This is a genomic window from Lachnospira sp. CLA-JM-H23 (assembly GCF_040096425.1).
GTDB lineage: Bacteria > Bacillota > Clostridia > Lachnospirales > Lachnospiraceae > Lachnospira > Lachnospira rogosae.
Map to the genome: position 1 here is coordinate 1 of NZ_JBBMET010000009.1, position 115,343 is coordinate 115,343.

The 115,343-nt window shown below is 35.6% G+C and carries 102 protein-coding genes, 1 tRNA gene, 2 other RNA genes and 1 other annotated feature (1 of these 106 running past the window's edge); of the genes, 15 read left to right on the forward strand and 90 right to left on the reverse strand.

Annotation, left to right across the window (positions count from 1 at the left end):
* Window positions 1–462: 462 nt before the first annotated feature.
* The 3 genes from coaBC to mtaB are packed head-to-tail and all read right to left on the reverse strand — an operon-like array spanning window position 463 to window position 3,841.
* Window positions 463–1,656 (reverse strand): bifunctional phosphopantothenoylcysteine decarboxylase/phosphopantothenate--cysteine ligase CoaBC, encoded by a 1,194-nt coding sequence (gene coaBC, locus WMO42_RS11450; protein WP_022502183.1) that lies wholly within the window; start codon window positions 1,654–1,656, stop codon window positions 463–465.
* Window positions 1,657–2,448: a type III pantothenate kinase gene (locus WMO42_RS11455; protein ID WP_055174344.1), complete on the reverse strand. Its 792-nt coding sequence runs from the start codon at window positions 2,446–2,448 to the stop codon at window positions 1,657–1,659.
* Window positions 2,449–2,476: 28 nt separating this feature from the next.
* Entirely contained in the window at window positions 2,477–3,841 is a 1,365-nt protein-coding gene (gene mtaB, locus WMO42_RS11460; RefSeq protein WP_055174343.1) for a tRNA (N(6)-L-threonylcarbamoyladenosine(37)-C(2))-methylthiotransferase MtaB, read from the reverse strand.
* Between the two features lie 86 nt (window positions 3,842–3,927).
* On the opposite strand from mtaB, the gene WMO42_RS11465 reads away from it, so the two are divergent.
* Window positions 3,928–4,158 carry an HPr family phosphocarrier protein gene (locus WMO42_RS11465; RefSeq protein ID WP_022204816.1) on the forward strand — a complete coding sequence of 77 codons (231 nt, stop codon included), beginning with the start codon at window positions 3,928–3,930 and terminating at the stop codon, window positions 4,156–4,158.
* A gap of 84 nt (window positions 4,159–4,242) precedes the next feature.
* Here WMO42_RS11465 and thiI read toward each other — a convergent pair whose 3' ends face one another.
* The 7 genes from thiI to WMO42_RS11500 form a co-directional block, all read right to left on the reverse strand.
* Window positions 4,243–5,421, reverse strand: a complete 1,179-nt coding sequence (gene thiI / locus WMO42_RS11470) for a tRNA uracil 4-sulfurtransferase ThiI (protein WP_022502186.1) — start codon at window positions 5,419–5,421, stop codon at window positions 4,243–4,245.
* Window positions 5,422–5,452: 31 nt separating this feature from the next.
* Window positions 5,453–6,610: a cysteine desulfurase family protein gene (locus WMO42_RS11475; protein ID WP_090139727.1), complete on the reverse strand. Its 1,158-nt coding sequence runs from the start codon at window positions 6,608–6,610 to the stop codon at window positions 5,453–5,455.
* A 2-nt stretch (window positions 6,611–6,612) separates the two neighbouring features.
* Entirely contained in the window at window positions 6,613–7,350 is a 738-nt protein-coding gene (locus WMO42_RS11480; protein ID WP_055307135.1) for a 16S rRNA (uracil(1498)-N(3))-methyltransferase, read from the reverse strand.
* Between the two features lie 27 nt (window positions 7,351–7,377).
* Window positions 7,378–8,334, reverse strand: coding sequence for a 50S ribosomal protein L11 methyltransferase (gene prmA / locus WMO42_RS11485; protein ID WP_116443838.1), 957 nt, complete (start codon window positions 8,332–8,334; stop codon window positions 7,378–7,380).
* Between the two features lie 69 nt (window positions 8,335–8,403).
* Window positions 8,404–9,798, reverse strand: a complete 1,395-nt coding sequence (locus tag WMO42_RS11490) for an aminopeptidase (protein WP_090139808.1) — start codon at window positions 9,796–9,798, stop codon at window positions 8,404–8,406.
* Window positions 9,799–9,891: 93 nt separating this feature from the next.
* Window positions 9,892–10,497: an SMC-Scp complex subunit ScpB gene (gene scpB, locus WMO42_RS11495; protein WP_022502191.1), complete on the reverse strand. Its 606-nt coding sequence runs from the start codon at window positions 10,495–10,497 to the stop codon at window positions 9,892–9,894.
* Window positions 10,498–10,603: 106 nt separating this feature from the next.
* Complete coding sequence (locus WMO42_RS11500; protein ID WP_055174287.1) at window positions 10,604–11,380, reverse strand: segregation/condensation protein A; 777 nt, start codon at window positions 11,378–11,380, stop codon at window positions 10,604–10,606.
* A gap of 474 nt (window positions 11,381–11,854) precedes the next feature.
* Here WMO42_RS11500 and WMO42_RS11505 point away from each other — a divergent pair, with 474 nt between their 5' ends.
* A complete protein-coding gene (locus WMO42_RS11505) occupies window positions 11,855–12,751 on the forward strand; it encodes a YihY/virulence factor BrkB family protein (protein WP_349192322.1) in 897 nt (298 codons plus the stop codon).
* 184 nt (window positions 12,752–12,935) lie between these two features.
* Here the strand turns inward: WMO42_RS11505 and WMO42_RS11510 are convergent, their stop codons facing one another.
* The 3 genes from WMO42_RS11510 to WMO42_RS11520 all read right to left on the reverse strand — a co-directional run bounded on the left by WMO42_RS11510 (window position 12,936) and on the right by WMO42_RS11520 (window position 16,894).
* Window positions 12,936–15,236: a SpoIID/LytB domain-containing protein gene (locus WMO42_RS11510; protein WP_349192323.1), complete on the reverse strand. Its 2,301-nt coding sequence runs from the start codon at window positions 15,234–15,236 to the stop codon at window positions 12,936–12,938.
* A 258-nt stretch (window positions 15,237–15,494) separates the two neighbouring features.
* Window positions 15,495–15,672, reverse strand: a non-coding RNA gene (gene ssrS / locus WMO42_RS11515) — 6S RNA.
* Between the two features lie 196 nt (window positions 15,673–15,868).
* Window positions 15,869–16,894, reverse strand: a complete 1,026-nt coding sequence (locus tag WMO42_RS11520; RefSeq protein WP_349192325.1) for a sigma-70 domain-containing protein — start codon at window positions 16,892–16,894, stop codon at window positions 15,869–15,871.
* A 137-nt stretch (window positions 16,895–17,031) separates the two neighbouring features.
* On the opposite strand from WMO42_RS11520, the gene WMO42_RS11525 reads away from it, so the two are divergent.
* Window positions 17,032–17,673 (forward strand): RpiB/LacA/LacB family sugar-phosphate isomerase, encoded by a 642-nt coding sequence (locus WMO42_RS11525; RefSeq protein ID WP_022502196.1) that lies wholly within the window; start codon window positions 17,032–17,034, stop codon window positions 17,671–17,673.
* A 151-nt stretch (window positions 17,674–17,824) separates the two neighbouring features.
* Here WMO42_RS11525 and WMO42_RS11530 read toward each other — a convergent pair whose 3' ends face one another.
* Together WMO42_RS11530 and WMO42_RS11535 are read right to left on the reverse strand one after the other, a co-directional pair.
* Window positions 17,825–18,364, reverse strand: coding sequence for a biotin transporter BioY (locus tag WMO42_RS11530; RefSeq protein ID WP_055174341.1), 540 nt, complete (start codon window positions 18,362–18,364; stop codon window positions 17,825–17,827).
* A gap of 129 nt (window positions 18,365–18,493) precedes the next feature.
* Window positions 18,494–18,919: a GNAT family N-acetyltransferase gene (locus WMO42_RS11535; RefSeq protein WP_022502198.1), complete on the reverse strand. Its 426-nt coding sequence runs from the start codon at window positions 18,917–18,919 to the stop codon at window positions 18,494–18,496.
* Window positions 18,920–19,092: 173 nt separating this feature from the next.
* Here WMO42_RS11535 and WMO42_RS11540 point away from each other — a divergent pair, with 173 nt between their 5' ends.
* Window positions 19,093–20,046: a pectinesterase family protein gene (locus tag WMO42_RS11540; protein WP_055174283.1), complete on the forward strand. Its 954-nt coding sequence runs from the start codon at window positions 19,093–19,095 to the stop codon at window positions 20,044–20,046.
* Between the two features lie 47 nt (window positions 20,047–20,093).
* Here WMO42_RS11540 and WMO42_RS11545 read toward each other — a convergent pair whose 3' ends face one another.
* From WMO42_RS11545 to WMO42_RS11620, 16 genes are all read right to left on the reverse strand, one after another.
* A complete protein-coding gene (locus WMO42_RS11545) occupies window positions 20,094–20,831 on the reverse strand; it encodes a DUF4352 domain-containing protein (protein WP_022502200.1) in 738 nt (245 codons plus the stop codon).
* Window positions 20,832–20,894: 63 nt separating this feature from the next.
* Window positions 20,895–22,637 carry an ATP-binding protein gene (locus WMO42_RS11550; RefSeq protein ID WP_055174282.1) on the reverse strand — a complete coding sequence of 581 codons (1,743 nt, stop codon included), beginning with the start codon at window positions 22,635–22,637 and terminating at the stop codon, window positions 20,895–20,897.
* Between the two features lie 26 nt (window positions 22,638–22,663).
* Window positions 22,664–23,338 carry a response regulator transcription factor gene (locus WMO42_RS11555; RefSeq protein WP_022502202.1) on the reverse strand — a complete coding sequence of 225 codons (675 nt, stop codon included), beginning with the start codon at window positions 23,336–23,338 and terminating at the stop codon, window positions 22,664–22,666.
* Window positions 23,339–23,509: 171 nt separating this feature from the next.
* Window positions 23,510–24,088, reverse strand: a complete 579-nt coding sequence (locus WMO42_RS11560; RefSeq protein WP_022502203.1) for a hypothetical protein — start codon at window positions 24,086–24,088, stop codon at window positions 23,510–23,512.
* 11 nt (window positions 24,089–24,099) lie between these two features.
* Window positions 24,100–24,579: a Cys-tRNA(Pro) deacylase gene (gene ybaK, locus WMO42_RS11565; RefSeq protein WP_055174280.1), complete on the reverse strand. Its 480-nt coding sequence runs from the start codon at window positions 24,577–24,579 to the stop codon at window positions 24,100–24,102.
* Between the two features lie 151 nt (window positions 24,580–24,730).
* Complete coding sequence (locus WMO42_RS11570; RefSeq protein WP_022502205.1) at window positions 24,731–25,321, reverse strand: cytidylate kinase-like family protein; 591 nt, start codon at window positions 25,319–25,321, stop codon at window positions 24,731–24,733.
* Between the two features lie 71 nt (window positions 25,322–25,392).
* Window positions 25,393–26,763: an MATE family efflux transporter gene (locus tag WMO42_RS11575; RefSeq protein ID WP_116443835.1), complete on the reverse strand. Its 1,371-nt coding sequence runs from the start codon at window positions 26,761–26,763 to the stop codon at window positions 25,393–25,395.
* A 284-nt stretch (window positions 26,764–27,047) separates the two neighbouring features.
* Window positions 27,048–27,388, reverse strand: a transfer-messenger RNA (tmRNA) gene (gene ssrA / locus WMO42_RS11580).
* 192 nt (window positions 27,389–27,580) lie between these two features.
* Window positions 27,581–28,057 (reverse strand): SsrA-binding protein SmpB, encoded by a 477-nt coding sequence (smpB, locus tag WMO42_RS11585; RefSeq protein ID WP_022502207.1) that lies wholly within the window; start codon window positions 28,055–28,057, stop codon window positions 27,581–27,583.
* 35 nt (window positions 28,058–28,092) lie between these two features.
* Window positions 28,093–30,228, reverse strand: a complete 2,136-nt coding sequence (rnr, locus tag WMO42_RS11590; RefSeq protein ID WP_349192330.1) for a ribonuclease R — start codon at window positions 30,226–30,228, stop codon at window positions 28,093–28,095.
* A gap of 118 nt (window positions 30,229–30,346) precedes the next feature.
* Window positions 30,347–30,604 carry a preprotein translocase subunit SecG gene (gene secG / locus WMO42_RS11595; protein ID WP_022502209.1) on the reverse strand — a complete coding sequence of 86 codons (258 nt, stop codon included), beginning with the start codon at window positions 30,602–30,604 and terminating at the stop codon, window positions 30,347–30,349.
* 119 nt (window positions 30,605–30,723) lie between these two features.
* The gene (gene gpmI, locus WMO42_RS11600; protein WP_022502210.1) at window positions 30,724–32,265 is read right to left on the reverse strand and encodes a 2,3-bisphosphoglycerate-independent phosphoglycerate mutase; all 1,542 of its coding nucleotides are present in this window, start codon (window positions 32,263–32,265) and stop codon (window positions 30,724–30,726) included.
* Between the two features lie 171 nt (window positions 32,266–32,436).
* On the reverse strand, window positions 32,437–33,186 hold the full coding sequence (tpiA, locus tag WMO42_RS11605; RefSeq protein WP_022502211.1) for a triose-phosphate isomerase: 750 nt from the start codon (window positions 33,184–33,186) through the stop codon (window positions 32,437–32,439).
* A gap of 316 nt (window positions 33,187–33,502) precedes the next feature.
* Window positions 33,503–34,696: a phosphoglycerate kinase gene (locus WMO42_RS11610; RefSeq protein ID WP_055307142.1), complete on the reverse strand. Its 1,194-nt coding sequence runs from the start codon at window positions 34,694–34,696 to the stop codon at window positions 33,503–33,505.
* Window positions 34,697–34,888: 192 nt separating this feature from the next.
* The gene (gene gap / locus WMO42_RS11615) at window positions 34,889–35,920 is read right to left on the reverse strand and encodes a type I glyceraldehyde-3-phosphate dehydrogenase (protein ID WP_055174276.1); all 1,032 of its coding nucleotides are present in this window, start codon (window positions 35,918–35,920) and stop codon (window positions 34,889–34,891) included.
* Window positions 35,921–36,116: 196 nt separating this feature from the next.
* Window positions 36,117–37,814 carry a Na/Pi cotransporter family protein gene (locus WMO42_RS11620; protein ID WP_055174275.1) on the reverse strand — a complete coding sequence of 566 codons (1,698 nt, stop codon included), beginning with the start codon at window positions 37,812–37,814 and terminating at the stop codon, window positions 36,117–36,119.
* Window positions 37,815–38,121: 307 nt separating this feature from the next.
* On the opposite strand from WMO42_RS11620, the gene WMO42_RS11625 reads away from it, so the two are divergent.
* Window positions 38,122–38,943: a histidinol-phosphatase HisJ family protein gene (locus WMO42_RS11625; RefSeq protein ID WP_022502217.1), complete on the forward strand. Its 822-nt coding sequence runs from the start codon at window positions 38,122–38,124 to the stop codon at window positions 38,941–38,943.
* 236 nt (window positions 38,944–39,179) lie between these two features.
* Here WMO42_RS11625 and WMO42_RS11630 read toward each other — a convergent pair whose 3' ends face one another.
* From WMO42_RS11630 to WMO42_RS11675, 10 genes are all read right to left on the reverse strand, one after another.
* Window positions 39,180–40,313, reverse strand: a complete 1,134-nt coding sequence (locus WMO42_RS11630; protein ID WP_022502218.1) for a cysteine desulfurase family protein — start codon at window positions 40,311–40,313, stop codon at window positions 39,180–39,182.
* A gap of 983 nt (window positions 40,314–41,296) precedes the next feature.
* A complete protein-coding gene (locus WMO42_RS11635; protein ID WP_349192334.1) occupies window positions 41,297–41,428 on the reverse strand; it encodes a hypothetical protein in 132 nt (43 codons plus the stop codon).
* Between the two features lie 117 nt (window positions 41,429–41,545).
* The gene (locus WMO42_RS11640; RefSeq protein WP_242854097.1) at window positions 41,546–41,710 is read right to left on the reverse strand and encodes a hypothetical protein; all 165 of its coding nucleotides are present in this window, start codon (window positions 41,708–41,710) and stop codon (window positions 41,546–41,548) included.
* A gap of 267 nt (window positions 41,711–41,977) precedes the next feature.
* Complete coding sequence (locus WMO42_RS11645; protein ID WP_242858672.1) at window positions 41,978–42,217, reverse strand: hypothetical protein; 240 nt, start codon at window positions 42,215–42,217, stop codon at window positions 41,978–41,980.
* A 105-nt stretch (window positions 42,218–42,322) separates the two neighbouring features.
* Complete coding sequence (locus WMO42_RS11650; RefSeq protein WP_022502221.1) at window positions 42,323–42,619, reverse strand: Txe/YoeB family addiction module toxin; 297 nt, start codon at window positions 42,617–42,619, stop codon at window positions 42,323–42,325.
* Between the two features lie 4 nt (window positions 42,620–42,623).
* Window positions 42,624–42,872, reverse strand: a complete 249-nt coding sequence (locus WMO42_RS11655) for a type II toxin-antitoxin system Phd/YefM family antitoxin (protein WP_055174270.1) — start codon at window positions 42,870–42,872, stop codon at window positions 42,624–42,626.
* A gap of 400 nt (window positions 42,873–43,272) precedes the next feature.
* Window positions 43,273–43,455: a hypothetical protein gene (locus WMO42_RS11660; RefSeq protein ID WP_022502070.1), complete on the reverse strand. Its 183-nt coding sequence runs from the start codon at window positions 43,453–43,455 to the stop codon at window positions 43,273–43,275.
* Between the two features lie 38 nt (window positions 43,456–43,493).
* On the reverse strand, window positions 43,494–44,426 hold the full coding sequence (metA, locus tag WMO42_RS11665; RefSeq protein ID WP_090139748.1) for a homoserine O-succinyltransferase: 933 nt from the start codon (window positions 44,424–44,426) through the stop codon (window positions 43,494–43,496).
* 64 nt (window positions 44,427–44,490) lie between these two features.
* Entirely contained in the window at window positions 44,491–46,458 is a 1,968-nt protein-coding gene (gene ligA / locus WMO42_RS11670; protein ID WP_349192338.1) for an NAD-dependent DNA ligase LigA, read from the reverse strand.
* 100 nt (window positions 46,459–46,558) lie between these two features.
* The gene (locus tag WMO42_RS11675; protein WP_022502073.1) at window positions 46,559–47,257 is read right to left on the reverse strand and encodes a pseudouridine synthase; all 699 of its coding nucleotides are present in this window, start codon (window positions 47,255–47,257) and stop codon (window positions 46,559–46,561) included.
* A 287-nt stretch (window positions 47,258–47,544) separates the two neighbouring features.
* Between WMO42_RS11675 and WMO42_RS11680 the strand changes: the two genes are divergently transcribed.
* A tRNA-Arg gene (locus WMO42_RS11680) sits at window positions 47,545–47,618 on the forward strand.
* 1 nt (window position 47,619) lies between these two features.
* Here the strand turns inward: WMO42_RS11680 and WMO42_RS11685 are convergent.
* The 4 genes from WMO42_RS11685 to gpr form a co-directional block, all read right to left on the reverse strand.
* Window positions 47,620–48,537, reverse strand: a complete 918-nt coding sequence (locus WMO42_RS11685; RefSeq protein ID WP_022502074.1) for a DUF5688 family protein — start codon at window positions 48,535–48,537, stop codon at window positions 47,620–47,622.
* Between the two features lie 377 nt (window positions 48,538–48,914).
* On the reverse strand, window positions 48,915–50,360 hold the full coding sequence (locus WMO42_RS11690; protein WP_349192341.1) for an aminoacyl-histidine dipeptidase: 1,446 nt from the start codon (window positions 50,358–50,360) through the stop codon (window positions 48,915–48,917).
* A gap of 95 nt (window positions 50,361–50,455) precedes the next feature.
* Window positions 50,456–51,754 (reverse strand): stage II sporulation protein P, encoded by a 1,299-nt coding sequence (locus WMO42_RS11695; protein WP_318255744.1) that lies wholly within the window; start codon window positions 51,752–51,754, stop codon window positions 50,456–50,458.
* A gap of 173 nt (window positions 51,755–51,927) precedes the next feature.
* Entirely contained in the window at window positions 51,928–52,902 is a 975-nt protein-coding gene (gene gpr, locus WMO42_RS11700; RefSeq protein WP_349192343.1) for a GPR endopeptidase, read from the reverse strand.
* A 325-nt stretch (window positions 52,903–53,227) separates the two neighbouring features.
* Here gpr and rpsT point away from each other — a divergent pair, with 325 nt between their 5' ends.
* Window positions 53,228–53,491 carry a 30S ribosomal protein S20 gene (gene rpsT / locus WMO42_RS11705; protein WP_022502078.1) on the forward strand — a complete coding sequence of 88 codons (264 nt, stop codon included), beginning with the start codon at window positions 53,228–53,230 and terminating at the stop codon, window positions 53,489–53,491.
* A 79-nt stretch (window positions 53,492–53,570) separates the two neighbouring features.
* Here the strand turns inward: rpsT and holA are convergent, their stop codons facing one another.
* From holA to WMO42_RS11735, 6 genes are read right to left on the reverse strand one after another with little or no spacing between them, the layout of a single operon-like run.
* On the reverse strand, window positions 53,571–54,545 hold the full coding sequence (gene holA / locus WMO42_RS11710; RefSeq protein WP_022502079.1) for a DNA polymerase III subunit delta: 975 nt from the start codon (window positions 54,543–54,545) through the stop codon (window positions 53,571–53,573).
* 27 nt (window positions 54,546–54,572) lie between these two features.
* Window positions 54,573–56,978 carry a DNA internalization-related competence protein ComEC/Rec2 gene (locus tag WMO42_RS11715; protein ID WP_055174263.1) on the reverse strand — a complete coding sequence of 802 codons (2,406 nt, stop codon included), beginning with the start codon at window positions 56,976–56,978 and terminating at the stop codon, window positions 54,573–54,575.
* A gap of 31 nt (window positions 56,979–57,009) precedes the next feature.
* The gene (locus WMO42_RS11720) at window positions 57,010–57,933 is read right to left on the reverse strand and encodes a GerMN domain-containing protein (protein WP_349172677.1); all 924 of its coding nucleotides are present in this window, start codon (window positions 57,931–57,933) and stop codon (window positions 57,010–57,012) included.
* The gene (locus WMO42_RS11725; protein ID WP_349192345.1) at window positions 57,923–59,389 is read right to left on the reverse strand and encodes a HAMP domain-containing sensor histidine kinase; all 1,467 of its coding nucleotides are present in this window, start codon (window positions 59,387–59,389) and stop codon (window positions 57,923–57,925) included. The genes WMO42_RS11720 and WMO42_RS11725 overlap by 11 nt, the downstream gene beginning before the upstream one ends.
* A 40-nt stretch (window positions 59,390–59,429) precedes the next feature.
* Window positions 59,430–60,119, reverse strand: a complete 690-nt coding sequence (locus WMO42_RS11730) for a response regulator transcription factor (RefSeq protein ID WP_055307154.1) — start codon at window positions 60,117–60,119, stop codon at window positions 59,430–59,432.
* Between the two features lie 20 nt (window positions 60,120–60,139).
* Window positions 60,140–60,919 carry a helix-hairpin-helix domain-containing protein gene (locus WMO42_RS11735; RefSeq protein ID WP_349172678.1) on the reverse strand — a complete coding sequence of 260 codons (780 nt, stop codon included), beginning with the start codon at window positions 60,917–60,919 and terminating at the stop codon, window positions 60,140–60,142.
* 217 nt (window positions 60,920–61,136) lie between these two features.
* Here WMO42_RS11735 and WMO42_RS11740 point away from each other — a divergent pair, with 217 nt between their 5' ends.
* Window positions 61,137–63,875 carry a YfhO family protein gene (locus WMO42_RS11740; RefSeq protein ID WP_349192346.1) on the forward strand — a complete coding sequence of 913 codons (2,739 nt, stop codon included), beginning with the start codon at window positions 61,137–61,139 and terminating at the stop codon, window positions 63,873–63,875.
* A 60-nt stretch (window positions 63,876–63,935) separates the two neighbouring features.
* Window positions 63,936–65,321, forward strand: coding sequence for an argininosuccinate lyase (gene argH, locus WMO42_RS11745; protein ID WP_055174258.1), 1,386 nt, complete (start codon window positions 63,936–63,938; stop codon window positions 65,319–65,321).
* A 170-nt stretch (window positions 65,322–65,491) separates the two neighbouring features.
* On the opposite strand, the gene WMO42_RS11750 is transcribed toward argH, so the two are convergent.
* Window positions 65,492–66,244, reverse strand: a complete 753-nt coding sequence (locus tag WMO42_RS11750; protein ID WP_349192347.1) for a DUF4177 domain-containing protein — start codon at window positions 66,242–66,244, stop codon at window positions 65,492–65,494.
* Window positions 66,245–66,756: 512 nt separating this feature from the next.
* Between WMO42_RS11750 and pdxS the strand changes: the two genes are divergently transcribed.
* Window positions 66,757–67,635 carry a pyridoxal 5'-phosphate synthase lyase subunit PdxS gene (gene pdxS, locus WMO42_RS11755; RefSeq protein WP_022502089.1) on the forward strand — a complete coding sequence of 293 codons (879 nt, stop codon included), beginning with the start codon at window positions 66,757–66,759 and terminating at the stop codon, window positions 67,633–67,635.
* 32 nt (window positions 67,636–67,667) lie between these two features.
* Window positions 67,668–68,228 carry a pyridoxal 5'-phosphate synthase glutaminase subunit PdxT gene (pdxT, locus tag WMO42_RS11760; protein ID WP_022502090.1) on the forward strand — a complete coding sequence of 187 codons (561 nt, stop codon included), beginning with the start codon at window positions 67,668–67,670 and terminating at the stop codon, window positions 68,226–68,228.
* Between the two features lie 123 nt (window positions 68,229–68,351).
* On the opposite strand, the gene WMO42_RS11765 is transcribed toward pdxT, so the two are convergent.
* The 12 genes from WMO42_RS11765 to WMO42_RS11820 form a co-directional block, all read right to left on the reverse strand.
* Window positions 68,352–70,664: a DNA topoisomerase (ATP-hydrolyzing) gene (locus tag WMO42_RS11765; RefSeq protein WP_022502091.1), complete on the reverse strand. Its 2,313-nt coding sequence runs from the start codon at window positions 70,662–70,664 to the stop codon at window positions 68,352–68,354.
* 241 nt (window positions 70,665–70,905) lie between these two features.
* Entirely contained in the window at window positions 70,906–72,882 is a 1,977-nt protein-coding gene (locus WMO42_RS11770) for a DNA gyrase subunit B (RefSeq protein WP_022502092.1), read from the reverse strand.
* A gap of 24 nt (window positions 72,883–72,906) precedes the next feature.
* Window positions 72,907–73,902 carry a peptidylprolyl isomerase gene (locus WMO42_RS11775; RefSeq protein ID WP_172677769.1) on the reverse strand — a complete coding sequence of 332 codons (996 nt, stop codon included), beginning with the start codon at window positions 73,900–73,902 and terminating at the stop codon, window positions 72,907–72,909.
* Window positions 73,903–73,918: 16 nt separating this feature from the next.
* On the reverse strand, window positions 73,919–74,398 hold the full coding sequence (gene rlmH / locus WMO42_RS11780; protein WP_055174252.1) for a 23S rRNA (pseudouridine(1915)-N(3))-methyltransferase RlmH: 480 nt from the start codon (window positions 74,396–74,398) through the stop codon (window positions 73,919–73,921).
* 10 nt (window positions 74,399–74,408) lie between these two features.
* Complete coding sequence (locus WMO42_RS11785) at window positions 74,409–74,675, reverse strand: hypothetical protein (RefSeq protein ID WP_022502094.1); 267 nt, start codon at window positions 74,673–74,675, stop codon at window positions 74,409–74,411.
* 31 nt (window positions 74,676–74,706) lie between these two features.
* A complete protein-coding gene (locus tag WMO42_RS11790; RefSeq protein WP_055174251.1) occupies window positions 74,707–75,483 on the reverse strand; it encodes a Cof-type HAD-IIB family hydrolase in 777 nt (258 codons plus the stop codon).
* Entirely contained in the window at window positions 75,471–76,055 is a 585-nt protein-coding gene (locus tag WMO42_RS11795) for a Maf family protein (RefSeq protein ID WP_055174250.1), read from the reverse strand. Before WMO42_RS11795 ends, WMO42_RS11790 begins: the two co-directional genes overlap by 13 nt.
* 357 nt (window positions 76,056–76,412) lie before the next feature.
* Complete coding sequence (locus WMO42_RS11800; RefSeq protein ID WP_349192349.1) at window positions 76,413–78,074, reverse strand: 2-isopropylmalate synthase; 1,662 nt, start codon at window positions 78,072–78,074, stop codon at window positions 76,413–76,415.
* 86 nt (window positions 78,075–78,160) lie between these two features.
* Window positions 78,161–78,422: a binding site (T-box leader), on the reverse strand.
* Window positions 78,423–78,569: 147 nt separating this feature from the next.
* Window positions 78,570–79,892 (reverse strand): hypothetical protein, encoded by a 1,323-nt coding sequence (locus WMO42_RS11805; RefSeq protein WP_055174248.1) that lies wholly within the window; start codon window positions 79,890–79,892, stop codon window positions 78,570–78,572.
* A 32-nt stretch (window positions 79,893–79,924) separates the two neighbouring features.
* Window positions 79,925–81,034 carry a DUF58 domain-containing protein gene (locus tag WMO42_RS11810; RefSeq protein WP_090139765.1) on the reverse strand — a complete coding sequence of 370 codons (1,110 nt, stop codon included), beginning with the start codon at window positions 81,032–81,034 and terminating at the stop codon, window positions 79,925–79,927.
* Entirely contained in the window at window positions 81,031–81,966 is a 936-nt protein-coding gene (locus tag WMO42_RS11815) for a MoxR family ATPase (protein ID WP_022502100.1), read from the reverse strand. The genes WMO42_RS11810 and WMO42_RS11815 overlap by 4 nt, the downstream gene beginning before the upstream one ends.
* A 139-nt stretch (window positions 81,967–82,105) precedes the next feature.
* Complete coding sequence (locus WMO42_RS11820; protein WP_055174245.1) at window positions 82,106–82,570, reverse strand: Lrp/AsnC family transcriptional regulator; 465 nt, start codon at window positions 82,568–82,570, stop codon at window positions 82,106–82,108.
* 294 nt (window positions 82,571–82,864) lie between these two features.
* Here WMO42_RS11820 and WMO42_RS11825 point away from each other — a divergent pair, with 294 nt between their 5' ends.
* Window positions 82,865–83,194: a DUF1292 domain-containing protein gene (locus tag WMO42_RS11825; RefSeq protein ID WP_055174244.1), complete on the forward strand. Its 330-nt coding sequence runs from the start codon at window positions 82,865–82,867 to the stop codon at window positions 83,192–83,194.
* Here WMO42_RS11825 and WMO42_RS11830 read toward each other — a convergent pair.
* The 11 genes from WMO42_RS11830 to WMO42_RS11880 all read right to left on the reverse strand — a co-directional run bounded on the left by WMO42_RS11830 (window position 83,164) and on the right by WMO42_RS11880 (window position 93,473).
* On the reverse strand, window positions 83,164–85,086 hold the full coding sequence (locus WMO42_RS11830; protein WP_349192392.1) for an ATP-dependent helicase: 1,923 nt from the start codon (window positions 85,084–85,086) through the stop codon (window positions 83,164–83,166). The two genes, WMO42_RS11825 and WMO42_RS11830, sit on opposite strands and share 31 nt — an antisense overlap.
* Window positions 85,087–85,095: 9 nt before the next feature.
* The gene (gene greA, locus WMO42_RS11835; protein WP_055174242.1) at window positions 85,096–85,596 is read right to left on the reverse strand and encodes a transcription elongation factor GreA; all 501 of its coding nucleotides are present in this window, start codon (window positions 85,594–85,596) and stop codon (window positions 85,096–85,098) included.
* Between the two features lie 46 nt (window positions 85,597–85,642).
* Entirely contained in the window at window positions 85,643–86,302 is a 660-nt protein-coding gene (locus WMO42_RS11840; protein ID WP_055174241.1) for an energy-coupled thiamine transporter ThiT, read from the reverse strand.
* 264 nt (window positions 86,303–86,566) lie between these two features.
* On the reverse strand, window positions 86,567–88,585 hold the full coding sequence (locus WMO42_RS11845; RefSeq protein WP_349192350.1) for a hypothetical protein: 2,019 nt from the start codon (window positions 88,583–88,585) through the stop codon (window positions 86,567–86,569).
* A 393-nt stretch (window positions 88,586–88,978) separates the two neighbouring features.
* Complete coding sequence (locus tag WMO42_RS11850) at window positions 88,979–89,380, reverse strand: type II toxin-antitoxin system HicB family antitoxin (protein WP_349153230.1); 402 nt, start codon at window positions 89,378–89,380, stop codon at window positions 88,979–88,981.
* Window positions 89,381–89,440: 60 nt separating this feature from the next.
* Window positions 89,441–89,623 carry a type II toxin-antitoxin system HicA family toxin gene (locus WMO42_RS11855; RefSeq protein ID WP_349153231.1) on the reverse strand — a complete coding sequence of 61 codons (183 nt, stop codon included), beginning with the start codon at window positions 89,621–89,623 and terminating at the stop codon, window positions 89,441–89,443.
* Window positions 89,624–89,804: 181 nt separating this feature from the next.
* Complete coding sequence (locus tag WMO42_RS11860) at window positions 89,805–90,482, reverse strand: hypothetical protein (protein WP_349153232.1); 678 nt, start codon at window positions 90,480–90,482, stop codon at window positions 89,805–89,807.
* A 199-nt stretch (window positions 90,483–90,681) separates the two neighbouring features.
* Window positions 90,682–90,990, reverse strand: a complete 309-nt coding sequence (locus WMO42_RS11865; RefSeq protein WP_055307171.1) for a hypothetical protein — start codon at window positions 90,988–90,990, stop codon at window positions 90,682–90,684.
* Window positions 90,991–91,623: an ADP-ribosyltransferase gene (locus tag WMO42_RS11870; RefSeq protein ID WP_349192351.1), complete on the reverse strand. Its 633-nt coding sequence runs from the start codon at window positions 91,621–91,623 to the stop codon at window positions 90,991–90,993.
* Between the two features lie 138 nt (window positions 91,624–91,761).
* On the reverse strand, window positions 91,762–92,595 hold the full coding sequence (locus WMO42_RS11875) for a phage minor capsid protein (protein ID WP_349192353.1): 834 nt from the start codon (window positions 92,593–92,595) through the stop codon (window positions 91,762–91,764).
* Window positions 92,596–92,603: 8 nt separating this feature from the next.
* The gene (locus tag WMO42_RS11880; protein ID WP_349192354.1) at window positions 92,604–93,473 is read right to left on the reverse strand and encodes a hypothetical protein; all 870 of its coding nucleotides are present in this window, start codon (window positions 93,471–93,473) and stop codon (window positions 92,604–92,606) included.
* Window positions 93,474–93,624: 151 nt separating this feature from the next.
* Here WMO42_RS11880 and WMO42_RS11885 point away from each other — a divergent pair, with 151 nt between their 5' ends.
* Both WMO42_RS11885 and WMO42_RS11890 read left to right on the forward strand, forming a co-directional pair.
* Window positions 93,625–94,578 carry an SIR2 family protein gene (locus WMO42_RS11885; RefSeq protein WP_349192393.1) on the forward strand — a complete coding sequence of 318 codons (954 nt, stop codon included), beginning with the start codon at window positions 93,625–93,627 and terminating at the stop codon, window positions 94,576–94,578.
* A 688-nt stretch (window positions 94,579–95,266) separates the two neighbouring features.
* Window positions 95,267–96,337 carry a tyrosine-type recombinase/integrase gene (locus tag WMO42_RS11890; RefSeq protein WP_349153236.1) on the forward strand — a complete coding sequence of 357 codons (1,071 nt, stop codon included), beginning with the start codon at window positions 95,267–95,269 and terminating at the stop codon, window positions 96,335–96,337.
* Between the two features lie 227 nt (window positions 96,338–96,564).
* On the opposite strand, the gene WMO42_RS11895 is transcribed toward WMO42_RS11890, so the two are convergent.
* The 10 genes from WMO42_RS11895 to WMO42_RS11940 all read right to left on the reverse strand — a co-directional run bounded on the left by WMO42_RS11895 (window position 96,565) and on the right by WMO42_RS11940 (window position 109,733).
* Window positions 96,565–97,575 (reverse strand): GGGtGRT protein, encoded by a 1,011-nt coding sequence (locus tag WMO42_RS11895; protein ID WP_349192356.1) that lies wholly within the window; start codon window positions 97,573–97,575, stop codon window positions 96,565–96,567.
* Between the two features lie 14 nt (window positions 97,576–97,589).
* Complete coding sequence (locus WMO42_RS11900; protein ID WP_022203704.1) at window positions 97,590–98,294, reverse strand: hypothetical protein; 705 nt, start codon at window positions 98,292–98,294, stop codon at window positions 97,590–97,592.
* A gap of 134 nt (window positions 98,295–98,428) precedes the next feature.
* A complete protein-coding gene (locus WMO42_RS11905; RefSeq protein ID WP_055307182.1) occupies window positions 98,429–100,495 on the reverse strand; it encodes a methyl-accepting chemotaxis protein in 2,067 nt (688 codons plus the stop codon).
* An 86-nt stretch (window positions 100,496–100,581) separates the two neighbouring features.
* Window positions 100,582–101,250: a UDP-N-acetylglucosamine pyrophosphorylase gene (locus WMO42_RS11910; protein ID WP_055174211.1), complete on the reverse strand. Its 669-nt coding sequence runs from the start codon at window positions 101,248–101,250 to the stop codon at window positions 100,582–100,584.
* An 11-nt stretch (window positions 101,251–101,261) separates the two neighbouring features.
* Entirely contained in the window at window positions 101,262–103,262 is a 2,001-nt protein-coding gene (locus WMO42_RS11915) for a DNA topoisomerase (protein WP_349192358.1), read from the reverse strand.
* An 82-nt stretch (window positions 103,263–103,344) separates the two neighbouring features.
* Window positions 103,345–103,929, reverse strand: coding sequence for a 5'-deoxynucleotidase (gene yfbR, locus WMO42_RS11920; RefSeq protein ID WP_055306078.1), 585 nt, complete (start codon window positions 103,927–103,929; stop codon window positions 103,345–103,347).
* 222 nt (window positions 103,930–104,151) lie between these two features.
* A complete protein-coding gene (gene asd / locus WMO42_RS11925; protein WP_055174209.1) occupies window positions 104,152–105,240 on the reverse strand; it encodes an aspartate-semialdehyde dehydrogenase in 1,089 nt (362 codons plus the stop codon).
* A gap of 152 nt (window positions 105,241–105,392) precedes the next feature.
* Window positions 105,393–105,983 (reverse strand): metallophosphoesterase, encoded by a 591-nt coding sequence (locus WMO42_RS11930; RefSeq protein WP_022502112.1) that lies wholly within the window; start codon window positions 105,981–105,983, stop codon window positions 105,393–105,395.
* Window positions 105,984–106,002: 19 nt separating this feature from the next.
* Window positions 106,003–107,937, reverse strand: a complete 1,935-nt coding sequence (locus WMO42_RS11935) for a BMP family ABC transporter substrate-binding protein (RefSeq protein ID WP_055174208.1) — start codon at window positions 107,935–107,937, stop codon at window positions 106,003–106,005.
* A gap of 20 nt (window positions 107,938–107,957) precedes the next feature.
* Window positions 107,958–109,733: a GGDEF domain-containing protein gene (locus WMO42_RS11940; protein WP_055306079.1), complete on the reverse strand. Its 1,776-nt coding sequence runs from the start codon at window positions 109,731–109,733 to the stop codon at window positions 107,958–107,960.
* 309 nt (window positions 109,734–110,042) lie between these two features.
* On the opposite strand from WMO42_RS11940, the gene WMO42_RS11945 reads away from it, so the two are divergent.
* Window positions 110,043–110,222 carry a DUF4250 domain-containing protein gene (locus tag WMO42_RS11945; protein ID WP_022502115.1) on the forward strand — a complete coding sequence of 60 codons (180 nt, stop codon included), beginning with the start codon at window positions 110,043–110,045 and terminating at the stop codon, window positions 110,220–110,222.
* A 130-nt stretch (window positions 110,223–110,352) separates the two neighbouring features.
* Here WMO42_RS11945 and clpB read toward each other — a convergent pair whose 3' ends face one another.
* The 5 genes from clpB to queD form a co-directional block, all read right to left on the reverse strand.
* Window positions 110,353–112,950, reverse strand: a complete 2,598-nt coding sequence (clpB, locus tag WMO42_RS11950) for an ATP-dependent chaperone ClpB (protein ID WP_022502116.1) — start codon at window positions 112,948–112,950, stop codon at window positions 110,353–110,355.
* Between the two features lie 221 nt (window positions 112,951–113,171).
* A complete protein-coding gene (gene queC / locus WMO42_RS11955; protein WP_349192362.1) occupies window positions 113,172–113,849 on the reverse strand; it encodes a 7-cyano-7-deazaguanine synthase QueC in 678 nt (225 codons plus the stop codon).
* On the reverse strand, window positions 113,815–114,402 hold the full coding sequence (gene folE / locus WMO42_RS11960; protein ID WP_318255749.1) for a GTP cyclohydrolase I FolE: 588 nt from the start codon (window positions 114,400–114,402) through the stop codon (window positions 113,815–113,817). The genes queC and folE overlap by 35 nt, the downstream gene beginning before the upstream one ends.
* A gap of 1 nt (window position 114,403) precedes the next feature.
* Window positions 114,404–115,147 carry a radical SAM protein gene (locus WMO42_RS11965; protein WP_090139815.1) on the reverse strand — a complete coding sequence of 248 codons (744 nt, stop codon included), beginning with the start codon at window positions 115,145–115,147 and terminating at the stop codon, window positions 114,404–114,406.
* Between the two features lie 83 nt (window positions 115,148–115,230).
* A protein-coding gene (gene queD / locus WMO42_RS11970) for a 6-carboxytetrahydropterin synthase QueD (RefSeq protein ID WP_090139777.1) crosses the window boundary here: on the reverse strand, window positions 115,231–115,343 show its 3' end. It continues 310 nt past the right edge of the window; only the last 113 of its 423 coding nucleotides appear in the window; its start codon lies beyond the right edge, outside the window — the gene reads right to left on this strand; the stop codon is at window positions 115,231–115,233.

A 115,343-nucleotide genomic window follows, 5' to 3' on the forward strand; every position in this document is an offset into this window, starting at 1 on the left:
TATTGAATTCTGTACTCATCTCGAAATTCTAAAAAGAATTTTCAAGGTTGTCTTTCTGTTCAGTTATCAAAGTTCATCGCTCTCAAATCCAGTATTCATCTGTGCTTGAGAAGCTTTTGTGTCGCTCATCTCTCGCGGCGACTTGATTATAATATCACCACCTCTCACATATGTCAACATCTTTTTTCAACTTTTTTTGATTTTTTTCGCCAAATCTATTATAAACATTCGTAAAGTCTTATATTTACTGGATTTGTACCACCAAACTTTTTTATAAATTTGGGGCATATATCTGTATACAAACATAAATCCACACTATTTCCGCTATAAAATTCAGTGACTTCAAATTAACAAATTGCAATTTTAAGTCACTGAATTTCTGTCTTAAACTAAACCTTATATAAATCAATTATTATAATATGTACTTTTATTACATACATTATATATTAACGTGCCAATATCTTACCTACGCTTTGCCATTATAAAGTCAAGTATCTTTGAAGCAACATCTTCTTTAGACATCATAGGCAGTTCAATATTATCTTCCCCGGTAATTATAGTTACAACATTAGTGTCTGTTCCGAAGCCTGCCCCGGCTACCTTTACATTATTAGCAACTATCATATCCATATTCTTCTTAATAAGCTTATCCTTGGAATTGGCAATTACATTTTCTGTTTCCATAGAAAATCCACATATGAACTGTCCCTCTTTTTTATGTTCTCCAAGCGTTCCTATTATATCCTTTGTGCGTTTAAGGGCAATTGACATATCGCCGTCTTTTTTCTTTATCTTATTATCGCTTACATTTAAAGGTGTATAGTCCGCTACTGCGGCGGCTTTAATTATAATATCTGAATTCTTTGCTTCTTCGGTGACAGCATCATACATATCCTGTGCTGATATAACATTTATAATATTAACAAATGGAACTGGTGGAACATCAACCTTTCCTGATACAAGTGTAACATCTGCTCCACGAAGCATTGCCATTCTGGCTATTGCATAGCCCATTTTCCCTGTAGAATTATTAGAGATAAATCTTACAGGGTCTATTGCTTCTCTTGTAGGACCTGCTGTTACACAAAGCTTAATGCCCTTCATATCCTTTTCATATGCTGTTTCCTTTAAAATGTACCATAAAAGACTTTCTGGCGATGGCATTTTGCCCCTTCCAGTGTCACCACACGCAAGATAACCGCTATCTGGCTCAATAACTTCATATCCAAATCTTCTTAACCTGGCGATATTATCCTGCACAATAGGATTATCATACATATTAGTATTCATAGCAGGCGATATCATAACTTTGCATTTGCAAGCCATTACAGTTGTTGTAAGCATATCATCTGCTATCCCATTAGCTATCTTGCCTATTATATTAGCTGAGGCTGGTGCTATCATAACGCAGTCTGCTTTCTTAGCCAGCGAAACGTGTTCAACATTAAATTGAAAATTCCTGTCAAATGTATCTACTATGCACTTATTGCCTGTAAGTGTTTCAAATGTTATAGGATTGATAAAATTCGTAGCATTTTTAGTCATTATAACATCAACATTACAATGAAGCTTAACAAGTCTGCTTGCAAGCTCTGCAATTTTATAAGCCGCTATGCTTCCTGTAACACAAAGCAGTACATTTTTACCTTTAAGCATTTAATTACCCTCCACATTCTTATCATATATAATTCTAAGACCCTTAAGCAATAATTCCGCATCTATGTGTATATTATGCTTACAGTGAGGAACTATAACCTTTGCAAGTCCACCTGTAGCTATAACTTTCGCTTCTGGCTTTCCATTAACCCCAAAACCATTAGCTTCTATAATTCTGTCAAGCATACCATCTATGCACGAAGCATTGCCATATATAACTCCACTCTTCATACAATCAATAGTATTCTTACCCATAACACTCTTTGGTGTATCAAGGCTTATTCTTGGAAGCTGTGCTGTTCTTGATACTAACGAATCAACTGACACACGTATTCCCGGAAGTATAACTCCACCTATATAATTCTCTTTCTCATCTACAACACTTATAGTTGTCGCTGTTCCCATATCTATAATTATGGCTGGTGCACCGTAGCCATTAAGTGTAGCAACTGCATCAACTATCATATCTGTTCCAACCTGTCTTGGCTGATCCATAAGAATGTTAAGACCTGTCTTTATTCCAGGTCCGACCATAAGCGGTGTAATTCCAACTGTCTTTTCTACTGCCGCTTTTATTATATTAACAAGCTGCGGGACAACTGATGATATAATTGCTCCTTTTATGTCATCTGAGTTAATATTATATATTTCAAGCACCGTCTTAAAACCTATGGCGTATTCCAATTCTGTCTTTGAATAATCTGTTGATAATCTTTCCTCAAATAATACTTTCTTGTCATCAACACAGCCAATAACGATATTGGTATTTCCCATATCAATTGCAAGTATCATTCCTTTTTCATTCTTTCTTAACTTTAATTCAGCCATTATAATTCTCCATTCCGATTATATGCAGCTTTTCTTTATCAAGACCGCAGCCCTTCACTGTATATATATTATTAATTATATTACCATTGCCTGAATTACTGCAAACATTTTCTTTATCAAATTCTTCTGCCGAAATCATAACTCTTATATAATTAGGTGTATAGCCTGTATAATACTCTTTTCCAGCTATATTCTGCTTTTCTTCAATAAGCACGCTCAAATCACTATCTGCATATGTACTTCTGTACTGTGCTGACATTTCATTAGCAAGTTCAATAAGTTCATTACTTCTTGCTGTCTTAATCTTATCATCTACCTGATCAGGCATAGTATCTGCAACTGTGCCTTTTCTTCTTGAATACTTAAATATGTGCATTTCATAAAAATGCACCTTCTCAACAAATGCTTTCGTAATCTTGAAGTCTTCTTCTGTCTCACCAGGAAAGCCCACAATAACATCTGTCGTAATCGCTGGGTTATCATAATATTTTCTAAGAATTTCACAGCCCTTTAAGTATTCAGCAGTATCATACTTTCTGTTCATAGCCTTAAGTGTCTTATCACAGCCGCTCTGTAATGATAAGTGAAAATGTGGACAAAGCTTTTTCATACTGCTTATACGGCTGACAAATTCATCTGTCACAATTCTTGGTTCTAATGAACCAAGTCTGATTCTTTCAATTCCGTCAATTGAATTAACCGCCTCTATAACATCTAACAATGTCTCTTTACCTGTATCCCTGCCATAAGAAGAAAGATGTATTCCGGTAAGAACAACTTCCTTATAGCCATTGTCAGCTAATCTTCTAACTTCGTCTACAACATCTTCAATCGCCCTGCTTCTTATTCTTCCTCTTGTATAAGGAATAATGCAGTATGAACAGAACTGGTTACATCCGTCCTGTATTTTAATGTATGCCCTTGTATGCTCACTTACTTTATCTATCTTTAATTCTTCATATTCTGTATCGTGGCTTATATCAACCACATATTCGTCTGCTGTATTATCCTTAAAATACTGCTCAAGCACATCAACAATATTAATCTTCATATTGTTGCCAAGCACGATATCTACAGCTTCATCTTTCTTAACTCCTGCTTCATCTGCCTGTACATAACAGCCGGCAGCTATTACAACTGCTGATGGATTCATCTTTTTAGCCTTGTGTAACATCTGGCGGGACTTTCTGTCTGCTATATTAGTAACCGAACAGGTATTTATTATATATACATCTGCAATTATCGCTTCATCAAATGGAACTATTTCATAGCCTGCATTTTTAAGCATAAGCTCCATTGACTCTGCTTCGTATGAATTAACCTTGCAACCAAGGTTGTGTATCGCAACTTTTTTCAAATCGGCCTCCTTTGTTCTTGACATAAATCCCATAAATATTATAATTAACTCAGTAAGCAAATTATTATATTATGGGAGGTATTCCAATGAAAACTGTACAGATTTCATTAAACTCAATCGATAAAGTTAAATCCTTTGTAAATGATATTACAAAGTTTGATGTTGACTTTGACCTTGTATCTGGAAGATATGTAATTGATGCAAAGTCTATTATGGGTATTTTCAGCCTTGATTTATCAAAGCCTATCGACTTAAATATTCACGCTGAGAATGATATTGATACAATTCTTGCTGTATTAAAGCCATATATTGTATAATCAGCCAGATAATTTAATATGATTATTCTATAACAGGATGTCACACGTTAATTCGTATGGCACCCTGTTATTATTTACATCATTTTATTTAACAACTATCTTTTCTGTAGTTTCTATGGCTGTCTTCATAAGCTCATCAATAACATCATCAAGGTTATGCTCGTGCTGTTTGATTATATTAAGATTAGGCTTTGTAACTGGATGTTTAGCTACAAATATTGTACAGCAGTCCTCAAATGGCTGGATTGATGTCTCATATGTTCCTATCTTTTCTGATATATCAATAATCTCCTGCTTATCAAAACCAATAACCGGTCTGTATACTGGCATTGTACATACTTCATTAGTACAGTAAAGGCTCTGCATAGTCTGGCTTGCGACCTGTCCGATACTCTCACCTGTAACAAGTCCCATACATTTGCTTTCCTTGCCAAGTTCTTCTGCAATCTTCATCATATATCTTCTCATAATGATTGTAAGCTCATCGTGAGGACACTTCTCATATATAGCAAGCTGTATATCTGTAAAATTAACTACATTAAGAGTTATTGGACCTGCATATTTAGACACAAGTCTTGCAAGGTCTACTACCTTCTGCTTAGCTCTCTCACTTGTATATGGTGGTGCATGGAAATATGTAGCTTCTATCTGCACACCTCTCTTGGCAACCATATACCCAGCTACAGGGCTGTCAATTCCTCCTGATAATAAAAGCATTGCCTTACCAGCAGTTCCTATTGGCATTCCTCCTGGTCCAGGAATTTCTATTGAATATATATTAATATGCTTTCTAATCTCAATCTGTAAAAGCACCTGTGGCTTATGAACATCTACCTTCATCTCAGGGAATGCGTCTAATATTCTTCCACCCATCTCCATATTAATCTCCATAGAATTCATAGGGTAGTTCTTTCTTGCTCTTCTTGCATCTACCTTAAATGTAATATTCTTATCAGGATATGCCTCATCAATATACTTAATAACGTGTTCAGCAAGGTCATCAAATCCATTATCTTCTATCTGCACAACTGGACATATTCCAATTATTCCAAATACAGTCTTTAATGCTTCTACAGCCTCATCATAGTCAAATTCTGTCTGTGCTGTAGCATATATTCTTCCATTTTCCTTTGATACTACGAATTCCCCCTCAACCTTTTCAAGGGCAAATCTTATCTGTCTTACAAGTGCATCTTCAAAAAGGTATCTGTTCTTACCCTTTACACCTATCTCTCCATATTTAATCAAAAATGCTTTATACATCTTTTATCTCCATTCAATTTTAATTATATTATTAATGTCTTGTATACTTTCTTAACACAGGAAGAAGTTCTTTTAATGCACTGACTGCATAGTCAAGTTCTTCCTTAGTTGTATTATAACAGAAGCTGAATCTTAATGTGCTGTCAAGCAGGTCATTATCAAGACCTATCGCAACAAGCGTATTGCTTAAGCCCGGCTTGTTAGAAGAACAGGCTGAACCTGAGGATACATATATATTCTTATCCTCAAGTGCGTGAAGCAGCACCTCTGCCCTTACACCCCTGAAGCTTACGCTTACAATCTGTGGTGCTGACTTTGTGCCTTTATATGAATTAATAACAACATCAGCAAGCTTTTCAAGTTCATCTATAAAATAGTCTTTAAGCTCGTACAGATTATTAATCTTATCCTCAAACTGGTCATTATATATAAGCTTGACTGCTGCCGAAAGTCCTGCGATTGCTGGTACATTTTCTGTTCCAGAACGCATACCCTTCTGCTGTCCACCGCCATATATTATAGGTTTAATTCTTGTCTTATCCTTAATATATAAAAATCCGCTTCCCTTTGGACCGTGTATCTTATGTCCACTTACAGATAATAAATCTATGTTATACTTCTTAGGTACTATTTTGTATTTGCCATATGCCTGAATTGCATCTACATGAAACACTATATCAGGATTGTAGCTTTTTACAATATGTCCGATTTCTTCAATAGGTTCAACTGCACCAATCTCATTATTGACATACATTACTGATACAAGAATTGTTTCATCATCTAACGCTTCCTTAAGGTCATTAAGGTCCACAATTCCATTTCTGTCAACTTTAAGATATGTTACCCTGAAACCATTCTCACTAAGAAAGTTAAAAGGCTCTTTTACAGATGAATGTTCTACCGATGACACAATAACGTGATTGCCTTTTCTCTTATTAGCCATAGCAGTTCCTATTATTGCCATATTGTTAGACTCTGTTCCGCCTGATGTGAAAAGTATTTCCTTTTCCTGGCACTTTAAAGTCTTAGCTATTGTTTCTTTTGCTTCTTTTATATAATTTTCAGCTTCAACGCCCTTCATATGCTTTGATGATGGATTGCCATAATCTTCACTCATAACTTTTACGCACACATCTACAACCTCAGGTGCACACTTTGTCGTTGCTGAATTATCAAGATATGCCTGCATTATTATTCCTCCATATTGTACATAAGCACCGACATCAGCATAAGACCTGCTGTCTCGGTTCTTAATATACGTCTGCCAAGTGTTATTATATCAGCTCCTGCATTAGTTGCAAGCTCAAGTTCATCTTTATCAAAGCCACCCTCTGGTCCAATAAAGATACCTATGCTCTTTCCTTTCCCGATAGAAGCAATAACCTGTCTTGTATGTTCAATTCCTTCTGCACACTCATAAGGAAGTAATAATACATCTAATTCCGAAGCCATAGCAACTGCCTGCTTAAAACTTACAACATCACTAACCTTTGGCATAATACTTCTTTTACTCTGTTTGGCAGCACTTTCAGCTATTGTATTCCATCTTGCAACCTTGCTCTTTGCTTTCTTATCATCAAGCTTTACAACACTTCTTTTCATTGCTACAGGAACAATCTCATACACGCCAAGCTCAATCATCTTCTGTATAATAAGTTCCATTTTATCAGCTTTAGGAAGTCCCTGAAATAAATATACCTTTGATGAAAGTTCATTGCCTTTCTCATTAACTGATGTTATAAGGCTTCGTACATAATCATCGGTTATTGTATCAATAATACAATTATAATCATAATTATCACCACTGCTTATAAGTATCTCATCACCCTTTTTTAAACGCAGTACATTCTTAATATGATTAACGTCCCCGCCTTTAATATCAATGTAATCGTCAAATATATTCTCGTGCTCTGCAAAAAAATGATACATATGTAATCCTTTCGCGTTATCTATTTATTACTTTCTTCTGGCTGTTACATTAACCCATTCGCCATCGTGGTTAATCTCAACTATCTCAAGCTCTGAATTCTTCTTGAAAGCATTAACAACTTCATCTTCTTTAGTATTAATAATTCCAGAAGTTATAAAATATGCTCCATGCTTCATATGCTCGTGGATATTAACTGATAATGGCTCTAATACATCAGCAAGAATATTAGCACACACTATATCATAACATTCATATCCACATCTATCCTTAATATTCTTATCATCAATTATATTACCCTCAATAACCTCAAACTGCTCCTTAGTTATATTATTCTGAACTGAATTCTCTTCTGAGGCAATAATTGCATTAGGGTCAAGATCTGTACCAAGTGCATATTCCGCGCCATATTTAATGGCAACTACTGAAAGTATTCCGCTTCCACAGCCTACATCAAGTATTCTGTCACCTTTTTTAACATACTTTTCAAGCTGCTTAATAACCATTCTTGTTGTTTCGTGTGAACCTGTTCCAAATGCAGTTCCCGGATCAATGCTAAGGACAGGATGTCCTTTCATCTCCTCTGTAATCTCTTCCCAGGTTGGCTTAATATAAAGATTACCGATTGTAAATGTATGCCAGTACTGCTTCCAGTTATTAATCCAGTCTTTATCTTCTGTCTCAGACCTTGTTATTGTTCCTTCACCGATATCAACAAACATTCTTAAATCTTTAATTTCCTGCTCAGCCTTTTTAACTAATGTTCCATCGTCCTCATCTGAATCAATATAAAAATTAACAACTGCTGTTCCATCATCTGGTGGCAGCTCAGGAATAAAATCAACAAACATTGTCTTAGCTTCTTCTTGTGTAAGCTGTACATTGTCCTGTATCTCTATCCCCTCAATTCCTATATCATCAAGAGCACTGCTTATTAAATCAACAGCCTGTGTTGTTGTCTTAATTGAATATCTATTCCATTTCATATATATGTCATCCTTCCAAATATTAATATTTTGCAAATATTATATAATCACTTTTGCATTATTGTATTATTAAGCATTTTTTAAAAATGCCTCATAACCCTTTAATGTTTCATACAAATCTGCTTTGCTTATAACTTCATATGGCGCGTGCATATTCTGTACAGCAATGCCACTGTCAATTACATTCATATCAAGATTAGCTAATATATAAGCTATTGTTCCACCACCGCCGATGTCTACCTTGCCAAGTTCAGCTGTCTGGAATGATACATCTGCATCATCCATAACCTTTCTTAACTTTCCTACAAATTCTGCTGATGCATCATTAGAGCCGCTCTTGCCTCTTGCACCTGTGTATTTATTAAACACCATGCCTTTGCCAAAATAAGCTGCATTTTTCTTCTCAAATACACTCGCATAGTTAGGGTCATATGCCGCACTTACATCTGATGATAACATATAAGAATTAGCAAGTGCTCTTCTTAATCCAAGCTCAGAATAATTTCCACATCTGTCCATAACTTCTGCAACCATATTTTCAAAAAATCTTGACTGCATTCCTGTAGCACCAACGCTTCCAATTTCCTCTTTATCAACAAGAATACATACACCTGTTCTCTTAACTTCACTTGAATTAATAAGTGCTATAAGTGATGGATATGCACACACTCTGTCATCGTGTCCATAGCCCATTATCATACTTCTGTCTATTCCATAATCTCTTGCAGGACCTGCTGGAACAGCTTCTAATTCTGCTGATAAGAAATCTTCTTCCTCTATTCCATACTTATCCTTTAATATTGCAAGTATATTCTTCTTAACAGCATCTTTAGCTTCCTTATCGCATTCTTCCTTCTCCTGTGGCATACTTCCAACAAGAATATCAAGTGCTTCACCCTCAACAACCTTTGTGCCTTTCTTTTCCATCTGCTCCGAAGCAAGATGTATAAGAAGGTCAGATACACCAACTACTGTATCAGACATATCCTCACCAATTACAATCTCTACTGTTGTTCCATTCTTTAATGCAACAACTCCGTGAATGGCAAGTGGAATTGCGACCCACTGGTATTTCTTAATACCACCATAATAATGTGTATCAAGAAGAACAAGTCCTGTTTCTTCATAGAGAGGGTTCTGCTTTATATCAAGTCTTGGTGAGTCTATATGTGCTCCGAGTATGTTCATTCCTGCACTTATAGGTTCTTCACCTATATTAAACGCAACAAGTGCCTTATTCATATTGACAGCATACACTTTATCGCCAGCTTTTAATGTCCTGTTATCAGCAATAACGTCTTTTAAGTCCGCATAGCCAGCTTCCTTTAAAAGCCTAACGCCTTCCTTTACACATTCTCTTTCTGTCTTGCATTTTGAGATGAACTGTCTGTACTGTTCCGCAAAATCAAATACTTCTGCTTTCTTTTTAGAATCATACTTATTCCACGCATTTGCTCTTTCCATAATATACCTCATTTCTGCCCACTGTTTCAGATAACTACTTGTATCAGGTGAACTCATTATATTCTAACCATCTATACATAAATGTCCGGCTGATTATATGTCCAGTGTAAGCTGTTCCTCATTCATAGCTTCTTCTTTTAATTCGCTTGCTATTTCATATTCAGCCTCTTCCTTGTACTGTTCAACCATATCCTCGCTTATAACCGGCAGTTCGTCAATAGAACCTACACCAAATGTTCTAAGGAATTCTTCAGTTGTTCCAAAAAGCATCGGTCTTCCCGGTGCATCAAGTCTTCCAACTTCTTTAACAAGTTCTAATTCAACAAGCTTATTAACTGACCTGTCTGAATTAACACCTCTTATCTTTTCTATCTCTATCTTGGTAACCGGCTGCTTGTACGCTATTATTGAGAGCGTTTCAAGTGCTGCATCTGTCAATGTATATCGTCTTGGCTGACTGCATATTCTAATAAGATTGTCGTAATATTCTTCTTTGGTACATAATTGGAAGCTTCCCTCTAATTCAATTATCTTGATACCTCTGTCTTCATTTTCATATTTATCCATCATATTATGGATAATCTTGACTGTTGTATCGACATCGTGTTCTATAGCCACTGCAATCTTTTCTGCTTCTACTGATTCACCCATAGTAAATAGTATAGCTTCTATTGCCGCTTCTGTCTTTTCTATACTCATTCTGCACTCCATTCTTATCCTGCTTTAATTAACAGAATTAATACACACTTACTGTGTCATATACATATATGCTTTTAAAACTTATAAAGCATTGCTGTATTATTAATTATTCTTCGGTAATTCCTTCTATAAGTTCCGGATCCTTCGTCACTGTTATATATATTTCCTCGCAAGTCCCCTCTTGCTCTACAATAACAAATCCTGTCTTAATAAGCTCTAATACAACAAGAAATGTAACAATAACCGCAACCTTTGAAGCCCCCTTCATAAGAAGTTCCCTGAAACTGAATGTCCTATGTTCCATCATAAACGCCTTAATATCAACAAGCTTTTCTGACATAGTAACTTCTTCTTTCTCTATCTTACCGAACTTGCTTCTTATTGGGTCAACCTTTTCATCTTTTCTTCTCATTACGTCTGAAAATATTGCATTAAGCTTTAAAAGATCGGTATCTCCTATGACATCTTTTATATCAACCTCTGGCACATATTCACTGATCTCTTTAGGAATATCAGGCTTTCTATAATAAAGCTTTGTGGCATCCATCTGCTTATCTTTAAGCTCTTCTGCCATTGCCTTATAAAGCTTGTATTCTAACAGCTTTTCGACAAGCTCTGCTCTTGGATCCTGCTCATTACCTTCCTCATCAACTTCCTTTGGAAGAAGCATACGGCATTTTATATCAAGCAGTGTAGCCGCCATAACAAGGAATTCGCTTACTACATTTAAGTCTTCCTCCTGCATTTTATTGACATATTCCATATACTGCTCTGTTATATCAGCTATTGGAATATCATATATATTAACTTTATTCTTATCTATAAGATGCAGTAAAAGATCTAACGGACCTTCAAAAGCCTGAAGCTTTACACTAATCCCCATTATAAGCAAGCCTACCTTTCATTAACAGGTTACACTTAACCTGATTTTATTCATTAACTTATATATTGTACATAAAATATAATAGTAATGCAAGTTATTAACTTATTGATAATTGTGGGAAAATAACATATAATAATTTGAAAAAACCTTACATCTAAGTTTTTTCAAATATCAAGTTTGTGACAAGCACAAACTTGTGACTTTCAAAAGCACTGTGTATACCTAAGTTTTTCAAATATCAAGTTTGTGGCAAGCACAAACTTGTGACTTTCAAAAGCACTGTGTATACCGAGGTTTTTTCAAATATCAAGTTTGTGGCAAGCACAAACTTGTGACTTTCAAAAGCACTGTGTATACCGAGGTTTTTTCAAATATCAAGTTTGTGGCAAGCACAAACTTGTAACTTACAAAAGCACTGTATATACCGAGGTTTTTTCAAATATTTTATTAAAATTTTTAGAGAGGAGAAACAGCATGAAAATTGCCCGTGTGATTTTCACCTGTCAGGAAGCTTACAACAAAATCACCAAAGACCGGCTTACTGAATATGCAGCACAGACCTGCTACTATCTGCTTTTAAGCTTTATGCCATTCGTACTTGCACTAATAAGCATAATACATTATTTCCCAGTAACTTCAACCGACCTTATGAATCTTTTTGAGAATATAATTCCTACAGAATTCCACGGTCTGTTACTAAACATAATAGTTGATATTGAGAATTCTTCATCAATAACAATTCTGTCGGTAACTGCTATCGGCTTAATATGGTCAGCTGGCAAAGGCTTTATGACAATAAAGACCTGCCTTAACCGTATTAACAATTACGAGCTTAAAAGAAGCTGGCTAATACAGAGATTATTTTCAAGCATATATGCTTTAATACTGCTATTATCAATTGCAACAAGCCTTGTCATAATCGTATTTGGCGAACACCTTTCAGCATTTATTGAACGACATCTTAGTGCATTTTCAATTGATATTACAATTATTAACGCAATATTCAGCAACAGGTTATTTCTTGTTCCTACTCTGCTTACAATATTCTTCACTGTAATGTATTCGTTCATACCTACAATTAAAAAACGTCCTTTAGAAGAAATTCCAGGTGCTTTTCTTGCAAGTATTGGATGGTATCTGTTCTCTGAACTTTACTCATTATACATTACATATATGACACACTACTCATATACTTATGGAAGTCTTACAACTTTTATGCTTCTTCTTATATGGATGTATATATGTATTCTTATATTATTTCTCGGTGCTGAGTTCAATTCCCTTATCGAGAAGAATATACTAAGACCTTGGCGTATTTCAAAGCATTCAAAAAAAGCTAAGAAAGCAGTCGTCAATGCTGCTAAACAATAAAGCTATATTTATTATTGAAATAAATGGATATACAGACACCAGCAATATCGACATACTTATAAGTACAAATAGTAAGCAAACGGGACTGTCACATTGAATGCCCTTCCGTTATACAACGGGAGCATCACTGCAACAGTCCTATTTTTATATCTCTATCAGATTATTTTAATCCATTTTACAAGCACTAATCATTTATATTCTTAATCTCTATATTGTTATAGAAGAATTTTAAAATATCTGTATAATCCATAGTTTCTGACATTTTCTTAACCGCATTCTGGCTCATTCCAATTCCGTGTCCGTAGCCGCCGCCTGTTATTTCGTATGATACAAGCGTGCCATTATCATATACTGGTTTGAATATACAGAAAGCACTCGGAAGAATATCATTATATATCTCCCTGCTCTGAGTTATTATTGCACATTTATTATTACCCATAAGGCTTCTTACTGCATTTTCTCCTTTGACAATACAGGTTTCCTTACTGCCTTCTACCATAAGTGCAGCTACAACTCCGCCACAGCCACGTTCTATCACTTTAATGCCTGCAATATTTCCTATATCATTAACCACTTTATCGGACGGCTCTCCATTTTCTAATATATATACCGAGCCGTTCTTTCTTAAATAACTTCCTATAAGTGAATTAAAATGTGCCGTAAGCTCACTTATACCTATGACGGTCTTCCAACGGTACATATCTGCTTCACTGTCATAATCACTGCTATCTTTGGCCGTTATAAACTGCTCAAATGTCTTTTCCGACTTAATATCAGCATTATAATCAGATGTTCCTGCCCTTACAGAAGCATATTGCGGATAATTATCCTCATCACTCCCCCACGCACACACATCAGCTGTATAACCGCAGGAAGTCGAATAATAATAAGTCTTTACAAGTTCACCATTGTATACAGCGACCATTCCAGCCGTAGCAATAACCGCCTCATCAGCCTCTGCACTGTCATATGTATTATTGTATACCTGAAACGACACACTATCATCTATGTGTGCACCATACTCACTGTAATAATTATTCGTAAGCTGTGTATATGCATAGCTTCTTGCACATACAGCCTGACATTTTAAGGCATTAACGCCAAATGACACAGGCATTTCGCTAGGCACAACTTTTTTTAAATAATCTTCGATATCAATTTCATTAATCACCGCAATACCCTCATCATATAAGGCAAGCTCTATATTACCCTTATAGGACGGATTTCCCTGACTTCTCTTAATAGAATTAATCGTTATGCTTCCATCATCAGTACTAAGCACAATACGCCCCGTGGCTAATCTTTCATCATTGCTGTCTATATCAAAGCTTTCACCTGCCGCAATATCCCATTGTACATCTGCACAGGTTATATGTATTATACTATCTGATGACAGCGACACACTGTTATGAAATAAATCCTTGTAACCTGTTGTCTTTAACATAACCCTTATATTATCATGCTTTAATTCTTCCCCAATAATTGCCCCACATACCTTTCCATTAGCAACTATAAAACGCTGGAGTGAATAACCGACTATAATCTCATCATAATTATGCGTTTTCACATCTGATACATTATCATATATTATAAATTGTTCATCTAACGGAACTTTTCCATACCCATCTATCTCTACATATTCATTAGTTACAGAGAGGACTTTTCCTTTGATAATATCCTTTTTGACAGATATATTCTTCACCTTTCCCTTACTCAGATGAATGTCAGCAAGCGTATTATCTATGTCATCATTAACCCTGCCTATCTTAAGCTTTTTCTCAACTCCATAGAAATTCACATATAACATTCCGTTATTGTCATATTTAAGCCACACATTACTGTAATCAACCTCGTCAGATATTTTTCTTTCAATACACAATAAACGGTTATCCCTTACTATTGCCAATACCTGCCTGTCTATATAAGGTGTTGCAATTATTCCGTCAAATATATACTTTCCCTTAGTTGTATACATTTCCCACTCACTAACATTAAGCTCCGCAGGTGTTCCAGCAATTCCAAGTTCAACTCTCTCAACCTCCTGCCCGCTACTGCAATACGGCAGAAGCAATATGTAATAATCTATAAATTCCTGCTTAGTCACAACTCTGTTATTATTGTTTAACTGGCTAAGTGATTGTATTCCAATGCTCTCAAATGTTGTATCACCTGCATTAAGTTTCTTTGAAAGTATGTATACATCTTTCATCATAATATAATCGTCAGCCTCTTCACACTGCATATATCCATTAATATTGACATATTCAATATATGGCTTGTACCACACTTCTCCTGTTTCAAATGCCTGCGTATCATCTACATTGGCATAAGCAATCATCTTTGCCGCCTGTGCATAAGTTATGTATTCGTCATTATTGGATTTATTAATAAATGTTTCCAGCACAACAACACCTATTGCCAGTACCAGCACTAATAATCCATATATAAATATTGTCCGTTTTCTGATTATTACGGTCTTTACCATATCAACCTAACCTCTCAAATATATTATGCCTGTACAGCATCAATTATATATATTCTTGAAAGTCACTGATTATTACTACATAAAGAAGAATGTGCAAAGCACATTCCTGTACTGAATGCGGTCATCTGCGGCAGACTACATCTTCGTGTAAGTGTGAATCTTCGCTAAGGGCTTTTTATTTAACAGGAAATTCTGATGGAATTTCCTGTTAAATAAAAAAACTATGAAAACAAGATTGTCTTCATAGTAACTTAACACAATTATCCCAAAGCGCCGTTCCCCACGTTTTCGACTCCTAGCAATGCTAGGTGGGTTACCGCATCCATACCGCTGCCATCCACTCAGAGGAGGCCCGACATTAGAATGGAGATATAGGAATCCCGTCGATGAAATGTAGGATCAAAATAAGTGAGGTTCTCGCACGCCCCAGGAATTATTAAATTGTTCTTCTTATCAACTATAATTATTCTACTACATAAATCTCTTAGATACAATATAATATATGTAATTTTAATTAAAAAATTCTAATATTTATTACCTATCTTAATTAATTACTTTTATAATATACTGCTTATCATAATTAATTATTTACCATTTTATCATATGTATAATTACATTACTTAATTACCATTTTACTTATCATTATCTTTATTAGTCTTGGCATCGCTTATGTCTTCAATTGCCTCTGCAGATAATGATACAGCTTCCCTTACAATATCCTCAGATACACCCATACGCTCTGCGACTTCCTTAACTGACGGCTTTCTTCCAAGTTCTTCTTTTAATCTTACTGCCCAGTCATTGACATAATTAACTTTATTAAGAACCTTTCCAGATATCTTATTGCTGTCCATTTGTTCATCAATCAGCATACGCATACTTTCTTCTGCCTGATACTTAACTTCATTGTCAATCTCATTAAGCACCTGAATTAAATCTTCTGTAGTTCCCTCTTTTATCTTATCTTTCCATTCGTAATTATTAAGCCACTGCCTCTGTCCTATATAAGCCATCATTGAAAGATTACTCTCCTGAACAAGGTCTGCCGCAAGCACTCCCCTGCACCTGAAAGGTTCAACCCAGCCTACAATTTTTCCAAGATATGACTCAGACAAAAGCTTTAAAGACTCTTTATCATTATCTTCAACGATATTAATTAAAAGGTAAGCTCTTGTAGTATCTGATACTGGCTGTATCTGTTCAAGCTCCTTCTGGTATCTTTCAAGATATATATCATCTTCGGAATAGTCCATATTATCTGCTATCATCTGAGCCGCCATAACAACTTCTTTTTCTGGCAGATTATTAACCTCTTCCTCTGTAACATTTATCTTTTTAATAATTCCGTCGTCTGTTTCAGTATATGAAGTATCTTCCTGTGCTATTCCATTATCATCATTATTTACAGCATCATTTTTAGTACTTTCAAGCATATGTAGGAATTCATTGTCTGCTCCATCTACTCCATTTATTGTAATATTATTAGCCATAAGATAACCCATTATCATTGAGTATCTGTTATCATCTAATTCAAGTCCGTTAAAATAACTCTTAACATCGTCCTTGGTAACTATATTTCCATTAACCTTTGCGTATTCTTTAAGTCCGTCTAAAGCTTCCATAAATGTTGCTTTAGCATCTTTATTATTAACTGCCATAACACATTCTCCTTTTCCACTAAGGGATTTTAACATATATCTGCTATTTTATCAATTTGACAAATATTATATATTTCAGTATATTTAATATATCCGTAATAATCGGAATAATATCAGGAAAGATGAGGTTTTTAATAATGAGAATCGCTTTAATTAACGAAAACAGTCAGGCTGCAAAGAATGATTTAATTTACTCTAATCTTAAGAAAGTAGCTGAAAGCAAGGGACATACAGTAGACAACTATGGTATGTATTCTGCTGATGACAAAGCTCAGCTTACATATGTACAGAATGGTATATTAGCTGCTATCCTTCTTAACTCAGGTGCTTGTGATTTTGTAGTAACAGGCTGTGGTACTGGTGAAGGTGCTATGCTTGCACTTAACTCATTCCCTAATGTTCTTTGTGGACACGTTGTTGACCCTTCAGATGCATATATGTTTATGCAGATTAACGATGGTAATGCAATCGCTCTTCCATTCGCTAAGGGATTTGGCTGGGGTGCTGAATTAAACCTTACATACATTTTTGAAAAGTTATTTGAAGGCGAACCAGGTGGTGGTTATCCTAAGGAAAGAGTTGTTCCAGAACAGAGAAATAAGAAGATTCTTGATGAAGTAAGAAAGGTTACTCTTAATCAGGATTTAATCAGTGTTCTTAAGAACCTTGACCAGGATCTTGTTAAGGGTGCTGTAGCTGGAGAAAAGTTCCAGGAACTCTTCTTTGCTAACTGCAAGGACGAAAAGATTGCTGAATACGTTAAGACTTTACTTGCTTAATTTAATAAGCTCTACAGGATTATTATCAATCAATTTAATTTATTAATACGGATATTGATGTGTACATCAGCACATCTTTATCGCTAATAAAAAGCAGCTTTCCTATCTGTAGAAAAGCTGCTTTTTATTAGTTGTCTGTATATATAACAAATTATGCTGTTACCCCGCTTACTACCTTATCATTAGATAATAACCCTGCTTTAACAAGTGCATATCGCACCGCCTTTCCGAGAAATGTAGCTGCTACTATCTTAATAAGATCAAATACAATAAATGGATACACACATACCTTAAGTGCGTAACCCACTGTACAATGCTGTACATAGGCAAACCATGCTGTTCCTAATGCGTAATCAACCATTGTTCCAACTATCCACGCAATTATAACAAGAACCATATTACGATTAGTCTTCTCAATTACATATCCACCTATAAGTGCCATCAACACAAATCCAACAATATATCCACCTGTTGGTCCTGCAATCTTAGCTGGACCTCCTACATATCCTGAAAATACAGGAAGACCAACAACTCCTAATAACACATATAAACAATAACTGCATGTTCCTGCTTTAAGGCCAATCACATATACTGTAAAATATACCACAAGATTAGTAAGTGATATTGGAATAGGCCCTATAGGTATTGATAATGGTGCTAATATGCATGTAACTGCCGCCATAAGTGCCATAAAACATAACTGATAAACTGTAAACTTCTTCTCTTTCACTTGTCTTTACCTTCCTCATAAAAGATTTAAGGTTGATTGTTAACCTCAATTCCAGTTTAGTTTACAATTGTTTTTATGTATTGTCAAGCTTTATTGTTCTGAATATATATACTGAATCATTCCCGGTCCTAACGCCTCTGTCGGTCTTGCAATAAAATTATGCTTTTCATAGAATATCTCACGTCCCTTGGCACACATAAGACATAACATCATTCTTGAGTCCTCCATTGTTATAGACTTAACATACGCTATAATATGTTCTATAAGTTCACTTCCGATATGCTTCCCCTGATATTCCGGTATCACTATCAAATCCTGAATATAGCTTATAACTGCCTTATCTCCAACAACCCTTCCCATTCCTATAGGCTTGTCATCATCAAATACAGTAAACACTTTCACGCTGTTATTAAGTGCTTCCTGTGCCTGAGCTTTTGTAAGTTTTATCCAGCCCACTTTATCACGCAGTCCCAAATATATATTTACATCTTTTACATCTTCAACTATTCTAATCATTTTACACTTATCCTTTAATACACCTTTTTATTTTATCAATCAGTATACAATTTTTTTATATTTATGTCTATAAAAGCATTTTAACTTAAGAAAAAAATGATATAATAGCACATAGGTTTTGCATTTACTATATTTCATCAGATGTAAACCTAATAAAATTTATGGAGGCTTATATGATTACTGTTTCAAAAGATAATACAGGTGACTATACATCTATTCAGGAAGCTGTTGATGCTATAAGCAGCTCAACAGTATCAGAGACAATTTTTATTAAAAATGGTACTTATAACGAGCGTGTTGAGATTACACACAATAATATAACTCTTATTGGTGAGTCTATGGATAACGTAATTATAACCAAAGACTATTACGCATTAATGACTATGCCTGATAACACCAAACGTGGTACCTTCAGGTCTTATACTTTCTTTGTACACGCCAATAACTTCCACGCCTATAATATTACCTTCGTGAATTCATCAGGCTTTGGTACTGAGGTTGGACAAGCTATCGCTGTATATGCGGAAGGGGATAATATTACTTTCAAAAACTGCAAACTACTTGGTCATCAGGACACTCTCTTTACCGGTCCTCTCCCTCTTAAAGAAAAACAGCCGGGCGGATTTACAGGTCCTACAGAATTCGCACCAAGAATTCTGTCAAGACAATTATATGAAGACTGCTTTATAAGCGGTGAGATTGATTTCATCTTCGGAAGTGCTACTGCATATTTTAAGAATTGTACATTATATGCCTTAAACCGCAATAAGGAAATCAACAGTTATTATACCGCACCTTCTACATATGAAGGCCAGAAATATGGCTATGTATTTGAAAATTGCAATTTCACTGGCAACTGTCCAGATGGAACATGTTATTTAAGCAGACCTTGGAGAATACACGCAAAGACCGTATTAATAAACTGTAAATATTCCTCTCAGATTGCTGGCTCAGGTTTTCATGACTGGAATAAGCCTGAAGCACACGAAACAACATTTTACGCTGAATACAACGGATATGGTGAGGGCTACAAGCCTAATGAAAGAGCTTCATTTGCACATATCCTGACAGCAGATGAAGCTGCTATGTATACTAAAGAAAATGTATTAGGAAAAGATTTCAGATAAAATGAAAAAAGTATCGGACAGGATCTGCCTCTCCGATACTTTTTATATTACTGTAAATTAATTGTTTCTACCTGCTGTGTTCCAGATAACACTTCAAGCTTCATACCAGAAGCTCCGGCATCTGTTGTTGAAACCTGAAATACTGCTGCCGCTGTATATTCCTCTCCTGCATTGATTGTAACCTTATCAAGATTACATATATCATTCTTTAACATTGACTTATACTGTGTGTAAGTGCCACTTCCTGCACTAAGCTTCATTGTGACATTAGCTGACTTAGTTGTTGCATTATATACCGCTGAACCTGTATTCTTAATTGTAAACTCAACTGCTACTACCTTACAGCCGCTATCTGCCGGAACACATACAGCATATGCATCTGTTGGATATCTGTTACCTACCGATACCTTCTTATAGCTAACAGTAACACCACTAAGACCTAAGGCTTCAGTAATGCTTGCCGCCTTAATACCTGCCTGAGTTGTTCCTGTTGTACTTGTCGTACCTGTCTGTCCCACGGCTGTTGTTGTCTGCTTGTTAGCTGCTGTTGTACCAGTAGTATTATTCTTTCCAGTAGTTGTTGTACTCTGTCCTGACTTATTAAATGTTGGATTACTAAGCTTAGAATACTTCCATTCATTAGCATAGGAATGTCTAAGCAGAGTACCTGCTATGTATTCAGCTACAATATCATTCTGTTCATTGTCCATTGTTACATCATCAGCACAACCTGCCAGCGCAAATACACATACTGCTGACAAGACAGCTATAGCTATCTTCTTCATATAATCTCCATTCCTGCGTTCCTCTAATACGCACCACAATTCAATTCAACTATATGAATTCTATCATAATTTGCAATCAAGGTCAAACCAGAACTCAACTCCATCAGAAACATTTCTCACACCGCATTGCTTACCCATAGATTCAACAATCGCCTTAACAATTGAAAGCCCTATTCCGTTACCGCCATACTCTCTTGTTCTGGCTTTATCTACCTTATAGAACTTCTCCCATATATGTTCAATATCCTCCTCGGGTATATTCTTTCCAGAATTGTATACAGTAACCCTTACATTATCTTTATCAATCTGTTCAACATTCACTTTAATGATGTTCTCATTACAGCAGTGATTAATTGCATTAGAGATATAATTAGTTATCACCTCTTCAACCTTATATTCATCTGCCCATACATAAAGAGGTTCTTCACTCATAAATGTCTGTATTGTTAGTTCCTTCTGTGAAGCCCTTAATTCATTAGCGGCGGCTACTGACTTTACAAGCTCATTAATATCGAATCTTTCCATAACAAGCTCATCTTCACCAAATTCAATCTGGTTAAGCGTAAGAAGTCTCTTCACCATATTATTCATCTTGTTGGCTTCATCTATAATAACATCACAGTAGAAATCCATACTCTCCGGATCATCTGTAATGCCTTCCTTAAGCCCCTCTGCATAGCCCTGAATAAGTGCTATAGGTGTTTTTAATTCGTGTGATACATTTGATAAGAAATCTGTTCTCATCTGCTCAAGCTTTTCCTTCTTATCAATATCTCTTTGGAGTTCAAGGTTGGCAGCCTTAAGCTGTGAAATATTCTCCTCAAGCTTATGGGACATATTATTCATACTATCTCCCAAAAGTCCTATCTCACCTTTATCATCGCCCTCATAATGTGCCTCAAAATCAAGGTTAGACATTCTCTCTGCTATATCAGAAAGCTGCTTTATAGGACGTGAGATATATGAGGATAACACAAATGCCGCAACAACACCTATAAGAAGTGTTCCTATACCAACATAAGTTATAAGCGTATTAGAAATGTGCACGTTATCTTTGACACTCTGTATAGGAGTCCTTATAAGAATAAAATCACCATTATCCAATGTTCCCCATAATTCGATATAGTCATCTAACAGACGACTGTCATATACTTCCTGAACTGTATATTTATCATTCTCAAGTATAATCTCCCTGACCTCGTTAGCTCCGTTGCCTGACATATCGATAATCTTTTCCGGAGGTGTCTTCTTATCACCATTGTTATCAGAATTACCACCAAATAATGCTGACTTATCACTATCTGACAAATCACCAAAATCATTTTTCATATTATTATCATCTGTGCCACTTCCGCTGTTCTGGCCATTCCTGCTATCAGAAGAAGTACCATTATTATCAGTGCTTCCGTCTGTGTTAGATGAATCACTATTACTCTTAGATGGTATATTCTGGAAAATATCATTATTAAATATACTCTTTTTCAATCTTTCCAGAAGCATCTCATCTCCGTGAGTGCTTACATAAAAAGTCGTCCAGTCACTATTTACTATAATCATAGATATGCCCTTAGAGGTCGATATCTGTTCAAGATTATTCCGTAAATCTGTTTCTGAAATACTATCATCTGAATATTGTATACACGCATCATTTACTGAACTATATGCGTTCAACATCTCCTGCTGTTTATCTTCCATATAGAACTTTTCTGAAAATATTATATTAAATACAAGAAGAAGAACTATAAGAACACATATCATTCCACCAATCAGCAGCGTTATTTTAAATTTAATCGAATGTTTATTCATCTTGGTATTCCTCAGCTAATACTAAGTTAAATTTCAAACTTGTATCCCATTCCCCATATAGTCTTAATATAATCACCCTTATCTCCTAGCTTCTTTCTAAGCTTCTTAACGTGGGTATCTATTGTTCTAGCATCTCCAAAATAGTCATAATTCCATACGTTATTAAGTATCTTCTCCCTTGATAATGCAAGACCTTTATTATCAACAAAATATGTAAGCAGTTCAAATTCCTTAAAGCTTAAATCAATCTCCTGTCCGTCAATCTTAACAATATGTGCGGCTTTATCAATAATAATTCCACCTACATCTGTCACCTCACTGCTATCAATGCTGTAACTTCTTCTAATAAGCGCATCAACTCTTGCTGTAAGAATCTTAGGACTGAAAGGCTTTGCTATATATTCATCTGCACCACATTCAAATCCATTTAATTCGCTTGATTCATCGCTCTTAGCTGTAAGCATAATAATAGGCACTTTAGAATTCTTTCTAATCTCCCTGCATACATCCCAGCCATTCATCTTAGGCATCATAACGTCAAGAATAACAAGTGATATATCCTTATCCGCATAAAATCTGTCAAGTGCTTCCTCTCCGTCACCAGCTTCAATAACTATATATCCTTTTCTTGTAAGGAAATCACTTACAAGCTTACGCATTCTGCTTTCATCATCAACCATTAATACTTTAATATTATCCATTGTATACTCCAATCCGTGTTAATAATTACTTTAAATATGTCTATATAACTTCTATAATATTATATAAAGCAAAAGCTAAAGCACATTTTGCCACTCTTTATTGTATATTAAATAATAATTATGTTAAAAATGTGTCCTTAATGTTAAGAAAATGTGTTTACTGCTTTTTAATTACCTCTTTTTATTGTTAAGTTCCTGCTCCCTTGCCTTTAAAGACTCCTCTTCCGACTGCAATTCCTGCTGCCACTGGGCATACCTGTTCTGGATAGTGACCTCATAATTTAATATATTAGGGTTAGAACTTGTCTTTAATATTACAAACATCGCAATAATTACTATAACAAGAATAATATTTAATACCATAGCCCTTATGAAATTATTCCTGTATTTTGCTACCTGAATAGACAGATTTCTTAGTTCACTCTTAAATTCTATCTGTTCCTTTCGTTTGTCGAGTGCTTCCTGTGTATCCGCATTTATCGGGATAGGCTGGATTTTGTCATTAGGTATCTCACTGCTCTTGTATAAAAATGTCTGTAACTGCTTAAGGTAATTCATTCCTATCTGTGTCGAGAATAATTTACGTTCTATTATTTTATTATAAAGATTATATACCTGCTTAGGATCTTTCGTATTAGTCTTTGCCGACACATATTTAATAGCATTAAGTTCATCTTTGGCCAACTGGGCATCTTCTTTAGTATTAAACTCATACCCGCCAACCATATGCTTCTTGACTTCCTTGTCCATATGCAGACCTCCTATTCAACAGTAATATCATCTTCTTCTATCTTTATCACTTTCTTTAATTCGCTGTAATCGGTTTCTATCTGAAATCCTATCTTTCCAGCACTGAAAAATATTGTATCTTCAATATCAAGCACACTCTTATCTATAACAGTTCTAAAGAACTTCTTCATACCAACCGGTGAACAGCCACCGTGAATATAACCTGTAAGCAAAAGCAGCTCCTTTGACTTTATCATCTCAATATTCTTCTCACCTACACATTTGGCAGCTTTCTTAAGGTCGAGTTCTTCTGCTACAGGAACCATAAACACGTAATGATTGCCGCTCTTGCCTATTGTAACAAGTGTCTTAAATGCTCTCTTAGGGTCTTGTCCAAGTGCCGCCGCAACTTCCACACCGCTTACTGCACCTGACTCCTTATATTCGTGTACTTTATATTTAATCTTCTTCTGGTCAAGACTTCTCATAACATTAGTCTTATCTGCGGACATAATATATTCCTCCAATTCTATAATAATTGCCTTTAGTCAAAGTATTTAAACTCCTCGCAGGAATTGTAAATTGCTTTGCATTAATAATAAAATAATCAGCACACAAATGCAATCAATTCAACTATTAAATCTTATCACTACATATAAAAATCTACTGCTGTGCACATTCCATTATAATCTTCTCACACATATCATACCCTAGCTGTGAACTATTTAATGTCAATGTGTAATTTCGTGCCATTCCCCACTTCTGGTCTGTATAATAACGATAGTTAGTCATACGTCTTTTATCAATATCTGCTGTCATCGCTACAGCCTCAGTTTCTGTGACATTATATAATCTGCATATTCTCTTTACTTTTTCAGGCATATCTGCGTGTATAAAAATATTAATAACATCCGTCCTGTCTTTTAATATATAATCAGCATTTCTTCCTATAATTACACAGCTATCATTTTCTGCTATTTCAAGAATTACTTTTCTCTGAGCCTCATACACCATATCTTCTACTGATTTTCCTGTTGTATCACGTCCTGTAAGTGCATATGCAAACAACCCTTTTTTAGGTGATAGTTCTGCATTCTGACTGATATACTCTTTTGAAAATCCCAACTTTTCTGCTATCTGGCTGATTATATCTTTATCATAATATTTCATTCCCAGCTTCTTAGCGACTTCTTCTCCGATAAATCGTCCACCGCTTCCAAACTCCCTGCTGATTGTAATAATTTTATTTGCCATATGTAAGCCTCCTCATTCAATTAAAATTTTTCTTATTTCAGATTTGTCACAGACTAATCCATTTTATGAATTTATTCACTTAACTTCTCTACTTTATTTTTTCTGATTTTCTTTAAAAATACATATCCAGCCAGACAAGCGATAATCTCTGTTATTGGAAATGCCCACCAGATAAGCGATACACCAGCCTGTCCATTTCTTACAAAAGCAGAAAATATTCCCGCCAATGGCAATATTATAATAAGCTGTCTAAGAAGCGATATAACCAGTGACTCTATTCCACCATTTAATGCCTGATAAATTCCCTGATACGCAACATTTATTCCTGCAAATATAAAACTTATTGAAATAATTCTCATTGCTCCTATGAAATATTCTCTTGACTGCCCTGCATTAAATAAAGCTGCAAATGCACCTGGAAAAATCTCTGTAATTGCTGCCCCTGCAATCATAAGTACAATTGTATATATAAGACCATATTTTATTCCGTCTTCTATTCTCTTTCTACTTCCCATTCCATAAGCAAATGCTATTATTGGTGTAATTGCATCTCTTAAACCAAAAGCTAAGAACAATACAAACTGCTGAACTTTATAAAATAGTCCATATGCCGTCTGTGCAGAAGGATTGAACTTCAAATTCAAATTCATAACATAAACCATAATAGACATAAGAGCCTGTGCTATAATCGCTGGAAGTCCGATTGCATAAATTTCTTTTATAATTCCGGCATCTGGTTTCATATATTTAACACTATGCTCAAATTCCTTATTTAATTTCATATGGAAAATAAATAATAATCCTGCCGATACAACCTGGCCAATAACTGTTGCATATGCAGCACCTTTTACTCCCATCTGCGGAACAGGTCCTATACCATATATCATAATTGGGTCCAGAACAATATTTACAACTGCCCCAACTACCTGTCCTATTGTGGAATAAAGTGAACGTCCTGTTGCCTGCAATAATTTCTCAAACAACGAAAAGAATATAATTCCAAAGGAAATAACACAACATATTCTAAGATAGCTTACTCCCATCAAAATAACTTCTGTATCAACAGTCTGTGAAGAAATATATGCTTTCACCCCAAAAACACCAAATAATAAACATACCGCATAAATAATTACTCCAAGAAACAGACTGTTTCCTGCAATCTTGGCAGCTTTCTTGTTATTACCTTGTCCAAGCGTTCTTGCAAGAAGTGCATTTGTTCCTACACCTGTTCCAATTCCTATTGCCACCATAAGCATTTGAACAGGAAATACCAATGTCAGTGCATTAAGTGCCGCTTCACTTCCAACTTTCATATTTCCAACGAATGCACTGTCTACAATATTGTAAACCGCCTGTAATGCCATTGATAAAATCATTGGTATACCCATCTGTACCATAAGCCTATTTACTGGCATTTCTCTCATTCTGTTACTTTCTGCCATCAAAATCCTCCTTTTTCTGCATAAAAAAAGTGTGTATTTATACCGTAAGCTGGACTTACGCTGATAAGCTACACACTTTTTAATGACAATTATATAATTATTAAAATGCGTATAATTACGCACAAAAAAAGAGTAGCAAAACTGGATTTACGCTAGTCTGCTACTCGTTTGTTAGATATTATATTTCTTATTTTTTAAAAAGTCAAATAAAAATTGCTCTGATTTTTATAAGAAATTTTTATAATGACATATTCTTTTGTTAATATAAAAATCGAAAAGTTGCTAAGTGGACCTGAGGGGAGTCGAACCCCTGTCCAAAAGCCCATCCGCTGTTCTTCTACTATCATAGTCAGTTATTTGACATTCCCTTATGCATACGGGAACTAACACCCTTATGCACTTAGTAGCTTCATAATACGTCCATAACCGCAAAGCTTAAGCTATGTCGTTTCTCACATATTCGAAGCCTGGATCCTAAAGTGTGAGTGCTCTAGGTCAGACTGCTGCAACTTAGGCAGCGTATGCTAAATTATCTTCAGCGTTTATATTTAAGTTTGCCATTTAACGCATTGCATACGGATAGCTTCACCAGTTTCAAAACCCCTGTCGAAACCTTTACAAGCCCATATATTAAATTATAGTCTTTAACGACCATATAATATATAACATTATATACCACTTAAAGTCAATATATTCTTATAAATAAAAAATTAATTTTTTTATAAATTATGATAAGATGAGCACAAAAGTGCTCACCTTAAAAGTTTTGCCTTTACCAGCCGAACACCCTCATCATTGCAATCTAACCATTCAAAACCTACCCCAGATTTCTAATCTTAAAGTCCTTAGCTGCCTCCCGCTGCTGGTCTTTCTTCGCTATTGAATCTCTCTTATCGTAATTCTTCTTACCTTTTGCAAGACCTATCTGCATTTTAACCTTGCCATATTTCAGATAAACCTGCAATGGCACAAGTGTATAGCCCTTGGTAGAAAGCTGTCCTGCAAGCTTATTAATCTCACTTTTATGAAGAAGCAGCTTCTTAGGTCTTAATGGGTCTTTATTGAAAATATTACCTTTTTCATAAGGTGTGATATTCATATTAATGGCAAATACTTCCCCATTAATTATCTGTATATACGACTCTTTGATAGAACATTTCCCCTGTCTTATTGACTTAACCTCAGTTCCACAAAGTTCAAGCCCTGCTTCAAGCTTATCTTCTATAAAGTAATCAAAATACGCTTTCTTGTTGTTGGCAATTAATCTGTTGCCGCTTGCACTGTCTTTGCCCATACATATCCTCCATTATCTAATTACTTAATTGCTTACTATTCTTCATAATCCTGTGCAAACATAAAATCTATCGTTCTTGATATTGCATTAGTATCAACAACAACAACCCTGACTTTCTGTCCAAGCTTATATGTCTGATGAGTTGTTTCATTAAACATCTCGTAATGATTTTCATCAAATACATAGTAACCACGCATATTATTGACAGAAACCATTCCTTCTATTGTATTAGGAAGTTCAACATATATACCCCAATTCGTTACTCCTGATATTACACCATCAAAATACTCTCCGATATGTGCACTCATATACTGAACCATTTTCAGCTTATCAGTATCTCTTTCTGCCTCATCTGCACGGCGTTCAGTTGCACTCGCCTGTTCTGCAACATCTGGAAGGATTTTATCATAATGAAGCTTTCGCTTCTCACTCATTCCTCCATGAAGACATTCTTTAATTATTCTATGAATTTGCAAATCCGGATATCTTCTTATTGGCGAAGTAAAATGGCAGTAATATTTTGCCGCAAGTCCGAAATGTCCAATACATTCCGCTGTATACTTAGCCTTCTTCATAGACCTTAATGTAAGTCTGCTTATAAGATTTTCCTCGTCACTTCCCGCTATTTTTTCAAGAAGCTTCTGTAATTCTTTAGGATGAATTTCATCAGTTATATGCATTGAATATCCAAAATTATTAATAAATGTAGATAATTTTAATATCTTTTCCGGGTCAGGATTTTCGTGTGTTCTATAAAGAAATGGTACTTCCTGCCAGAAATAATCTTCTGCTACTGTCTCATTAGCAGCAAGCATAAAATCTTCTATAAGCTTAGTTGCTACATTTCTGTCATATGGCTTAATATCTACAGGCCGTCCATCTTTATCAAGAATAATCTTAGATTCAGGAAAGTCAAAATCTATTGAACCTCTCTTAAATCTTTTCTTTCTTAATATATCAGCACATTCCTGCATAAGCTTAAACATATCTACAAGCTCACTGTACTTTGCACATTCTTCTTTATCATTATCTTCAAGTATCTTTTTAACAGATGTATAAGTCATTCTTCTATTTACATTGATAACTGACTCGCATATCTTATGGCCTATTATGTTACCTTTCATATCTATATCCATAAGACAGCTTAATGCCAGTCTGTCACATCCTTCATTCAACGAACATATTCCATTGGAAAGCTGGTGCGGTATCATAGGAATAACCCTGTCAACCAGATACACGCTTGTTCCTCTCTTAAGAGCTTCCTTATCAAGTGGACTGCCCTCTTTAACATAATGACTTACATCAGCAATATGCACGCCAAGATGATATATATCATTTTCTTTAGTTAATGATACTGCATCATCTAAATCCTTAGAATCCTCGCCGTCTATTGTCACCATAACAACATCTCGCAGATCCGTCCTGCCTGCTATATCATTGCCATCAACCTCATCTGGTATGCCCTTTAATTCCTTCTTAACACTATCTGGAAATTCTTCTGGCAGGTCATAGGCTTTTACTATTGATAAAATGTCTGTTCCCGGATCATCCATATGTCCGATTACTTCAATTATCTTACCCTCAGGATTCTTTCTTGCACTGCCGTAGCTGCTTATCTTAACTACTACTTTACTGCCTGTAACCGCTCCTATTTCGTGTTCCTTAGATACGAATATATCACAGCCAATCTTCTGGTTATCAGGCACAACAAATCCAAAATTCTTATTCTTCTGATATGTTCCAACCAAAGTCTTAACTTCGTGGTCTAATATCTCTATTATCTTACCTTCACGTCTTCTATCACCATTCTTCTGTGCTGTAATTACAACTTTAACTTTGTCGTGATAAAAAGCATCCTTAGTATCACTTGCTTTGACAAATATATCATCATCCTGCCCATCTACAACAACAAAACCAAATCCCCTGCTTGTACTCTCAAATGTTCCTACAAGTGCAACATTATCAGGCTTCATATATTTCCCCTTCTTGCTTACACCTATAGTTCCGTCTGCAACTAAAGAATCAAGAACCTCCTGAAGTTCGTGTCTTAATTCTTTAGGAATACCAAGAAGAATTGCTATCTCCTTTGTCTTCATAGGAACATATAATTCATTATTGAGTATCAAATCAGCAAGGTTTTTCCTTCTTTCCTTGAAAACACTACTTTTCATAGTTTCCTCCATTCCATTACTATAATTCAACATCAATCTGCAATATAATATATATTTAATATTTATTACACAAAAACGCCCTTAAGATACTATATCTTAAGAGCGTTAATGTTATCAATTAGAAATTAATATTTAAAATAATAGCTATTACAACGAATAATACAGCAAGAACTTTAGTAATAGTTACAAGCTTACCTTCCATTGAACGACCTTTATTCTTACCCCAGTAAGTATCAGCAGCACCACTAATAGCACCTGATAAACCATTCTGTTTACTTTCCTGCATAAGAACTACTATTGTTAAAAATATACATACTAATATAAATATACCCATTAAGACTATTCTTAATGTATCAGCCCATGACATACCAAACATATATCAAACCTCCTATTGCAATAATCACAATGAATTGATTATAACAAATAAATATTAAATGTGCAACTAATATCTATAACTAATTGTCCATCTGTGCACTATATAATCCTATCTATGAATTATTTCTTAATAAGAAGTGATTCTCCTGTCATCTCTGCCGGCTTCTCCATTCCCATAATCTCAATAAGAGTTGGAGCTATATCACAAAGTCTTCCACCTTCTCTAAGTGTATATGCTTCATCATAATTGACAAGAATAAATGGAACTGGATTAGTTGTATGTGCTGTATGTGGTGCACCTGTTTCATAATCTATCATCTTCTCTGCGTTACCATGGTCAGCACATATGAATAATACTCCGTCAACATCCTTAACAGCCTGTACAGCCTTGCCAACAAGCTCATCTACCTTTTCTACAGCCTTAACTGCTGCCGGAATAACACCTGTGTGACCAACCATATCAGGGTTCGCGAAGTTGATTACGATAACATCATACTTATCTGACTTAATTGCCTCAACTAAATCCATACCAACCTCTGGAGCACTCATCTCTGGCTTAAGGTCATATGTTGGGACATCCTTAGGTGAGTTAACAAGAAGTCTGAACTCATCTACATTAGGATCTTCAACACCACCATTAAAGAAAAATGTTACATGTGCATACTTCTCTGTCTCAGCAAGACGAAGCTGCTTCTTGCCATTATTAGCAAGGAATTCGCCAAATGTATTCTTGATTTCTTCTTTCTTGAATGCAACTAACTTGTTAGGGATTGATTCATCATAATCCTTGAAGCATACAAATGTAGTTGGAATATATTCTCTTTCAAAACCTGTAAACTTATCATCACAGAAAGCTCTTGTCATCTCTCTTGCTCTATCTGGACGGAAGTTAAAGAATATTACTGAATCGTCAGGCTTAACAACTGAAAGTGGCTTGCCATTCTCTGTTATTACTGTAGGAACAACGAATTCATCTGTAACATCTGCCGCATAAGACTCTTCAAGTGCCTTAACTGCATTATCTGCTGACTTTCCTTCACCTGTTGTAAGTGAAAGATATGCTTCCTTTACTCTGTCCCAGTTATTATCTCTATCCATAGCATAGTATCTTCCCGCTAAAGAAGCTACTTTACCAACACCAATCTCTGCCATCTTGTCTTCAAGCCTGGCTACAAAATCTTTAGCTGAAGCTGGAGGTGTATCACGTCCATCAAGGAAAGCGTGTACATATACATTAGAAACTCCATTCTTCTTAGCCATCTCAAGTAAACCATATATATGTGAAATGTGGCTATGAACACCACCATCTGATAAAAGTCCGAAAAGATGTAAATCGGAATTATTCTTCTTGCAATTCTCCATAGCAGCAAGAAGTTCTTCATTCTTATAGAACTCTCCGTCTTCTATAGCCTTTGTTATTCTTGTAAGATCCTGATATATAATCCTGCCAGCACCAATATTCATATGTCCAACTTCTGAATTACCCATCTGACCATCTGGAAGACCTACATAAAGTCCAGATGCGTTACCCTTAACAAATGGATATTCTTTCATTAACTTATCCATAACAGGAGTATTAGCCATAGCTATTGCATTACCCTCTGTTCTATCACTTAAACCATAACCATCAAGTACCATTAATACAACTGGTTTCTTACTCATATTATTTTCCTCTTTTCTAAGATAGCAATATCTTTAATATTCTCTCTAATTATTCCTGTTGTATGATAGCATACTTATTACTAATTTGCAATTTAGAATAATTATAATTATATTAAAAAGCAATAAGCCATACCTAGAATTACTTCCGTATATGGCTTACTATGTATCTTATTATATATTGTAATTAACAATTTCACAAAAATCCGGCTTAAGACTTGCACCGCCTACAAGACCGCCATCTATATCAGGCTGCCTGAATAATTCTGCAGCATTACCAGCATTAACAGAACCTCCATAAAGAATTCTTATTGAAGAAGCTGCTTCTTCTCCATATAACTTCCTTATATCTAATCTTATAGCCTCACATACTTCCTGAGCCTGAGCTGATGTAGCAACCCTGCCTGTTCCAATAGCCCATATAGGTTCATATGCAATAACACACTTCATAGCATCTTTAGCTGACACCTGTAAAAATGCTGCGTCAATCTGCTTATTAATGAAATCCAATGTTATGCCTTCTTCTCTCTGCTGGATAGTCTCACCACAGCATATAATAGGTGTCAATCCATATTCAATTGCTTTTCTTACTTTGCGGTTGATGCACTCATCATCTTCACCAAAATATTGTCTTCTTTCTGAATGTCCAACTATAACATAATCAACACCAGCCTCTTTTAACATTCCTGGTGAAATCTCACCCGTATATGCACCTTTTTCTTCATAGTGCATATTCTCGGCACCAACCTTAATATCTGTTCCTTTGACTGCGTCTACAACTGGTATAATGTCTATTGATGGAACACAAAACACTACATCAACATCACGATTAGAGAACTTATCACGAAGCTCACATACAAGCGATACTGCTTCCTTTGGTGTCATATTCATTTTCCAGTTTCCCGCAACTATCTTCTTCCTCATACTACAATCACGCCTCCATACAATATAACTGATTAGCTTATTCATCATTATTACCAGCTCAGTTATTTTAATAAAAAAATTATATCATACAAATTTATAAAAAGCCACTAATAATGCAAATATTTAAAATAAATACAATGTATGTACCTAAGTATTTTATATATACAACATATTGTATTAAGACAAGCTTAGTTTTATGATTATTTTCAAACAAAAGGAGCCGTATATATCAATATACAGCTCCTTTTGTGTATTGCCCGACTGAATTAACTGTCAATTAACCAATCAAAGCTATATGTTTATGTCAGTAAACACTCTATTTGTCATTAGCTGCTACTACACCTGGGAGTTCCTTACCTTCAAGGAATTCAAGTGAAGCACCGCCACCTGTTGAAATATGTGTCATCTTATCACCGAAACCAAGGTTATTAACTGCGGCTGCTGAATCACCACCACCGATAATTGTAGTAGCATCTGTAAGCTGAGCTAATTCTTCTGCAACAGCAATAGTTCCCTTTGCAAAGTTAGGGAATTCAAATACACCCATAGGTCCATTCCATACTACTGTCTTGGCATCCTTAAGAGCATCCTTGTAAAGCTCACAAGTCTTAGGTCCGATATCCATACCCATATCATCATCTTCCTGGCATCCAGCTTCAACTACATGGAAAGGAGTATCGTTCTTGAATTCCTTTGTTACTACTGTATCAACAGGAATAAGCATCTTAACACCCTTAGCTTCAGCCTTAGCCATCATTTCCTTAGCATAGTCAAGATAATCTTCTTCAACTAATGACTGTCCAACGTGACCACCATGAGCCTTCTGGAATGTGTATGACATACCGCCACCGATAATAAGTGTATCAACCTTATCAAGAAGGTTGTTAATAACAGAAATCTTTGAAGACACCTTTGAACCACCAAGAATAGCTACGAAAGGCCTTACTGGATTATTAACAGCATTTCCAAGGAAATCTATTTCTTTCTGCATAAGGTAACCAACTACTGCTGTATCAACATACTTTGTTACACCTACGTTAGAGCAGTGTGCTCTGTGTGCTGTACCGAAAGCATCATTAACAAATACATCAGCGATTGAAGCTAAATCCTTAGAGAATTCATCACCATTCTTTGTCTCTTCTGCTCTGAAACGTGTATTCTCAAGAAGAATAACATCTCCATTATTCATAGCTTCAACAGCAGCTCTTGCATTGTCACCAACTACTGTATCATCAGCAGCGAACTTAACTTCCTGTCCAAGAAGCTCTGAAAGTCTTTTAGCAACTGGTGCTAATGAAAATGCCTTATCAGCTCCCTTTGGCTTACCAAGATGTGAGCAAAGAATAACCTTTCCTCCATCAGCTATTAACTTCTTTATTGTTGGAAGTGCAGCAACAAGACGTGTTTCATCTGTAATCTTATCACCATCTAATGGTACATTAAAATCACATCTGCATAAAACTCTTTTGCCATTAACGTTGATATCATCAACTGACTTCTTATTAAGCATATCTATATCCTCCAAATTATCATTACTAGCTTATTGACAGTGACCTGTAAACAACCCAGGTATGCCTGTTCTGTCCCGCCATACATCAGGACAGTCTTAACATACTTATCAAAATACCGGAGAATGAATTCTCATCTCCGGTATTATTACAAGTTAAATAAATTAACCCTTAATGGTCAATGTATATTATAATTACTTGCTTAATTCAGCGAAGTACTTAATTGTTCTAACCATCTGGCTTGTGTATGAGTTCTCGTTATCATACCAAGAAACTACCTGAACCTGGCAGCCACCGTTTGGAAGTTCGTTAACCATTGTCTGTGTAGCATCGAATAATGAACCAAATCTCATTCCAACGATATCACTTGATACGATAAGTTCTTCATTGTAACCAAAGCTTTCTGTAGCAGCAGCCTTCATAGCAGCATTAACTTCATCAACAGTAACCTTCTTAGCTACAACAGCGTTAAGGATTGTTGTAGAACCTGTAGGTGTAGGAACTCTCTGAGCAGCTCCAATAAGCTTTCCATTAAGTTCTGGGATAACAAGACCGATAGCCTTAGCAGCACCTGTTGAGTTAGGAACGATGTTGCAAGCACCAGCTCTTGATCTTCTTAAATCACCCTTTCTCTGAGGTCCATCAAGTATCATCTGGTCACCTGTGTAAGCGTGAATTGTGCACATAATACCTGATTCGATTGTTGCACAGTCATTAAGAGCCTTAGCCATAGGAGCTAAGCAGTTAGTTGTACAAGAAGCAGCTGAGATAATCTGATCATCTGCTGTAAGTGTTTCGTGGTTAACATTGTAAACGATTGTCTTTAAATCGTTACCAGCTGGAGCTGAGATAACAACCTTCTTAGCACCTGCATTGATATGAGCCTGAGCCTTAGCCTTTGATGTATAGAAACCTGAGCACTCAAGAACTACGTCAACATCAAGATCTCCCCATGGGCAGTTGTTAGCATCTGGCTCTTTGTAGATCTTAATTGTCTTACCCTTTACTGTAATTGTACCTGCTTCATCATCAGCTGTTACCTGATCTTCCTCACCGAAATCAACATATCTTCCCTGTGATGAATCATACTTTAAAAGATGAGCTAACATCTTAGGGCTTGTTAAATCGTTGATAGCAACTACTTCGTATCCTTCTGCACCGAACATCTGTCTGAATGCAAGTCTACCGATACGTCCAAAACCATTAATCGCAACTTTTACTGACATAAAAATAAATCCTCCTAATATAAAGATTGTTAATAAAAAATCAACTACATTGTATTCTACATAAAACAATTTAAAATATCAAGTGTTAATTCCTATTTTTTACAAATTATTGTATATTTCGCCATTCAAATTAAACTTTTTACCATATTCCATTAATCTTATTATATCTAGTCTGTTCTGAAACTCACTAATCAGCTTATTTTTTCTCTTTTATCTCTGCTAACACACAGTCCGCAAGATTATTAGCGTGATCTGACATTCTCTCAAGATTAGACAAAATATCAAGGAATACAACGCCATTAGATGGCTTACATAATCCAGAAGATAATCTCTCGATATGTTTATTTCTTAATTCTTCTTCTAAATCATCAACCTCGTCTTCTATACGGCATACATTATCTGCTGCAACCCTGCTGAACTTTTCCCTGGCTTTAATTGCCTCTGAGAAACAGACAATAACCTTTTCAGATAACTTCTTGAGTTCTTCCATTCCATGCTGGGAGAATATTATTTCATTATCTATCTTGTATTTGGCAAGATCAGACATATTCTCTGCATGGTCTGACACTCTCTCAATATCAATAATCGCATGGAATAAATCATTAATAAGTAAATGCTGTTCTTCCGTTATGGAAAGATTATTAACTTTTATGAGATATTCTGTAAGATACTTTTCATAGAGGTCAACCTTGTGTTCCGTCTCTATGACTTTATCTATCATATCCTGATCATTGTTCATAACAGCACTTACCGAATATTTTATATTATCCAGTGACAGATTGCCCATTATGATAACTTCGCTGAGTGCCCTGTCAACCGCTACTGATGGCTGTTCTAATATTCTGCTGTCAAAATGTCTTGATAACTCTGCCGCATAACTGTCGCTTGCCTCTAATGAAGCATTTTCTTCATCTTCAGTCTTCTCTCTTATAATTATGCCTGAAAGTTTAACAAGCAGACTTCCAAATGGCATCATTATAGTTGTACATATTATGTTAAAGAACGTATGGAATATAGATATTTCCACACTTGTTATATTATGCACAGCTAACGCAGGTTTAAACATAAATAATATAAAAGCACCTGTTCCAAATATAACTGCTCCCGCAACATTAAATAAAAGATGCATACAAGCTGCTCTCTTTGCATTCCTTGTTGTACCAGCACTTGATATAATTGCAGTTACACACGAACCTATATTCTGCCCCAACGTAATAAATACTGCCGCATTGGTAGTAACCACTCCATTAATTGCGAGTGTCTGTAATATACCTACTGATGCAGAAGAGCTTTGTAGAATTGCTGTTACTACAATACCAATTGCAATGCCCAATAATGGATTACTTCCTACTACTTCAAACGCTTTTGAAAAAATAGGTGCATCTGTATATGGAGATATCGACTCTGACATAAAATCAAGTCCTAAGAATAAAAGTCCGATACCTACAACTATCTCTCCTGCCATTTTCTTTTTAGGCTTCTTACTAAACAATACAAGAATTGCACCGATTCCTACAAGCAGAGGTGCATAAAATGATGGCTTTAACACTTTGACAGCATCTCCGAGCTGTCCTAAAGATACAATCCATGCTGTTATGGTTGTACCAATGTTAGCACCCATTATAACTCCTACAGCCTGTACAAGTGTCATAAGACCAGCATTAACAAATCCAACAACCATAACTGTTGTCGCGCCACTACTCTGAATTATGGCTGTTATAAATGCTCCAACAAGAACAGCTAATAATCTGTTCCTTGTAAGATAGCCTATGAGCTGTTTCATCTTGCTTCCCGCTGACTTTTGCATACCATCTGCCATTATGTTCATTCCATATAAGAACATACCGATGCCGCCTGCAAACATAAACAAATTGCCAACTAACTCAATATTCACTTTTTTCTCCTGTCCTGCACATACTAATTATCTGTTAATAAAGATTTATCTATACTTAATAAAAGTAAAGAAATTGTGCATTTTGTGTAAAGAATGTAAAAATACGTTTACATAATAACAATCAATTCAAATATTTTCAAGGGCTTTAGTACCATTTTCAAACTAATAATGCTATAATCAACAATATAATAATTATAAATATGATGTGAGTATCAGAATAATCTTTACTGCTCACTTATACATCGTGATTGTTTAGCAGCCCACATAATAACAATCTAATTTTACTTATGAAATGGAGAAGACATATATGAGAACTTATCCTGAACTTTCAGACTGGCATCTTCACTCGCATTTTTCGTCTGATTCAACCGAAACTCCTGAGAATATAATCAAAAATGCCATCAATATGCAGTTAAAAAGCATATGTTTTACAGAACACAACGACTACGATTACCCTTTAGAGGACGGAAATGTTGTATTTGCCCTTGATTATGACAAATATACAGACGAACTGCTTGAATTAAAAGAGCGTTATAAAAATGATATTTTTATTGGAATTGGTGTCGAACAGGGACTTCTTTCTTCTGCTAAAGATAAAATCAACAACTACGACCCTACTGGCAGACTTGATTTTATAATTGGTTCATCACATCTTGTATATGGCAACGACCCTTATTATCCTGAATTCTGGGATAATGTGTCCGTAAAAGATGCAATAAGCAGATATTATGAAGCAATAACCGACTGCATTAAAACTTGCGATAACTTTGATGTATACGGACATCTTGATTATATTGTAAGATATGCTCCTGATCAGGATAATGATTATAACTGGAAAGATTATTATGATTATTTCGATACAATCCTAAGACTTCTTATTGACAAGGGCAAAGGCATTGAAATCAATACCGCAGGACTTAAATACGGACTTAAAAATCCTAATCCCTGCCTTGATATAGTAAAAATGTACCGCTCACTTGGCGGCGAGATTATAACAACAGGTTCTGATGCCCATAAAGCCTGCCATATTGCATATTCCTATGAAATAATCACTGATATGCTTAAAAATACAGGATTTAACTATTATACTATATTCAAGGAAAGAAAGCCTGAATTCGTATCTATATAAGCACATAAGGGTTATCATCACCAGCTTTTCTGTAGACTGATTGCTCCATATATGTTTATTAATATCTGAAAAGACCAAGTATCTGCCACTGCATCTGCAGCATTAATTTACAGCATATATCAGCCCCTCAGTATGGATTTTTCTTTCATACCTTATGGGCTGATATTATATTAATCCTTTGATATATTTTTCACTTTTTGTAAAGTGCATTATTTTTTATAGTTCCAAGATTTATTTTAATCATTTTTAATTTCCCGTAATGCTGCAACATTTTTCTTAATACAATCAATGCAGTAATCAGCCTGATTTCGATTTAATGTATGATTAAATGTAAGTCTTATTGAAGCAAGGCTTTCTTCATCAGTCTTTCCTATAGCCTTTAATACGTGCGAAGGTCCGCCGTGATTGCCGTGACACGCTGAACCAGAGGATACGCATATGCCCTGTTTATCCAAAAGAAGCACAAGTTCACCTGCACTTATACCTTTAAAACAGATATTAATATTTCCTGATACCCTGCCTGTCATATTGCCATTAATGCTTGTATACGGGATTTCATTAACTATCCGCTCTGCCATATATCTTTGTATATTCCACTCTTTTTCCATTCTGTAATGCAGTGTATTAACAGCAATATCCGCAGCTGTTGCAAGTCCGATTATTCCAGCAACATTTTCTGTACCGGAACGCATATTTTTCTCCTGTCCGCCTCCATATATTAACGGCTCAAGCTCCCTGTCTGTATACAAAAATCCAACACCTTTAGGTCCGCATATTTTATGTGCACTCACGCTGAGCATAGATACTCCAAGCTTATGAACATCAATATCAATATGTCCAAATGCCGCAACCGCATCTGTATGAACAGGAATACCGTATTCTGATGCCACCGCACTAACCTGCATTAATGGCTGTATTGTTCCTATCTCATTATTAACAAGCATAACCGATATAAGCAAAGTATCATCTTTTATCTTTCTTCTTAAATCCTCAATATCAATTATGCCATCCGATGTGCATCTTAAATATTCTATATTATACCCACGTTTCTCTAAATCTCTGCATTTATTTAATATTGCAGGGTGTTCAATTCCACTTACTATAATAGTTCCACCGTGCTTTCCTGCAACCGCTGCCTCTAATGCCCAGTTATCGCTCTCAGTTCCGCCAGATGTAAAATATATATTATCAGCCTCTGTGCCTATCAGTCCGGCTATATTTGCCCTCGCTTCTTCAACTGCCCTTTTATTATTTCTTCCACATTCATATATTGACGATGGATTTCCATAATCATTTATCATATACTGCCACATAGCCTTACACACCGGCAAACTCATAGGCGTTGTCGCCGCATTATCAAGATATAACATATGCCTCCTCCCAGCTTTTCCCTCTTTCCATACAGTCAATATTTAAGTTCACAATCCACTGTATTACTTATTAATATTATATTCAAAAGCTGCATACTATGTTAATAAAGACAACGGAGCCTTTTCTTAATTATGAGCAGCAAATCAGGCAGACAACTACTATATACTCCTGTAATCAAAGGAACTATCATCCTTACAATCGCTGGACTTCTATGCCGCATCCTTGGATTTTATTACCGCATTTTTCTTAATTCACACATTGGCTCATACGGAATGGGAATGCTGCAATTAGTTCTTCCCTTATGTGGAATTGCATTTTCTGTATGTATGTGTGGCTTTAATTCTGCAATTTCCAAATACACAGCACAGACACACGGAAATATCAATGTACTCCTTGGTGGTCTTTTAATGAGTTTTCCGTTATCCTGTATATTTTCTGCGGTATGTGCCACATTTTCATATGAAATAGCCGATAAACTTATGTTTAACGCCGATTGTGCTCCACTTATCCAAATAATCGCAATTGGTATTCCCTTATCCGCAATACACAGCTGTATATGCGGTTATTATTACGGCTGTAAAAAGACATTTATTCCCGCAATATCACAGATAATCGAGCAATTAATACGAATATTCAGTGTGATAATCTATTATCACCTGATTTCTGAAAATCTGGAAACTTTAACTGTACCTGATGCTTTATATGGTAATATCGCAGGTGAAGTCTGTGCAGATATATTCTGCATTGGATGTGTCTATGTAAACAACAAACAAAATAATAAGAATAATAAGAATAATAAAATTATTAGAAATAACAATAGCTGTTCAGCATGCAAAACCTCTTACATCAGAGTTATTGCACTATATGCTCTCCCGCTCAACTTAAACAGCCTCCTTTTGCACCTGTTTGAAAGTGCTGAGGCAATATTAATCCCAGCCCAGCTTATTATATATGGCCTGTCAAAAGAAAATGCTGTCAGCACTTATGGAATTATATCTGGAATGACACTTCCACTGCTCCTCTTTCCTTCTGCCATAACCAACTCAATGTCTGTTATGCTTCTTCCTAAAGTGTCAGAAGACAACTCTGTACAACGTAGTTCCAGTGTAATCACAACTCTGCACCAGTCCGTGAATATATGTATGCACCTTGGTATAATGAGCTGTGTGCTATTTATATTATACATTGGCAGACTTGGAGCAACACTGTTTCACGAACCCAGTGTATACAATTATACCATTATGCTTGCCTGTATATGTCCATTTCTATATGTCAGAACAAGCCTTGCAAGCATATTAAACGGCCTTAATATGACTGCAAGAACCTGTGCATACAGCATAACTGGTCTCGCTATAAGAATAGCCTCATTAATACTGCTCGTTCCCGGAATTGGCATATCCGGATATATCTACGGACTTATAATCAGCAATATATTAGTGTGTGCCCTGCATTATATCAAGCTTTACAAAATATATCATTTTAAGCCAGATATCATAAATAATATAATTACTCCATTAAGCTTAAGTATTATTGCAGTTACATCATCTAATATAACACTTAGATTAATAACAAGCCTGTTATCTTGTGTAACCGCACTCACCCTTAACAGTACATTTTCTTTGTGTGCAAATATACTATTATCCTGCTTAATCTATATAATAATCTATTCCAAGGTTGACTTTACCTGATTAATTGATGGTGCATTTTCCCAGCGGTCAATATTAGTATCATACATATCTTGTATCCACTGAATTGCACTACTCCTGCCTTCTTCTGAATATTCAAATTCCTTAGCTGTAATATCTTCTTCCTTCATCGCCGTTGAGGCATACGGACCCTGCCAGATTAGTACATTAAGTACATAATCTGGCTTTTCGCCTGTACGCTCAATCTTATATCTCATACCATTATGCCCACCGGTGTATATGCCACCATATTTGAAGAAATTAAAGGGCATTATTTCTTTTTCGTTTATCATATTGGGTCACCTTAATTCTGTTGATTATTTTTATCTTACTTTATCATAATGTGTCCACATTCTGATAATCTTTATCGTTCCATTATACTCAATTTCACCAGCTATAATCGGCTCATTATACACTTGATATACCAATCTATGCTGAATATTTATTCTTCTTGAATATACACCTTGTAAATTACCAAGTAATTCCTCATATGGAGGTGGATTTTGAAATGGATTCTCTTTAATAACTTCTATTAGTTTTTTTGCTTTTTCATCAAGATGTACACTTTTCAAATTCTTAATGTCTTTTACTGCCTGTTTAGTGTAAACTATTCGGTACATATTTTTACCACTCTACATCTTCTTCTGGCACGCAATCCTCTATTGCCGTATCCATTCCTTCTTTTATGGACTCAACCATACCTGGAATGGAATTAAGATAAATCGTCTCCTGAATTGCATTCCAATCACTTTCCGATATCAGAACCGCATTACCTTTCTTACTTACAATTAAAGTTGGTTCACTATAGAGATTAACGTCCTCCACCAAATTATAGAGTTCCTTTCTTGCGTTTGTTATATTAATTGCTGACATAATAAAATCTCCTTACCTTTTTCCTTTAATCAAATATACTGTTCTATTTTATACTAAATGTAATTATTTTTTATTACTATTCTCTCATTAAATCTCTCTTACACTCTATTATGTTTTTCTCTCTTACACTCTATATGTTTCTATCTTATCTCTTATAAATTATATTATATTATATTTTGCATCTGTTCTTCTTTAATTATATGCTAAATATTATCTTGAATGTAGAAATTTTTATGTCAAAATTATTATAACGTACGTTTTTGCGTACGTCAAGTATTTATACCATCAGATATAGACCAGCCATTATAATTGCGTAAAAAATAAGCACCTTAAGATTTTACTCTGTTGGTGCTTATAATAAAAACATAATTATTTTATTTCTCCAAATAACAATATTCAACTACTTAATTCTAAATTTTTTTGTTTCTTCCTCTTTCAATGGTCTTCCTAGTTTTTTAACTTCTTCAATCATTTCACGCCACTCAAAACGCTTTCCATTTGAAGGCTCTGTTAATCTTCCATCTGTTATAAATCTTTCAATATCTGACAACTTATTATATTCATTTTTCATAGTTGCAAGCATAACATCACCTACTTTCCAAACAACAACAAATCCCAGCCCTAATTCCCATACGTCTGAACCTTATCATTAAGGTCATAAGGGGTAGTCTGGTATACGTAATAATTCAGCCAGTTAGTATAAAGATTATTAGCGTGGCTTCTCCAAGATAACACTGGCTTTCTGTTGCAATCATCATCTGGATAATAGTTCACTGGAAGTTGTGGCTCAAGCCCCTTGTCTAAATCTCTCTTATATTCCTGATCAAGTGTCATCCTGTCATATTCAGGGTGACCCATAACAAATATATGCTTGCCGTCCTGTCCTATTGCAATATATATGCCCGCTTCATCTGAATCAGCAAATACCTTGAGCTGTTTGTTGTTTAATATATCTTTCCTGCACGCTTCTGTATATCTTGAATGTGGTGCCATAAAGAAATCATCAAATCCCCTTACAAGAGGCTCTTTTCTGTTAAGAACGTGGTGCTTGTATACACCTGATAATTTCTCATCAAGAAGGACTTTCTTAATTCCATAATGGTAGTAAAGTCCCGCCTGTGCACCCCAGCATATGTGGAGTGTTGATGTAACGTGCTCTTTTGACCACTCCATTATTGTTGTAAGCTCATCCCAGTAGTTCACTTCTTCAAATGCAAGCTTTTCAACTGGTGCTCCTGTTATTATAAGTCCATCGAAATTTCTGTCTTTTACATTAGAAAATGTTTCATAAAATTTCTTTATATGTGATGATGATGTATTCTTTGACACATGTGATTCTGTCTGTATAAATGTCACATCAATCTGTAATGGAGTATTAGATAATGCTCTTAATAACTGCAATTCTGTGTCCTGCTTTATTGGCATAAGATTAAGAATTGCTATCTGCAATTCTCTGAAATCCTGTGAAAGTGCCCTGCTTTCGTCCATCACGAATATATTTTCTTCCTCTAACTCGTGCTTAGCTGGAAGATCATTCTGTATTTTAATTGGCATATTTACCTCGATTCCTGTGTAAATCACATTTTAATATAGTCAAACTTACTGTTAATGATGTATTCTACAACAATTCATCTTTTCCTGCAAGCTTGATGAATTCTTCCTCCGTAATCACTGGAACACCAAGCTGGGCAGCTTTCTTGTTCTTAGTTGACTGCGATGTACTATCATTATTAATAAGATACGATGTGTTACCTGTGACAGAACCTGTCACCTTGCCTCCCATACTCTCTATAAGTGCCTTAAGTTCATTACGGTTAGCAAAATGATTAACATTTCCTGTTATAACAAATGTCTTGCCAGCAAGTTCCTCTGTTGTCTGTGCATTTTCAGCCTCTTTAATATTAACCTCACTTAATATGTCAAGATACTCATCTTTCTTATCTTCATTTTTAAAATATTCAACAAATGCCTCTGCTATAACTTCACCTATTCCATCTATATCAGTAAGTTCATCTGCTGTTGCTTTAAGAACCGCCTCAGGGTCATTATTAAGCTTATTAACTATTAATCTTGCTGTGGAAAGTCCCACATTATCTATTCCAAGGCCATATATAACCCTGACTAAATCTGTATCTTTCGCCTTTTCAAGTGCTTCAATAAGATTATTATAAGACTTCTCGCCAAAGCCCTCCATTGATGTTATCTCATCTTTATATCTTGATATTCTGAAAATGTCCCCTCTCCTCTTAAGAAAACCTTTCTGAATGAACTTTTCTAGAGTTGCCTCTGATAAACCGTCTATATTAAGTGCATCTCTTGATGCCAGAAGTGCAAAGCTTTTTATGTGCTTAGCCTGACACTGTTCATTATCACAATACAATGATTTTACATCATTAACATCGCTTATCCTTGTCTTTCCACCACATACCGGACAGACTTCTGGTATCCTTACTGTTCCGCTCTGTGTAATATTTTCTGCAATCTGCGGAATAATCATATTGGCCTTAAATACTTTAATTGTGTCACCTATTCCAAGCTTAAGGCTTTCCATTATGCTTATATTATGCACGCTTGCCCTTGAAACTTTAGTTCCTTCCAGTTCAACCGGTTCAAATATTGCCACAGGATTGATAAGTCCCGTTCTTGAAGCACTCCATTCTATCTCTTTTAATGTAGTTTCTGCGGTTTCATCTGTCCATTTGAATGCCATAGCATTTCTTGGAAACTTCGCTGTTCTTCCAAGCGATTCACCATAAGCAATATCATCATATATAATAACAAGTCCATCTGACGGAAAATCGTTATTAACAATTGTATGCTCAAACCAGTCAATTGCATCTAGTATATTATCTTTATCAACTTCCTTATATTCAACAACATCAAATCCCTGGCTTTTAAGCCATTCAAACTGGCATTTTCTTGAATTATTAAAATCTACTCCATCTGCTGATACAAGCGTAAATGCAAAGAAATTGACATTACGCTCTTTTGTTATCTTATTATTGAGCTGTCTTACTGAGCCACTGCAAAGATTTCTTGGATTTTTGTACTTGGCATCTGTTTCAGGAATTTCCTCATTAATTCTGTTAAAATCAGAATAAGTTATAATTGCTTCTCCTCTTAACACAAGTCTTCCCTTATAACTTATAGTTACAGGTATATTCTTAAACATTCTTGCATTGTTAGTAATAATTTCACCAATCTGTCCATTGCCTCTTGTTACCGCCTTTACCAGCTCTCCATTCTCATATGTAAGAACTATAGTAAGTCCATCAAGCTTCCACGATAACAATCCTTTCTGGTCTTTTAACCAGCTCCTTAAGCTTTCCCTGTCTTTGGTCTTATCAAGGCTTAACATTGGTGAGTCGTGTCGTTCCTTTGGAAGCTCACTTAATACTTCATATCCAACATTTACTGTAGGACTGTCCGAAAGCACACAGCCAGTTTCCTCTTCAAGCTTTTTAAGTTCATCATATAAAGCATCATATTCATAATTAGACATTATTTCCTGTCCCTCTGAATAATAGCTTTTTCCTGCCTTATTAAGAAGTGCAACAAGCTCCTTAATTCTATCTAACTTCTCCATATCTTAATATTCCTCCAGATTAACAATTAAATATACATACCTATAAACCTATTTCAAAGCTTCTCTTATCCAGCTATAGCAAAAAAGCAGCACTCACACCCTACAGGCTGTTATAAAGCTTTTCTTTCTCTGCACCCTCTACTACTCTGTATTCGCCGCAGGCAAGGTCACCCAGTTCAATATTCATAACCCGTATTCTTGTAAGCTTTTCAACCTTATATCCCAACTCCTGACACATTCTTCTTATCTGCCTGTTAAGCCCCTGTGTCAGTACAATTCTGAATGTATTGCTGTTTACTTTATATATTCTGCACTGTTTAGTCTTGACATTTAATTCTTTTAAATACACGCCAGCAGACATTTTATCAAGAAAATCTTTAGTTATATTCTTGTTAACTTTAACAATGTATTCTTTCTCGTGTCCATTAACTGAGCGTAATATCCTGTCAGTTATTTCACCATTATTTGTAAGAAGAATAAGTCCGTCCGACTCCTTATCAAGCCTTCCTATCGGATATATTCTTTCACTGTAGCCTATATAATCAACAATATTGTTATTTCCCTGCTTGTTAGTTGTTGTACATACAATGCCAACAGGCTTATTAAATGCTATAAGTATATCTTCTGGTTTATCATTAGAAATCTTACTGCCATCTATACATATAATATTATTATCATCAACCTGCTGCCCACATTCAGCAACGGCCCCGTCAACTGTTATCCTGCCTGCCTCTAAAAGCCTGTCAGCCTCACGCCTTGAACATACTCCCTTGGCACTTAAATATTTATTTATCCGCATATATATTGTATATGTGCTCCTTTCAAAATTATCGCCTTCTGATTAAATATCAGAAGCCATAAACTTTATGGTGCCAGAAGGATAATTCCATTCTCTATATATCCACATATCATTATACATTTTTAAATATGCCATACATTGCATATTTTCATATATGTATTTATGTATTTTTCTATAAGAAAATATTATTTTATCCTTCAGGCACTCATATTATAATATCAAAAACATACAACAAAATCAAAACATTTGCTTGTTTATAAAAAATAGTGTATTATTAATTATTATCAGCACATATAGCTCAGTTGGATAGAGCGTTCGCCTCCGGAGCGAAAGGTCGTGGGTTCGACTCCCATTGTGTGCATTTAAGAATATAGTTCTTCTGTATTTCTGTCATATTCATACACTGTATATGACAGAACTTCGTCTTTTGAAACTCCCTCTGTATTAACATCTCTTACCATAGCCATCAGTTCCTCTTTATTAAACATTGTTGACTTTGGAAGAATAATAACTTCATGGATTGATGAAGGCAATATATACATATCACTCTCCAGCTTATCTGCAAGTTTCTTTAATACTCCCTCATACATAATGCCCGCCGCACCATTAATTCGGCTTTTATTAGTAAGTACATAAAGATTACTGCACCAAGGATCATCCAATGAATATCTTCCCTCTGCTGTATCAACATATTTAATAAGTTCTGACATTTCATATATCTTTACAGGAAGAAGCTTAGGTGTATTACTAACCGCTGTCCTGTACAGCTCATCTTCTTTTATGTGCCAGTTCTTTATATTGCTGTTATATATAAGAGCTGTTGCATTGCCATCCTCAATCTCCCCTAATATGCAGTAATATACCATTGCAAGGTCAAGTATTTTCTTGTGTGGCACAAGGCTTAGCAGCTTCCTGTTCGCATTGTAATTAATAAGCTTGTATACAATTTTATCTTTTATCCCCTCAAAACTCATAAGACTCTGCGTATCAACCGATAATCTGTCTTTATTCAGATAATACAACTCCTTAATTCCAGCAAATATACTGTCTATTGATTTACCATTAACATACTGCTCATAATAATCATTCAAATATATCGTTGGCGATATCACACTCCCCTTATTAAGTATAATAAGCCCGTCATATTCACAACCATTATTCTTTATAACGTGTGTTATATCAACAGTCCCACCTTCTCCTGCTACAGGTTCAGCTTTCTTCATAATAACTTTCTTAAAATCCTCAAAATTCATCATAGATATAGTATTAGTTTCTTTCATTTAATATATTCCTTTCGTAAAATAATAGTTATATTCCTGCGCAGTGAATATATACATAATTGGGAATTAACTGGGCAAGACCCACGCCCACGACATACCTTTTCAGGTACAATAACAATAGATTGTATTCTATAAATGTATTACTACGAATTATCTATTGTATCATTAATAGATTATAGCTAAATGCTATGTACTCATATAAGATAACATTATATATAACATCTGTCAATATTTTATTAAAAATGCTGTGATTTTTGTTACATTTGTATAAACAAATTAAAAAACAGCAATCAATATGCCTAAATAATCTAAATATGAACTTTTTGCAAGCCATTTTCTGATTTAACGCATATCAATTACTGCTTTGTATTTATTAATTAGAATGAAGCAAGTACATCTAATATAAGCTCCCATGTACGTTGTACTGATGGTACATTAAGCTTTTCATTAAATGTATGAATATCAATAATATCCGGTCCGAATGATACACAGTCAAGTCCGTCAAGCTTATCTGCAAACATACCACACTCAACACCTGCGTGTATAGCCTGAATAACCGGTTCTTTTCCGTATAATTTTTTGAAAGAATCAGACATAATTTCTCTTAACTTTGACTCTTTCCTGTATTCCCAGGCTGGATACTTTCCTGTGATAACATATTCACCACCAAGAAGCTCAACCATACTTGTAACCTTATCTATAAGATATTCTTTCTCGCTCTCTACTGAGCTTCTAAGAAGATACGTAATTACAACCTTTCCATCTTCCATTCTTACAACACCCGCATTAATTGATGTCTGTACAAGTCCTTTAATGTCGTTGCTTAATTTAACAACACCATCCTGAATATGTGTAAGTGCAAGTACAACCTTATTAGTAGAACTGTAATCCATTGCCTGGACAGAAACTTTACTGCCTTCACTTACTTTAATAGACATATCCTTATCTGTAACACTATATTCATTAATTATAAGCTGTGCATACTTATTAAGCATTTCTACTACGCCAGCAGTATCACCATCTTCTACAACGATAACTGCTTCTGAACGTGGGGCAATTGAATTATCTTTCTCACCACCTGAGATAGTCTTGATATTATAGTTGTACTGCTTTGATAATTCAAAAAGAAGTCTGCCAAGAACAACATTGGCATTAGCTCTCTGGTATATAATATCAACACCAGAATGTCCGCTTGTAACTCCCGATACATTTATTGTGACTTCTGTTCCCGTAACTTCTGTATTTACTGCCGGATACTTAGATATAATAACAGCTCCACCTGCACAGCTTGATAAGAAGATACCTTCATCTTCTGAATCAATATTAAGCATTATTCTTCCCTTAATATCTGAACAATCCATAGCTTCTGCACCAAGCATACCTACTTCTTCATCTACCGTAAATATAGCTTCAATATCCGGATGTTTGATTGAGTCATCATCAAGAATTGCAAGTGCATATGCTACTGCTATTCCATCATCTCCACCAAGGCTTGTTCTGTCTGCCTTTATATAATCACCATCAACTAAAAGGTCAAGGCCTTCATTTTCCATATCTTTATCTTTGTCTGGTGTCTTAACAGCAACCATATCCATATGTCCCTGAATAATAACTGGTGCTCCTGTGCTTCCCTTAGTTGCTGGCTTTCTTATAACAACATTGAAATTCTCATCCTGTCTGTAATCAAGTCCTCTTTCCTTGGCAAAATCAACAAGATATCTGCTTATCTTCTCAACATTGCCTGAACCGTGTGGAATATTACATATATCCTCGAAAAATCTAAATACATTCTTTGGCTGTATATCTTCTAATACTCTATTCATATACTTATATCTCCTAGCCTTTATTTTATCGATTTATCAGTTTAACTGATTAACGTAATTATAATACAATCAAATCAGTCGTAATTCAAGTACAATTAATTAATCATTTTCTCACCCGATAAACATTTATTAAGAATATCCGCTAATGGCTCCATAGCATTTTTAACCTCTCCAACTGTATTAGTCTGTGCTCCTGCCTCTATTAACATTGACCTTCCTCTTTTGTGAAGGCAGTACCTGTATGCATTAACATATATATTTCTAAGATATCCCGGATAATAAGCCTCGCCTAACAACTGCATTTGCAGGCTCATAGCAAGATTATCGTCCCTGTAAGGATTATTAAGATATGCAATATCGCCATTTACCTTACTATAGCTAAGTCCATTAAAAAGCATAACCCTCGCCATATCTTTTCCGTCAATATTAGTAAGCAGATGTGTTGTATCTGCAACACCATCTCTGTGCAGATCAATAACAACTTCTATCGTAGGGTTGTCAGCAAGTATTTTCTCAATACCATTTTCTGCATATGTATATGCCTTGCTTCTGTCAAGTTTTCCGTCTACATAATCATACACACTCGTATCGTGTATGACATTATATCCATACTTATTGACAAGCAGTTCTGTGAGATAATCGCCAACTCCTATTATTGTCGTTGACACATCTCCCTCTACTGTATCTGTAAATCCCTCCTGTGAATGAGTATGGAAAATGAGTATCTGCGGCTTGCTGTTATCCTTGCTTATTGCAAGATTTTTCTCTATAAATTCTGCCGGCCGCAGTATACTGTCAGTCAGATCCGTTATTGATGTAACTGTATAAAAATGGCTTCTCACAAAGTTATAATCTGTAAGCTGCGATTTATCATATACTGCACCGCTCACTGTATTTCTTGAAATAATATTCCGTATATCCGATTCGTTCAATTGCTGGCTGTTGTTAATATTACTGTTCTGCGTGGTATTTCCTGCAATTATACTCTCCTGCGGCTGTGTATCACCAGCATTGCCTGCATTATTATCTGTCTCATTTTTTGTACCGCTATTATCTTCACCATTGTTAAGACCATTTACCAGATTATCTGCTCCAGCATTAATACTTATAACACCACCTGCATCATTGTCTGCAAGCTTTATATAATCATCATTCTGGTTATTAATCACAGCATTGACAGGTACAACATTATTAACCAGCTGTGCCCATATATTATTATCCAGCAGTTGTGGCTTGTCATAAAACAGCATTGCAGGTGACATAAGCCTTAAACAGCCACTAATAAATGTATCCTCTATAAATGCTGTTACCTTCATATTCTTACCTATAAGTGCCAATACAATTACAATAATCACAATTGACAATAATGATGACAGCCTGTGCTTACGCTCCATGCTAATCCTCCATTCTTGTATACAACTTTACTGTACTTTTATATCGAATTTATATCTGATATTTAATTGTATTAATGCTTATTAAGAATATTACCTATTTTATTTAAAAATATCCATCAGCCAAAATATTGTATTTATAACTAATAATTTTGCAGTCCGTTCAAAGCTTGTAATTATCCAGATATTCCAGCCTGCTCCAGGTTATTTATAGCTGATGATATTATCACACTTATATTTTTAATGTCCTGATCTATTGCTTTAGGTGTGACATACATATCCTTCATATTATTGTCTATCCCTGAAAAAAATGCTGCTATCTCATCAGCACTGCAATCACCTATAAGAGGACTTACAAGGTCTGTTACTATTGTCAAAGCATCTATTACTGTTGGAACTCCAATTGCAAGAACTGGTATTCCTATATTCTCATAATTAATTCCAACTCTGTGATTGCCTACTCCTGATCCTGGATTAATGCCCATATCCGACAGCTGTATTGTAGTATTAAGCCTTTCTATATTTCTTGCTGCAAGTGCATCTATTGCAATAATAACTGACGGATTTATCTGCTTTGCAATTCCCTTAATTATATCCGCAGTTTCCATACCTGTATCCCCCATAACTCCCGGTATTATTGAACATACACACAGCCCAGTATCATCATTATCAATATGTCCATTAATATACAGGTTCTTTGCAACAAGTGGTCCAAGCGAGTCCGATGTAATATCCCTGTTGCCAAGTCCTGCCACCAAAAGACTTATGGGTCTTTTGGAGCTTATATTTTTCCCACCTGAAAATGGTATTTTATTATCTTGTCTGCTATCCTTTCCGTTATCTTTAACTTTTTTATTTTTTAACAGCTCACCTATAAGTTCGCTGATATAATTTTTCAGAATTTCGGTGACATTATTGTTATAATCTTCATTCATCTCATTTATCTTTCTTGCCTCTATCGTTATATAAGTGCCCATTGGCTTTCCAATCATTCTCTCACCTGCTTTATTAGTAACCTTCAGGCTTGTAACTTCTATCCCTGTATCCTTATCTTTATGCTGATTTACAATAATGCCTTTTAACCTGCCGGCTTTTCTTGAAATCTCCTCATTTAATTCTACTGCAAGGTCTGTTCTAATATTATTCTGCATATCTTTAACTCCCATATAATGTTGTATACATATTTAATTCCATACTTTATATGACACCAAGAATCAAAAGGTATTTTGTCCCTGAATTATGACCCTTGCATCATTATTTTTATATGAAAAATCTCTATCATATTGATTTTTCACATCTTATTATTTATAATGTGCAGGAATATTTATTTAATGATAAATATTTTTGTGAATTAATGGTTGACATTATGGACTTTCTACTATAAGATATATGAGTATGTTTACATTAGATCGTCCGTGTCCGGCTTTAATGCGAAACAGATAACTAAGATTATATTAATATTTGGAGGTGTACGGATTGGCTAACATTAAATCTGCTAAGAAGAGAGTAATCACAAGTCAGGTAAGAGCTGATAGAAACAAGGCAATAAAGTCTAAGGTTAAGACTTATATCAAGAAGGTAGACGCTGCTGTTGCTGCTGGTGACAAGGCTGCTGCTGAAGCTGCTCTTCCTGTTGCTATAGCTGAGATATCTAAGGCTGCTTCTAAAGGAATCTTCCACAAGAACACAGCTGCTAGAAAAGTATCTCGTATTACTAAGGCTGTTAACACTTTAGCTTAATTATTTTATTTAACATAAAAGACTGGTGCATACCCTCGCACCAGTCTTTTTTATGTAATAGGAAATTGCCTATTATATTTTACGCTGAATATTTAATTATTATAAGCTCTACTCCGAGCTTATCCTGCAATCTTCCCTGCTTTACACGTTCTTCTATATCTGCACATTCATTTAATATATCTTTAACTGTATCTGTTGTAAAATATTTTGCCTGTGAAAGATATTTACCAGCAACAAATGGTGCAACCTTTATAGCCGAAGCTATCTCTTTGCTTGAAAGCCCCCTTGCCGCAAGCTCCTTTGCCTGCAATATTCCATTAAACTGCCTTACTATAAGATATAGTATTCTCATCGGAGGCTCTTTTAATGTAAGCAAATCATAATAAAGCGAAAGTGCTTTTTCTTTATTCTTATTGGCAACCGCCTCAAGCATATCGAATATATGGCTTACAGTCTGTGTTGAACATACCGCCTCAACATCCTGCGGCATAACCATCTTTTTATCACTGCAATAGCTTATAAGCTTGTCTATCTCATTTCTTATAAGCTCCATACTTGCACCAGTCTTATCAAGAAGAAGCTCACATGCTGCCTCACTTATTTTATAATCATTGGAAGCCATCATTCCTGCTATCCACCTTTTAAGCGTTGCTGGTGTCTGATACTGCATTTCACATACATATCCATTAGAACTTACAGCCTTATATACTTTATTTCTCTTATCAACGTCTTTTTCTATAAATATTAATATAAGATAATCCGGCAGTTCCTTAATATAGTCTGCCATTTTATCATTAGCCGTCTTAAAATACCCGCTGTCACTTACTATAACAAGTCGTCTTTCGCTAAAAAATGGTATTGTCTCACATATAGTAATTACATCTTCAGGCTTTGTATTATCTCCTTCAAAATAACTGTAATTAATAGTATCATCACCTATTATCGCCTGTTTCATTCTATCCTTATACTGCTTTTTAAGATATTCTTCCTCACCATATATAAGATATACTTTCTGATATTCGCCTTTTTTAATATTATCATTTAAAGTTTTCATAAGTATAATTGTACCATTTATACTGCATTATTGTAAATATTGATGAACGCTCATTTTGTATCCGTCTGTTCTAATTATTATCTCTCCTAATGTATTTGTAACATACACCTTGCAGTTATTGTCTTCTAACCTTTCAAGCGTTTCACTATGGGGATGCCCGTACCTGTTATTGATACCGCACGATATAAGTGCATACTGCGGCTTAATTGTCTTAAGCAGCTTATCACTTGTAGCATATTTAGAGCCGTGGTGTCCCACCTTTAGAACTGTTATATCAGAAAGCTCATCTTTAATATCTACATTAGCTGCTCTCTCTTTATTAATATCATTAATAAGGCAGTCCTCTGCCCTGCTTTCTGCATCACCAGTCATAAGCATTGAGAATTTTTTATAACTTATGCAATAAACAGCAGAATAATCGTTACTATCCTCATAGTCGTAACCAGCACAAGGATGTATACATTTAATATCCAGCTCTCCTACTGTAAATGTATATCCTCTTACGGCATAACATACATTTATGCCTGCTTTATCAGCCATATCCACAAGCTTCATATATGCCTCTATATTCTCTTTGCCTTTAATATCCGGCATAACAATACTCCCAATAGAAAATGTATCATCACACATCTTAATAAGCTCCATAACTGCACTTATATGGTCATTATCCGTATGGCTTATAAAAATGCAGTCTATATATTTACAGCCCATCGCACGCAATGCAGGATACACCCGGTACTGTCCTGCACTTTTAATATCCGTGCTTCCACCGTCAAACAAAAAATTATGTCTGCCCGAAGCACTTACATATATGCTGTCGCCCTGCCCTACATCTAACATATTAATCTGCAGCCCGTTATAAGGCTTGTAGTGCATATTAAGAACCAATACCACCAGCATAACAGCAATAATGTTGTTAATTGCTTTATTTACCAAGCTATGCATCTTGTAATAATTGTTAAAGTTATATTTAAAGGACGGCTTATTTATAATGATAAATATTATCATTAGCACACTATATACTATAATTATTCCTGCTGGCGGCTGTCCTGTTATTATTCTGAACTGTCCCAACCTTGAATTACGTTCGCACACAAAGTCATAGAAATCAAGAACATAATTACCTGCCCCAGCCGTAAAATACGCAAGCTTAAGCGATATAAAACCAGCAAATGCTGTAATAATTCCCGTTATCATCACCACTGGCATAAGTGGTATTACAATGCAGTTAATAAAAATACTTGTCATGAATACCGAATTATAACTATAAAGCACTGCTGGAAGTGTCGCTAATGTAACCGCAATACTACATAGCAATGCATTAATAATGTACACTATCGACTTTTTTACTATTTTGCCAGTATTGTCCATTCTGCTATTTATAGCTTTTTCATCAGGCATTAATACAGGATATAACTGTGATATACCTATAATCGCCAGAAATGACATTATATATGACATACTATAGACCGTATATGGATTACGCCCAAGTATTAATATTGAAGCAGCTGACAACCCTGTAAGAATATCAAATGTCCTGCCATATACATCTGCAATTATAATAAGCACCAGCATACATACCGCCCTTTTGGCAGATACCGTTTCTCCTGTCATAATAAGGTACATTATAATAACCGCGATTGATATTACAGAAGCTTTCATTATCCCTATATATTTTCTTATTAGCTTATATACAGCCATACCAACTAAAGATATGTGCAGACCGCTTATTGCAAGCAGATGTGCAATTCCATTTTTCTGGTATTCCTCTTTAGTCTTAATATCAAGCTCATATTTATCACCTAACACAATTGATGACATAAGCCCAGCTTTATCTTTATATACCTTTGCATATATACCCTTAATCTTTTGCTTAATTACATACAAAATATATCTAAGCCGGTTATTGTTACTCTCTGTAACTACAACCTTATCTGCATTGCATTTATATGGATAACCCAGCGAAATATAATACATATTAGCGTCAAAACTGCCATAATTTCTTGGCTTATCAAATTCCTTAACATCTCCAGTAACCCGCACTATGTCTCCTGCATTACATTTATTATCATCTGTGTATACAATAATTCCTGTATGAATGTCCGTATTATTAATATACAAAACATTATAACCATCCTTATTCTGCATATTATATATTGTGCCTGTAAATGTTATATTCTCATAACATTTTCCCAGTCTGTCACTTACTATGCCTGTTCTTATTATTGTCACTGGAAATATAAGAAATATAAGATAATAAAGACAGGAATTCTTATTGAATCTTACACATATGCGTAAAACTTCAAATGCCAAAATTCCAACCAATACTATTACAGGCACTGCACTCCAATGCAGCTTTTCCCTGTAACAATATGTAGATATTACTGCGGCTATAAGCTGAGTTACAGCCGCACTTAATAATGGTCTTTTCAAATAACTAACCTTTTGTTCCTTTCTGGAACGCTTATTCAACTATACCTGAATTAAATTTATACAGTCTGTCAAGGCTTATACTGTCCCTGAACGTATTCGTATAATCTCCGTTAATGAATATTTTAACAGACTCTATGCTGTCAAGGGCACATAATGAATTAACTATTGAATATATCTCAACATATGAGCTCACATTAACAAGCTCGTCACGGAATTCCTCACTAAGATTAACATAACACACCTTTTCTACAACAGACACACCAAGAAGTTTGATATCTTTGGGCAGTGACGTGTATGCTCCTGCGGCTGTAGGTCCGCTTATAAGCCTCTGCACAATCATTCTTTCTATTGGCATATTCTTATTATAAGCAAGCATTTCCTTGACTTTAACAAGCTTGGTACCTGTATAATCTGCATAATACAACTGTACATTACGCCAGTCCATTTCTCCAAATGCACTGTCTGATTCCGTAAAATCTGTCTTTTTTAATGCACCTATAACTGTACCGTCCTCATACAAAGCTTCCTTGCCATCAACATAAAAATGTACATACAATACATCATCTATCTGCGTAAGCATTTTTACTACTGCTGCCCTGAATAACAGTTCAACCTGTGTACTCATCTGCTTATATGAAGATGAATAATTAAGTGCAATCGCTTTTCCATCAAGCATAACATCTAACAGCGTAACATTATCAGGCTTTATTATATACTCATTCTTATCAGCAGGCTTAACATTCATCTTATCAAGAAGCTGTCTTGCTGTATCTTCTATAGAAGTGTCAATGTCAATATTATAATTCTGTTCTATAAGCTTGTCCTTTGAACTGTTCGTATAATAAACTGTATACTGCCTGCCCCTGTTCTGTGAAGAACACGCCGTCAGCTCTACAGCCATACAACAGCATAATAATGTAACTACCAGCTTATTAATCAATAGTCTAATTCTCATTCTTATCCTCATCATCTGACTCCACATAATTAAGCGGTATTCTGAAAGTAAATGTTGTTCCCATCCCCTCCTCACTATACAGCTTAATTGTTCCGTGGTGCATTAATATAATATTCTTAACTATAGAAAGTCCAAGACCTGTTCCACCTGTCTGCCTTGACCTTGCCTTGTCAACCCTGTAAAATCTCTCAAAAACCCTGCTCTGGCTCTCTTTAGGTATTCCAATTCCAGAATCTTCAACCCTTACAAAGAAGAACTGATGATCTGCATTAAGTGAAACATGCACCCAGCCGTCCATATCATTATATTTGATAGCATTTTCAACAAGATTAGATATTACCTGTGTTATCTTAACCTCATCAATCTGTGCCACAACCGGTCTGAAACTCTCAAATAGCAATTCTATATTCTTCTTTTGTGCAAGTGGCTTTAACCGCTTTAACACAAGCTCTAACAGTTCATTAAGATTAACTGATGAAATATTAAGGGTAGCTGAAGCTCTATCAAGCCTTACCATACATAAAAGATCCTCAATAATCTTATTCTCCCTGTCAATTTCACTTACAATATCAACCATAAATTCCTTATATACTTCCACAGGAACATCTTCCTGCGTATTAAGCGAATCGGCAAGAACCTTAATTGAAGTTATAGGTGTCTTTAACTCGTGTGATACATTTGACACAAACTCAGACCTTGAATTATCAAGCTCACTGTTCTTGTCCATAATACTGTTAAAATGCTTTGCAAACTGTCTAAGTTCTGTAGAACCTTTAACGTCCATTCTCTTGTCTATATATCCAAAATCAACTTCTTCAACAATATGAAGTGCTTTCTTATACGGCTTAAAATAAAAATATGTCACAATAATCGAAACAACAAGAATAATAGTAATTATCACAAATTCAATAACCCATATCCTGTCAAAAGCATTCCCTGCTATCTGGCTTATATCTGATATATCAAGATTAACTACTAGAACAGCTATAAGCTGTCCCTCGCTGTTGTATACAGGAGAAGCTGCTTCTATATTGCCGGTCTTTTTGCTGTAATCAGTTATTGTCTTAGAACTATCATACACAGTTATAACCTTGGAATTAATCATAGTCTTTCCAGTGTCAACAGCATATGTATCCACGCTTATGTTATATTTCTTATCTACAAGCCTTATTCTTATTGCATTAAGCGATGAATAATTCATAAGATTTTCATACACCCCATCATTATGTGCTTCATCAATGCTTCCGTACTTCGTAAATTCAGCCGCAATAAGCACAGCCTCATTATTAACGTATGCTTTCCTTGCTTCAACAAGTGATGTCGTATATGAATATTTAACAGCCTTGACTGCTGAGATTGTCGATATAATAGACATTACTGCTATTATAAATACGAGTCTGAATCTTGTGCTTAAGAAAAAACTTAATATATCTGTTATTAATTTCTTATGATTCATCCTGGATTTAGCCGATTGTCCCCGCGTTCCTTTATTTATATTAAACATTAAAATAATAACCTACTCCCCACTTAGTATGAACATACTTAGGTTCACTTGAATTATCTTCTATCTTCTCTCTTAATCTTCTTATATGAACATCTACTGTACGTCCATCACCCGGGTAATCCGCTCCCCACACTGTCTTTAAAAGTACATCTCTGCTATATACTCTGTTAGGATTAAATGCAAGCAGCTCTAAAAGGTCAAATTCCTTAGCTGTAAGGTAAATCTCTTTGCCTCTGATAAAAAGACTTCTGCTGTCACAGTCAATTCTCATATCCCCGATATTTAATACATTACTCTTAGCCTGTTCTTTCTCAGGCTTATTATTTCTTCTTAAGATTGCTTTCATTCTTGCTTTAACTTCAAGAATATTAAATGGCTTTGTTATATAATCATCCGCACCATATTCAAGTCCCATAATCTTATCCATATCATCGCCCTTGGCCGTAAGCATAATTATAGGAACATTAGAGAACTCTCTTATCTGCTGGCATACCTCAAGTCCATTCATCTTAGGAAGCATTATATCCAGAAGTATTATATCGTAATCATTGTTCTTAGCCATATCAAGTGCTTCTTCACCATCATAGGCACAGTCAACCACACTGTAGTCCTGTATAAGGCTGAATTTAATTCCTTTAACAATCATCTTTTCATCATCAACAACTAATACTTTACCCGCCATCTTTAATAATTACTCCTTGTTCAAACACATATATAATCTTTTATCTTGTTAAATGCTGCATCTTTTATTCCTGATACATTCTTTATATCTTCTATCCTTTTAAAAGCACCATGCTTTTCCCTATAACTTATTATATCTAATGCCCTCGCCTCACCTATGCCGGATAACTGCATAAGTTCAGACTTGGAAGCTTTATTAATATCAATAAGATTACTACTGCCTGCTCCCCCTGTGTTACTACCATAACTTTCGCTATTACCGCCTGAATTCTCTGTATTACTGCCCGATATCCCCGTGGCATTGGGATTACAGCCGTTGTTTATTTCATCTGTCAGGCTTATATCATCGTAAGCATATGGGATATATATTTTATCTCCATCCTTTAACTGCATTGCAAGATTAACTCTGGTGCCGTCTGCCTCATCAATAAGACCTCCGCAAAGTTCCACCGCCTGATACAGTCTCATACCTGCACCACCACTGACAACTCCTGCATTAACAACTGCACCACATATATATACATATATCTTACTGTTATTCTCATCCAGTCCGTCATTGCCTGCTTCGTTACCATTAATACCATTACTATTGTTAATATCAGCAGCACCGCCGCTGGTAACTCCACCGATAATACTCTTGCTATCACTTTCCTTATCTGAAATATTATCTTTATTAATTATAACACTGCCATCTTCTTTGGTTGGGTTTATATAAAATATGCCTGCAATTATAATAATTAATACTAATACAGCTGTTTTAATAATATATCTACGCTTTTTATATAATTTAATTAAGTCCATGTATACTCCTTATATCTATAATACATTATTATAAGATATAAAGTTCCCTTCGCATACATTTTTATTGTACCTAATTAATATCCATATTACAAGCAAAACCTCAAATATTACTATATAAATTACTGTACAAATAATCATTATAATTACCGTATATCATTTACATAAAATACCGTTTTTGGTAAAATGTAAACATTATTATCCATAGGGGGAAGCAAATTTGAACCAACAGACTAAACATCGACACAAATTCAGTTTATTTGACGAACAGACAGGTAATATTCCGTGTGGAAATATCGTATATATAATTGCATTTTTTATTCCAGTTATAATATTTACAGCCTTGTATTTTGCAAGGGAAATATTTCCATTCGGCAATAACTGTTATCTGCGTTCTGATATGTATCACCAGTACGCTCCATTTTTCTCTGAGCTATGGTATAAAATCCGCAACGCAGAAAGCCTTACTTATAGCTGGGATATCGGTATGGGAACTAATTTCACATCTTTATATGCGTACTATCTGGCAAGCCCTGCTAACTGGATTATTGTATTATTCCCACAGAAATATATGATTGAGATTATGAATACTCTCATAATCCTTAAGTTATCTTTATCAAGCGTTTCTATGACCCACTATATAAGCAGGCATTTTTCCAACAAGAATATATGTATAGCTTTATTCGGGTTATTCTACGCATTTTCCGGATATGTAGCTGCTTATAGCTGGAACATTATGTGGCTTGACTGTCTTATACTTGTTCCTCTTATTATGCTTGGCCTTGAAAGACTTGTTAATGAAGATAAATGCTTTCTATACTGCATAAGTCTTGGATTATGTATATTCACTAACTACTATATTGCAATTATGGTATGTTTATCAGTTGTTCTTTATTTTATTGTGCTTGTAACTGCCTACAAAAAAGAACGTACTTTCAAGAATTATTTTAAGACATTTCTAAAATTTGCATTTTACTCACTGATTGCCGGTGGGCTTGCGGCATGCCTTTTACTGCCTGAGTTCTACACATTTTCTTTATCAGCTTCAAGTGACATTGCATTTCCTAAGAAATTAAGTCTTTATTTCAGCATATTAAATATGCTCACTAGACAATTAATAAATGTTCCTGTCCACCTTGGACTTGAACACTACCCTAACATATACTGCGGCGTTGCTGTATTCCTTCTTTATCCTCTCTATGTTATGGACAAAGACATCAATTTATGCGAAAAGATAGGCAAATCCGTATTACTGCTTGTCTTCCTTACAGCATTTAACCTTAATATACCTAATTTTATATGGCACGGATTTCATTATCCTAACAGCCTGCCTTGCAGACAATCATTTATATACATTTTCTTCCTGCTTACAATGTGTTATGAGGCATTAAGCCATATAAAGCGGATGACAAGCAGACAGTTAGGAATTGCCGTATGGATAAGCTTAGGACTTCTTGTGCTTATTGAACAGGTATTTACAGTTGATGAAACTTATGATTTTAAGGCAATTTACTTAAGCGGTGCTTTTATTCTTGTGTATGCAGGACTTATGATTGTCTATAACAAGACCAACTGGAAGCTGCCTGTAACAGTATTTCTTGCATTTATAGTCTGTATAATAGAATGTACTATCAATATGGATTCAACAGGAATTGGAACTACTAACAGAACCTCTTATCTTTTAGATTATGATGCTATTAAATCTGTGACACAGACCGTAAGAGATGAAGATACATCATTTTACCGAATGGATAAGAAGTTTGGTGCGCGTTCAAAAAATGACGGAGCTTGGCATAATTACCACTCAATATCAACATTTTCATCAACTTCAAGTGCTGGAATGTCAGAATTGTTCGGAAAGCTTGGCTTTGAACATTCAATGAATGCCTATGGCTACAATGGTGCTACACTTGTTACAGAAAGCTTATTCTCGGTTAAATATACAATTACCAACCGTATACTTACAAGCAGTTCTCTTCGCGAGTATTACGTTGGAGATGACGGCGAATTCGTCTATGAGAATAAATATACACTTCCACTTGGATTTATAACCTATAATAATGCAGGCGAATGGTATCCATCAGAAGCCAATGGAACAGGAATTGAGAACCAGAACTCGCTTATACAGACACTTACAGGCATTGCCAATGTATTTACACTTACTTATGAAAATGCCACCGACTCAAGCTTTGAAGTTAAGCCTGTAAAAGCAGGACATCTGTATATGGTTGTAAGAAATACGACCTGCGACAACGTAACTGCCACTATTAACAATTCTGAATATACTTATTCAGGACTTAAAAATGGCAATCACATAATTGACCTAGGCTACGCCGTTCCAGCAGATACCGTTGTCATATCTGGCGATTCAGCAATGAATGCCAGCGTGTATACACTTGAAACTTCAAGATTTACAGAAGCTTACAATATATTAAATGGCAGTTCCCTTTCTATCACTTCATTTAAAGACACCAAGATAAAGGGAACTATAACAGCTAATAAAGCCGCAACCCTTATATTCTCCATTCCTTACGATAAAGGCTGGAAGGTATATATTGATGGCAGAAAAGTAGAGACCTCTGCCCTTTATGATGCTCTCTTAAGCGTACAGATAAGTGAGGGCAGCCACGAAATAACATTAAAATATACACCTGTGAACCTTATTAAGGGTTGCTTAATTACAGCATTATGTATTATTATATTAATCGGTATTTATATATTAAAGAAGAAAAATATAACAATAAATATATTAAAAACCGCCAGTACAAATAAAGCTGTTGAAGCTGATGATACTTACAACGCATTATCTGATGATTTAGCTGATAATACTCTCACAGATTTAGATGTTTCATCTGCTATGGATATAAATATCGTGGGTGATAATGATATAAATATGCTAGATAGTCTTGATGACTTCGACAATCTTGACAGTGATGAGATTAATTCATCAGAAGAATAATCAGGCATTCTATTAACAATTAATTATAAGCACTAACGAAGTGCAGGAAAGAGGTACAATATGAAACTTTGGGGCGGACGCTTCACTAAAGAAACTAATGAGCTTGTTAATAATTTTAACGCTTCTATCTCCTTTGACCAGAAGTTCTACAAGCAGGATATTCAGGGAAGCATTGCACACGCTACAATGCTTGCTGCTCAGGGTATTATCTCAGAAGATGAAGGAAAGCAGATTACTGACGGCTTAAAAGGTATTCTTTCTGACATAGAATCTGGAAAGCTTGAAATCACTGATGAATATGAAGATATTCACACATTTATGGAAGCTACTCTTATTGAGCGTATCGGTGATGCAGGAAAGAAGCTTCACACAGGCAGAAGCCGTAATGACCAGGTTGCACTTGATATGCGACTTTATACACGCGATGAAGTTAAAAATGTTGATGAAGAAGTAAGAGAACTTATGGAAGTTATCTTAAGAATAATCAAAGAAAATGTTGACACTTATATGCCAGGCTTTACTCATCTTCAGAAAGCACAGCCTGTAACTGTTGCTCATCATTTTTCTGCTTACTTTGAAATGTTCAGACGTGACAGAAGCCGACTTCACGATATATATAACAGAATGAACTACTGCCCTCTTGGTGCTGGTGCTCTTGCAGGAACTACATATCCCCTTAACAGAGAGATGACAGCCGAGCTTCTTGGATTTGCTGGTCCTACTCTTAATAGTATGGACTCTGTATCAGACAGAGATTATGTTATTGAATTCTTAAGTGCACTCTCTACTATTATGATGCATTTAAGCAGATTTTCTGAAGAAATATGTATATGGAATTCTAACGAATACAAATTCATCGAATTAGATGATGCTTTCAGTACAGGTTCAAGCATTATGCCACAGAAGAAGAACCCTGATATAGCTGAGCTTGTCCGTGGTAAGACTGGACGTGTATATGGCGCTCTTATGAGTATCCTCACAACTATGAAGGGAATTCCTCTTGCCTATAATAAAGATATGCAGGAAGATAAAGAGCTTACATTTGATGCTATAGATACTGTTAAGGGCTGTGTAAGCTTATTCAAGGGTATGATTGATACTATGAAATTCAATGATACACGTATGGAAGACTCAGCTAAAAAAGGCTTCACTAATGCTACTGATGCCGCTGACTACCTTGTTAAGAAAGGGGTTCCTTTCAGGGATGCACATGGTATTGTAGGACAGCTTGTTCTTATGTGTATTGACAAGGGTATTGCACTTGATGACCTTTCACTTGATGAATACAAGAAGATAAGTCCTGTATTTGAAGAAGATGTATACGAAGCTATCAGCTTAAAGACCTGCGTTGAAAAACGTCTTACTCTCGGAGCACCTGGCCCTGATGTTATGAATAAAGTTATCGGACTTTATGATGAATATATGAAGGACAACCAGAAATTATAAAATATACCACTATAAAATATACTCACTTAAAGCTTATTTAAAATAAAACCTAAATAACTACAGATCAGAATTAATAAACAAACATAATAATATAAAAAGCCCTGTCACTACCCGCTATATATTGGGACTTCCAGTATATGCCAATAATGACAGGGTATTTTTAAATATTTTTAAAATGTGAATTTCTCAACCTTACCATCTTTACTATCATAAGTTGATGTAAGATAATCAAATGTATATCTTGCTTCACCGTGCATAGGAACAGTAAATGTCAAAGTCTTATCCCAATCCATTCCACGTCTTGTAAATACGATATGCAGTTCAAATATTAACTCTGCATCTTCACCAGAGCCGCCTGACATCTGTGTATTCCTGATAGTTAATTCACTTGGATATATATCTTCTTCCAGATCTATCCTGTTATTGCCTATATAAGCAAAAAGGTGAGGGGCTGTTTCTTCTGCCATCGCTTCATTCTCCAGATATTCACGCATACTTGCCGCACCACAGCCACCGTGAAGCCTGCCTTTAGCTTCTTCAATATTAAATCTGATTGTAATAAAACGGCAATCGCCTATACTTATAACATAAGAATTGTCTTCCTCGGCTCTTATACTATAATTGCCAAATCCATTAGAATTCTCTAATTCTTTCTTATCTGTTATGCTGTATCTCACATCTAAGGTTTCAAATAAATTAGTTGATGACTGGGTAAAGATATCATCTTTTTCTTTTCTGAATGTAACAACAAATGCTCCTTTAATCTGCATGGATGTTGCCATATAATCATAAGTGACTAACTCCCAGCCGTCAGCTGCTCTCTCATTAATCAGATTGTCTAACATAGCAATATCATTAGCATCTGCCTTATCTGAAAGCCATTTAGTGCCAACCGTTAAAATCTCTGTTTTGTATGTATACATATACTCCTCCTTTATTAGATACTATCTTAACTTTATATATTATTATATTATATTGATTTCTTTTTTACAATTTGTAATTCATAACCTAAAGCCTCAAGTATATGACTAAATGTGCGTATTGTTGGAATACTTTTCTTTTTCTCAATTCTGGAAATATCCTGCTGTTTGTTTCCTGTCAATGCAGCTAATTATTTTTGCGTAATATTTTCCTCTTACTTTATTAGAGCACAACATAAATGTTGTATTGTCAAATATAAAATTATATATTTTTATTCAATAATTACATCTGACCTTATTACACATTCATCTTCTCCCTTATAATTAAATGTCAGTTTAATACCACCTGACATTATCAAACTTCTTTACATTGAACATTTTAATATAATCAGATAAGTCTTATTATAGTCGCAAGTTAATTAAGTTACTGCTATGTAATATATTTGTAGTTCTGGCAGAGCATTTTAACAATTTAACAAAAAGCATTTAAATATAAAGAAATGAGGTTAATAATTATGACAACTACTTCTCAGTATGAATTAAACAAAGGACTTGCACAGATGTTAAAGGGCGGAGTTATTATGGACGTAACAACTCCTGAACAGGCTAAGATTGCTGAGGCGGCTGGTGCCTGTGCTGTTATGGCACTTGAAAGAATACCTGCTGACATCAGAGCCGCTGGCGGTGTATCACGTATGAGTGACCCTAAGATGATTAAAGGAATTCAGGAAGCTGTAAGTATCCCTGTTATGGCTAAGTGCCGTATCGGTCATTTTGTTGAAGCCCAGATTTTACAGGCTATTGAGATTGATTATATTGATGAATCAGAAGTACTTTCTCCTGCTGATGACATTTATCATATTGATAAGACACAGTTCAATGTACCATTTGTATGCGGTGCAAGGGACTTAGGCGAAGCTTTAAGAAGAATTAACGAAGGGGCTTCTATGATTAGAACTAAGGGTGAACCTGGTACTGGTGATGTTGTTCAGGCTGTACGCCATATGAGAAAAATGAATTCTGAAATCCGCAAGATTACATCTATGCAGAAAGATGAACTCTTTGAGGAAGCTAAGCAGTTACAGGTTCCTTACGACCTTGTACTTTATGTGCACGATAATGGAAAGCTTCCTGTTGTTAACTTTGCCGCTGGTGGTGTTGCAACCCCTGCTGATGCTGCTCTTATGATGCAGCTTGGTGCTGAGGGTGTGTTCGTAGGTTCTGGTATATTCAAGTCTGGCAATCCTGCAAAACGTGCTTCTGCTATCGTTCAGGCTGTTACTAACTATCAGGATGCAGCACTTATTGCCAAGTTATCAGAAGACCTTGGCGAAGCTATGGTAGGTATCAATCCTAGTGAAATACAGATAATTATGGAAGAACGTGGACGTTAATAATATAATCGCACATAGAAATGAGGCTTACTATGAAGATAGGTGTACTTGCTGTCCAAGGTGCTTTTATTGAACACGAGCATATGATTGAAGAAATCGGACATACAGCAATAGAAATAAGACAACGGGATGATTTAGAGGGATTAGACGGTCTGATACTGCCTGGCGGTGAAAGTACTGTTCAGGGACAGTTACTTAACAAGCTTGATATGATGAAGGACATTAAGAATATGATTAGTAATGGTCTTCCAACACTTGCAACCTGTGCTGGACTTATACTTCTCTCTGAACATATAGCAGACGATGACACAGTCCATATAGGAACGCTTCCTGTCACCATTAAACGTAACGCTTACGGAAGACAGCTTTCAAGCTTTGTAACTAACGCTGATATTAAGCATATCGGCAATTATCCTATGACATTTATAAGAGCACCTTATATCGAAAATGTCAGCGATGGTGTTGAAGTGCTTGCAAGTGTTGATAATCATATCGTTGCCGCTAAATACAATAATCAGATTGGACTTTCTTTCCACCCTGAATTAACAGGCGACACACGCATACACGAATATTTCTTATCAACTATAAAATAGCTCTATTCAAAAATAAAAATCAGGACAATGCAGCAGAATACGCCACGCTGTATTGTCCTGATTTTATTATGCTTATATAGCGTTGAAATGTTATTTATATACGATGAATAGCAAAATTATAATTTACACTCTGACTTTTATGCCTTTTGTGTCTCTATGTGCCATTTTCATCTTAGCAAAGTCTATCTTCTTTCCTTTATATTCCATCGTGAATTCCATTCCGTCATCCATAATGAATATATCTTCTATATAATCGTCTTTGCCAAGCTTAATACCTCTGACACCTACTGCACTCTTCTTCTTAACTGGTATTTCAGAAAGAGGGAACTTTAAGAACACACCATTAGCTGTCTGTACAATTACATTTTTATTACTTACAATTTCTTCAACTTCACTTCTGCTGCCATCAAGATTAAACTTAGAAAGCGTTTCAACCTGAACGTCAGCCTTTTCAATGCTTACTATCTTGTCATCATCCTGAAGCTTTGTCGAAGCTACCGTTCTCTTGGCTACATCAAATTCTGCCGTGTCAACTATCTTCATCATGCCCTGACTTGTAACAAAGAGCAGCTTCTGATTTTTGATAGTTTCATATGCACACAGGTATATAATAAGCTCACCGCTGCTGTCATAATTTCCAAGATTATCTATTGGAGTACCTTTGTCCCTGAACTTAGTGAGGAAAGGAATATCCTTTACTTTAATCTGGTGAAGCTGTCCGTTATCCGTAAATATACATATTTTATCAGTATTCATACAGGTAAATACATACTTAAAATCGTTGTAGATAGCTTCCTTATTACGTTCATAAGAAGCTGTATCTATAGTCTTTGCATAGCCAAATCTATCCATAATAAATACAACTTCCTGTGCTGGAACTTCTTTTTCAACAAATACTGCAACCTTTGCATCAGTTATTACGGTCTTTCGTTCAACACCATATTCCTTCTTAATTCTTACAAGGTCGTCCTTTATTACTTTTGCCATAGCCTTCTTACTGCCAAGTATCTTTTCATACTTTGCAATCTTTGAAAGACATTCGTCATATTCCTTCTGGAGTGCAAGTATCTCAAGACCTATAAGCTTGTACAGGCGCATTTCAAGTATGGCTGAAGCCTGCTTTTCTGTAAAATCAAGCTTAGCCGCCTGATTCTTAGAAGCTTCTGACTTGAATTTGATATTATCAACATTACCATTAATAAGGCAGTCTTTTGCCATTTTAAGATTAGAGCTTCCACGAAGAATTTCTATTATAAGATCGATTATATCGCAGGCTCTTATAAGTCCTTCTTTAATCTCCTTATTGGCAAGCTCCTTATTAAGAAGTGTTGTGTATTTTCTTGTATTTATCTCATACTGGAAGTCAATATGATGCTTTATTATCTGGCGTAACCCAAGAGTTTCCGGTCGGCCGTCAACTATAGCAAGCATATTTACACCAAATGTATCTTCAAGCTTAGTCTTCTTATATAAAAGGTTCTTAAGATTTTCAATATCTGTGTTCTTCTTTAATTCAAGAACTATTCTTATACCTTCTTTTGATGACTCATTTGACACATCAACAATATCAGTTGTCTTCTTGGTTTCAACCAAATCCACTATATCTGATATGAACTTTCCAATATTAGCACCTATCATTGTATAAGGAATTTCTGTTATTACAAGCCTGTCCTTCTCGCCTTTTCTTGCCGCTGGCTCATATACAACCTTTCCTCTTAACTTTATCTTTCCTGTACCAGTCTCATATATGCCTGCAAGCTCTGACTTATTAATAACAAGTCCACCTGTAGGAAAGTCAGGTCCGGGTATATACTGCATAAGCTCAGTTGTAGTTATATCTTCATTATCCATATATGCGCATACTGCATCGACAACTTCTGAAAGATTATGTGTTGGAATATTAGTTGTCATACCAACTGCGATACCGTCAGCACCATTTACCAACAGATTAGGTATTCTTACCGGAAGAACTGCTGGTTCTTTCTCTGTTTCATCAAAGTTAGGCACAAAATCAACTACATCTTTATCCAAGTCTGATAAATATACATCCTGTGTGAACTTCTTAAGCTTGGCTTCTGTATATCGCATAGCCGCAGCACCGTCACCTTCTATAGAACCAAAATTGCCGTGACCGTCAACAAGTGCCATTCCCTTTTTAAAATCCTGTGAAAGCACAACAAGTGTTTCATATATAGAACTGTCGCCGTGTGGATGATATTTACCCATTGCATCACCTACGATACGCGCTGACTTTCTATGAGGTTTATCATAATTTAAACCAAGCTGATCCATAGCATACAGCACTCTTCTTTGTACTGGCTTAAGTCCATCCCTTACATCCGGAAGTGCTCTTGCTGTTATAACACTCATTGAGTAATCTATATAGGACTTCTGCATCAGCTCAGAATATTCAGTTTTAATAATATTCTCTGCCATTATTATCTCCGTATAATACTTTTATTAATATATATCATAATACCAGGGTCAAAAGGTCTAAACCCATATGAGCTTGCTCATATGTGGGTGAATGACCTTGGGACCCGCCCCAATATTAGCATAAAAGTGGGATGATAGTCCCACGATATGCGAATATTGGGGAGGATTGTGGGAGTGCGTAGCACGGAACAATCCGTAGGTATCATAGTTGGGGGCTTTTGACCCCAACATCATATCATTTTTATGCATCAATCTCCGCTTCATTAGCGTGTGCATGTATAAATGCTCTTCTTGGTGGCACATCACTTCCCATAAGCATAGAAGTAACCTCTGTTGCCATTCTTGCATCCTCTATCTCTACCTGCTTTAATATTCTTGTCTCTGGATTAAGTGTAGTTTCCCATAACTGTTCAGGGTCCATCTCGCCAAGCCCCTTATATCTTTGCAGAGTAAATGTTCCACTTGCGTGAAGCTCTTTATACCTTTCCAGTGCTTTATCATCATAAAGATACTGTACTGTCCTGCTCTTATCTACCTTCGTCTTAGTTCCTTCTGCCTTCTTAGAAGCTTTGTCTGCCTTAGGTACTTTCTTAAGTTCAGCCCTGTAAAGCGGTGGTGTAGCTATGTACACATGTCCCTGATTAATAAGTTCAGGCATAAATCTATAGAAAAATGTAAGCAGAAGTGTATCAATATGTGCACCATCAACATCGGCATCTGTCATAATGATAATCTTATCGTATCTTAACTTGCTTATATCAAAATCATTGCCGTAACCTTCAAGGAATCCACAGCCAAATGAGTTAATCATAGTCTTAATCTCGGCATTAGCAAGCACCTTATCAATAGAAGCCTTCTCTACATTAAGTATCTTACCTCTTATTGGAAGTATAGCCTGAGTACGTCTGTTTCTTGCTGTCTTGGCTGAACCACCCGCAGAATCTCCCTCGACTATAAACACCTCACATTCCTCTGACTTCTTGCTCTCACAGTTAGCAAGCTTACCATTGGAATCTATTGAGAACTTAGACTTAGATAAAAGATTAGTCTTCGTTCTCTCCTCTGCCTTTCTTATCTTTGCAGACTTTTCGGCACAGGCTATTACTGACTTTAACTGTTCAAGATTTCTATCAAAATATAACTGTACCTCATCACTTGTAACCGCACTTACAACTGTTCCCGCATCCGGATTATCAAGCTTAGTCTTAGTCTGGCCTTCAAATCTTGGTGCAGGGTGCTTGATAGCCACAATTGCTGTCATACCATTTCTTACATCAAGACCGGTAAAGTTATTATCCTTTTCTTTAAGAACACCTAACTCCCTTGCATACTGATTAATAATCATAGTGAACTTAGACTTAAATCCTGTAATATGAGTTCCCCCCTCCTGAGTGTATATGTTATTACAAAAACCAAGAATATTTTCCTCAAACTCATTAACATACTGGAAAGCACACTCTACCTCTATGCCGTCTTCACTCTTCTTAAAATAGATAATATCCGTCACAGCTTCCTTGCCATTGTTAAGTTCCTTTACATATGCCTTGATACCATCTGGTTCTGAATATGTAATCTTTTCCTCGCTTCCACTTCTCTTATCCTCAAAATGTATTGTAAGTCCCGGATTAAGATAAGTTGTCTCGTGCATTCTGCTCTTTATTGCATCTGACTTAAATCTTGTCTTTTCAAATATCTCACCATCAGGAAGAAATGTTACTTTAGTTCCTGTATCATTCTTTCTGCATGTTCCCACTTTTTCAAGTGGTGCTACTGCCTTTCCTCTTTCATAACGCTGCCTGTACACACCACCATCAACCTTTATCTCTACTTCAAGCCAAACTGAGAGTGCATTAACTACTGACGCACCTACACCATGAAGTCCGCCTGATATCTTATACCCGCCATCACCGAACTTACCACCTGCGTGAAGCACTGTAAATACTACCTCAACTGCAGGTATGCCTGCCTTTGGATGAATTCCTATAGGAATACCTCGTCCATTATCTATAATAGTAGCAGTTCCATCATTATTAAGGGTTACTGTAATCTCGCTACAGTAACCCGCAAGGTGTTCATCAACTGCATTATCAGCTATCTCATATATAAGGTGGTTAAGTCCTTTAGTTCCAACACTTCCTATATACATTCCTGGTCTTTTTCTTACAGCTTCAAGACCTTCAAGAATTGATATACTATTTGCATCATATTTTGCTGCCATTATATTCTACACTCCTGTACTACTCTAATTAATTGTTATTGAATTAAATAAATCCTCAAATCTTACATTAAAAGATGGTGCAGAAGAAACTTTTAACTTATTCCATTCATCTTTGTTAATTTCAACATACTTTGAAGACTCATATTGTTCAAATTTATCATTAAATGCCTCTAACTTCTTCTTTTCAAGAATTGATGACTTATTAACCTCTGTCTTCGCTTTATCATTATCTGACGTACATCTTATTATATAAAATCTTCCGTCAGCTTCTACGATTCCGCTTGTCTGGCCTGTTGAAAGTGAATAAGCTGTATCTTCAAATGCTTTAGCCATCTCGCCTCTTCTAAGTTCATATTCATATTCGCCGTCAGCATTATATTTCTTGGCAATTGCAAAGAATGAATTGCCCTCATTTAATTCTGCATAAGCTTTGTCAATTTCTTCCTTTGAGTCTGTTACAATATATTGTATATTTATTACTCTTGCATCATCTGAACTCACTTCAATATCCATAAGTGAAGTTACATCATTGTAAAGCTTTGAAGCGATTGCAAATTCAGTAAACATCTGATTAACCTTATCCTCTGTGATATCATACTGGCTCTTCTGTTCTTCTGTAAGACCATCAAAATACTGTTCTGCTGCCTTAGCTGTTTCATTCTTTTCTTCTCTTCCAAGAACTACTCCTCTTTCTTTAGCCATAGAATTCATACATCTTACTCTTATAAGCTTTACTCTTATCTGTTCTTTTATATATTCCTCAAACGGCTGTCCGTCAATATCTTCTGTCCATATACTGCTTCCAAACATATCTTCATATTGTTTCTTAGCATCTGACATTAATACTTCTGCCTCAAATGTATAAGTCTTCTGTCCATCAACCTTCATAACAACAGATTTTCCCATACCAGTTGAAATATATAATAAATTACCATTAAAGAACTTCATAAATACTAATACCGCAGCCACAGCTACAATAATGATAAGTGCTGTTATTAATCTTTTCTTATTTCTTTTCATAACTTCTCCATTCTGGTTATTTGTGATAAGGTTCATTCTTCATAATTCTGTAGCTTCTATATATCTGTTCAAGAAGAATTACTCTCATAAGCTGATGTGGAAATGTCATAGGCGAAAAACTAAGCTTGAAATCAGCCCTGTCAAGAACCCTTTTATCAAGCCCTAATGAACCTCCTATAACAAAGACAATATCACTCTTTCCTGATATTCCAAGATTATCTATTTTCTGTGATAACTGTACAGAATCAAGCATTTTACCATCAATTGCCAGAGCTATCACATATGCTTCATCTTTTATGCACGAAAGAAGTCTTTCTCCCTCTTTAGCCTTTATTATATCATTAACAGTATCACTTGCATTATCAGGTGTCTTCTCATCTGCCACCTCTTTTACCTCAAGCTTGCAGTATCTTGACAACCTTTTACTGTACTCATCTATTGCCTGACAATAGAACTTTTCCTTTACTTTGCCTACACAGCATATTGTTATTCTCATATCAGCCCAACTATGCCTCTACGAAGAAATATCCGCCGTTATTATCAAGCTTGAACACTTCAAGCTGTTCCTCAAGCTCTGCATCAGAAAGTTCTGATACATCCATTCCCTCATCGTCCATAATCTGTCTTAATTCTTTAATATTACTGCAATACTGTGCAAAGCATTCCTCAAGAAAATCTTCTGCCTCCTCTAAATCATATACAACCGGCTCATCAAAAAGCTTCTTCTGATCTCTTAAAAATACCTTTGCACATTCTTTCATATGTTTTTCCATAATAATACTCCTCATTTCTACAAACATTATCTTATATATTAAACTCTTTTCTTAGTGTGCCTTCAACCCATTCAGTTGTGTCATATGCATATTTCTTGATATCCTCACATGCTGTATCCATAACATACGCATATTTTACTGACTTAAGCATATCAATATCATTATAATTGTCGCCAAATGCCATACATTCATCTTCTGACAATCCAAAGTACTGCTGAAGCTGATGCATTGCTTTTCCTTTGGTAACGCTGCTCTCCATAAAATCAAGATATAAATCTCCTGAAACTGTAATTGAAGCTTTGCCATTCCATTTGCTAAAGAAATGTTCCTTGGAATTATCAATTCCGCTTAAATCACATACCGCAATCTTTAATATATCTTCATCTACATCTGTGAATTTATCAATAAGCGTAGTCTTATAATTAACAACCTTGGTCATTCTATAATGATATTCTTCTGTCTTAGGCTTGATATATGCTGTATGCTGGCCTGATATAAGCACCTCGCAATCAGGCTGTTCATATACATCTTCTATTATCTCAAGAGCAAGCTTTCTATCCATTGGTGTCTTGGCAATAACCTCACCCTTATATTCACATAATGCTCCATTCTCAGCAATGTATACAAGCTTATCGCTTACAGGCTCAAAAAGCCTTTTCAGGCTTACTATCTGTCTTCCGCTGGCAGGTGCAAAGTACATTCCTTTATTAACAAGCTGTTCAATCGCTTTAATTGTAGATGGTTCTACACTCTGGGCACCTTTTCTTAGTATTGTACCATCAAGATCACTTGCAATTAATTTAACCATAACTTTAACTCCTGATATACCCTTGCAACCGGAAGTCCGACAACATTATTATAGTCACCGTCTATCTTTCCAATAAATGCTGCAAATCTCCCCTGAATTCCGTAAGCCCCTGCTTTATCCATTGGCTCACCTGTACTTATATATTCTCTTATCTCATTATCACTAATATCATTACAGTATACATCTGTCTTTTCTGCAAAGTTACTTACAACATTATTATTCTTGATAAGTGTAACACCTGTATACACCTGATGACAATCACCAGCCAGTTCCTTAAGTATATCAAAAGCATTTCCCGTATCCTTAGGCTTTGTAAGAATATGTCCTTTATGGCTTACGATTGTATCTGCACCTATAACTACAACATCTTCATTCCTGTAATCGTCATCATCTTTTACCATATCCCATACAGCCTGTGCCTTAATCCTTGATAGATATTTCACATATTCATCTGGCTGTGTAATTAAAGTTGTCTCATCAACATCACTCGTAATTATATCAAATTCTATTCCTATCTGTTCCAGCAGTTCTTTGCGTCTTGGTGAACCAGATGCAAGAATAATCTTACTCATATATTCATTCCTTTCAGAATTAATTCATTAACTATAAGATTATAACAGCTGGTAAGTCAAAAATCCAGTTATTACTAAAAAAGAATATGAACTAAAAAAGAATATGCAAAGCACATTCCCTAACCGAGCACGACCGCTTGCGACAGACTACAGCTTCATATGGGTACATATCACCAGCACATAGTTCCTTTTATGTAATAGTAAATTCCGATAAAATTATCCATTACATAAAAAGGCTTCCTTTCTAAACAGAAGGAAATATTACTATATCTCCTGTCTGTTTAAAGGAAGCACATAATTATATCTCTGCAAATATGTTCATATACGCAGATACAATATTTATACTGATATTATTCTCTACTCAGCCATACTTCTGTTCATTGCTGATTCTACCGCATCAATTGAAGCTCTTATGATATCGTGGTCGATACCTATGCCAAAGTATTCTTTACCATCATCACCCTTAATTCCTACATATGCAATAGCACTTGAATCAGAACCCTGCTTTAATGAATGTTCCTCATAGCACATTACATCACAAGGCCTTCCAAAATGCTTTGAAAGTGCATTACTTACAGCATCAAGACGACCATTACCACCCGCTTCTACTACTGTTGTCTTTCCATCAGCCTCAATTGTAACTTCTGTCTGGATACCATCAATCTGCTTGAAATGGACTTCTGAAATCTTGAATACCGGTGTGAACTTCTTATAACGCCTCTCAAATATCTCAAGGACCTCATCTGCCCCAAGTTCCTTATGGTTAACATCCGATACATCTTTAACAGCATAACCAAGGTCTTCTCTCATAGCCTTTGGAATAATCATTCCATAATTATGTTCAAGAACATAAGCAACTCCGCCCTTACCTGACTGGCTGTTAATTCTGATTACGTCTGAGTCATATGTACGTCCAACATCTTCTGGATTAATTGGAAGATATGGAACTGTCCACTTAGATGGATCCTGTTCAATTCTATAGTGCATACCTTTAGATATGGCATCCTGATGTGAACCAGAGAATGCTGCAAATACAAGCTTACCACAATATGGGTGTCTGTCATCTATCTTCATCTGTGTAAGACGTTCAAACATCTCTGCAAGCTCTGGCATATTAGAAAAATCCAATTCCGGGTCAACGCCCTGTGCGTACATATTCATAGCAAGATTAACAATATCCACATTACCAGTTCTCTCACCATTGCCAAATAATGTACCTTCTATTCTGTCTGCACCTGCAAGCATACCAAGCTCTGCATCTGCAACGCCTGTTCCTCTGTCATTATGTGGATGAAGTGATACAACTACATTTTCTCGATTATGAAGATTCTTGCTCATATATTCAACCTGACTTGCAAATACATGTGGAAGTGACATCTCTACTGTAGCAGGAAGATTAATTATACACTTCTTATCAGGTGTTGGCTGCCATATATCTATAACTGCATTACACACTTCAAGTGCGTATTCTGGCTCTGTTCCTGTAAAGCTTTCAGGACTATATTCAAAAAGGAAATTACCGCCATCTGCTTCTGCAAGTTCTTTAAGAAGCTTAGCGCCCTCAATTGCAATCTGTTTGATTTCTTCTTTAGACTTTCTGAATACCTGCTCTCTTTGTGCAAGAGATGTCGAATTGTATACATGTACAATCGCTCTTGGTGCACCCTTTACAGCTTCAAAAGTCTTCTTAATAATATGCGGTCTTGCCTGTGTAAGCACCTGAATTGTAACATCATCAGGAATCATATTCTTCTCAATAAGTGTACGGCAAAGCTCATACTCTGTCTCTGATGCTGCCGGGAAACCAATCTCAATTTCCTTAAATCCAACCTTAATAAGCTTATTAAAGAATTCAAGCTTTTCATCAAGACTCATAGGCTCAACTAAAGCCTGATTACCATCTCTTAAATCCACTGAACACCATACTGGTGCTTTGTCAATATACTCCTTCTTTACCCAGTCGTTACACTCAACCGGTGGCATAAAATAACCTCTCTTATACTGTCTGTAATCAAACATTGCATTATCCTCCTGATATATTAATTATATTAGCATAATAAGTAAATTATACAAAAAAAATCTTTCATCTCCAAAGGCCTTAACCTCTAAGAGACGAAAGATATAATCTCACGCGTTACCACTCTTATTCGCAATTAATAATTGCGCTCTCACCGAATACGTGCATATTGCATTATATTCTGTCCACTATAACGGTTGGCTTCCGTCTACGTCTACTCTTATATCCTGCTGATATAATTTCGGGTAGCAGCTCCAAGGTGAGTTCAATAAGTTCCTTTCACTGTCTCGCACCTTCCGACAGTTCTCTGAAGCTGGTCCTTATCTAATATTCCTCTTCATTGCATTTACTTATTATCAATTATTGAAATGATAACGCATATAATTTAAAATGTCAATAGAATTTTCAATTATGTATTGCAATATTAAATCCGATTATACATTGCAGTATTAAATGCAATATTAGGTCCAGCTATATATTTGAGCTATGTATTAAAATCATTTGAAGTTCTTAAGAAAACTTATATCTTCCTCTGATACTTCACCATTAGAATATCTCGCTTTCTCATAGTCATCTGTTATTCTTCGTGCTTTTGCTTCATCATCAGTTATCAGTTTGCTCGTAATCTCTTCCGGCATCATATGCGAATCAACCTTTGCACCTGCCAACTTAGACTTTGTGACAACCTTTTTGGACTTGGCATATTTCTTATAAAGCTTTCTGTACCGTATATTGGCTTTATCTTTAGTATCCTTAACCTTAACACTTTTCTTTACTTTATATTCCTTTTCCTCGTCATTATTAATATATTCCACTTCATCTTTATCATTATCTAATGACTTTCTGAACCTGGAAGCATATCTGACTATTGTCACTATTATTAATATAATCACTCCGATTATAAGGAATATTGCAACCACCTCCATAAGAGCATTACCAGCCGCATTATTAACCATAACATCCATCTCATCCTCTACTGGTTCAGGGGAAGTTGTCGTTTCTTCTATATAATCGTCCATTACTGTATCATCATCTCCGCGGAGCATTAATAACAGTTTTAATATCCATTTAATAATTGCAAGCAATGCCATTCCAATCATAGAGAATATATTGCCATATCTTCCGTGATAGAATATAAGCATGCCAAATACCAGAAGCAGTCCGAACACAATCATTATAAGCACATTAATTCCCATAATTCTTCTGGCCGGGAATTCTGATTTACCTTCATTAAATACGAACACCTCATACAGCCTGCTTACCTGATTATATACGAACTGGCATAATACAAACATAACAAATAAAAATGCCTGTATTTCCATAAGCACAGAATTACCTTCAATACCTCCTAATATATAAAAGCCTATCATAAATATTCCATATGCTATATGAAGCTTCTCACTCGCATTAACAGCAATCAGCATATCATCCTTGCTCTTACCAGTTTCATCATATATATTTTCCTGAACTCGCTCATATTGCTTCTTGTTTACATATAGATTCTTTAACCTTATTGAGTGTCCAGATATTGCCGCTGCGCATATCACATAACCTGCAAACTCCAGATCTGTGTCCGCAAGCAATGCCGCTATAACAACGAACACAAGATTAATCACCATAAATAATGGATAACTTTTAATATATTTTCTTGAAAAATATGTAACTATAGCTGGAATTATTACAATAAGGCTATAATATGCCTTAGATGTGTCATTACCGGCAATTCCTATATACACTCCCGCCGCCATTGATATGTACGCAACACACAATATAAGTATTTCCGTTATGATTTTACTATTTCTTAGATGTCTTATCTGCATCTTACTCTCCATTCCCACACTGCTTATACATTCTAATCAAGCTTTTCCAGATACAGGCTTCCATTGCCTGATACAACACACGGAACAATCCATATTTTATTCTGTTGTTTAGACATAAGTCTTTCTGCTGAAAGCTTTAATTTTCCGTGCTTGTTAGCTGATATAAGAACATACACCGAATCCTGCCTTTGGTTCTTATTATTGTATTCCTGCATATTATCAAGAATAATGCTGAATTCCTGCATAGGAAGCTTCAGATCTATTCTTGCAAATGCCGTGTTGATACGTCCAAAATGTGACAGTCCGCTTCCAGCCTCTATCACTGTCTGCTCCTTAGTATCAATATCACAGCCATTAGATGTTACAGATACATTGATGCCCTTTCCTATAAGAAGCTGGGCCAGACCTGCCGCTATTGATATTGCCTGTTCAATAACATCTTCCTGCATAAGAACGCCCTCGCTTTCAAGATTAAGCAGGATACATACATTACGGCTCACTGTTTCATTATACTGATTAACCATAAGCTTTCCCGTTCTTGCACTGGCATTCCAATTAACATCCCTTATGCTGTCATAAGACTGGTAATCTCTTATTCCTGCAAATACGAACTTATCCTCTAACAGATATTTTCTTCTTTCAAGCTCACCTAAAATACTGTTATTGACCTGTAAAAGATTATTAACATTTTCTGGCTTGGGATATACTGTAATCATATGATTAACATTTTTATTATTAATCATAATATCGTTCATAAAAGCACCTGCAAATACAGTTTCAATGGCCTCTAATCTATATACACCCCTTCTGGCACACAATACATCTATCTTTCGTGTTACCCTCTGGTTAGAAAGAAGTGAAAATACATCGTTGCGGTAAGTCTTATCTGTAATTCTGGAATTATTGTCCTCCTGCCCAAACACCAGATTCTTGTCTATGCTGAATTTAATATTAACACAAGGCAGTGGCATTCTCTTAGCATTAGTTACTGTCTCCACCATCTTGATAGTATCACCTTTTGTAGCTGTATTGCTGGAAAATGTAACATCAACCGATAAATTCCTGCTCCAGTTATCCCTGTAGGCAACCCTCAATATGTTGTATACAATAACAACACCTATAAGCATTAATATTATATTCATCTATTGCTCCATTCTTCAGTAGGCACCTCTACCTGTGATAATGCCTCATTTATTGCCTGTTCCCTGTTCTCCTTAACAACTATTCCTGTATTAAATACAAGTCTGTGTCCCCATACGCATAAAGCAAGCTCTTTAATATCTGATGGAACAACATAATTACGTCCATTAACATAAGCGTATGCTCTTGCTGCATTAACCATAGCTATTGAACCTCTTGGGCTTATTCCTATTGCAACACTTCCCATATTACGTGTAACTTCTGCAAGCTTTACAATATATTCTATAAGCGAAGGATGAATATATATATTTTTAACCTCATTCTTCATAGCTTTAATATCTTCTTTGGAACATACATTAGAAATATCTTCTATTGGATTATCCTTAAGAAAACGGTTAAGTATTGTAATCTCCTCTTCCTTATCCGGATATCCCATTTCAAGCTTCATAAGAAATCTGTCAAGCTGTGCTTCTGGAAGCGGATATGTTCCTGCTGTTTCTATTGGATTCTCTGTGGCTATTACAATAAATGGTTCATCTAACTGTAATGTATCACCATCTATAGTAACCTGATGTTCTTCCATACACTCAAGCAATGCTGACTGTGTTCTTGGTGTAGCCCTGTTAATTTCATCAGCAAGAATGATATTCGCAAATACAGGTCCTTTCTTTAATACAAAATCTTCACTCTTCTGGTTATATATATGTATTCCTGTTATATCTGATGGAAGCAGATCCGGTGTGAACTGCACTCTTCCAAAATCGCAGTCAATACTTTTTGCTAATGTCTTGGCAAGCATTGTCTTACCCATACCCGGAACATCTTCCAAAAGAATATGTCCACCTGCAAGTATGCTTGTAATTACTTTTTTTGTAACTTCCTCTTTACCGACTATAACCTTTGAAACATTATCTAATATGTCTGTTATCTGCATTTAATTACCCCGCCTTTTCTTTAATTATATATTCTGTGCCTTACCTCATTTCACATATTAATATAGTACCAAAAAACCACAGATGTATCAATAACACCTGCGGCTTTCTCACATAGAATTTTACCAAATTTTATTATACTTATGCCTGTGGTTCTTCTCCCGGAAGCTCCTGATTAACATCAATTCCTCTTGGTGCAACAGGAGTTGAGAATACTATCTGTGTACTTGTCCTTCCGAACTTCTGTAACTGTCCGATAAATGTATCAAGCTCCATTGTACTTGGAAATACAACCTTAAGAAGCATTGAATAATTACCTGTAACACAGTTACATTCAACTACATTAGGGCAGGTTTTGATAAATGGATAGAACTCCGGCTTCTGTACAGGTGCAACCTCAAGATTAATAAATGCTGTTATATGATAGCCTAATTTAATCTGGTTAATCTTAACCCCATAGCCTTCTATTATTTCTTCTTTCTCAAGTCTTTCTATTCTTGCTGAAACTGCTGGTGATGATAAAAACACATTTTCAGCCAATGCCTTAAGTGGCATTCTCGCATTATTCTGAAGTAATGTAATTAATTTCTTATCAATTTTGTCCATAGTTGTCCTCCATTAATCTGTGGCATTGCTTTCTTAACATCAAAAAAGAGACAACCCGAGCCTTGTATGCCTGAATTGTCCCCTTTGACTTAACATATTAATTTATATGTAATATACACCTTTTTTTATAAATTGACAACCCCTAATTTTATGTTTTTTTATAGTTCTTTATTATTTTTCTTAACTTTTTTTCGTGTGTCTTCTTAATTTTTCTTTTATAATGTTTGCTTTTTATACTACTTATATGGTAAAGTTCTTATTGTATGTTAATGACTATATTTAATGGAGGCACTTATGTCAGATAATAAAGATTTTAATAACAACTCTGAATATTCAACAGTAACATTATCATTAGATGATGGCACTGAGTTAGAGTGTGCAATAATCCGTACTTTCCCAGCAGGAGATAAGAACTATATTGCACTTTTACCTATTGCAGATATTGATGAAGAAGAAAGTGAAGTATACTTATACAGATTTTCTCTTGACAGCAACAACGAGCCAGTTCTTGAAAATATCGACTCTGATGAAGAATATGAAATCGTATCAGATGCATTTGACGAAGAACTTGATGCTATGGAATATGAAGAACTCTACGAACAGGAAGACTCTGAGAACGAATAATCAACATAATGGTCATCTATCTCAGTAACAAATCTTGAAATGGTTGTATCCTTGTTATATCTGCTTTTAGCATATAACAGATACAACTTTTCTTTTGCCCTTGTCATCGCAACATACATAAGCCTTCTCTCCTCTTCTATCTCATAATCAAGCACAGCTTTATTATAAGGAATTATCCCCTCAACCACGTCCATAATAAATACCACTTTGTACTCAAGTCCTTTACAACTATGCATTGTATGAAAATGTACTGCATTATCGTTATCTTGCGGATAAGAATTTTTAGAAGCCTTTATATTCTCAACTAATACTGCATTTTTAGAATTATTCATACTTATATTATTGTTATTAATATATTCCAGCCAGTTATCTATTGTGTCAAACTGCTTTGCCATTTCTTTGAATTCTTCAATCTTATCGTAAGCTTCTGTCCCGTTAATCCTATGCGTTAATATATATTCCTTATAATATTCTTCATAACCAATACCTTTAATTATATAATTAACCGCCGCATATGGCGACATATTTTTAATTATATTCATATCAAACTGCCAATCATTGATTATATTTATCATTTCAGCATTATTCTCATAAGAAGCTCTTAGCTGTTCATAACTAAAAGGTTCTTTTATAAATGTCCTTTTTATATATCTTAATGGTTTATTGACAATCCTTAAGATATCCTCTCTTTTACATTTTCCCTTTGACACCTTAATATATGCAAGCATATCCTTAACAGCCCAGTAATCATATATATTCTCCTGTTTCTTCTCCGAAATGCAGGGAATTCCATCATCAATAAGTCTGGAATAATATATACCATTAATACTGTTGGTTCTTGATATAACAGCAATATCTGATGGTTCAATGCCATCTTCTATCAGCTTCTTTATATTATCCGAAAGCATTTTCTTAAGACTATGTATATCTTTTGCTCCCTGTACCTGTATACATTCTCCTACAATACCTGCTGATTTGATATTTTTGTAATAGCGTAGAGAATTATTACCAATAAGGCTTCGTGCTGCTTTAACAATATTATCAGTACACCTGTAATTGACATTCAGATTTATTATTTCTGCATTACTATAATACTCTTTAAATGCAAGCATAATATCAGGCTTAGAGCCTCTAAATCCATATATACTCTGATCATCATCTCCAACAGCAAATATATTCGCACTTTCCCCTGCAATCAATTTAATTGTGTCAAACTGCATTTTATTAATATCCTGAAATTCATCAATAAGAATATACTTGTATTTATCCTGCCACGCAGCTTTATAATCAGCCCTCTGTGTAAGAAGCTCATTGCACAGAACTACCATATCATCATAATCTATAAGCCTTCTTGATATAAGCATTTTCCCATATTCTTTATATATTATCCTGAATGTTTCGTCGGGACAGGCTGTACTGATATACTCATCTATATTAAGACAATCATTCTTTACCTTGCTTATCTGTGATAAAATGCTGTTTACCATTTCATTTTCATCTGAATATTCAAGTTCAAAGCTTATAAGCTTGTCCCTGATAAAATTATATTGTAAATCTCTCGTAATAATGGAATTAACTGAATAATTATATGCGTGACGCAGTATCGTAAAAAACACCGCATGAAATGTACCAAATGTAACTGGCACATTAAGACTTCCTTCTAAAGACATAAACCTTTCTTTCATAGACACCGCCGCCGCTTTGGTAAAAGTTATAACCAGTATTGATGACGGCTTGATATTATGCTTAATAATAAGGTTATATACTCTGTTAACTATAACTGTGGTCTTTCCCGAACCCGGACCTGCAATAACAAGTGCAGGTCCATCTTTAAAATGTATTGCTCTATTCTGTGCTTCACTTAAATGTATATCTGTTCTGCTAATGATTATCCACCTTTCTTAGAAGCTCATAATCTTATCCCCTGAATCATCTGTGTTCTCAATAGATAAAATCTCAATCCAATAGCTTATATTACTGTTGACGACCACTTCTACCCTATCTCCAGCCTTGTGTCCAAGTATTGCCTTGCCAAGAGGCGATTCAATACTTATAAGTCCTTCAAGAGAGTCACCTCTTACCGTTGTCACAAGCTTAATCTTCTCTGTAGAACCATCGTCCTCATATTTAACTTCAACTGTATTATTAACACCAGCCTCATCATCTGCCGACTCTTCTGATATTACCGTTGCTGTCTTAATCATTCGCTGAAGATATCTTATTCTGCTCTCATTCTGATTTTTGAACTTCTTGGCGGCATAATACTCAAAATTCTCACTCAAATCGCCCTGTGCCCTTGCTTCTTTAACATCATCAAGAGCTTTTTTCCTCACAATGTGAACCCTGTATTCGATCTCATCTTCCATTTTCTTGATATCACTTGGAGTAAGTTCATTATTCACGATTACAACATCTCCTTAATATAAACATACCATTACTATAAAAAGGCTATTCATTGCTTGTCTGTTTAACATATAAAATAGCTTTCTTTACCGGTGGAAGCATAATTACAATTATTGTAATAATTCCTTCTGCACCTATATATGCCGCATTATATGCTAACGAATATAATACAGCACTATTAAAGAATTCCGGTGTATACACCGCAAAGAATATCCAGCCTGATAAGAATGAGAAGAAGAATCTTCCAGCAATTCCTGCTATATAACCTTTAACCAACCCATTCCTGGAATTAGCAAATATTCCTGATAATCCTAATGCACCAAATGCAAAGATATAGTCAAGAAACATCTGTGGCAGACTGATAATATATGGATTAACAATAAGCTGTAATACTCCATACGCTATTGAAGCTGTCATACCTGCACTTATTCCATACCAGTATCCTATAAGCACGATAAACAGCATACTAAAAAGTGTTACTGAACCTCCCATAGGCATCTTAAATATAGTAATAAACGAAGTTAGTGTAGCGAGTGCAATAGCCATAGCTGATGTCACAAGCCTCTTTACGCTGTGTGTCTTCTTATCCTTTACTATAAAACCAACAGCCAGCATAACAATGACTACTGCTATCAGCACTACATATCCCAGTGGTGTAAGATTATAACTTATACCATCCTCACTCACAATCTTTGTTGCAAGCACTTATATCGACCTCCCCAATATTAAATAATTATATATTCTTTTAGTATTATAACATATTATTAAATATATGCAATATTCCGGAATAAAAAGTCGTAGAATATGTTTTTATTGAAGTCTGGGGTGTTAGCGGATTGTTCGGATTGCATAGCAATGTAGCAATCCAAACACCACAATAAGGGTTAAAATTCCTTTTAACCCTTACATCGTTAATATTCTATCAACTATTATAATCAATATATGATGTCTTGTTTATTTATCATCTTTCTACCAGAATAATTCCCTATATGAATACTCACCTCTGTAATTGGAAGCATTGTAGTCCGGATACTTATATGGCTTGTAAGCATTTTCCATCGGCTCATCATCCTGCGTGTATATATACATATAATTATAATCCCACGTTACAATTTCATCTCTTGCATCACCTAAAAGATTAACCGCCTCCGTGCAAAGAGTTGGGTGTCCGTCATCAGGGAACTTTACAACCTGTATTCCATTACCATCTATCATTCCACCTCTCTTAACATCTGCATTAAGAAGTATGAAATCCTGTCCATCACCTGTCCAGTTAACCGGTGTAAGAAGATTACCATTAAGCTCATTCTCCATTTCCCACATATCATTGCCTTCACTGTCGTAGAAATATATAATGCCCTGATGTCCCCAGAAATTAACTACAGCCATCTCATATCCTTCTTTATCCGGACAGTAATTAGCAAGACTCACTCTCTGTGCGTGTCCAATTCCGTCCTGTTTTAAAATATTACCTTCAAAGTCACAAAGAATAAAACCTTGTGTACCTGCAACACACGCAAAGAATTTTTTCCCTTTATTAGGACCTGTTTCAAATCTTCCTGGTACAATTTCATCAATGTGGTCTACCTTAAACGGCATAGTCCACATTTTCTTTCCATTACAATCAAGCATATTATATCCAACCAGCAGTTCATCATAGCCATCACCATTAATGTCAATTGCAAATGGAAAATGTCCTGTATTCTTATCACTCTGAAAATGCCACATAACTTCAAGGTCATCATTTAACGCATATACCCTGCAATATCTGTCCTTAATAAGAATATCCCCTGGCTTATCAAGTCCTCTGAAATTGCATATCCTCATTCCATCAGGGTTAATTCTGTCAAATGCATATTCTCCATCAGGAACACCTATAATTGTGCCATCTTCTTCCATTGTCGATAATGGTGTCTTTGCTCTTTTCTTAACATTTCCTGTCTTTCCGTCAAGTATAAGCACCTCGAAATTCTTGGCAGTTATAACCTCATCGTATCCATCACCATCAATATCATATATCTGCATTGGCATATCAGCAGATATATTTCCTATCTCCATATTATCTGTAGGTTCACCATACTGCCATAATATATTACCATCCAAATCCATAGCTGTAAGACAGCTTATAGTTCCATATGCATCTCTGTTGACTCTTTTCTGACACTGGGCAAGCACCATCTGATACTCTCCATTACCAAGCAGGTGTCCAAAACGCACCTGTCTTCCTGTTCCACAGCCTTTAAGGTCTATCTTCTTAACAAGCTTCATCTTTGGATATCTGCTCTGTGCTTCTGTGCATTTATTACTGTATTCTTCCCTCTTAGCTTTAATTCTTTCATCTGTCTTTTCATCTACATTGACATTAATGTAGCCAAATGCCGCTGGTATAGTAGCCGTAATTGCTGCCTTTCCCCCCTGTACAGCATAAACTGTATCAATATCTATATATTTAGTGCCATTAACATAGCACTCAACATGACTGCCGTTAACACTTACATTTAATATATATGTATCGTCACTATTATAATCAAATGCTTTACTTTCAAGCTCTTCAACATTTTCTTTATGGCGGTAAACAAGCTTTACCTGCTTATCCTCAAACATAAATACAAGCATATTAAGCGAATTCTGTGCACAGAAACCAATACCGGCATTTCCCCATTTAGTGTTAAACATTCTGACACTTGCCTCTATATCATAATCTTTCCAAAATCTGTCCCCTGTTTCAAGTGTCGGAAAAGTTCTATGTGGCTCTGTATTATGAAGTCTCATCTGCTCCATATAATGCTTCCCACAATACTCCGTAATAACCCATGAAGCACCCTGTCCGTTATATCTGTAATTACACACTGGGTCATACCATTTTCCATAATACCCTGGATATTGCACAAAATGATACTCTCCCATTGCCGAATGATTCTTATCATATGGAAACTCTCCGATTGGAAAATCTTTAAAATCTTCTTTAAGCAAATATATACTCTTCATAACAATTCCTCCATCAATGTGATAAAAGCAGCACACATTCCATTATAAGCTGCTTATCACGCTAAAATATTTAGTTGTCGTTCAAGAAACTATTGTTAATATACTACATTTTCATTAGCAAGACAAGACATTTATTTAATAAAAAAGATGTGGACATTTAATCATTTATCGATGTCCACATCCCACAATGAATATCAAAAAGAGAGCCTTTAGATTTCTCTAAAAGCTCTCTAAACAGCATAAATGCTAGCTTTCTATTAGAACTTACCTTCATCAGCAGCCTGCTGTACAGAAACTGTGAACCCGCTATTTATCAGGGTTAAAGCCCTATTTGTAAGTTACCTGTTACTTACACACTAATTCTTGTATTATTGTACACTGTTTTTCACATATTTAGTTACTTGCTCTTTTTAAAAGTGCATCTTGAAGAACACGTGAAAAATTAATATTATTCTTTTCTCCATATGTGTTTAACCAAGCTGGTATGGTTATATTTTTTCTTACTGTTTTATCACCATACTTTTCAGCATAAGCATCCATATCTAATACAAGCATACTTACAAAGCTTTCTGGGTCTTCAAGTTTTATATTTTCCTTCCGTAATGATGGAGCTGGAATATTATTTCCTTCTTCTAATTCACCTAGTACCCAACCACTAGCCGCATCTACTCCCATTTCAATAGCATCTACTAAGTCTTTTCCTTCTGTAACACATCCTGGAAGGTCTGGAACTTCTACTGTGTAACCTTCTTTTTCTATACAAGGTGTAAAAACTGCTGGATATACTAGTTTCATAATTAACAACCTTCTTTCTATAATCTATATTCTCTAACCATTATTATAAGCTGTGCAGGACTATTTAAGTCCTGCCTGCTTAAGTACTGAGTTAGCCGTTCGTATATCGACATCTCCTCTATGGTTAGGTATCGTTACTTTTCCTGCTTTAGTTGGATGCTTATACTGCATATGCGAACCAACTTGCTTAACGAGATACCAACCGTCATTTCTTATAAGCTTATCAAGCTCTCTGACAGTCATCAACTCATCTCCTTCCTTGGTATCTTATCTATAATTATATTATACACATTATACGCATAATGTCAATATTTTATGCGCATAATGCGTGTGTTTTTATATGCCAGCAGGGAACTGATAGAAACAGAAATGGATGAGTAGGAGTTTCTACCTTATTTTATAGAATTCTTATCACATTATAATATTAAACTCTTTCAATGTTACGGATATTAATTGCACTTGTTACTGTATTACCAATACCAATTACTGCACGATCACCATTAATCTGAATAACATCATATTCATCATAGTAAAGGTTAAATGCTCGGTCAGTGTCATAATCGACATTAAGAATAACTCTTACTTTATCACCAACTTTTATATCTGCATTATCGCAGCCTTCATCATTTGAATTGTCGCTTGATATAATACAGCAATCGTTGACCCAACCTGTTCCATTATTTATTAAGTAAGGATTGACCGCCCAAGGAATAACCCTTGTAATTGTTCCACTATTAAATCCCTCTGATGGTGTAAGTCCGGATTCTGATGTTGATGAAGCATATATTGTATTATACTCAACGCAATCTCCAATCTGATACTGTAACTGCTCTGTATCAACTACATCAGTTTCAGCATTATTATCTGAGATTGAATTATCATTGCCATCAATGTCATCTCTGTGATCATATTCATTTGCTTTTATAAGTCTGTCAAAGACGTCATCACGCATAATGTCAAAATCTACCCTTGTCCCATCATTAAGATAATAATCACTGCTTTCCTGTGATATAGCAAATTTATCTTCACATATCTTTCCATCATTATTCCAATGAGCTTCCCAGATGAGGGCGCCGTGCTCTATAAGTTCATCTACATTCATATATTCATTGAGCCAGCTGTGGCTTCTGGATATTTTACTGGCATAATTTACCTCCATTTCTTTTTATTAACGTAATATATTCTGCTTCAACTTTATCATATCTTTCTCGTAAATACTTAATTTCTGCATAATCACTTATCTTACCCACATTATATTCATTTATACCAAGTGCGTCACTTGATATATAAATACACCTATATTAATAATTAAGAGGTTTACCTGCTTTTATCCATTCTTCAAATGTTATATCTTTAGGTAAAATTTTCCAATTCTGTAAAACTTTAAATGTTGTTCTATTATTTTTTTCTATTTCCTCATCAGTTCTCTTCGGTGGATTTATAAATCTCTCACGTTCTTCTTTTGTTAATTTTTGTTTTTCCTCCTCCGTAAAATTAACTTCACTAAGTTCCATCCTAAGTTTAAAACATTCTTCTGGAGAAAGTTCTTTTCCTCTTTGCATTTGCTCTGCTTCTGGTAGTAAAAGCCATTCTCTTGCTGTTAACTTCATTTAATCCGCCTCCTCTAAAAGAATATGCCAAATCTCCCCGACTAATATTTTTGAAATAACTTTAAATTTACTATTTCGCTCATAAAGGACTTCATTTTCATTTAAGCCAATAGAACTTATATCTCGCCCATTTTTTGTATTTTGTATATAAATTTTTATTTTTGCTAAATCATTATATCCTTCTGTCTTTGATGTACTCCAGTATTGTTTAATTGTTATTATTGTTCCTTCAACATATTCACTTACAAATTCTTTAATTCTATCTTGCTCATCCTTCCTGTCAGAAAAATCAACAGTTCTTATTAAATCCCCATTGAATTTTGATATTTTTGACAGTGCTGCATCTAAATTGTTTACAAGTTGTTTATGTTCTGATTTTAAATTTGATAAATCATTTGCATTTCTTAAAACATCATTTATAATATATGCTTCAAAGCTCTTATATTGTGTAACTGCTTGTAATTCTTTATCTGATAAATTCATTATATCATTCTTATGTAATTCCTCAATATGTTTTTCAGAACTACCATTAAATAATATACTTTGCTCCCACTGTTCCTTTCTAGCCGCATACATTTTCTGATTATCCGGGTCTAATGAGTACTTAGCCAACCTGTCAAACTTCTCAACCATCCTGCCTGCATATTGCTGCTTCTGATCCTGCTTGTAATCTTCATTGACCTTTTCTAACTCTTCCTTGGTAAACTTACTGTCTGGCTCTTCATCCAGCTCAGGGAAATATGTTGTATGTACGTCTTTGCAATTAGGTCGTCAAGGATGGTAAAGACCCGCTGCTATTGCCGAAGACATTAACGGATAATTACCATCACTTGCATCACCTCCACTCCACACATCATCTATCAGCACCTTTCCAACAAATGGAAGGCACTTAGGACAGGCATTAGCACGCTTATTCATAATAACTGTACTAATTCCCCAAGACTGTCTCATTTCTCCCTCTCCAGTTAGATATGCACGCTTGCTGGCTGTCTGAATAGCCATTCTGGCATAATCTTTTACTGTATGCCTGCTGCCATTCGCATATTCAATACAGTTAATACCAGCTTTAAGAAAATCTCTTGTAGCCATATCAACTGCTTTCTCATATGTTCCTGCACCCGTATTCGCATACACCTGAGCATTGAATATTATCTGCCGGTATTTATCCTCCGACATTCTTAACATAGAATGTTCAGCTCTAGTAAAATCCGCCTTTGTGGCTTTTATAAGTGCATCTAACTTCCTGGTATTTAATTTAAAAAAAGCACCCTCAGTGCCCTGTGACACTTTGGATGCTTTAAGCCCTTTTTTAATTGCCCTTAATATCTTCTGTTCCTGCTCTGTACCGCCTGCCTGCCTGGCAGCGTATATCATTGCATCTATCGAATCATTGATATTACTGAATGACTTTTTAAACTTCTTTTTGTTTTCAGCCTTATATCTCTCCAACGCCTTTATCTGTTCCACCTGCCATTGTGTCCAGTTAAATCCCTCTTTAGTCTCTTCTGCCCTGTGGCCGTCAAGATTCCGTATCATTGAAGCTATCAGCTCATCTTCTATAGCTCTAAAGGCTTTCTCTATGTCATAATCTGTGTTAAGTGCCATAAGTTACCTCACTTGTTATCAAAACCTGTGAAACTGTTATCAGCGCCATCAACTGTGAAGTCATCTGCCTGCATATTAAGTGCCGGCTCTTCCATATCAGATATACCCTGTTCAGCCTTAAGCCTTGCAATCTCTTCCTGCTTCCATTCATCATCCTTGGTATCTCCATACAGCTCATCAACAGATGCCTCTATGCTCATAATACCGCCCTGCTTAGCCTTGCTGACTGTCTCAACCTGGCTCTCAAAACTAGGATTCGCATACTCGCCAAATGTCACATCAATATCTATATCCTTAATTGGTGTCTTATGAAATGTATCCATAGCCTTAAATACTATATCTACAAGCTTTGGAAGCACCTTCTGCAACTGTCCTACAATGTTATTTCTGCTATATAATGTTGCTTTTTCCTTTTCTCTCTGTGCTTCCGCATTATCCAGCTTCTTAACATCTATACCCAGCGTTGATGGACTCATAATACCTTGTAAACAGAGATCTAATGCTGTTATATATGTTGCAAGGTAGCTTTCGTGGGGAATATTCCCCTGTACTAGGTCTATTTTATTAGTTTGTCCCTCTTTCATACTTGCCTCTGTACTTATATAAGCATTATCAAAGGCATTGGGCTTTAAAACCTTTCCTGTGTACGGATTTCTTGGGAGCATATTTTCTGGAATGTATTCCTTTGTTCTGTTTTTCCTTAAGGCATCCATCCACTGTGACCAAGTCTCATCTAGTGCATCAAAATTATCTATTTTGGCATCAAATATGCTCTTGCCTCTTCCTTTATATCTGGCTGATTTATAAAACATCATAGGAACTGCCATAATAAAATTGTCATTCCATACTACATCTGAAAGCCCTGCAAGCTCAGGCACTGTATCCAGAGGGCATTCCTTGTCTCCATTTACAAGCTTATATCTAACATATCCTATTCCATAATGCTCAAGAAGAACATTAAAATCAGCGAATTATCTTAACAAAGAAAAAGAATTATTCCAAAACCTAAAAAATAAAGTTTCTGCTGTCATAACCACTAATTATGATCAATTTCTGGAAAAGGAGATTTTTAATAATGATTACACTGTTTTCAGACACCAGTATGAATTATTTTCCGCTGACAGTTATAATTCAGCAGAAATTTATAAAATACATGGATGTGTCACTGATGCCGATTCTATCATTATTACTGAAAAAGACTATAAAGAATTTACTGATTCAAGAAAGCTAGTTATTGCTAAAATGCTTACTCTATTTTCTGAGTCACCAATAGTATTTTTAGGATATTCTTTCACCGATGAAAATATTCGTAACATTGTAGCAGATTTCTTATCTTGTCTTACAAATGAACAACTAGACAATATTGACGAACATTTTGTATTTATATCATTTAAAAAAGGGGAACGTAAATTAATTGAAACCAAAAATACTATTATTCTTCCTAACGGGCAAAAAATACCCGTTACTGAAATACAAACAGATAATTATCTAAAAGTATTTAGTACACTTAACAAAGTTGTTCCTGGAATATCTCCAATTAGAATTCGTGACACTAAGCGCATTGTTCGAAAAATTGTTGATGAAAACCTTGATTCAGCTAATGCAGAATCAATAATTGTTGGATTAGATGACCTTGATAATATGGATTTATCTTCAAAACCATTAGCTATTGCTGTCGGATACCGAGATAACATTCTAAACAAATACGGATATGGTCTAGTTGATACTGCACTTATATTTGAGGATATTATTTATGATAACAAAAATTTTTCTGCTAAAGAAATGTGTACTGTGCGATTCAAATCTATACCTTGCAATCTGCTTATGCCTGTATATAAATATATTAAAAAAGCAAATTACACATTAATACCAGATTCTCACTTAAAAGTATATGTAGATAAGCACAGCACAATTGATTTAATACTTGGCACATCTGTAAAGAAAACAATTAGCAAATTGCCACACTATACTAATTTTAATTAACTTAAGGCTGGCATTGAAGAACAAGAAGACATTAAGAAAGTTCCTGCTTTAATATTAGCCAATATAGATTTACTTGATATTAATACTATGCGTACTCTTTGCAAAGATATGTTTTTGAAATCAACACCTGAACTACTTAAAGATAACACTTACTTCAAACGATGTGTAATGTGTCTAGATTATTGGGAAAATTATCAATCTCAATTAAAAGAAGAATAGCTAGTGAACCTTTTTTGGTACACACCAAAAACATCACTAGCTAAACTCATAAAATATATACGAACATTTAAATATGTTCTTTACAACTAATCAATTCACAAGAATTTTTGGCCGTTAGGTAAACCCTATTATAGCATTAAATTCCATAACGTGAACCACAATCAAATAATAACATTATGGTTGTTGAATGTCAATTTTTTTTCACTTTTTTTACAACTTTTTAGTCGATAAAATATAACTTTTTTCTACATTTAATAATGTTAATAAAAACCCTTGTGCTACCAACACAAGAGCCTTTACCACGATACTTACATAAGTTAGCTGTGCCTATGATATAATACCGCCCTGAACAAGCTGTATTATATCATTCCTGACACCACTTTTGCAAGTAGGTGTTATTTTTATACTCTAATTTAACCAATTAATAAGTTACACCGGTGCAACTTCGATTAACGAAAGGAATGATAATATGAAATTAGCTAATGGAATGGGTAGCGTATATAAGCTATCTGGAAGAAGACGTAAACCATGGGTTGCTCGTAAAACAAAAGGCTGGGATATTGATGAAAAAACTGGAAAAACCAAACAGCTCTACATGACTATTGGATATTTTCCCACAAGACAGGAAGCTCTTACTGCTCTTATTAATTACAATGAAAATCCATATGATATAGAAATCAATAACATAACATTTGAAGAAGTATACGACAAATGGAGCTCTGAACATTTTTTAAAAATATCTCAAAGTGGTGTAAGAAGTTGGATAAGTGCTTTTAATCATTCCAAACCGCTTCACAAGATGCGTATGAAAGATATCCGGGCTAATCATCTTGAAGGAACAATACATAATGCTAATGTTGGTGAAGCTACCAAACAACGTATGAAAAGCTTATATAATCTTATGTATCGATATTGTCTGAAAAATGATATCGTTGATAAAGATTATGCAGCCCTTTGTGAAAGTGTATCACGTGGAGAAACCAAAATAAAGCGTGTACCATTCTCTGATGAGGAGATAATGAAGCTGTGGGATAACATAACATATCCATTCACTGATATGGTTTTAATAGGCATATACAGCGGTTGGAGGCCTCAGGAGCTGGCTATTCTTAAGATAGCTGATATAGATTTAGATAACTGGTCCTTCACCGGCGGTCTGAAAACTGATGCTGGCCGTAATCGTACTATACCTATTCATCCAGCCATCCAGAAGCTTGTTAAACAGAATTATGATAAAGCCATACAAATGCATAGTGCTTATCTGTTTAATGATCAAAATGGACAACAAGGTACGTATCTTACTTATGACAAATATCGTGGTCGCTTTAATAAAGTTATGATGAAGCTTAACCTGAAGCATAAACCACATGATACAAGACATACATTTATCAATGCTGCTAAAGCAGCTAATATGAACGAATATGTATTAAAGATAATCGTTGGCCACGTTATAGAAGATGTTACAGAAGCTGTATATACCCACAGAACTGTAGATCAACTTCGTGAAGAACTTATTAAAATCGACCTTCCTAATCCATAATATAATATCAAAACAGACTGCTGATTATCACATACTGCAGTCTGTTTTTTGTTAGTTATGTGTTAGTTACGTCTGTTAGTTACCTGTTAGTTACTTGTTAGTTACGTCTATAAATTCACGTTATTTTATACATTTTCAGAATATATTTATTTTAATCGTATATAATGCAAAAACCGCCGCAATCCCAGTGATTACAGCGGTTTAACGCTTATTCTATATTAGATTAATTAGAACTTACCTTCATCAGCAGCCTGCTGTACAGAAACAGCAACAGCAACTGTAGCACCAACCATTGGGTTGTTACCCATACCGATAAGACCCATCATTTCTACATGGGCAGGAACTGAAGATGAACCAGCGAACTGTGCATCTGAGTGCATACGTCCCATAGTATCTGTCATACCATAAGAAGCAGGACCTGCTGCCATATTATCTGGATGAAGTGTACGACCTGTACCACCACCTGAAGCTACTGAGAAGTACTTCTTGCCAGCTTCAAGTCTTTCTTTCTTGTATGTACCTGCAACTGGGTGCTGGAATCTTGTAGGGTTAGTTGAGTTACCTGTGATAGAGATATCAACATTCTCCTTCCACATAATTGCAACACCTTCTGTTACATCGTTAGCACCATAGCAGTTAACCTTAGAACGAAGTCCGTCAGAATATGCAATTCTTTCGATTTCCTTAATTTCGCCTGTAGCATAATCCATCTCTGTCTCAACGAATGTGAATCCGTTAATTCTTGAGATAATCTTAGCAGCATCCTTACCAAGACCATTAAGAATAACTCTAAGTGGTTTCTGTCTAACCTTGTTAGCCTTCTCTGCGATACCAATAGCACCTTCAGCAGCAGCGAATGATTCGTGACCAGCTAAGAAAGCGAAACACTCTGTATCTTCTTCAAGAAGCATCTTACCAAGATTACCATGTCCAAGACCAACCTTTCTCTGGTCAGCAACTGAACCCGGAATACAGAATGCCTGAAGACCTTCACCGATAGCTGCAGCAGCTTCTGAAGCCTTTCTAGCACCCTTCTTGATTGCGATAGCTGCACCGACAATATAAGCCCAGCAAGCGTTCTCGAAGCAGATAGGCTGAATGCCCTTTACCATGTTATATACGTCTAAACCAGCATCTTTAGTAATCTTCTCAGCTTCTTCTATAGATGAGATACCATAGCTGTTAAGCACAGCGTTGATCTGGTCAATTCTTCTCTCATATGATTCAAATAATGCCATTATATTCGTCCTCCTTACTTAACCTCTTCATCTGTTCTAGGATCAATAATCTTAACTGCATCAGCAACACGGCCATACTGTCCAGCTGCCTTCTCATATGCTGTGTTAGGATCATCACCCTTCTTAATGAAGTCTGTCATCTTACCAAGGTTAACGAACTTATAACCAATAATCTGATCATCCTTATCAAGAGCGATACCTGTTACATATCCCTCTGCCATCTCTAAGTAACGTGGTCCCTTTGCAAGAGTACCATACATAGTACCAACCTGTGAACGAAGTCCCTTACCAAGATCCTCAAGACCAGCACCAACTGCTAAACCGCCTTCTGAGAAAGCACTCTGTGTTCTGCCATATACAATCTGTAAGAATAATTCTCTCATAGCTGTATTAATAGCATCACATACTAAGTCTGTATTTAAAGCTTCCATAACTGTTAAGCCTGGTAAGATTTCAGCGGCCATAGCTGCTGAATGTGTCATACCTGAACATCCGATTGTTTCAACTAAAGCTTCCTGAATAATACCTTCCTTAACATTTAATGTAAGCTTACATGCACCCTGCTGAGGAGCACACCAGCCAACACCATGTGTAAAACCTGAAATATTCTTAACTTCCTTATTCTGTACCCACTTTCCTTCTGTAGGAACTGGAGCAGCGCCATGATGAACGCCCTGTGCTACTGGACACATGTTTTCAACTTCCTGTGTATAAATCATCTTATTACTCCTTTCGTTATATAAGGGATCCGGACATAACCGAACCCCTTTATCCTTGCATTATTTTCTCACATCATACTGCGTAAGTCAATTATGATTGTGTAAAAAATATCAAAATTTATCGGAAAATGTAATTAAAGCTCAAATCTGTTAATTGCTTCTGTTAAATGAGTAGCAATTTCATCAAGTTCAACTGTAAACTGGTTAAGTGTATGCATAGTTGCATTAACTTCTTCTGCCGATGCAGATACTTCTTCTGAAGCAGCTGCTGTTTCTGTAGATACAGAAGCTACGTCTTCCATACTCTTAACAACATTTTCACGGCTTGCATCCATCTGCTCATTAAGAGAGGCTATATTATCAAGACCTTCCTTTAATGCATTGACAGCATCTGATATATGTCCAAATAATTCTTTGGCATCATTAATTGACTTATTCTGTTCATCAATTATATCAACGCTTTCGTCCATAGTCTTTTCTGCAACTACTGATTTAGCACTTATTTCCTTAACAATCTGCTTAATCTCATCTGTAGATGACTGTGACTGTTCTGCAAGCTTTCTGATCTCGTCAGCAACTACTGCAAAACCTCTTCCACTCTCACCTGCTCTTGCAGCTTCAATACTTGCATTAAGAGAAAGCAAGTTAGTCTGTTCTGTGATCTCAGTAATAGCATCTGATATGAAATTAATCTTATTGATACTTTCAATCATCTCATTAACTACGTTCTTAGAAAATCTTGAATTATCCTTTGACTTTTCGCCCTTTTCAATAAGATCATCAACAATTGTAAGACCCTGATCACTAAGCTGCTTAGTTTCAACTGACATATCATTAATATCACTTACATAAGCCTTTGTTTCGTGAAGCTTAGAAGCAAGTAATTCAACCTCAGAAGTTGCCTTCTGTGTACTCTCTGCCTGTCCTGAAGCTCCGATTGATACGCTCTGGATAGCCTCTGATACCTGATTCACTGTCTCTGTTGTTGATTCACTTACATTTGAAATCTTCTGTGAAGCAGTTATAAGTACACCAGACTTTTCTTCAACACCCTTAATAAGTGATGATATCTGGTCTGCCATAACATTGTAGTTAGCCTCTGCCTGACCAAGCTCATTCTTGCTCTTTACATTAATTCTATATGTAAGCTTACCATTAGCCATCATATTCATAGCATTATTAAGTGTCTTAAGTTCCTTAGTAACCGCTCTTGTTATAATTAAAGCTATAACAATACCAATTATAAGTGCAATAATAGCAAGTTCAATTGTTGTCTGTGCAATCTTATTAACAACTGCCTGTGTCTCTGATTCACTGATAAATCCCATAAGTGTCCAGCCTGTAACAGCATCCTTTGAAGTTACAATATGTACTGACTCCCCATTAATCTTTTCATCAAAAGAAAATGTTGTGTCATACTGGTCTTCCGAAAGATTCTTAATTGTATTCCAGCACTCAAGCGATGTTACATTATCCTGGACATTAGTATTCTTATCATTATCTACAAGAATCTTTCCATCTTTATTAACAAGTATTACATATCCTGTATTAAGAAGTCCTATATTTTTTACATAATCCTCAACTTCTGCGAAATCAATATTAAGCCCTACGGCACCATAGTTAGCACCATCTGTATATTTAATTTCCTGTGAAACTGTGAATATAGTCTTTCCTGATGATGAATCTACATATGGATCTGAGAACTGTGAATATATAGTATTTCTTGCCTTAGAGCCTATACAGTTCTGATACCAGCTCTTGCTTGTATCGTTAACACCTCTTGTAAGACCTCCCTTATTAGCTGTCTTACCTGTCTCTGGGTTAATCTCTGCCCATCCATCAACTCTTAAACCTGTTTTAGTTGTAAAGAAAGCAAGTTCTGCTCCATTAGTTACCTTAACAGATGCAACTAATGAATCTTTTATTGCCTTAACATTATCATCAAGCTCCCCCTGATCTTCCAAATGCTTAATCTCATTCTTACGTGTAAGAAGGTCGACTGGCTGTGACAGAGTCTTTAAATATGTTGTAAATCCCTCTTGAACATTATCCAATGTCTGCTCACTTGTCACTTCTGTGTTTGCATTTATCGATGTCTTAGTTATCCTGATAGAACCAAGCGATACAAGAATTATTGCAACGCATACTGCAACGGCAAACGATAATACCAATTGAGAACCAATTCCCTTAAAAGCTTTCATATCTTTACCTCACCTTATTTTTTTATTATTTTATAAATGTTCACATTGTGTTCACATTTATACTTTGGACATAATAACATATACTCTTAATATTTTTCAACCACTTCAGCCCTATTTTTATAGATTGAACCCGATTTAATACAACCTCTGACACTTGAAAGCGGATATATATTACTATTCCTTCCAATTATAGTACCTGGATTAAGTACACTGCCACATCCTATCTCAACATTATCACCAAGAAATGCTCCTATTTTCTTAATTCCAGTGTCTATATTTCCATCTGGTCCTTTTATTGTAATAAGCTTCTTGTCAGACTTTACATTAGATGTAATTGAACCTGCACCCATATGTGCCTTATAGCCTAATATTGAATCTCCCACGTAATTATAATGAGGAACCTGCACATTATCGAACAATATGACATTTTTTAACTCTGTTGAATTACCAACGACTGCATTTTCTCCTACAACAGCCTTTCCTCTTATAAATGCACAATGCCTTACTTCTGCACCTTTGCATATAATAGCAGGACCTGCTATATACGCCGAGTCAAATACTGTTGCTTCCTTATGTATCCATATGTTATCACCTCTCTTATAATATTCCTTTTGTGGAAGTGAATTACCAAGTCCAACAATATAATCACCAATCTTTGATAATACCTCCCAAGGATACACAGCACCTTCAAATATTCCTGCGGCTATAGTCTTATCAAGACTAAACAACTCTTTGATTGTAATCTGTTCGTTCATAACTTTCCTCCTTATTTATAATTTTTTGCGGTCTCATTAAATAACGTAACAAGCTGTGCCTGATTACGCAGGTCTTTAACCGCTAATGTTCTTCTTCCAACAAAGCCTGACAGCTTCTGCATATATTCGTCGGCGGTTATACTTCCCTCAGCAACATATGTAAGCCCCTTTTCCCAGCTTGCTGTAAGTTCAGGATTTAACAACTGCTTAATAGAATTATCGACAACATCATATATTATTTCACCAAGCAGGGTAGGTGTTATTATCTGGGTCTTGGTATTAGTAAAAATGTATTGGTTGGAGTTAAGCTTTTTAAGTATCTCTGCTCTTGTTGCACTCGTACCAATTCCACTACCCTTTATCTGTGCCCTCAATTCTTCATCTTCTATTAACTGCCCTGCATTTTCCATAGCAAGAATAATTGAACCCGAATTGTAACGCTTAGGTGGCGATGTTTCACCTTCCTTTATATTAAATTCCTTAAATGATATCGGCGAACCCTTTTTTAAGCTTTTAAGACTTTCTATCAGTGATGTATCTGCATTTTCCTGCTCATCCTGATTTTTATCTGTATCTGCCATCTTATTCTTTCCGAATGAATTCTTCGCAACCTTAAGGTAGCCCTCGTCTACAAGCACTTTAAATGTAGCATAAAGCTGTTCATCTTTTACAACTGAGGTAATGCTCACCTTCTGGTATATAGCCGCTGGATAGAATATGCTCAGAAATCTTCTGACAATTATCTCATATGTCTTCTGTGCAGTTGATGATAACGATGATAAACTTCCAAATCCCTGTCCTGTAGGAATAATGGCATAATGGTCAGTTATTGCTTTATCATTGCAATACCTCGTCTTCTCAATTCCTTTGTACATATTACTATCTAATATCTGCTGTGCATACTCTCTGGCTGGTGCATAATTTCTTAGGCCTCCTATATTCTTGTATATTTCCTTACAGACAGCAGTTGATAGCACTCTCGCATCTGTTCTTGGATATGTAACAAGCTTTTTTTCATATAACTCCTGAATTATATTAAGTGTCTGGTCAGGACTTATCTTGAATAATTTACTACATTCGTTCTGTATTTCTGCAAGATTATACAATAACGGAGGATTTTTTGTTTCCTTTTTCCTTGAAGCTTCCTTTACAACGCCCTCTGCAGGGAGTGGTTCTGATAAAATATCCACAAGCTCCCTTGCTTTATCCTTATCCTTAAACCCATTATCCTTATATAGATATGGTGTATTATAATATCTGCTTGCCTCACACACTCTCCACTCGGCATCAAATGTATGATCATTAATATCCGCTGTTCCAATAACCCTGTAGAATGGTGTCTTGACAAAGCTTCTTATCTCTCTTTCCCTTCTTACAACCATTCCCAGAACACAGGTCATAACACGCCCAACAGACACAACTGCCCTGTCAAGATGAAGATAATTGGCAATATTTCTTCCATATTTTAATGTAAGAACCCTCGAAAAATTGATACCCATAAGATAATCTTCTTTTGCTCTTAAGTATGCAGCATCACTTAGATTATCATATTCTGATATATCTTTAGCGGTATTAATACCTTTAAGAATCTCTTCTTCTGTCTGGGAATCAATCCATACCCGCCTTTCCTGCTTGTCCTTTACCTTGGCTTCCTGCCTTACAAGCCTGTATATATATTCTCCCTCACGTCCCGAATCAGTACATACATATATTGTATCAACATCAGCTCTGTTTAAAATGCCTTTTACTATATCAAACTGCTTCTGAACAGCTGGAATAACTTCATATTTAAAAGTCTGCGGAATAAATGGAAGTGTATCAAAACTCCACCTTTTCAATTTCTCATCATAGGCATCCGGATAACTCATTGTAACAAGATGTCCAACACACCATGTAACTATATGATTATCCGCCTCAAGATAACCATCTTTTCTTTTAAAATCCGTATGCAGTGCCTTGGCAAATTCCTGTGCAACACTCGGTTTTTCCGCTATATATACGGATTTTCCCATATCATCACTCCATTCTTTATACTATTTTTCACTATCTGACAGATAGATTTTTAATATTAACGCTATTATTTATAAACCATAGCTATTTTGACTCATCTAAAGTCTTAAAAAATGCTGGTATATATTCTTTCATATAATAATCAGCTTCTTTTATCTTCATATCCCTAATAGAATTATATATTGTCTTTTCTGCCTCAAGAAAATCGCAATTCCCCATTTTCTTTTCCTCTATACACTTTATATAAGCTGAAATTCTGTCAGCTGCTTTAACATACTCCCATAATCCTGCTTCATTTTCTGTTTCTAAAAGAAGCCCTTCATATCTTGCCCTTAGAACTTCTGGAAGTCCTGATAACATCTGCTCATTAGCCACCTGCTCGACTTCTTTATACGCATTTCTTATATATGGACTGTAATACTTAACAGGCGTTGGCATATCCCCTGTAATTATCTCTGTCACGTCATGATACATTCCAAGTACCGCAAGACGTTCTGCATTAATATCCCCGCCGAACACTTCATTATTAATAACACCAAGTGCATGTGCAATAAACGCAACTTCAAGACTATGCTCGGACAAGTTCTCATTGCGTGTATTTCTCATAAGCCCCCATCTGTTGATATATTTCATTCTTGACAGCATTGCGTAAAAATAATTATTCTTCATATTCCATACATCTCCACGCTTCCATATATTTGTAATATTATAAGATATATTGTAAGTTTTTGCAAATTCCGTATAATTTTCCAAATAAATAAGGAAGATAATTAGGCTCAACGCCTTTTCATCTTCCTTATATATTTATTAATCTTAATAACTATTAATTGATGGCTCACACTAAACCGCCTGTCAATATTATAGCTATTATATACTAATTATTCTGATATCTTATTTAGCTGTAATGTAACCCTGAGCCTTAAGAAGTTCTGCACATAATACAGCTCCACCTGCTGCTCCTCTTAATGTATTATGTGAAAGACCTACAAACTTGTAATCAAATACACTGTCTTCTCTTAATCTGCCAAGTGAAATTCCCATTCCATGCTCATAATTAACATCAAGCTTAACCTGTGGACGGTCATCTTCTTCAAGATACTGGATAAACTGCTTTGGTGCTGATGGAAGATCAAGCTCCTGTGGTGCTCCCTTGAAGTTTCTCCATTTTTCGATAATCTGTTCCTTAGTAGGCTTCTTACCAAAGTTAACAAATACTGCCGCTGTATGTCCATCAAGAACTGGAACTCTTAAGCACTGGCAAGTAATAACTGGCTCAGCAGCAGGAACGATTTCACCATTCTCAACTGTACCAAGAATTCTAAGAGGTTCTTTTTCTGACTTTTCTTCTTCTCCACCGATATATGGAATTATATTTTCAACCATCTCTGGCCACTGTTCAAATGTCTTACCAGCTCCAGAAATAGCCTGATATGTAGTAGCTACAACAAGCTTTGGCTCGAATTCCTTAAGAGCTGCTAATGCTGGTGCATAACTCTGGATTGAGCAGTTAGGCTTTACAGCTATAAATCCTCTTGTAGTTCCAAGTCTCTTCTTCTGTGCCTCTATAACCTTAGTATGTTCTGGGTTAACCTCTGGAAGAATCATAGGAACATCTGGTGTCCAACGATTAGCACTATTGTTAGATACAACCGGAACTTCTGCCTTTGCATATCTTTCTTCTAATGCCTTAATCTCTGCTTTTGGCATATTAACTGCACAGAATACGAAATCAACCTTAGATACTATCTCATCAAAGTCTTTATCCATATCATATACAGGCATCTTCTTAACGAATTCTGGCATTGCTGTCTGCATCTTCCAGCGTCCCTCAACAGCATCTTCGTAAAGCTTTCCTGCTGAACGTCCACTTGCTGCAACTAACACTACATCAAACCAAGGATGATTTTCAAGTAATGTTATAAATCTCTGACCTACCATGCCTGTACCACCAAGGATACCAACTCTTAACTTCTCGCTCATTATAGTCCTCCAATTATTGTTATTCTAATTGCCTGAAAACAATTTGCGCGTTTTGTCTTTCTGTGACGTACATTTGTTTTTCATTGCTTTGACAATACTATCATAACTGTAATTATATTGCAAGGGCTTTTTAATGATAAATTGTATAAAAATCAATATTCAAATATATACCTGTCATATCCGTTAATTATAGTTGTGTTATTATACTGCTCCTCTCTTTGGAATTCCCTTGAATAATTCAAATGTACATGCCCGTGTATGAAATATTTGGGACTGTATTTGTCAAGTATATCAACAAATGCTTCAAACCCCTTATGTGGATTATCCTCACCATCACCAAGCCCTGCCGCCGGAGAATGTGTAAGCAGTATATCAATGCCTTTCTTTACCTTTATCTTAGGCCACATCATAGCAGCCCTTTTCTTCATCTGATTCTGTGTATACTGGTTAATACCCTTCTTGTATCTGATTGAACCGCCAAGTCCCATAATTCTTATTCCATTGTATACATATATCTTATCTTCTATACATATACAGCCTTCTGGCTCTTTATCTGCATAGCCATCATCGTGATTGCCTCGCACATATAATATAGGCACTTTAGAAAATGAAGCAAGAAATGACAGATAATCTGCTTTTAAATCTCCACAAGACAATATAAGGTCTATTCCTTCAAGCTTCTCTTTTTCAAAATAATCCCACAGGTACTTTGACTCAACATCAGCTAATACTAGTATCTTCATAACCTTTTAACTTTCCTCACTAATCGTTCACATCTATAATTCCCTGATTGATAACAAGCATTTTTGAATTATCATCAAGTTCTTCATATTCTGGTACTCTGCCAACAACATTATCAAGAAGCCAATCCATTTCAATAATCTCATCAGGATCAAGTTCTTCGTCTGGCTTATTGTGCACCTTTCCATCCTGATCCTTTAATTCACCCGTAAATGGCTTGAACTCACCTTTTACTATTGCTTCCCTTATAAGCGATGTAACCTTTTTCGTTTCATCAGGAACTGCACCGCCATATATTATGTCAATTGCACCAGCAGACATACCCCACCAGTAATTAAGTGCTGATACCTTATCTCCTTCTTCTTCCTTCTTCCACGAACCACTTAATATGCTCTGTATAAGCTTCTCGTAGAACACACCCCAGTGCCATACAGGCATTGCCAGATGCTTTACCATACCTGAGTCCGTTACATAAAGACCGAACTTTCTTGATGTCTTCTTAGGTGTTATCATATCCTGATCTGAAATACAGTTAATACCCTGTTCTGCAAATCTTGCTTCTATGTCATTGTCTTTAATGCCACTCCATTCAACATATACCTTAACATCAGGATTTACCGCCCTTGCCCCCATAGCAAAAGCATTAACATTAGCCATAACACCATACAACGGACAGCTTGCAACATAACCAATCTTGTCACTCTTTGCCATAACCCCAGCTATAACCCCCGTCAGATACTTAGCCTCATACATTCTTGCATAATAAGTTCTTATATACTTATGCGATATATTAAGCGAACAGTTAAGTATCTTAGCCTTTGGATGTGCTATTGCCTGTTTAAGACTTGCATACATCATAGATGGCGATGTTACAAATATAAGATCCGTATTATCATCAATAAGCCTCTGGATGGCATTATAATCATCTTCCTTTGGTCTTACATTAGTAATACTGACTGTTTCTATCTGGCTTCCAAAGGTTTCATCAATATACTGTCTTCCCAATTCGTGGGCATAACACCACTCAGATGTCTGTGGTGTATTCTCGTATATAAATCCAACCTTAAGCCTTTTATTAGCCTCTCCTCCTGACCTTGGGAGAAGATAACTTAATATATTCTTCTTGGCTGGCTGTGTTGTAACCGGATCCATTCTTAAATCTACTTCGCTGTTATCTGATAATAATTCAAATTCAGCCCAGGTCTTAGCTACATTTTTATCCATCTGCTCCGGTGTCATATGGCGTACTGTATCATATCCGTGAATATGAATAAATCTTAAAAAAGCATCTCCAACCGGATAATCAAATCTGTCACCGCCTCTTGATTCATAAGCTGTTCTAAAGTTAAGATAACTTGATACCAAATCCCTCTTGTCATCTTCATCCATTGGCTGTCCCGGAGTAATTCCAACAAGCTCCATAAATGTTATGAAGCTGCCCTCTTTGCTAAAATATATATCATTAATCTTGGTAGATTTATAAAAATCCATAAATTCATAATATATCTTAACATCAGGATTGTCAGACTTCCTAGGCACTTTACGGATAACCTGTGCATTTACCGTCACCGCATTAAAATATTTAAGAACACTAACTCTCTTGTTACCCTCAAGAACGTAGAATTTATTCATATATTCATATACTTTAACAGGGTCTCTTATTCCCTCATTAACCTGACTGTCACTAAGTGATGCCCATTTAGCTGAGAACTCACTTCCCCATTCAAGAATAGGCATCCAGTTATCTGCAAATGCATTAGTTCTGCCTGCTGTACATGTACCAACAACAAGCCTTAAAGGTATCTGGTCTATTCCAAGACTTACTTCTGAATCTATCTGTTCTTCATCCATCATACTTTCCATAACTGGAAGATATGGATATTTACCCTTATTGACACACGCATTATATTCTCTTTTTCCAAGCTTAAGAGCACTCATATAATCCTGTACTGACATATTAATCCTCCATTCTTACATTACAACACACTTGCAATAACCTTAGTAAGTGTCATTATATAGTTCTTGTCTGATTCATTCCATCGAAAACCTTTATTGAATGTATCATACGATGCAATTATATTATCTCCTGCCTGATTGGTAAAGTAACTATATATCATTCCACCGATATTACTTTGAATTGTTTCATCATACAGCTTCTTGTTAAATGACTCTATATTCGATGTGTACACAATTGTCATATAGTGGTTCTTATCAAACATTCCTAAGAATTCTTTAGTATTAACTATATCATTAATGTCTGGAAGCTTCACATAATTACCATAATATTCAATAAGCCTGCCAGTTGTTCCATTATATATCCTGATGCCATCAATCTCAAATGCTTTACAGGCTCTCTGTAATACATTATCAAGTACACTGCTTCCATTCTTTATAAGATTAATAGACATATCAGCAACTTCCTGTGCCAATGTTTCACCTTTTTTAATAGGTGCCATAGAAAATCCTTTTCTTCCCATATCATCAAGGAAATCACCGTGTTTCTGTGCATCATATATAATATATCTGTTCTTTCCTTTATTCTTGGCAATATAAAGGCATTTATCAGCCTTATTAAATAATGAGTCATAATCACTTCCATTGTCTGGATATTTACATACACCCATAGAAAGAGTAACATCACAGCTGTTCTCTCCCTGACCTAACTCTGCCCTTACTTTCTGCTTGATAAATGTAAGTATAGAACGCAGCTGGCTTTCCTTAGTTATCCAATTCGTAAATATAAAGAATTCATCTCCGCCAAATCTTCCAACAATACCTCTTCCATTAAGTGCACTGTTAATAATAGCGGCAACTTTTAATATAACTTTATCCCCATACAGATGCCCATATGTATCGTTGACATTTTTAAAATTATCTATATCTATCATAGCCATATAATGTATATCTTTATTAGTTGCAATTGAGTCCTGCACATATTCCTTGCAGGCTCTTTTATTAAGAAGCCCTGTAAAGAAATCCTTCCCCTCCTGTGTGGCATAATAACTGACCTCATTCTGCTTATCAATTGACTTGATAATCCCAATTACAACCCTGTCTCTGTTATTCTTATATGTAAGCTTACAATCAATGTTATATACAACAAGCTTGGACATATCTGTAATAAGCGGTCCTGTAATCTCACCATTAAACCCCTCATTAGCATTACGGACTTTATTAACAAAATCTGTAAAATCCTGCTTTTGTCTTGCATTATTTAGATATTCCATATACACCTTTTCGAATTTATCCAGTGTCATCTTGCATATTATCGTTGCCTTGAAGCTTCTGTATATATATAGGGAAAACATATCTGTTACGGTATCATAATCAAACATATAATCATTATACATTGACAAATATGTCCTGTATTTGTTCACATCATTATGAAGCCTTGTATATTTCTTCTCCATCATAAAAATGTTAACTACATTCATATCTATAACCGCCTCTTCATTAATGATATTCCCATGATTGGCAAGGCTCATATGAACAAGAAAATACTGTCCGTCACCACCTTTTATACACGTTATAATTCTCTGGGACTGACCTGATTCTTTCAGACTCTCACATACATTTTTAAATTCACCCACATAATCAGGATGTATCATCTCTGTGATAATAATATTAACAAGCTTTCCTGCATAATTATAAAAATAGTCATCTGCAAAAAGCACAAGATATGAAGAATTAAATGATGCCATACAATACATCATTGATGATTTGTTATTATAAATATCCTCTGATATTAACATATGTCCCCCATCCGTAAATTCCTATAAAACCACTGCACCCTATAGAAATCCACCTCTTTATACAACCTAAAACCATACAGCATATAAACCATACAATCCTGATATAAATATTGTATTAAATCCGCTAATATTATATTAGTAATTTTGCACTCTATTTATATGAATAATAGCACGTTTTTTATTACTTGTAAACTAATTGTGTATTTATTAACATACATTTCAATTACAATTTGCATATGCCTTTAGAGCGTCGTATTATAATTCTTGTTACCAATATAGACATATAAAATGTATAGAAATGAGGATTTTATGAATAATTTACCTAAAGACCCGGTTATGCTTCTTAGCTTTGTTAACATGCAGTTAAGGGATAATTACAGCTCACTCACAGAATTATGTAAGACTTATATGGTTGACGAGAGCAGTATCACAGACAAACTCACCGCTATCAATTATGTATACAATCCTAAGACTAACCAATTTGTATAATTATTAAAAAAGCTATATGAAGGCTATAACAAATGTCCGATTTATTCAAAACATTTATTACAACCTTACATATAGCTTTCTTTAAGTATATATATTAAATATACCGCTTTAAGTTACCTAATGAAGTAAATTATGATTTCATATCTTTAGCAACTAAAGTACCATTTTCACAATCTATAAGAATCTTGTCCCCTGTCGATACATCGCCGGCAAGTATAAGCTTAGCGGCAAGTGTCTCAACGCTCTTCTGGACATATCTCTTAAGAGGTCTTGCACCATACATTGGGTCAAAACCATGGTCAACGATATAATCTTTAGCTGTATCAGATAATACAACCTTAAGTTCCTTATCTTCGAGTCTTCTGTTGACATCATTAATAAGAAGGTTAATAATACTTCCTATATTATCCTTATTAAGAGGTTTGAACATAATAATCTCATCAAGACGGTTCAGGAATTCTGGTCTGAAGCTGTTACGCAGATCTCCCATAACAAGTTCCTCAACCCCCTCTTTAATATTACCATTCTCATCAATTCCATCAAGAAGGTAGGTTGAACCGATATTACTTGTAAGAATTATGATCGTATTCTTAAAATCTACTGTCCTACCTTGTGAATCTGTTATACGTCCATCATCGAGAACCTGAAGAAGCACATTAAATACATCAGGGTGGGCTTTTTCAACCTCATCAAACAATACTACTGAATATGGTTTCCTGCGGACTGCCTCTGTAAGCTGTCCACCTTCATCATATCCTACATATCCTGGAGGAGCTCCGATAAGTCTGGATACTGAATATTTCTCCATATACTCCGACATATCAAGCCTTATTATATTATTCTCATCATCAAACAGACTCTCTGCAAGTGTCTTTGCAAGCTCTGTCTTACCTACACCAGTTGGTCCTAAGAATAAGAATGAGCCAATTGGCTTGCTTGGATCTTTAATACCAGCTTTAGACCTGATAATAGCTTCTGTAACCTTGGTTACAGCCTCGTCCTGTCCAACAACTCTCTTATGAAGAGTTTCATCAAGATTAAGTGTCTTCTGCCTTTCTGACTCACTTAACTTGGCCACTGGAATACCTGTCCATCTTGATATAATCTTAGCTATTTCTTCTTCTGTTACATTCTCGTGTACTAAAGAATCATCGCTTCCATCTTTCTTGGCCTTGGCTTCTGCTTCTTCAATCTGCTTTTCTATCTGTGGCAGCCTGCCATACTGAAGCTCTGCTGCTTTCTCAAGATTGTATTCTCTCTTTGCCTGTGCAATCTGGTTATTAACATTTTCAAGTTCTTCTTTTAACTTGCTGATATTATCAACCTTTGTCTTGTCAGAATCCCATTTAGCCTTCTGTATGCCAAATTCTTCCTTAAGTTCTGATAACTCTTTTCTTAAAGCTTCAAGTCTTTCCTTACTAAGATTATCAGTTTCCTTCTTTAAGGCTGCCTCCTCAATTTCAAGCTGCATAATCTTACGCTGCATTTCATCAAGTTCTGCCGGCATTGAATCAAGTTCTGTCTTAATCATTGCACACGCTTCATCTACAAGATCAATTGCCTTATCTGGAAGAAATCTGTCTGTTATATATCTGTCTGATAACACAGCCGCACTTACCAAAGCACCATCATTAATCTTAACACCGTGGAATACTTCGTATCTGTCCTTAAGCCCCCTTAATATAGATATTGTATCTTCAACTGTTGGCTCATCAACCATTACAGGCTGGAAACGACGTTCAAGTGCTGGGTCTTTTTCAATATACTGTCTGTGTTCATCAAGTGTTGTCGCACCTATACAATGCAGCTCACCTCTTGCGAGCATTGGTTTAAGCATATTACCAGCATCCATAGAACCCTCTGTCTTACCAGCACCTACAATTGTGTGAATTTCATCGATAAATAATATAATCTGGCCTTCTGACTTTTTAACCTCATCAAGCACAGCTTTTAATCTTTCCTCAAATTCACCTCTGTATTTAGCACCAGCCACAAGTGCACCCATATCAAGAGCAAATAACTTCTTGTCTTTAAGGCTCTCTGGCACATCACCTTTTACAATTCTTTGTGCAAGCCCTTCAACAACTGCTGTCTTACCTACACCTGGTTCACCGATAAGAACCGGATTGTTCTTAGTCTTTCTTGAAAGAATTCTTATTACATTCCTTATTTCCTGATCTCGTCCGATTACTGGATCAAGCTTGCCGTCGGCTGCTCTTTGCACCAGATCCGTAGCGTACTTATTGAGTGTATCGTAAGTTGCCTCTGGATTGTCTGATGTAACTGTCTGGTTGCCTCTTACAGTAGCAAGTACTGAAAGAAAGCTCTCCCTGTTAATTCCATATGTCTTAAAGAGCTGCTTTATTGCTCTGTTAGGTGCTGCTATAAGTGCAAGCATCAAATGCTCAACTGACACATAAGAGTCGCCCATTCTCTTGGCTTCATCTTCTGCATTGACAAGTACCTTATTAAGGTCATTGCTTATATATAACTTAACATCACCTGATACCTTATTCTTCTGATTAAGAAGTTGTTCAATATTCTTTAAGAAAATATCTTTATCAATATTCATCTTCTCTATAAGGTTAGCTATAAGACTATCTTCAATAGTCATAAGGCTATAAAGAAAATGTTCCTGATCAATCTCCTGATTACCATAATCATAAGCTATCTTCTCGCAGTTATTAATCGCTTCGATTGATTTCTGTGTAAACTTCTGAATGTTCATACAATTCACCTCTTTCTTAACCCCAATTATTGTTCCCTTGGAAATAAAGATTATCAGATAACACTTTAAAGACCAATTGTAATTCTTTGAACAATTTTTCATTACTTTTCTTCTAAAATGCTCTTTTCTCATTTCCTATTACAGGTTATATCACTTGTTGTTAGCACTGTCAACAGGTGAGTGCTAATTATTTTATAAAAAATATATAAACCCTGCGTTTTTTATAACGCAGGGTCTTTTACTCCATTAGCCTCAAATGCCTTAGCTCTGTCTATACACGTTCCACACACGCCGCAAGGCTTATCTGCTCCTTCATAACAGCTCCATGTATATTCATAAGGGACTTTTAAATCAAGTCCGATTTTTACAACTTGTGATTTTGTCTTATTAATAAATGGAGCTTCTATCTTTAACTGCTTACCACTTCCAAGATATATCGCTTCATTCATTGCCTTGTTAAATTCATCACTACAATCAGGATATGCACTTCCTACCGCGTCATCACTGTGTGCCCCATAATATATAACCTCACACCCTTTAGAAAGTGCTATGCTTGCCGCACTTGAAAGGAACAAGCCATTGCGAAACGGAACATAAGTTGACACAGGACTTCCGTTAGTCTTTTTAATCTGTTCTGCATAAGACTCCTCTGGTATCTCTTTATCAGAATGTGCAAGCAATGAACAATCACTATACTGGAATATCTTTTCAAGATCCAATGATATATGCTCAACACCATAATATTCAGTTACCTTATCAGCTGACTCAATTTCCTTTGTGTGCCTTTGTCCATAATATATTGACAGTGCCACAACATTTTCCGCACCATACTTATCGACTGCTATTCCAAGGCACGTTGTACTATCAACGCCACCACTGCATAAAACCATTGCTTTCATTAGAAAACCTCCCTCTTAATGTCTGTGTATATGTTTTTGTGTTGGTCTTTTTTATTCCTCTTGCTGTCATACAGCTGTGACAGCCCTCTATGAATACAGCAACATCTTCTGAACCTGTTACTTTGCATATTACATCTGCTATGTCTGAACCTATACGTTCCTGTAACTGCAATCTCTTTCCTACCATATCAGCTATTCTAGCTATCTTGCTAAGACCTATAACCCTGCCTTTAGGAACATATGCTACTGTCACTTTCATATCGTACATAAGTGCAATATGATGTTCGCAATAGCTGAATATATCTATATCTTTTACAACTACCATATCACCGTATCTTGATGTGCCCTCGTCATCCACATCTTCTGCAAATGTCTTATCAAACATATCCGCTATTTCATCATTAGAATACTTCATTCCTTCAAAGACTTCTTCATACATTCTTGCAACTCTGTCAGGTGTTTCTTTCAGTCCTTCTCTGTCCGGATCATCTCCTAATGCCTCAAGAATTCCTCTTATATGAAATCTTATAGCTTCTGAATCTATTTGTTTCAATTTATACTCCTTTCTTATCTGGCGACCAGATGAATTTGTGGAGCTGGAGCTGTACTCTTGCCCCATTAATCAAATTATCCTTCATAAAATCCACGATTGTTACAGGTTCAATCTTTCCAAATACAGGACTAAAATATACATAGCATTTTTCTGTAAGATTATATTGTCTTATTATTTCTAATGCTCTCTTTAAATCTTCTTCACTGCTTACAACAAATTTAACAGTGTCCTGACTTTGAAGGTTGTTAAAATTATCAAGCTTCATATATTGTTCCATATTGCTTCCAGCAAGCTTGTAATCTGCTGTCATTGATAATCTTTCCATTTCATCGTTAACCTTATCATAAATATCGTTTATGACCTGACCATTCATAGCTGTAGTAAGGTTATCCTTAACATTTTCTCTTACCTTATTAATATCAATGCTTCCATTGGTTTCTATCTCAACATTTCTGCCACTAATCAGAAGCTGTGCTATAAGCTTGTCTATCCCTGCCTGAATAAGCGGTTCTCCACCTGTAAGTGTAACATTGTCAATCTTAACATCTTCCACTGCCTTAACAATATCAGACACACTCATCTTAGCTGCCTTAGCATTAACATCATTTGCCCATCTGGTATCACAGTAACTGCAGTCAAGATTACAACCTCTGAACCTTACAAATACAGCAAGTTCTCCTGCTCTTACACCTTCTCCGTTAATGCTAGCAAAATGTTCTACGACATTAAATATCTGTTCGCTCATATGTTCCTCATTTCTGTATATATTATATTTATGTATATACATCTAATCCTATTTCTGCGTACCTTGCATTTATGTATATACGTCTAATCCTGTGTATAAGAGGCAGCATTATTTGGTGTCTCATAAACAGTTATCTGTTTCACCCTGTATCCTCTGCCGATCATTTTATCATAAAAATATTTCGCCATATTCTCTG

What these genes read in the sequence shown, in the direction of transcription:
- coaBC (WP_022502183.1), bottom strand. Translation starts at nt 1,656, where the DNA reads ATGCTTAAAGGTAAAAATGTACTGCTTTGTGTTACAGGAAGCATAGCG.
- WMO42_RS11455 (WP_055174344.1), bottom strand. Translation starts at nt 2,448, where the DNA reads ATGATACTTGCAATTGATATGGGAAATACCAATATCGTTATTGGCTGT.
- WMO42_RS11465 (WP_022204816.1), top strand. Translation starts at nt 3,928, where the DNA reads ATGAAAACTGTACAGATTTCATTAAACTCAATCGATAAAGTTAAATCC.
- thiI (WP_022502186.1), bottom strand. Translation starts at nt 5,421, where the DNA reads ATGTATAAAGCATTTTTGATTAAATATGGAGAGATAGGTGTAAAGGGT.
- WMO42_RS11475 (WP_090139727.1), bottom strand. Translation starts at nt 6,610, where the DNA reads ATGCAGGCATATCTTGATAATTCAGCAACGACAAAGTGTGCACCTGAG.
- WMO42_RS11480 (WP_055307135.1), bottom strand. Translation starts at nt 7,350, where the DNA reads ATGTATCATTTTTTTGCAGAGCACGAGAATATATTTGACGATTACATT.
- prmA (WP_116443838.1), bottom strand. Translation starts at nt 8,334, where the DNA reads ATGAAATGGAATAGATATTCAATTAAGACAACAACACAGGCTGTTGAT.
- WMO42_RS11490 (WP_090139808.1), bottom strand. Translation starts at nt 9,798, where the DNA reads ATGGAAAGAGCAAATGCGTGGAATAAGTATGATTCTAAAAAGAAAGCA.
- scpB (WP_022502191.1), bottom strand. Translation starts at nt 10,497, where the DNA reads ATGAGTATAGAAAAGACAGAAGCGGCAATAGAAGCTATACTATTTACT.
- WMO42_RS11500 (WP_055174287.1), bottom strand. Translation starts at nt 11,380, where the DNA reads ATGGGGATTAGTGTAAAGCTTCAGGCTTTTGAAGGTCCGTTAGATCTT.
- WMO42_RS11505 (WP_349192322.1), top strand. Translation starts at nt 11,855, where the DNA reads ATGAAAATTGCCCGTGTGATTTTCACCTGTCAGGAAGCTTACAACAAA.
- WMO42_RS11510 (WP_349192323.1), bottom strand. Translation starts at nt 15,236, where the DNA reads ATGGTAAAGACCGTAATAATCAGAAAACGGACAATATTTATATATGGA.
- WMO42_RS11520 (WP_349192325.1), bottom strand. Translation starts at nt 16,894, where the DNA reads ATGGCAGTTAATAATAAAGATGCTAAAGCAACATTTATGGAAGCTTTA.
- WMO42_RS11525 (WP_022502196.1), top strand. Translation starts at nt 17,032, where the DNA reads ATGAGAATCGCTTTAATTAACGAAAACAGTCAGGCTGCAAAGAATGAT.
- WMO42_RS11530 (WP_055174341.1), bottom strand. Translation starts at nt 18,364, where the DNA reads ATGGCACTTATGGCGGCAGTTACATGCATATTAGCACCATTATCAATA.
- WMO42_RS11535 (WP_022502198.1), bottom strand. Translation starts at nt 18,919, where the DNA reads ATGATTAGAATAGTTGAAGATGTAAAAGATGTAAATATATATTTGGGA.
- WMO42_RS11540 (WP_055174283.1), top strand. Translation starts at nt 19,093, where the DNA reads ATGATTACTGTTTCAAAAGATAATACAGGTGACTATACATCTATTCAG.
- WMO42_RS11545 (WP_022502200.1), bottom strand. Translation starts at nt 20,831, where the DNA reads ATGAAGAAGATAGCTATAGCTGTCTTGTCAGCAGTATGTGTATTTGCG.
- WMO42_RS11550 (WP_055174282.1), bottom strand. Translation starts at nt 22,637, where the DNA reads ATGAATAAACATTCGATTAAATTTAAAATAACGCTGCTGATTGGTGGA.
- WMO42_RS11555 (WP_022502202.1), bottom strand. Translation starts at nt 23,338, where the DNA reads ATGGATAATATTAAAGTATTAATGGTTGATGATGAAAGCAGAATGCGT.
- WMO42_RS11560 (WP_022502203.1), bottom strand. Translation starts at nt 24,088, where the DNA reads ATGGACAAGGAAGTCAAGAAGCATATGGTTGGCGGGTATGAGTTTAAT.
- ybaK (WP_055174280.1), bottom strand. Translation starts at nt 24,579, where the DNA reads ATGTCCGCAGATAAGACTAATGTTATGAGAAGTCTTGACCAGAAGAAG.
- WMO42_RS11570 (WP_022502205.1), bottom strand. Translation starts at nt 25,321, where the DNA reads ATGGCAAATAAAATTATTACAATCAGCAGGGAGTTTGGAAGCGGTGGA.
- WMO42_RS11575 (WP_116443835.1), bottom strand. Translation starts at nt 26,763, where the DNA reads ATGGCAGAAAGTAACAGAATGAGAGAAATGCCAGTAAATAGGCTTATG.
- smpB (WP_022502207.1), bottom strand. Translation starts at nt 28,057, where the DNA reads ATGGGCAAAGACAGTGCAAGCGGCAACAGATTAATTGCCAACAACAAG.
- rnr (WP_349192330.1), bottom strand. Translation starts at nt 30,228, where the DNA reads ATGAAAAGTAGTGTTTTCAAGGAAAGAAGGAAAAACCTTGCTGATTTG.
- secG (WP_022502209.1), bottom strand. Translation starts at nt 30,604, where the DNA reads ATGTTTGGTATGTCATGGGCTGATACATTAAGAATAGTCTTAATGGGT.
- gpmI (WP_022502210.1), bottom strand. Translation starts at nt 32,265, where the DNA reads ATGAGTAAGAAACCAGTTGTATTAATGGTACTTGATGGTTATGGTTTA.
- tpiA (WP_022502211.1), bottom strand. Translation starts at nt 33,186, where the DNA reads ATGAGGAAGAAGATAGTTGCGGGAAACTGGAAAATGAATATGACACCA.
- WMO42_RS11610 (WP_055307142.1), bottom strand. Translation starts at nt 34,696, where the DNA reads ATGCTTAATAAGAAGTCAGTTGATGATATCAACGTTAATGGCAAAAGA.
- gap (WP_055174276.1), bottom strand. Translation starts at nt 35,920, where the DNA reads ATGTCAGTAAAAGTTGCGATTAATGGTTTTGGACGTATCGGTAGACTT.
- WMO42_RS11625 (WP_022502217.1), top strand. Translation starts at nt 38,122, where the DNA reads ATGAGAACTTATCCTGAACTTTCAGACTGGCATCTTCACTCGCATTTT.
- WMO42_RS11630 (WP_022502218.1), bottom strand. Translation starts at nt 40,313, where the DNA reads ATGTTATATCTTGATAATGCGGCGACAACGCCTATGAGTTTGCCGGTG.
- WMO42_RS11640 (WP_242854097.1), bottom strand. Translation starts at nt 41,710, where the DNA reads ATGCCAATTCCGGGAACGAGCAGTATTAATGAGGCTATTCTTATAGCG.
- WMO42_RS11645 (WP_242858672.1), bottom strand. Translation starts at nt 42,217, where the DNA reads ATGAGATATAAGATTGAGCGTACAGGCGAAAAGCCAGATTATGTACTT.
- WMO42_RS11650 (WP_022502221.1), bottom strand. Translation starts at nt 42,619, where the DNA reads ATGTACCGAATAGTTTACACTAAACAGGCAGTAAAAGACATTAAGAAT.
- WMO42_RS11655 (WP_055174270.1), bottom strand. Translation starts at nt 42,872, where the DNA reads ATGTCAGCAATTAATATAACAAACGCAAGAAAGGAACTCTATAATTTG.
- WMO42_RS11660 (WP_022502070.1), bottom strand. Translation starts at nt 43,455, where the DNA reads ATGCTTGCAACTATGAAAAATGAATATAATAAGTTGTCAGATATTGAA.
- metA (WP_090139748.1), bottom strand. Translation starts at nt 44,426, where the DNA reads ATGCCAATTAAAATACAGAATGATCTTCCAGCTAAGCACGAGTTAGAG.
- ligA (WP_349192338.1), bottom strand. Translation starts at nt 46,458, where the DNA reads ATGGAGAAGTTAGATAGAATTAAGGAGCTTGTTGCACTTCTTAATAAG.
- WMO42_RS11675 (WP_022502073.1), bottom strand. Translation starts at nt 47,257, where the DNA reads ATGCGGATAAATAAATATTTAAGTGCCAAGGGAGTATGTTCAAGGCGT.
- WMO42_RS11685 (WP_022502074.1), bottom strand. Translation starts at nt 48,537, where the DNA reads ATGAAAGAAACTAATACTATATCTATGATGAATTTTGAGGATTTTAAG.
- WMO42_RS11690 (WP_349192341.1), bottom strand. Translation starts at nt 50,360, where the DNA reads ATGAATAGAGTATTAGAAGATATACAGCCAAAGAATGTATTTAGATTT.
- WMO42_RS11695 (WP_318255744.1), bottom strand. Translation starts at nt 51,754, where the DNA reads ATGGAGCGTAAGCACAGGCTGTCATCATTATTGTCAATTGTGATTATT.
- gpr (WP_349192343.1), bottom strand. Translation starts at nt 52,902, where the DNA reads ATGCAGAATAATATTAGAACAGACCTTGCAGTAGAATTAAATGAGGAG.
- holA (WP_022502079.1), bottom strand. Translation starts at nt 54,545, where the DNA reads ATGAAAACTTTAAATGATAATATTAAAAAAGGCGAATATCAGAAAGTA.
- WMO42_RS11720 (WP_349172677.1), bottom strand. Translation starts at nt 57,933, where the DNA reads ATGAGAATTAGACTATTGATTAATAAGCTGGTAGTTACATTATTATGC.
- WMO42_RS11725 (WP_349192345.1), bottom strand. Translation starts at nt 59,389, where the DNA reads ATGAATCATAAGAAATTAATAACAGATATATTAAGTTTTTTCTTAAGC.
- WMO42_RS11730 (WP_055307154.1), bottom strand. Translation starts at nt 60,119, where the DNA reads ATGGCGGGTAAAGTATTAGTTGTTGATGATGAAAAGATGATTGTTAAA.
- WMO42_RS11735 (WP_349172678.1), bottom strand. Translation starts at nt 60,919, where the DNA reads ATGGACTTAATTAAATTATATAAAAAGCGTAGATATATTATTAAAACA.
- argH (WP_055174258.1), top strand. Translation starts at nt 63,936, where the DNA reads ATGAAACTTTGGGGCGGACGCTTCACTAAAGAAACTAATGAGCTTGTT.
- WMO42_RS11750 (WP_349192347.1), bottom strand. Translation starts at nt 66,244, where the DNA reads ATGTATACATACAAAACAGAGATTTTAACGGTTGGCACTAAATGGCTT.
- pdxS (WP_022502089.1), top strand. Translation starts at nt 66,757, where the DNA reads ATGACAACTACTTCTCAGTATGAATTAAACAAAGGACTTGCACAGATG.
- pdxT (WP_022502090.1), top strand. Translation starts at nt 67,668, where the DNA reads ATGAAGATAGGTGTACTTGCTGTCCAAGGTGCTTTTATTGAACACGAG.
- WMO42_RS11765 (WP_022502091.1), bottom strand. Translation starts at nt 70,664, where the DNA reads ATGGCAGAGAATATTATTAAAACTGAATATTCTGAGCTGATGCAGAAG.
- WMO42_RS11770 (WP_022502092.1), bottom strand. Translation starts at nt 72,882, where the DNA reads ATGGCAGCAAAATATGATGCAAATAGTATATCAATTCTTGAAGGTCTT.
- WMO42_RS11775 (WP_172677769.1), bottom strand. Translation starts at nt 73,902, where the DNA reads ATGAAAAGAAATAAGAAAAGATTAATAACAGCACTTATCATTATTGTA.
- rlmH (WP_055174252.1), bottom strand. Translation starts at nt 74,398, where the DNA reads ATGAGAATAACAATATGCTGTGTAGGCAAAGTAAAGGAAAAGTTCTAT.
- WMO42_RS11785 (WP_022502094.1), bottom strand. Translation starts at nt 74,675, where the DNA reads ATGGAAAAACATATGAAAGAATGTGCAAAGGTATTTTTAAGAGATCAG.
- WMO42_RS11790 (WP_055174251.1), bottom strand. Translation starts at nt 75,483, where the DNA reads ATGGTTAAATTAATTGCAAGTGATCTTGATGGTACAATACTAAGAAAA.
- WMO42_RS11795 (WP_055174250.1), bottom strand. Translation starts at nt 76,055, where the DNA reads ATGAGTAAGATTATTCTTGCATCTGGTTCACCAAGACGCAAAGAACTG.
- WMO42_RS11800 (WP_349192349.1), bottom strand. Translation starts at nt 78,074, where the DNA reads ATGTTTGATTACAGACAGTATAAGAGAGGTTATTTTATGCCACCGGTT.
- WMO42_RS11805 (WP_055174248.1), bottom strand. Translation starts at nt 79,892, where the DNA reads ATGCAGATAAGACATCTAAGAAATAGTAAAATCATAACGGAAATACTT.
- WMO42_RS11810 (WP_090139765.1), bottom strand. Translation starts at nt 81,034, where the DNA reads ATGAATATAATATTAATGCTTATAGGTGTTGTTATTGTATACAACATA.
- WMO42_RS11815 (WP_022502100.1), bottom strand. Translation starts at nt 81,966, where the DNA reads ATGCAGATAACAGACATATTAGATAATGTTTCAAAGGTTATAGTCGGT.
- WMO42_RS11820 (WP_055174245.1), bottom strand. Translation starts at nt 82,570, where the DNA reads ATGGACAAAATTGATAAGAAATTAATTACATTACTTCAGAATAATGCG.
- WMO42_RS11825 (WP_055174244.1), top strand. Translation starts at nt 82,865, where the DNA reads ATGTCAGATAATAAAGATTTTAATAACAACTCTGAATATTCAACAGTA.
- WMO42_RS11845 (WP_349192350.1), bottom strand. Translation starts at nt 88,585, where the DNA reads ATGAAGAGTATATATTTGCTTAAAGAAGATTTTAAAGATTTTCCAATC.
- WMO42_RS11850 (WP_349153230.1), bottom strand. Translation starts at nt 89,380, where the DNA reads ATGAAACTAGTATATCCAGCAGTTTTTACACCTTGTATAGAAAAAGAA.
- WMO42_RS11855 (WP_349153231.1), bottom strand. Translation starts at nt 89,623, where the DNA reads ATGACTGTCAGAGAGCTTGATAAGCTTATAAGAAATGACGGTTGGTAT.
- WMO42_RS11860 (WP_349153232.1), bottom strand. Translation starts at nt 90,482, where the DNA reads ATGAATGTAGATGAACTTATAGAGCACGGCGCCCTCATCTGGGAAGCT.
- WMO42_RS11865 (WP_055307171.1), bottom strand. Translation starts at nt 90,990, where the DNA reads ATGAAGTTAACAGCAAGAGAATGGCTTTTACTACCAGAAGCAGAGCAA.
- WMO42_RS11870 (WP_349192351.1), bottom strand. Translation starts at nt 91,623, where the DNA reads ATGGTTGAGAAGTTTGACAGGTTGGCTAAGTACTCATTAGACCCGGAT.
- WMO42_RS11875 (WP_349192353.1), bottom strand. Translation starts at nt 92,595, where the DNA reads ATGGCACTTAACACAGATTATGACATAGAGAAAGCCTTTAGAGCTATA.
- WMO42_RS11890 (WP_349153236.1), top strand. Translation starts at nt 95,267, where the DNA reads ATGAAATTAGCTAATGGAATGGGTAGCGTATATAAGCTATCTGGAAGA.
- WMO42_RS11895 (WP_349192356.1), bottom strand. Translation starts at nt 97,575, where the DNA reads ATGGCATTATTTGAATCATATGAGAGAAGAATTGACCAGATCAACGCT.
- WMO42_RS11900 (WP_022203704.1), bottom strand. Translation starts at nt 98,294, where the DNA reads ATGATTTATACACAGGAAGTTGAAAACATGTGTCCAGTAGCACAGGGC.
- WMO42_RS11905 (WP_055307182.1), bottom strand. Translation starts at nt 100,495, where the DNA reads ATGAAAGCTTTTAAGGGAATTGGTTCTCAATTGGTATTATCGTTTGCC.
- WMO42_RS11910 (WP_055174211.1), bottom strand. Translation starts at nt 101,250, where the DNA reads ATGAACGAACAGATTACAATCAAAGAGTTGTTTAGTCTTGATAAGACT.
- WMO42_RS11915 (WP_349192358.1), bottom strand. Translation starts at nt 103,262, where the DNA reads ATGGGAAAATCCGTATATATAGCGGAAAAACCGAGTGTTGCACAGGAA.
- yfbR (WP_055306078.1), bottom strand. Translation starts at nt 103,929, where the DNA reads ATGAAGAATAATTATTTTTACGCAATGCTGTCAAGAATGAAATATATC.
- asd (WP_055174209.1), bottom strand. Translation starts at nt 105,240, where the DNA reads ATGAGCGAGAAGTTAAGAGTTGGTATCCTTGGTGGTACAGGCATGGTA.
- WMO42_RS11930 (WP_022502112.1), bottom strand. Translation starts at nt 105,983, where the DNA reads ATGAAGATACTAGTATTAGCTGATGTTGAGTCAAAGTACCTGTGGGAT.
- WMO42_RS11935 (WP_055174208.1), bottom strand. Translation starts at nt 107,937, where the DNA reads ATGTCAGTACAGGATTATATGAGTGCTCTTAAGCTTGGAAAAAGAGAA.
- WMO42_RS11940 (WP_055306079.1), bottom strand. Translation starts at nt 109,733, where the DNA reads ATGTTAATATCAGAGGATATTTATAATAACAAATCATCAATGATGTAT.
- WMO42_RS11945 (WP_022502115.1), top strand. Translation starts at nt 110,043, where the DNA reads ATGAATAATTTACCTAAAGACCCGGTTATGCTTCTTAGCTTTGTTAAC.
- clpB (WP_022502116.1), bottom strand. Translation starts at nt 112,950, where the DNA reads ATGAACATTCAGAAGTTTACACAGAAATCAATCGAAGCGATTAATAAC.
- queC (WP_349192362.1), bottom strand. Translation starts at nt 113,849, where the DNA reads ATGAAAGCAATGGTTTTATGCAGTGGTGGCGTTGATAGTACAACGTGC.
- WMO42_RS11965 (WP_090139815.1), bottom strand. Translation starts at nt 115,147, where the DNA reads ATGAGCGAACAGATATTTAATGTCGTAGAACATTTTGCTAGCATTAAC.